The organism is Spirillospora sp. CA-108201, assembly GCF_050936235.1.
Taxonomy (GTDB): Bacteria; Actinomycetota; Actinomycetes; order Streptosporangiales; family Streptosporangiaceae; genus Spirillospora.
The window spans coordinates 2,797,742-2,911,806 of record NZ_JBNJNE010000001.1; the positions used below are offsets into that span (position 1 = coordinate 2,797,742).

A 114,065-nucleotide genomic window follows, 5' to 3' on the forward strand; every position below is an offset into this window, starting at 1 on the left:
TCGAGGACGCGCTCGCCGGCGTCCAGGCGGGGCGGGCCGGGAAGTTCGCCTACGTCGTCGGCGTCAACCGTGTCGGCGACGAGCACGCGAAGGCGCTCGCCGAGCACGGCGCCGACGTGGTGGTCGACGACCTGTCCGAGCTGCTGGAGGCGCCGTGAGCGAGCACGCGAGCCAGACCGGCGCCGACCGGCCGGTGTTCTCCGTGGAGCCGTGGTGCGTGCGGGAACCGGAGCTGCGGCTGGACCGGCTGGCCCAGACCGAGTCGGTGTTCTCCCTCTCCAACGGGCACGTCGGCATGCGCGGCAACCTCGACGAGGGCGAACCGCACGGGCTTCCCGGCACCTACCTGAACTCCTTCTACGAGCAGCGTCCCCTGCCGCACGCCGAGACCGCCTACGGCTACCCCGAGATGGGCCAGACGGTCATCAACGTCACCAACGGCAAGGTGATCCGGCTCCTCGTCGACGACGAGCCGCTCGACGTGCGCTACGGCCGCCTGCACCGCCACGAGCGGATCCTCGACATGCGCGCGGGAACGCTCACCCGGCAGCTGGAGTGGACCTCCCCGGCCGATCGCAGGATCAAGGTGACCTCGGTCCGGATGGTGTCGCTGGCGCAGCGGGCCGTCGCGGCGATCTGCTACGAGGTCGAGCCGGTGGACGAGGCCGTCCGGGTGGTCGCCCAGTCGGAACTGGTGGCCAACGAGGCCCTGCCCGGCGGCGGCAAGGACCCGCGCGCCTCGGCGATCCTGAGCAGCCCGCTCGTCGGCGAGGAGCACGTCGCCAACGGCACGAAGGTGCTGCTGCTGCACCGGACGCGGCAGAGCGGCCTGCGGATGGCCGCCGGGATGTCGCACGACATCGAGGGCCCGGAGTCGATGGCGATCGACACCGAGAGCTCCAAGGACGTGGGGCGGCTGACGGTCGCGACGCGGCTGGAGCCGGGGCAGCGGCTGCGCATCGTCAAGTACATCTCCTACGGCTGGTCGAGCCGCCGGTCGCGTCCCGCGCTGCACGACCAGGTCGTCGGGGCGCTGGCGGGCGCGCGGCAGACCGGCTGGCAGGGCCTGCTGGACGAGCAGCGCGAGTACCTCGACGACTTCTGGGAGGGCGCCGACGTCGAGGTCGACGGCGACGCCGAGATCCAGCAGGCGGTCAGGTTCGGGCTGTTCCACGTCCTGCAGGCCGGCGCCCGCGCGGAGCGCCGCATGATCCCGGCCAAGGGCCTGACGGGACCGGGCTACGACGGGCACACGTTCTGGGACACCGAGACGTTCGTGCTGCCGGTCCTGACCTACACCTCCCCCGGCGCCGCGGCGGACGCCCTCGGCTGGCGGCACATGACGCTGCCGCTGGCGCGGGACCGTGCCAACCAGCTCGGCCTGGAGGGCGCGACGTTCCCGTGGCGGACGATCCGCGGACACGAGTGCTCGGGCTACTGGCCCGCCGGCACCGCCGCGTTCCACATCAACGCCGACATCTCCGATGCCGTCGTCCGGTACGTGGACGCCACGCGGGACGAGCAGTTCGAGCGGGAGATCGGCCTGGACATCCTGGTCCAGACGGCCCGGCTGTGGCGGAGCCTCGGCCACCACGACGTGGGCGGGGTGTTCCGCATCGACGGCGTCACCGGCCCCGACGAGTACAGCGCCGTGGTCGACAACAACGTCTACACCAACCTGATGGCGCGCCGGAACCTCCAGGAGGCCGCCGAGACGGCGATGCGCCACCCGGACGTGGCCGACAGGCTCGGCGTGAACGCCGAGGAGGCGGCGTCGTGGCGGGACGCGGCGGCGGCGATGCTCATCCCCTACGACGACCGGCTCGGCGTCCACCCGCAGAGCGAGAGCTTCACCAACCACGCCCGCTGGGACTTCTCGGCGACCAAGCCGGACCACTATCCGCTGCTGCTGAACTACCCCTACTTCGACCTCTACCGCAAGCAGGTGGTCAAGCAGGCGGACCTGGTGCTCGCCCTGCACCTGTGCGGCGACGCGTTCACCGACGAGCAGAAGGAGCGCGACTTCGCCTACTACGAGGGCCTGACCGTCCGCGACTCCTCGCTGTCGGCGCAGACGCAGGCGGTCGTCGCCGCCGAGGTCGGCCAGCTGGAGCTGGCGCACGACTACCTCGGCGAGACCGCGCTGATGGACCTGCACGACCTGAACCACAACACCCGCGACGGGCTGCACATCGCCTCGATGGCGGGGGCGTGGAGCGGGCTCGTCGCCGGGTTCGGCGGGATGCGGGCGGGCAAGGGCACGCTGCGGTTCGCGCCGCGGCTGCCCGGCGGGATCAGCCGGCTGGCGTTCCGGATGCGCTACCGGGGCAACCGGATCAAGGTCAGCGTGACCGGTGAGGCCGCCCGCTACGAGCTGCTGGACGGCCGGGGCCTCACGCTGTGGCACCACGGCGAGCGGTTCACCCTCGCCGACGAGCCCGTCGAGCTGCCGATCGAGCAGGTCCCGGTGCGCCCGGCGGTGGCGCAGCCGGCGGGCCGGGAGCCGGCCCCGCGGCGCATCGACCCGCACGGGCGCGACCTCCGCCGCCGCTAGGCGGGGCCGACCTCCGGAGCGCAGACGGGCGCGCAGACGTCCGCCGCGGAGCCCCGCGTCCCGTCCGCCGGGCGGGACGCGGGCTCCTCGGCGCCGGCCGGCACGAGCAGCCGGCGCGGCCCCGGCCCCTCGTCCCCAAGCCGGTCGTAGGGGTTGGCGAGCGCGCACTTGTTGATCGACAGGCAGCCGCAGCCGATGCAGTCGGTGAGGTCGTCGCGCAGCCGTTCGAGCTGGCGGATGCGCGCGTCGAGGTCGCCGCGCCACGTCTCCGAGAGGCGGGCCCAGTCCGCCACCGTGGGGGTGCGCTCCTCGGGGAGGGTGGCGAGCGCGTCGCGGATGTCGCCGAGCGGGATCCCGACGCGCTGCGAGACCTTGATGAACGAGACCCGGCGGAGCGTGTCCCGGCTGAACCGCCGCTGGTTGCCCGCCGTGCGGCGGCTGCTGATCAGTCCCTTGGACTCGTAGAAGTGCAGCGCCGAGACGGCCACGCCGCTCCGCTCGGCGAGCTGCCCGACGGTCAGTTCGTGCACCCGGTGCTCCAGCCGCGTCATGCACCGGATCCTACGCGTTCCTCAACCCCACTTGAGGTTGCCTCGCGCGGCCGGGCCCGCCGGCGGCGGGAGACGAGTCAGAAGTGGGGAGCGGGGCGCGTCCCGCCCGGGCGTTCGGCGACCTGGCCGAGCCTGCGCAGCCGGAACGCCGCACCGATCATGGCCGCGCCGGTCAGGACGGCCAGCAGCCCGATCAGCCAGACGATGGCGATCGCGCCGGAGACCGGCCAGGCGAACAGCATGATCCCGAAGATCAGCGAGACGGCGCCGGTGAGCACGTAGGCCCACTCGCCCTTCAACTCCTTGCGCATCGCGAGCGCGACCCCGATCTCCAGCACGCCGGTGGCGACCGCCCAGGCGGCGATCAGCATCAGCAGGACGAACGCGGTGATGCCGGGCCACACCAGCGCCGCGATGCCGAGCGCGATCCCGGCGGCCCCCGACAGGGCCAGCACGCCGCGCGGGCCGCCGGACGTGCCGCGCACCGCCTGGGCCACCGCGAACAAGCCGTCCGCCAGGGCGTACGCGCCGAACAGCACCACCAGCGCCCAGACGGTGATGCCCGGCCACACCCAGGCGACGATGCCGAAGATGACCGCGAACGTGCCGCGAAGGGCGAGTACCCACCAGTGGCGGGTCATCAGGTCGAACATGCCTGCCTCCCGGGGACGGCGACTCCTCCAGTGTTGTCCTCCACTCCCTGAGGGGAACGCAAAGGCCGGTCGCGAACTTCGCAAAGTTCGCGACCGGCCCGCGGTCCGGCCGGTGGCCGGCGCCGCCCGCGCGTCAGTGCTCCAGGCGGCGCACCAGGTCGTGGTACTCGTCCCACAGCGCCTTCGGCGTGTGGTCGCCGAACTTCTCGAAGAACTCCGGCACGAGGGCGGCCTCCTGCTTCCACACCTCGGTGTCGACCGACAGCAGCGTCTCCAGGTCGGCGTCGTCCAGGCCGAGGCCGCCGGTGTCGAGCGCCTCCCTGGTCGGCAGGTGCCCGATCGGGGACTTGACCGCGTCGGCCTTGCCGTTGAGGCGCTCGACGATCCACTTCAGGACGCGGCTGTTCTCGCCGAAGCCGGGCCAGATGAACGCGCCGTCGGCGTTCTTGCGGAACCAGTTGACGTAGTAGATCCGCGGGAGCTTCTCGGGGTCGGTCGCCTTGCCGATGTCCAGCCAGTGGCCGAAGTAGTCGCCCATGTTGTAGCCGCAGAAGGGCAGCATCGCGAACGGGTCGCGGCGCAGCTCGCCGACGGCGCCCTCGGCGGCGGCGGTCTTCTCGGACGCGACGTTGGCGCCGAGGAACACGCCCTGCTGCCAGTCGAACGACTCGGTGACCAGCGGGACGGCGGAGGCGCGGCGGCCGCCGAACAGGATCGCCGAGATCGGGACGCCCTTCGGGTCCTCCCACTCGTCGGCGATGATCGGGCACTGCCCGGCCGGGGTGGTGAAGCGGGCGTTCGGGTGGGCGGCCGGGTTCGCGGAGTCCGGCGTCCAGTCGTTGCCCTTCCAGTCGGTCAGGTGCGCGGGCGGCTCGTCGGTGAGGCCCTCCCACCACACGTCGCCGTCACCGGTGAGGGCCACGTTCGTGAAGATGCTGTTGCCCCACAGCGTCCTGACGGCGTTGGCGTTGGTGCTCTCGCCGGTGCCGGGCGCGACGCCGAAGAAGCCGGCCTCGGGGTTGATGGCGTACAGGCGGCCGTCGTCGCCGAAGCGCATCCAGGCGATGTCGTCGCCGATCGTCTCGACCTTCCACCCGGGGATGGTCGGCTCCAGCATGGCGAGGTTGGTCTTCCCGCACGCCGAGGGGAACGCGGCGGCGACGTAGCGGGTCTCACCGGCGGGCGGCGTGAGCTTCAGCACGAGCATGTGCTCGGCCATCCAGCCCTCGTCGCGGGCCATCGTCGAGGCGATGCGCAGCGCGTAGCACTTCTTGCCGAGCAGCGCGTTGCCGCCGTACCCGGACCCGTAGGACCAGATCTCCCGGGTCTCGGGGAAGTGCGTGATGTACTTGGTGGAGTTGCACGGCCACGTGACGTCCTGCCGGCCCGGCTCCAGGGGGGCGCCGACGGAGTGGACGGCCCTGACGAACGACCCCCGCTCCTCGATGAGGCGCAGCGCGCCCTCGCCCATCCGCGTCATGATCCGCATGGACACGGCGACGTAGGCGGAGTCGGTGATCTCCACGCCCAGCTGCGAGATGGTGCCCCCGAGGGGACCCATGCAGAACGGCACCACGTACATGGTGCGGCCCTTCATGCAGCCCTCGAAGAGGCCGCCCAGGGTCTCGCGCATCTCGGCGGGCGCGACCCAGTTGTTGGTGGGGCCGGCGTCCTCCTGCTTCTCGGAGCAGATGAACGTCCGGTCCTCGACGCGGGCGACGTCGGTGGGGTCGGAGGCCGCGTGGAAGCTGTTGGGCCGTTTGGCGGGGTCGAGGCGCGTCAGGGTGCCCTGCTCGACGAGGAGGCCGGTGAGCCGCTCCCACTCCTCCTCCGAGCCGTCACACCACTCGACCCGGTCGGGCCCGGTCAGCTCGGCGATCCCGCGTACCCACTCAATCAGTTCGGTGTGGCCGGTTGGGGCCTGGTCGAGGCCGGGGACCTGGTTGGACACGGGCGTCTCCTTCAGCTGTTCGCAGGATGTTTGCATGATGAACAAGACCCGTCGTTTTTGCCATTTGGTCTGGACCAATCCCGTCCGCTTTTGGGGCATGATGCCCGGTTCTGTGAGGGATATCACTGGGATGTGCCACCGGACGGCCGCGCGCCTCCGCCGGACGGCGCGGGGCGGTCAAGCTGGGTAAACGTGGGTCTCGGTGGCCTTCACGGCCGCCCACATGGGGCTGCCCTCCGACAATTGGAGCTCCGCGACCGCCGCCGGAGTGATGTCCGCTACGGCGTCGAAAGGCGGGCCCGACAGCCGCACCCGGACGCGGTCCCCCTGCCGTTCGATCGCGCCGACGCGGGTGCGCCACAGGTTGCGCGGGCTGCCGTCGGGACGCGTCCGGTACAGCGCCACCGAGGATGGCGCGAAGGCGAGAAACACCTCACCTTCGAGGGAGTCGACAGTGTCGAGCGTAGCGGCACCGTCGCCCAGGGCGACCATGCCCGCCGCGGCCCTGCCCCGGTACAGGTTCAGCCCGACCAGGCGCGCGACGTAGTCGGTGCGCGGACGGCGCGCGACGTCGGCGGGCGTCCCCTGCTGGACGAGCCGGCCGTCCTCGACGACGACCAGGCGGTCGGCGAGCACCATGGCGTCCAGCGGGTCGTGCGTGACGAGCACCGCGGCGCCCTCGAACCCGGCGAGATGGCGGCGCAGCGCGGCCCTGATCTCCAGCCGGGTGTGGGCGTCGAGCGCCGCGAGCGGCTCGTCCAGCAGCAGCAGGCGCGGGTCGACGGCCAGCGCGCGGGCGAGGGCCACCCGCTGCGCCTGCCCGCCCGACAGGGCCCGCGGGCGCGCGGACGCGTGCTCGGCGAGCCCCACCCGCTCCAGCCAGCCCGCGGCGACCCGCTGGGCGGCGCGGCGCCCGGCGCCCTGGCAGCGCGGCCCGAACGCGATGTTGTCCAGCGCCGTGAGGTGGGGGAACAGCAGGTAGTCCTGGAAGACCATGCCGATGCCGCGGCGGTCGGACGGCAGCGGGCGCAGGTCCGCGCCGTCCACCCGCACGTGCCCGCCCGCCATCGGCACGAGCCCGGCCAGGGCGCGCAGCGCGGTGCTCTTGCCCGCGCCGTTCGGGCCGAGCAGCGCCACGACCTCGCCGGGCCCGGCGGTGAGCGCGAGATCGAGGTCGAACGCGGCGCGGCGGACGACGAGCCGCGCGTCCAGCCCACCGCCGCCGGTCCCCGCCCGCGTCCTCCGCGCTCCGCTCATCTCGCGCCGCCGACCCACCGGTCCCGGAGCGCGGCGAGGACGGCCACCGAGACGGCGAGCAGGACGAGGCTCAGCACGATCGCCGCCTGCGGGTCGGTCTCCAGCGCCAGGTACACCGCGAGCGGCATCGTCTGCGTCCGGCCGGGGAAGTTGCCGGCGAAGGTGATCGTCGCCCCGAACTCGCCGAGCGCCCGCGCCCAGCACAGGATCGCCCCGGCCGCGACGCCCGGCGCGACCAGCGGCAGCGTGACCCGCCGGAAGATCGTCCAGCGGCCGGCGCCGAGGGTGGCGGCGGCCTCCTCGTAGCGCAGGTCGGCGGCGCGCAGCGCGCCCTCCACGCTGATCACCAGGAACGGCATCGCCACGAACGCCTCGGCCAGCACGACGCCCGCGGTGGTGAACGGGAACGTGAGGCCGAAGGCGCGGTCCAGCCACCCGCCGACCAGCCCGCGCCGTCCGAGCACCAGCAGCAGCGCGACGCCGCCGACCACCGGCGGCAGCACCAGCGGCACGGTCACCAGGGCCCGGACGAGCCGGACGCCCGGGAAGCGGACCCGGGCGAGCGTCCAGGCGAGCGGGACGCCGAGCAGCAGGCACAGGCCGGTGGCGAGGGTGGCGGTGAGCAGCGAGAGCCGGAGCGCCTCCAGGACCTGCGCCTCCAGGAGGCGCGAGCCGAGCGTCGACCACGGCGCCCTGGCGAGCAGGCCGAGGAGCGGCAGCACCAGGAAGGCGAGCCCGAGCAGCGCGGGCACGAGCAGCGCCCACGGCGGCCCGCCCGGCAGCCGGTCCGCCTCCCGCGCCGCCCTCCGCGCTCGCCTCACGGACTCTCGAAGCCCGCCCGGCTCAGCACCGACCTGCCCTGCTCACCGACCACCAGCTGGATGAACTCCTTGGCCAGCGCGCCGTGCGGCGCCTTGGCGACCTCGACGATCGGGTAGTCGTTGATCGCCTTCGCGGCCTCCGGGAACTCGATGCCCGTGACCTTGCCGGCCGCGGCCTTCACGTCGGTGCGGTAGACGAGCCCCGCGTCGGCCTCCCCCAGGCCGACCTTCGTCAGGACGGCCTTGACGTCCTTCTCGCGCGACGCCGGCTTGACCTGGACCTTCGCCACGGCCAGTGCGGTCTCGGCCGCGGCGCCGCACGGCACCTGCACCGCGCAGAGCACGACCTTCAATCCCGGCCTGTCCAGGTCGCCCACCTTCGCGACCTTGCCGGGGTCCCCCTGGGGGACGGCGATGACCAGGCGGTTGCGGGTGAAGACCCGCGGCTGCCCCGACGCGTCCCCGGCGGCGGTCACCGTCTTCATGGTGGCGGGGCTCGCGGCCGCGAACACGTCCGCCGGCGCGCCCTGCGTGATCTGCTGCGCCAGCGTCGAGCTGGCGCCGAACTGGAACCGGACCTTCACGCCGGGATGCGCGCCCTCGAACGTCTTCCCGAGCGCGGTGAAGGTCTCGGTGAGCGAGGCCGCCGCGAACACCGTCAGGGTCCCGCCGCCGGACCCTCCCGTCCCGGAGGAGCCCTCGTCGCCGGCGTCGCCGCAGCCCGCCAGAACGGTGAGCGACAGAACCGCCACCGCCGCAGTGCGCTTGAACACGTTGCCTCCTCAGCCCTGGTCCGGCACCTCGACGACGACGTTCGTGGACTTGACGACGGCGTCGGCGACCACGCCCGCCTCCAGGCCGAGGTCGTCGGCCGCCTCGCGGCTCATCAGCGACACGACGCGGAACGGCCCGGCCTGGATCTCGACCTGCGCCATCACCCCGTCCCGGAGGACGTCGGTGACGATCCCGCGCATCCGGTTGCGCGCCGAGGAGAAGCGTTCGGCCTGGTCGGAGGGACCGTTGCCGCGCGCCTGGCCCCGCACGAAGGCGGCCAGCTCCGCACCCGGCACCCGCCGGTGGCCGTGCTCGTCCCTGGACGCCGGGAGCCTGCCGCCGTCCACCCACCGGCGGACGGTGTCCGCGCTGACTCCGAGAAGCGCGGCGGCCTCGCTGATCCTGAACGTCGTCACCCGGCAAAGCCTAGACAGCCGCATATGCAAGGGGAAGAGCGGCAACAGGCCCGATATCGCGATATCTATCTCACAACGACCCTCGCAGGTGCGACAGACGACTCCCGCCGTCACCGCCGTTCCCGCCGAATGTCACCATCTACTTACTTCCCCCGACCGTCGAGGAGGACCCGTGACGGGACAAGGCCCCGCGACCCTGGTGATCGAACGGCACGGAACGGCGAGCCTGCGCTCCCGGGCGGTCTCGGCGGGCGTCCGGCGGCTGGTCCGGCCCGGCCTCGCCCGGCTCGCGGGCCGGCCCCTCGACGACCGGGCGCTGCGCCGCGCCGCGCTCCTCGACCGGCTCGCGGCGCGCGCCGGGACGCCGCGGCGCGTCCGCGTGGAGAAGGTCCGCTTCGACGGCTTCGGCGCCGAGTGGGTGTCCGCGCCCGGCGCCGCCCCGCCGCGCGACAAGGCGATCCTCTACCTGCACGGCGGCGGCTGGATCTCCTGCGGGCTCAACACGCACCGCCGGATGGTCGCCTCGTTCGCCGCCGCGTCCGGCGCCACGGCGCTCTCGGTGGACTACCGGATGATCCCGGCGGTGCCCTTCGAGCGGGAGGTCGAGGACTGCGTCACCGCCTACCGGTGGCTGCTGGAGGAGCGGGGGATCGCCCCCGGGCGCATCGTGATCATGGGGGACTCGGCGGGCGGGCACCTCACGTTCGCCGCGGCGCTGCGCGCCCGGGAGGAGGGGCTGCCCATGCCGGCGGCGCTCGCGGCCCTGTCCCCCATGCTCGACATGGACCTGACGAGCAAGCTCGCGCACGCCAACATGGGCCTCGACCCCTCCGACCCCGGAGCGCTGCTGGAACGGCTCGTCGACGGGTTCCTCGGCCATCTCGACCTCGCCGACCCCGCGGTCTCCCCCGTCCGCGCGGACCTCGCAGGCCTGCCGCCGGTCCTGCTCACCGCCGGGTCCACCGAGCTGCTGTACTGCGACTCCGAGCTGATGGCGCGGCGGCTCGCCGAGGCCGGGGTGCCGGTCACGTTCCAGGTGTGGGACCGGCAGCTGCACGTGTTCCAGATGTTCGGGCCCTACCTGCCCGAGTCGCGCGCGGCGATCGCCGCGCTCGGCGGGTTCGTCCGCGGCGCCCTGGACGGCTGAGTCAGCGCGCCTCCAGCAGCGCCTCGGCGATCATTCCGAGGTTGGCGGCGTCCACGAGCCCCTCCCGCCTGATCCGCCCGAACTCGGCCACCACGACGTAGGTGCGCTCGCCGTCCGCCTCCACGCCGTGCGGGCCCGTCCCCCGGATCCGCTCCAGCTCCCCGGCGGTGACCTCGGCGGAGAACAGGTGCGCGCGGTGCGCCGACAGCGTGGCGTTCACCTGGCGGGAGCGGTGCTCGCGCAGCCGGGAGGGCCGCAGCGCCAGCCCGGTCTCCTCCGCGACCTCCGCGAGCGCCACCTCGGCCGGGCCGCCCGGCCCCGAGCCGCCGGGCAGCTCGTGGACGGGCCCGTCCACGCCCGCGCTCCGGAACTCCCGGACGAGCACGACCTGCGTCGCGTCGAGCGCCTTGCCGGGCCGGTAAAGCACGACGACCGAGATGTCCGGCCGCCCGATGACGATCTCGTTGTCCTTGACGCGGTCCTCCGCGGTCACGCGGACCCGCACGTGCAAGCCCCAGCACACCCCGAAACGGAACACCACCCGCGCCCCGAGCAGCACGTTGCCCGCGTTCCGCTGCCCCGCGTACCAGCGTTGGAACGCCGCGTCCCGCCACAGCAGCAGCGGGACCTCCCGCTCCCCGCCGGCCCGGGGCGCGCCGGCGCCGATCCGGCGCAGCGCCGCGTCGACCGTCTCGGGCAGGCCGAGCGCCGTCGGCACCGCGAACTTCCGCGCGTAGTGCAGCAGGTAGCCGTTCCTCGGCGCCTCCCGCGGCGCGCCGAACACCGCCCGGCCGCTGTCGTGCCACATCCCCCACTCCACGTTCGTGGTGAAGGCCGGCATGGTCGCGAGGTCGCGCGGGACCCAGAAGACGACCTCGTCGGCCAGGTGGAGGCAGCGCTCCTCCCATTCGATCTGGCCGTCGTAGTCGTCGTAGCGGTCCTCCCGGTGCTCGGGGTCGAACACCACGAGCCGCCCGCCGCCGCGCCAGCGGGCCCGGAGCTCGGCGTGGGCGTCCGGCCGCCACGAGGCGACCCCGGGCTCCCGGGGCGTGGGGCCGGCGAGGAACACGGCCGCGTCCCAGCGGTCCGGCGGCTCCTCCCGCGCGTGGACGAGGGTGACGCCGTCGTCCATGCGGCGCCTCCTTTCCGGTCGTGTGGACCGCCCGCGGCCGTGTGGACCGCCTGCTAACGGGTAAACGCTGCTGATAACAGAATCACACTCCCGGTCAGGAGGAATCGATCATGGCTGGGACCATGCGAGTCCCGCGCACCCGAGGCGTCCTCAGCGGAATCCTGCTCATCCTGCTGGGGCTGTGGGGCGCGCTCCTGCCCCTCGTCGGCCCCTACTTCCACTTCGGATTCGCGCCGGACGACACCTGGGTCTACACCGCCGACCGCCTCCAGTTGAGCATCGCCCCCGGAGCCGCCACCGCCCTGGGCGGCCTGATCCTGCTGTTCAGCGCCAACCGCGTCGTCGGGATGCTCGGCGGCTGGCTGGCCGCGCTCGCCGGCGCCTGGTTCGCCGTCGGGCCGATCCTCGCCACGCTGTGGAACGTCCCGGGCGTCGGGGCGCCGCTCGGCGCGGGCGAGGGACACCGCGTCGCCGAGACGCTCGCCGGCTTCACCGGCCTCGGCGTGGTGATCGTGTTCTTCGCCGCGCTGGCGCTCGGCAGGTTCGCGGTGGTCGGCGTCCGCGAACGGCGGCTGGACGAGCCCGAACCCCCCGGGTCGAACACCACGCAGCCGCTCGTCTACGGGCGCTACGCGCGGGAGAACCAGCCCGGCGAGGGCGGCCCGCCGCCGACCGGCGACCAGCACGTCGCGGGCGACACGCGCTGGGAACGCTAGCGGCCCCGGCGCCGCATGTTGCGGACCGACTCGGTGGTCTCGTAGCTGCCGCGCTCCTCGTCGAGGCGCACGTCGTCGCGGTCGGTGAACATGGCGACGAAGGCGACCAGCAGCCCGACGCCGCCGATCCAGGGCTCCCGCCACGCGAAGCTGAGCACCACGCAGGCGACGGCGACGGCGATGAGCAGCAAGAGCTTCACGTCACACCCCTCGACCGCGTCCCGGCGCCCGGGGGACCCGGTCGCCCGGACGTGCGAACGCGTCCGTCGCGGGATCAGCGAGTAATGGAAGACTTACTCATCCCGCACAGGCATCCTGCCACGGAGGCGGCCCGCCAGGGAAGATCTTTGGCGGGCCGCGGCCGATATTTCGGCTACTTCTTGCCCTTGCCGCGCTTCTCGCGGATCTTCATCGTGATGTCGAGGGGCGTCCCGGCGAACCCGAACTCCTCCCGGAGCCGCCGCTCGATGAAGCGCCGGTAGCCCTCCTCAAGGAAGCCCGACGTGAACAGCACGAAGCGCGGCGGGCGCACGCCCGCCTGGGTCGCGAACAGCACGCGCGGCTGCTTGCCTCCCCGCACCGGGTGCGGATGCGAGTTCACCAGGTCGGCGAAGAACTGGTTGAGCTTGGACGTCGGGACGCGGGTGCCCCAGCCCTCCAGCGCCGTCTCGATCGCCGGCACCAGCTTCTCCATGTGCCGGCCGGTCCGGGCGGAGATGTTCGCCCGCGGCGCCCACCGCGCGGTGTGCAGCTGCCGGTCGATCTCGCGTTCGAGGTAGTGGCGGCGCTCCTCGTCCAGCAGGTCCCACTTGTTGTAGGCGATGACCAGCGACCGGCCCGAATCGATCACCATGGAGATGATCCGCATGTCCTGCTCGGCGAGCGGCTGGTCGGCGTCCACCAGCACGACCGCGACCTCGGCGCGCTCCAGCGCCGACCGCGTGCGCAGCGTCGCGTAGAAGTCGGCGCCCTGGTTCTCGCGGTGCCGGCGCCGGATCCCGGCGGTGTCGATGAACCGCCACGTCTTGCCGCCCAGCTCGATCAGCTCGTCGACGGGGTCGCGGGTCGTGCCCGCCACCGAGTCCACGACGGCGCGGTTCTCCCCCGCCAGCTTGTTCAGCAGGCTCGACTTGCCGACGTTCGGGCGGCCGAGCAGCGCGACCCGGCGCGGACCGCCGGCCTCGTCGAAGGTCTCCGCCGGGGCCTCCTCGGGCAGCGCGTCCAGCACCGCGTCGAGCAGGTCGCCGCTGCCGCGCCCGTGCAGGGCACTGACCGGGTGCGGCTCGCCGATGCCGAGCGACCACAGCAGCGCCGCGTCGGACTCGGCGGCCACGCCGTCGACCTTGTTGGCGACCAGCACCACCGGCTTGCCGGACCGGCGCAGGATCTCCACCACGGCCTCGTCGACGTCGGTGGCGCCCACGGTCGCGTCCACGACGAACATCACCACGTCGGCCAGCTCGACCGCCAGCCGGGCCTGCTCGGCGATCGCCGCCGCCAGGCCGGAGGAGTCCGGCAGCCAGCCGCCGGTGTCGACGACGGTGAACCGCCGCCCGCTCCAGGTCGCGTCGTAGGCGACCCGGTCGCGGGTCACGCCGGGGACGTCCTCCACGACGGCCTCGCGGCGGCCGAGGATCCGGTTGACCAGGGTGGACTTGCCGACGTTCGGCCGCCCCACCACGGCCACGACCGGCGCCGGGCCCGCGTCCTGGTCGACGTCCTCGACGACGTCCACCGTTTCCATCTCGAAATCGCTCACTGTCACATTCCCCGGCGGGGGCCGTCAGGCCGCCCGCTCACTCATGCTCTTTGGCGAGACGGACGACCGCCTCGATGACCTCGTCCAGGCTCAGTCCGGTCGAGTCGATCTCGTGCGCGCCCGCCGCCCTGGCCAGCGGCGACGCCTTGCGCGTCGAGTCCAGCCGGTCGCGCCGCTCCTGCTCGGCCCGCGTGACCGTCACCGACGCGCCCGGGTCGGCGGCCAGGTCCTTCGCACGGCGCGCCGCGCGGACCTCGGCGCTCGCCGTCAGGAACACCTTGACCGGCGCCTCCGGCGCGACGGCCGTCCCGATGTCGCGCCCCTCCACCACGATCCCGCCGGCTCCGATGATCTCGCGCTGGAGCGCCACGAGCCGGTCGCGCACCGCCGGGACGGAGCTGACGGCGCTGACCGCGTTCGTCACCGCGCGGGTGCGGATCGGGCCGGACACGTCCGTCCCGTCCACCGTGATCGTCGGCCCCGCCGGGTCGGTGCCGGACTCGATCACCGGTTCCTGCACGCGGGCCGCGACGGCGGCGCCGTCCTCGACCGGCACGCCGTTCTCCAGCATCCACCACGTCATGGCGCGGTACATGGCGCCCGTGTCCAGGTAGCGCAGCCCGAGCGTCCGGGCGACGCCCTTGGACGCGCTGGACTTCCCCGACCCGGACGGACCGTCCATGGCGATGACGAGCGGCACGATCGCTCCCTCTCTGTTCGTCGTGAAGCGGGCGGCGCTCGTCGCCGCGCCGGCGCGCAGGAGTCCCCCGGAACAAGTCTTCGGCGCCCCAGGTTACCGGCCTCCCGGTACCACTGCGGCCTAGCCGGGCACCGACCAGCCGCGGGCGCGCAGCTCCTGCGCGAGCCGCTCGGCCGCCTCCGGGACGACCGCCAGCTCCAGCACGCCGAGCGGACGCCCCGGGGAGTGCTCGATGGCCACGTCCTCGATGTTGACCCGCGCGATCCCCGCCGCCTGGAAGATCATCGCCAGCTCGCCCGGGCGGTCGGGGATGACCACCTGGACGGTCGCGTAGGCGGGCTGGTCGCCGCCGTGCTTGCCGGGGATGCGGGACCGGCCCGCGTTCCCGCGCAGCAGCAGGTCGGCGACGTGCGTGGCGGCCCCCTCGCTGCCGTCGCGCAGCAGCGACGCCGCCACCGCGAGATCGGTGGCGACGGCCTCCAGCACGTCGGCGACCGGCGCGGAGTTCGCCGACAGGATCCCGATCCACAGCCGGGGGTCGCTCGCCGCGATCCGGGTGACGTCCCGCACGCCCTGCCCGGACAGGCCGAGCGCCACGTCGTCGGCGCCCGTCAGGCGCGCGGCGACCGCGGCCGACACCACGTGCGGGGCGTGGGAGACGAGCGCGACGGCCCGGTCGTGCTCGGCGGCGTCCACCCGCACCGGCATCGCGCCGCACGCCTTCGCCAGCGCGGTGACGACCTCGACCGTCTCCGCCGTCGCCTCCGGAGTCGCGCACAGTGCCCACGGGCGGCCGAGGAACAGGTCGGGCCGCGCCGCGCTCGGCCCGGACCGCTCGCTCCCGGCGAGGGGATGGCCCGCCACGAACGTCGTCAGGTCGCAGCCCAGCTCGGCCGCCTGCGCCAGCGGCAGCGCCTTCACGCTCGCCACGTCGGTGTAGGCGGTCGCCAGGCCGCGCTTCTGCGCGTCCAGCAGCGTCACCGCCACCGCCGCCGGGGGAACCGCGAGGACCGCCAGGTCGGCGGGCTCCGTCCGCGCACCGTCCGGCAGCGCCTCGCCCGCGCCCAGCTCCACGGCCAATGCCAGGGCGGCCGCGTCCCGGTCGGTCAGCAGCACCTCGGCGCCGCGCTCCCGCATCGCCAGGGCGATCGACGTCCCGATCAGGCCCGTCCCGACCACGACGATCCGCCGCGCCACCACGTCCTCGCTCACGTCCGAAACCCTACTGTGCGATGTCCAGCCGAAGCGCCGTCGCGCCGCGCAGGTACACGTGCTGGACGTCGGAGCGGGGACGCTCCGTCGCGATGTGCGCCATCAGCCGGATGACCCGCGGCAGCGCGCCGGGGACGCCGATCTCGGTGGCGCACAGCAGCGGCACCTCGTGGAACCCGAGCTTGCGGGCGGCGAGCGCCGGGAACTCCGACGTCAGGTCCGGCGTCACCGTGAAGATGACGCTGATGACGTCGTCGGTGCTCAGCTCGTTGCGGGCCATCACCTCGGAGACGAGCTCGGTCGTCGCCTCCAGGATCTGGTCCCGGTCGTCGGCGTCGATCTGCGTCGCGCCACGGACCGCGCGTACCGGCACAGTCGTATCCCCTCGTCGTGTCGTGTCCGCGGGCCCCTAGAGCCCGACGGACTTGTACAGCTCGCCGACCTCCTGGACGCTGAGCGCCCGCATGCCGCCCGGCTTCAGCTGGCCCAGCTTGATCGGCCCGAACTCGACGCGGGCGAGCTGCTGGACGGGGAAGCCGACCTCCTTCAGCAGCCGCCGGACGATGTGCTTGCGCCCCTCGTGCAGGGTGATCTCGACCAGCACGCGCCGGCCGACCTGGTCGAAGATACGGAACTTGTCGGCCTTCGCGGGACCGTCGTCCAGGGTGACCCCGGCCTTGAGCCGCCTGCCGAGGTCGCGCGGAATCGGGCCGTGGATCTCCGCGAGGTAGGTCTTGAACACCCCGTAGGACGGGTGGGTCAGCCGGTGCGACAGCTCGCCGTCGTTGGTGAGCAGGATCAGGCCCTCGGTGTCGGTGTCCAGCCGCCCGACGTGGAACAGCCGCTCGGGCACCTCCACGTAGTCGGCCAGGGACTTGCGGCCCCGCTCGTCCGCCATCGTCGACACCACGCCGCGCGGCTTGTTGATGGCGTAGTAGCGCATCTCGGACCGGGTCTCGACCCGCTTGCCGTCCACGTGGATGACGGCGCTCCGCGGGTCGACGCGCTCGCCGAAACGGAACACCTTGTGCCCGTTGACGGTGACGCGGCCCTCGCCGATCAGCTCCTCGCAGTGGCGGCGGCTGCCGATCCCGGCCTCGGCCAGGACCTTCTGCAGGCGTACGCCCTCGTTCTCGCTCACGCGTCCTCAACTATGTCGTCTGGAAGGTCATCGGGAAGGTAGGGGGCGAGCTCGGGGAGCTCGTCGAGGTCGCGCAGCCCCAGGCGCTCCAGGAAGTACCCGGTGGTCCGGTAGAGGTGGGCCTGCGACTCGGGGTCCTGCCCGGCGTCCTCGATCAGGCCGCGCAGGGTCAGCGTCCGCATGACGCCGTCGCTGTTGACGCCGCGGATCGCCGAGACGCGGGCCCGGCTCACCGGCTGCCGGTAGGCGACGACGGCGAGCGTCTCCAGCGCGGCCTGGGTGAGCCGCGCCTGCTGGCCGTCGGTGACGAACCGCTCCACCACCGGGGCGCAGACGTCCCGGGTGTAGAACCGCCAGCCGCCGGCGACCTCCCTGAGATCGAACCCCCGGCCCTGCCCGGTGTATTCCGCGGCCAGCTCCCGCAGCGTGTCGGCGACCTCGCCGCGGGGACGCTCCAGCAGCTGCGCCAGCGTCATCTCGGTGACCGGCTCGTCCACCACGAGCAGGATCGCCTCGATCGAGGCGCGCAGGCCCGGAGGCTCCGGCGCGTCCGCGCCGGGTTCCTCACTCATCGTCTCCCTCGTCCTTCCGGCTCTTCTCGTCGGGCCCGGCGGCGTCCCCGGCGGCGCCCTCCGCGGGGTCCTTCTTCGGGGCGCCCTCGTAGTCGTCGCCGACCGCCACGTCGCCGTCGTCGGTGCCGGTCCAGGTGATGTGGAGCTCGCCGAGGGGCTCGTGCTGCTCGAACGTGACGGCCTGCTCCCGGTACAGCTCCAGCAGCGCCAGGAACCGGGCGACCACCTCGTAGGTGCCCTCCGCGTCGGCCGCGAGGACGCTGAAGGTGGTCCGCCGCAGCCGGCGGAGCAGCTCCACGACGATCGCGGCCTGCTCCTTGACGCTGGCCCTCGGCTGGTACATGTGCTCGACCGACACCGACGGCGGCGCCTTCGGCGCGAGCGCCCTGGCGGCGAGCCGGGCGAACTCCTGCGGGCCGAGGCCGAGCAGCACCTCCGGCAGCAGGCCCGCGAACTTCGGCTCCATCGGGACCAGCCGCGGGAACCGGCGGCTCGCGTCGGCGACGCGGGCGGCGATCACCCGCGCGACCTCCTTGTACGCCCGGTACTGCAGCAGCCGCGCGAACAGCAGGTCGCGGGCCTCCAGCAGCGCCAGGTCCTCCTCGTCGTCGACCTCGCCGGACGGCAGCAGCCGGGCGGCCTTGAGGTCCAGCAGGGTCGCGGCGACCAGCAGGAAGTGGCTGGCCTGGTCGAGGTCCCACTCCGCGCCGTGCGAGCGGATGTGGGCGATGAAGTCGTCGGTGACCTTGTACAGCGACACCTCGGTGATGTCGAGCTTGTGCTTGGAGATCAGCCCGAGCAGCAGGTCGAAGGGGCCCTCGAAGTTGTCCAGGCGGACGCGGAACCCCTGCTCCTCCTCGGCCTCCCGCCCCGGCTCGGGCGACGTCGCGTCCACGTCGCTCACGGTAGCGGAGAGCTCCTCGTGCGCTGTGCTCACCGGCCCCATCGTCCCATGCCCCGGCGCGCGCTCGCACCAGCCGCGATCACCGGCGGTGACGCGGTCGCGGGGGGTGCTAGCGTCCCGTCAGCCGCCGGACGATGCCCTCCGCGTAGGCGCGGGTGAAGGTGGCGGCGGGCCCGTTGATCTCCACCTGGCCGCCGGTGATGACCTGCATCACCTGCGCGGGCTCCGACACGAGGGTCCCGCCGACGAGCATCGCCATCCGCCCGCCGGGCGACCGCGCGGCGAAGGCGTCGGCCCCCTTGCGGGTCAGCGCGGCGAAACCGGGCGCGTCCGCCGGGGTCAGCGTCAGCGCGACGGACCAGCCGGGGCTGCCGCGCGCCGGGTCGGGCGCGACCGCCCTGACCTCCTCCAGCCGCCGCACCGCCAGGGCGTCCGGGCCCAGCGTGTAGCACTCGGAGCCGCCGGGGACGGTGACGGCGCCGCCCGCGCACGGCGGGGCGGACGCGCTCGCCACGAGCCGGAACGTCAGCGGCACGCGCAGGTCGACCGGGCCGGACGAGGCGGCGGCGGAGGAGCCGCCGCCGTCGTCGCGCAGGACCAGATAGGTCCCGAGGCCGACGACCGCGAGCACCACCGCGGCGGTCGCGGCGATCGCCGCGACGGCCCAGGGACCCGGCCCGCGGGCGGACGGCAGGGCGCCGGGCGGCGTGCCGTGCGGGACGGGCGGGAGGTGGCCCATGGTGCGCTCCGTCGGGTCAGAGGCCGCTGGGCGGCCTCACTCGAACTCCGCCCACCTGATGAGAACCTCGCGGGCCAGGCTGCGGTAGGCGTTCGCGCCCATCGAACTCGGGTCGAAGAAGGTGATCGGCTCTCCCGCGACGGTCGCGTCGGGGAACCGCACCGTGCGGTTGATCACCGTGTGGAACACCTTGTCGCCGAACGCCTCGACGATGCGCCCGAGGACCTCGCGGGTGTGGAGCGTCCGCGAGTCGTACATGGTGCCGAGGACCCCGTCGATGACCAGACCCGGGTTGATCCGGCCCTGCACCTTCTCGATCGTCTCCATCAGCAGCGCGACGCCGCGCATCGCGAAGTACTCGCACTCCAGCGGGATCAGCACGCCCTCGCTGGCGGCCAGCGCGTTCACGGTGAGCAGGCCGAGCGAGGGCTGGCAGTCGATGAGGATGTAGTCGTAGTGGTCGACGGCCGACTTCAGCGCGCCCTGCAGGATGTACTCGCGGCCGACCTCGTGGACGAGCTGGACCTCGGCGCCGGACAGGTCGATGTTGCTCGGCAGCAGGTCCATCCCGTCGACGCCGGTCTCGATGACGACGTCCTCCCACTCGGTGTCGCGTTCGAGCAGCAGGTTGTGGATCGTCACTTCGAGCTGGCGCGGGTCGCCCTTGCCGAGGCCGACCGACAGGGCGCCCTGCGGGTCGAAGTCGACGAGCAGGACGCGGCGGCCGTACTCGGCGAGCGCGGCGCCCAGGTTGATCGTCGTGGTGGTCTTGCCGACGCCGCCCTTCTGGTTGCAGACGGCCACGATCCGCGCGGGCCCGTGCTCGGCCAGCGGCTCCGGCTCCGGGAACACCGGCACGGGTCGCTGCGTGGGCCCGAGGGCACGGCTCGGATCGGTCTCGATGGTGGCGGAGGAAAGGACTCCGTCCGCACCGTTAGTGCTGGTCACCTGACCCCTCCCCGGCGGCCCGGAAATGCCATCCAGAACGGGGACTCTAGGGCCGTCCACCCCGTCGCTCAAGCCGACGCGCAACGAACGTCGCGATTTGTCGATGTCCCGGATGACCCGATTAGTCCTTTCGTGCGTGTCCGTTGCGTCCCGCGGGGGTCAGTTCCGCGCCCGCGGATGCGACGTCGCGTAGACCTCCCGCAGCAGCTGCACGGTGACGAGCGTGTAGACCTGCGTGGTGGTGACCGAGGCGTGCCCCAGCAGCTCCTGCACGACGCGGACGTCGGCGCCCCCGTCCAGCAGGTGGGTGGCGAACGAGTGCCGCAGCGTGTGCGGGGACACCTCCGACAGCTGCGCGCGGTCGGCGGCGGCGCGCAGCACCATCCAGGCGCCCTGCCGCGACAACCGCCCGCCGCGCGCGTTCAGGAACAGCGCCGGGCCGCCCCGCCCGGCCCCGGCCAGCTCGGGACGGGCCCTGACCAGGTACGCGTCCACGGCCTCGCGGGCGTAGTCGCCGATGGGCACCACACGGGCCTTGCCCCCCTTGCCGGCGACCCGGGCGAACCCGTCCCGCAGGTCGACGTCGTCGACGTCCAGGCCGACGGCCTCGGAGATGCGCGCGCCCGACCCGTAGAGCAGCTCCAGCAGCGCGCGGTCGCGCAGGCCCCGCGCGGTGCCGGGGTCGCCGGACGGCCCGGCCGCCGCGGCCAGCAGCCGCTCGACGTCCTCCAGCGAGATCGCCTTCGGCAGCCGGCGCGGCGGCGTCGGCGGCTTGACGTCATGGGCGGGATCACCGGCGGCGAGGCCCTCGCGCAGTGCGAACCGGTGCAGCCCCCGGACCGCCACCAGCGCCCGCGCCGCCGAGCCCGCCGACAGCGGCGGATGGTCCTCGTCGCCCTCCCGCAGCCCCACCAGGAACGCGCGGACGTCCTCCTCGGCGATCTCCCCCACCGCGGCCCGCCCCCGCCCCGCCTGCACCCGCGCGTAGCGGCGCAGGTCGCGGCGGTAGGAGCTCAGCGTGTTCGCGGCGAGGCCGCGCTCGACGGCCAGATGCCCCAGGTAGGCGCGCACGGCCGAGTCGAGGGCGGACCCCGCGCCGGCGTCGCCTGCGGGGCGCCGCGCGGTGCTCCGGGAGGACGGGCTCGGGGACAGGGCGGCACCTCTTCCGGCCGTGGGCTCCGGGGACCCGCCCATCATGCCCCCTCCGGCGACCGGAGGGGGACCTCATCCGGCTCAGTCCTCCGGCGCGTCGACAGGGCGCAGGTCCGCGTAACCCGAGTCGCGGGCGGCCCGCACCGCGAGGACTCCCATGCACGCGATCATGTTGTGCAGCTCACCGGCGAACACCTTGCGGACCGCCTCCTCCAGCGGCACCCACACGACCGGCATGTCGGCCTCCTCGTGGACGCGCTCGAAGTCGATCTCGTCGGCCGGGACCTCGGTGAGGCCGCGCGCCAGGAAGATCCGGATGCGTTCGTCGGCCATGCCGGGCGAAGGGAACACGTCGAGCAGGGTGTCCCAGCGCTCGGCGCGGTACCCCGACTCCTCCAGCAGCTCCCGCTCGGCGAGCTTGTGCAGGGGCTCGCCCGCCACGTCCCGCAGCCCGGCGGGCGCCTCCCACAGCTGCCGCGAAACCGGATGCCGGTACTGCCGCAGCAGCAGCACCCGGTCGCGGTCGTCGACGGCGATGACGCCGACCGAGCCGGCGTGCTCGATCACGTCGCGGGGCACGGCCTCGGTGGCCTCGCCGCGCGGCATCTCGACCCGGTCGCTGCGGACGTTGAAGACGCGCCCCCGGTAGACCGTGGAGGACTCCACGACCTTCCAGCGGTCCGGCCGGTCGCGGACGTCGTCCGGGCCCAGCTCCGCGCCGCCGCTCACGACGCGGTCACCGCCCCCGCCCCGTCCTCGCCCGCGCGCGCCTCGGCGTAGTCGAGGGCGGCGGACACGAGGCCCTCGAACAGCGGGTGCGGGCGGGTCGGGCGCGACCGGAACTCCGGGTGCGCCTGCGTCCCGACGAAGAACGGGTGCCGCTCGCGGGGCAGCTCGACGTACTCGACCAGGCGGCCGTCGGGCGACAGGCCCGAGAACCGCAGCCCGGCCTGCTCCAGCCGGTCGCGGTAGGAGTTGTTGACCTCGTAGCGGTGCCGGTGCCGCTCGGACACCTTCGACTCCCCGTACAGCTCCCGGACGACCGACCCGTCGGCCAGGTCCGCCGGGTAGAGGCCGAGCCGCATCGTCCCGCCCATGTCGCGCTCCCCCGCGACCACGTCGAGCTGGTCGGCCATGGTGGCGATGACGGGGTGGGACGTGGTCGCGTCGAACTCGGAGCTGCCGGCGTCGTCGAGCCCGCCGAGGGCCCGCGCCGCCTCGATGACCATGCACTGCAGCCCGAGGCAGATGCCGAGCAGCGGGACGCGGTTCTCGCGTGCGTGCCGGATGGCGCCGAGCTTGCCCTCGATGCCGCGGACGCCGAACCCGCCCGGGACGAGGACGCCGTCGACGCCGTCCAGCTCCCGCTCGGCGCCCTCGGGCGTCTCGCAGTCGTCGCTCTTCACCCAGCGGATGTGCACCTTGGCGTCGTTTCCGAACCCGCCGTGCCGCAGCGCCTCGGTGATCGACAGGTACGCGTCGGGCAGGTCGATGTACTTGCCGACCAGCGCGATCGTGACCTCGCGGGCGGGCTTGTGGACGCGGCGCAGCAGCTCGTCCCAGGCGCCCCAGTCGACGTCGCGGAACGGCAGGTCCAGGCGGCGCACCACGTAGGCGTCCAGGCCCTCGGAGTGCAGCACCTTCGGGATGTCGTAGATGCTGGCGGCGTCCACCGCGGACACCACGGCCTCGCGGTCGACGTCGCACATCAGGCTGATCTTGTGCTTGAGCCCGTCGGTGATCGGCCGGTCCGACCGGCACACGATCGCGTCCGGCTGGATGCCGATGGAGCGCAGCGCCGCGACCGAGTGCTGCGTGGGCTTGGTCTTCAGCTCGCCGGACGGGCCGATGTAGGGCAGCAGCGACACGTGCAGGAAGAAGCAGTTCTCCCGGCCGATCTCGTGCCGGATCTGCCGGACCGACTCCAGGAACGGCAGCGACTCGATGTCGCCGACCGTCCCGCCCACCTCGGTGATGACGATGTCGACGTCGCCGTCGTCGGCCATCCCGCGGATCCGGTCCTTGATCTCGTTGGTGATGTGCGGGATCACCTGCACGGTGTCGCCGAGGTACTCCCCGCGCCGCTCCTTGGCGATCACGTTGGAGTAGACCTGGCCGGTCGTGACGTTCGCCGACCCGTGCAGCTCGGTGTCGAGGAACCGCTCGTAGTGCCCGATGTCCAGGTCCGTCTCGGCGCCGTCGTCGGTGACGAACACCTCGCCGTGCTGGAACGGGTTCATCGTGCCGGGGTCGACGTTGAGGTAGGGGTCGAGCTTCTGCATGGTGACCCGGAGGCCGCGGAGGGCGAGCAGCCGCCCGAGGCTGGACGCCGTCAGACCCTTGCCGAGGCTTGAGGCGACACCGCCGGTGACGAAGAGATGCTTGGTAGGACGTGATCTACCAGTGGTTGCCGAAGGCAAGAAGGCGCTCCCGTGGTCGTAACGAGGCGGACGGTACCGCACTGTCCACGGGGTTCTAGCTTATTGCATTTATCTCCTCCTTCGGCCCGGGGGGCCTCCATCGTCGAGAAACGCGGGCGGTGTTCACTGCCGCGCTCTCCTCCTTCGGGCCTTGACGGCCCTCCATCGTCGAGCACCGCGGGCGATCGCTGGCATCGCTCCGGCTCGCCCAGGGGCTCGCTGCGCGATCAGGGACTCGCTTCGCTCGTCCCTGCCTTCGGACGCGATCGCGGTCCTGGGGGTTGTCGCGTGGTTGCGCTGCCGGCTGGTGTCAGCGTGGCCCTTGACGCCGCCGGCACAGCCAGCGACGCGAGCCCCGCACCCCTCGCCGTCACTGGCGCGGGGCAGCGCCGCCTATGGCGCGATGCCACGTCCCGTGACGCGACCGCCCCGTCCGGTGGTGCGGTCATCACGGTCAGCGGCACGAGACCCTCGCCCGACGGCATCTCGCCGCGCTCGCCTCAGCCGGTGACGCGGCCAGCGCGGCCAGCGGCGCGACCTCGCCCGAAGCATCCTCACGTCCGCCTGCCGCGGCCGACGCCCAGGAGCCCCGTTCACCGGTACCTCGTCACATCAGGTGGCGCGAGGGGCGCGGGCGCCGGCGCTTTCTCGCAGCCGCCGGTGCGGGCGATGGTGCGGTGGCGCCGGTGTTACAGGCGGGGGGTGGCGGCCGTGGGCATGATGGTGCGGAGTTGCCTGGTCAGCTCGTCGATCAGGGAGCGGGCCTGGTCGGCGGCCTGGCGGGCGGCGTCGCGTTCCTGGGAGAGCTCGGCGATCTGCGCGCGCTGCTCGGTGACGGCTTGGGCCAGCTGGTCGACCCACTGGTCGCGCTCGGCGAGCTTCTCGGCGACGGCGTCGCGCTCGGCGGCCAGCTGCCGCATCGCCGAGACGGTCTGGTCGCGCTCGCGGCCGGCCTGGTCGGCGCGGCCGCGGGCCAGGGTGAGCTCGGACTCGGCGCGCGCCTGCGCCTGGACGGCGCCCTCCCGGCCCCGCTCGGCGGCCTCGCGCGCCTTGGCGCTGCCGTCGCGCTCCCGCTCGGCCTTCTTGGCGGCCTCCAGGGACTGGGCGGCCGTGTCGAGCGCCTGCTGACGCTCGCCCTCGGCGGCGTCGGCGCGGCCGGCCGCCTCCTGGGCGCGGCGCTCGGCGTCCTGCACCCGCCGCTCGGCCTCCTGCGCGCGGCGCTCGTTCTCCTGCGCGCGGCGCTCGGCGACCTCGGCGCGGCGCCGGGACTCGTCGGCCTCCTTGCCCGCGGTGACGACGGCGTGCTGGAGGTTCTGCGCGGTCATCTCGGCGTCGGTGACCTTGGCGCGCAGCCCCGACAGCTCGGCGTGCGCGGTCTCCAGCGCGCGGGACAGCTCGCCGGCCTGCTCGGCGACGCGGTCGCGCTCGGCCTCGGCGGAGCGGCGGCCGCCGACGGCGTCCTCGACGGCGCGCAGGGAGTCGTCGCGGGCCTCGCTCATGGCGTCGCGCTGCTGGATCGCCTGCCGGACGGTCGCCTCGGCCTCGGCGACGCGCCGCTCGGCCTGCTCGACCTGGGCCTGGAACTGCTCCATCTGCGCGCGGGCCTGCTCGGCCTGCGCGCGCGCCTGGTCGGCCTGGACGCGGGCCTGCTCGGCCTGGCCCCGGGCCTGGTCGGCCTGGACGCGGCCCTGCTGGGCCTGGTTCCAGGCGGCGGCCGCGTCGCGCTGGGCGTTCTCCTTCTCCGCCTGGAGCGCCGCGATCTGCGTGACGGCCTCGTTCTGCACCTCGGCGGCGCGGCGCTCGGCGTCGGCGATCTGGCGCTCGGCCTCCACGGCACGACGTTCCGCCTGCTCGGCCTGGCCGCGGGCGCGCTGCACCTCACCCCAGGCGGCGGCCGCGTCGCGCTGCGCCGACTCCTTCTCCGCCTGGACCGCCGCGACCTGCGCCGCGCCCTCGTTCTGGGCCTCGGTGATTCGGCGCTCGGCCTCCACCGCGCGGCGGTCGGCCTGCTCGGCCTGGCCGCGGGCGCGCTGCACCTCACCCCAGGCGGCGGCCGCGTCGCGCTGCGCCGACTCCTTCTCCGCCTGGATGGCGGCGACCTGGGAGGCCGTCTCGGTCTGCGCCTCGTTGACCTTGCGCTCCCCGGCGGCGAGCGCGTCGCCGATGAGGTCGGCCATCTGGCGCAGCCGCTCGACGATGTCCCAGGGCTGGGCCTCGGCCTGCTCGACGTCGGGGCGCACCAGCTCCCCCGTCTGGTTGTGCAGGCCCGGCTGCGCGGGCTGACCCGGCTGCCCGGGCTTGGACATCTGGATGGGCTGCTGGGCGGACGGCAGCGCCTGCTGCGCGCCGCCCGGGTCGCGTCCCATGGCGGGCCAGGGAGTCGCCGCGTCGGGGACTCCTCGGGAACCGCCGGATCCGTTCAGCTCGCTCACCGGTCTCCTCGCCTCCCGGACGGGAGCGGGCCGACCGGCGGCACGCCGCTCGCCCTGCTCGCAGCGTTCCCGGCCCGACGGCTCGTCACTTCGCTCACGTGTCTCCTCGCCCGGCGGCGCGCGGCCGCGTTCGCGGGGGTCGTTGTGCACATCTCGCTCGCTCCGCTGCCGGCCCTGCGGCTCCTCGCTTCGCTCACTAGGAGCACTCTAGTCCCGACCAGCGGAACGTTTGCCCAGTTTGGGGTTTGCCCCCTCGGCACCCGCCCCGCGTTCGCGCACGCAGGACGCCTGATCACCGTCCTGGCGACCCATCCGCGGGGTGCCGTGGGTCACACCCGGCCGCGGCGGGGGCCGGGTGGAACAATCGCGCTCCATGGAGCTTCGCACGCTGTATCCGCCGACCGAGCCCTACGACTCGGGGCTGCTCGACGTCGGCGACGGAAACCGTATCTACTGGGAGGTCTGCGGGAACCCGGACGGCAAGCCCGCGGTGATGCTGCACGGCGGGCCGGGCGGCGGGTGCAGCCCGGCGCACCGCCGGCAGTTCGATCCGGAGGCGTACCGGATCGTCCTGTTCGACCAGCGCAACTGCGGCCGCAGCCTGCCGCACGCGAAGGACCCGGAGGTGTCGCTGGAGAGCAACACCACCTGGAACCTGGTCGCCGACATGGAGCGGATCCGCGAGCACCTCGGCATCGAGCGCTGGCTGGTGTTCGGCGGGAGCTGGGGCAGCGCGCTGTCGCTGGCGTACGCGCAGACGCACCCCGACCGGGTGACCGAGCTGGTGCTGCGCGGCATCTTCACGCTGCGGCCGTTCGAGATGTACTGGTTCTACCAGGAGGGCGCGTCGCTGCTGTTCCCCGACCTGTGGGAGAAGTACGTCGAGCCGATCCCCGAGGACGAGCGCGAGGACCTCATCTCGGCGTTCCGCGAGCGGCTCGACTCGCCGGACCCGCAGGTGCGCGTCACGGCGGCGAAGGCGTGGGCGACCTGGGAGGGCTCCACGCTCACGCTGCGGCCCGACCCGGAGATGGCCGACGCCTTCGGGGAGCCGGAGTACGCGGTGGCGTTCGCCCGCATCGAGAACCACTACTTCAGCAACGAGGGGTTCCTCGAGGAGAACCAGCTGATCCGGGACGTGGACAAGATCCGCCACATTCCGGCCGTCATCGTGCAGGGCCGCTACGACGTGTGCACGCCGGCGGCGACGGCGTGGGACCTGCACCGCGCGTGGCCCGAGGCGGACTTCCACATCGTCGACGACGCGGGCCACGCCTACAGCGAGCCCGGGATCCTGCACCGGCTGATCGAGGCGACCGACAACTTCGCCGGGAAGACGTGACCTAGAGTCACCTTCTGGTAACATTGCGCTACCGGACGGAGAGAGGCCGCGCTGAATCGGTCTCACCAGAACAGAGGTTCAACGTGTCCGCATCATGGTCGGGGTCCGGTTCTCTCACCAGACCCCGGCCGTGCCGGAAGCGGACCGAATCCCCCGTTTCCTATCTCGTTAGCCAGCCGAGCCTTACCTTGTGGATAGCGCACCTGCCCCGAGGGGTCAGTGCGGCGGGCCTCCCGGAGCGCTTCGGCCCACATCCGCACCATCCCGCCCGTGCGCGGCCCCACCTCGCGCGATGCGAAGTGACGCCCGCCGCACCCGCCCCGTTGACACCGGTCACATGTGACTTACCTCACATAACCGATACCAAAAGGCACTGCTCGCTCGGCGGCGAAACGTTAAGGTTGCATTCAGGAAGCATGCCGGCAACATCTCCGGCGCACCCGGCAGTACCTCCTGCGTATCCCGGGAAAATGCGGATCGCGGCCCGCGACAAGACCGCACAAATTGCACCCGAATCGGGAAAGCCCTTAACCATACCCACTGGGGACAGGGCTAAACATCTCGCCGATAACATACATCTGCGATCACCGCACGAGATTCGCTAAATTGCCTGGACATGGCAGCGCAACCCCTGGAATCACCGACCCGACGCCCCGGGAAGAACGAGACGAACGCGGAAGTGCTACTCCAGGAGCCGAGCCTCGCCGATGGACCCGCGCTTTGGCGGCTCGCCCGGGACTCACGAGTCCTGGACGTCAACTCGCCGTACAGCTACGCGCTCTGGTGCCGCGACTTCGCGGACACCTCCGTCGTCGCACGCGACGGCGGCGGCCCGTGCGGCTTCATCACCGGCTACGTCCGCCCGTCCCGTCCGGACACCTTCTTCGTGTGGCAGGTCGCGGTCGACCAGGACCACCGCGGCCAGGGCCTCGCCCGCCGCATGCTCGACAGCCTGGCCGACCGCCTCGCCCCCCGCGGGCTCGAGTACATGGAGGCCACGGTCACTCCGGACAACGCCGCCTCCACCGCGATGTTCGAATCCTTCGCCAGGGCCCGCGGGTGCGAACTGGCCCGCAGCCCGCTGTTCGCCGCGGAGCACTTTCCCGAGGGGGGACACGAGCCCGAGGTGCTCTTCAGGATCGGCCCGATCGCCGCCGCGAACTGACCCACCCGCCACGCCCCTCATCCCGCTCCTCTCCGACCCTGCCTGGAGGCAGACATGGACGTTTTCGACCGCATGGAATCGGAAGTCCGCGGCTACTGCAGAAGCTGGCCCACGGTGTTCGCCACGGCCCGGGGCAGCCACATGACCGACGAGAACGGCAAGACCTACCTCGATTTCTTCGCCGGCGCCGGAACGCTCAACTACGGGCACAACAACCCGCAGCTGAAACGCCGGCTGGTGGACTATCTCGAGGGCGACGCCGTCGTGCACGGCCTCGACATGTACACCACGGCCAAGCGGGAGTTCCTGGAACGCTTCAACGAGTACGTGCTGGAGCCCCGCGACCTCGACTACAAGGTCCAGTTCCCGGGGCCCGCGGGGAACCACTCGGTCGAGGCGGCGCTGAAACTGGCGCGCAAGTTCACCGGCCGCGAGACCATCGTCAGCTTCACCAACGCCTTCCACGGGATGACGCTCGGCGCGCTCGCCGTCACCGGCAACTCGATGAAGCGCACCGGCGCGGGCGTGCCGCTCGGGCACGGCGTGGCGATGCCCTACGACAACTACCTCGACGGCCGGACGCCCGACTTCCTGCTCTTCGAGACGATGCTGGACGACAGCGGCAGCGGCCTGGACAAGCCCGCCGCCGTCATCGTGGAGACCGTGCAGGGCGAGGGCGGCATCAACGTGGCCACCGCCGAGTGGCTGCGCGGCCTCCAGGACCTGTGCCGCCGGCAGGACATCCTCCTCATCATCGACGACGTGCAGATGGGCTGCGGCCGCACCGGGCCGTTCTTCAGCTTCGAGGAGGCCGGGATCGCCCCGGACATCGTCTGCCTGTCCAAGTCCCTCAGCGGCTACGGGCTGCCCTTCGCGGTCACGCTGATGAAGCGCGAGCTGGACGTGTGGGAGCCGGGCGAGCACAACGGCACCTTCCGCGGCTTCAACCCCGCGTTCATCACCGCCGTCGGCGCGCTGGAGGACTACTGGACCGGCGACGACTTCGAGAAGCAGACCCTCGCCAAGGGCCAGCAGGTGCAGGCGGCGCTGAACGAGATCGCCATCGCGCACGCCGGCGCCGTGGACTCCGTCCGCGGCCGGGGCCTGGCGTGGGGCCTGGTGATGAAGGACCCGGAGGCGGCGACGCAGGTGTGCGGGGAGGCGTTCGCCCGCGGGCTGCTGATGGAGACCTCCGGCCCCGAGAGCGAGGTCGTCAAACTGCTGCCGCCGCTCACCACGACCGAGTCGGAGCTGGCCACCGGCCTGGAGATCATCGCGGACTCGGTGGAGGCCGTCCGCCAGAAGGTCACCGCCTGAGCCCGCCCGGCACCGCGAGAACAGAGGAGTTTCAATGATCGTTCGTTCCCTCGGAGAGATCATCGGCACGGAGCGCGACGTGCAGGCGCCGACCTGGTGCAGCCGCCGCTTCGTGCTGGCCAAAGAGGGCGTCGGGTTCTCGCTGCACGAGACGATCCTGTACGCGGGCACCGAGACGAAGATGTGGTACGCCAACCACATCGAGGCCGTGTACTGCGTCGAGGGCCAGGGCGAGCTGACCAACGACGAGACGGGCGAGAAGCACAAGATCGAGCCGGGCGTCATGTACCTGCTCGACGGCCACGAGCACCACACCCTGCGCGCCCACACCGACGTGCGGACCGTCTGCGTGTTCAACCCGCCCTGCACCGGCCGGGAGGTCCATGACGAGAACGGTGTCTACCCCCTGCTGACCGAGGAGGACGCATGAGCATCATCGAGTCCCATCCGACGATCGACGACGCCTACCCCACCCGGAAGTCCTCCGAGGCCGCGCTGCTGTACCGCCAGGACCCGGTCGTCTACGGCGAGGCGAAGGACGGGCCCATCGACGGCGCCACCCTCGACTCCTTCGAGGCCAACGGCTTCCTGTCGGTGGACCAGCTGATCACGCCGGACGAGGTCGAGGACTACCGCGCCGAGCTTCGCCGGCTGTCGTCGGACCCGCAGGTCCTGGCGGACGAGCGCACGGTGACCGAGCGCGGTTCGGACGAGGTCCGCTCCATCTTCGAGGTCCACGAGATCAGCGAGGTGTTCGCCCGGCTCGTCCGCGATCCCCGCGTCGTGGGCCGCGCCAGGCAGATCCTCGGCTCGGAGGTTTACGTCCACCAGAGCCGGGTCAACTACAAGCCAGGTTTCACGGGCAAGGACTTCTACTGGCACTCGGACTTCGAGACCTGGCACGCGGAGGACGGCATGCCCCGGATGCGCGCGGTGAGCATATCTATCGCGCTCACCGAGAATTTCGTGCACAATGGCGGGCTAATGATCATGCCTGGCTCGCACAAGACCTTCGTGGCCTGTGTCGGGGAGACCCCGGACGACCACTACAAGGAGTCCCTGCGCGGACAGGAGATCGGTACGCCCGACTCCGCCAGCCTTTCGATTCTGGCCGACAAGCACGGGATCGAGCTGCTCACGGGCGCCGCGGGCTCGGCGAGCATGTTCGACTGCAACTGCATGCACGGCTCGAACGGGAACATCACGCCGTTCCCGCGCTCCAACGTGTTCGTCGTGTTCAACAGCGTGGAGAACACCTGCATCGAGCCGTTCTCCGCACCCGCGCCCCGTCCCTCTTTCATCGGCGCCCGTGACTTCACTCCCGTCGGAGCCGGGTCCTCACCGGAGGGCGGGGGCGGCCGTTCCGGCGCGGAGGGGACCGCCGGCGCCTGAGCCTAACAATTCGATAACCCGACCCACCCGCTCCGCGTCCGTAAGGGGGCCGTCCGGCCTCCCTGCGGGCGCGGAGCGCACCCATCATCAGGAGCTTCGACGATGACTTCCTCGAGACGCGACTTCCTCCGCACCGCCGTGCTGCTGTCCGCCGCGGCGCCGCTGGCCGCGGCGGGCTGCTCCACGACGGATCCGGAGCAGGAGAAGGCCGGCGGCGGCACGCTGCAGAAGGCCAAGGACTCCGGGACCATCACGGTCGGGTTCGCCAACGAGGCGCCCTACGGCTACACCGACAAGTCCGGGAAGCTGACCGGCGAGGCCCCCGAGCTCGCGCGCGCCATCTTCAAGAACCTCGGCATCGACGAGATCAAGGGCGTCCAGGTCGACTTCGGCGGGCTCATCGGCGGGCTCAACGCCAAGCGCTTCGACGCGATCGCCGCCGGCATGTTCATCACGCCCGAGCGGTGCGCCTCCGCGGGGTTCGCCAACCCCGAGTACGTCGCCAAGAGCGCCTACATGGTGCCCGAGGGCAACCCGAAGGGCCTCAAGGCCGCCGAGGACCCGGGCAAGCAGGGCGTCAAGGTCGGCGTGCTCACCGGTGCGGTCGAGGCCGACTACGCCGAGAAGACCGGCGTCAAGAAGGGCGACATCAAGACGTTCGCCGACCAGGCGAGCGCCTTCGAGGGCCTGAAGGCCGGCCGCATCGACTGCATCTGGCTGACCCGCATCTCGCTGGCCGACCTGCTCACCAAGCACCAGGGCCAGGGCTTCGAGGTCACCGACGCCTTCACCCCCGTCATCGACGGCAAGGAGCAGCTCGGCGCCGGCGCGTTCGCGTTCCGCAAGGCCGACTCGGACCTGCTGGACGCCTGGAACGGCGAGCTCGCCAAGCTCCAGCAGGGCGGCAAGCTGCTGCCGGTCCTGCAGCCGTTCGGCTTCACCCAGGCGGAGATGCCCGGCCCGGACGACACCGCCGCCAAGTTCTGCCAGGGCTGACCCGTGTCCGAGGTCCTCGACGGCTATCCCCAGTGGCTGGACGGGGCGTGGGTCACCATCCGGCTCACCCTCCTCGGAGGCGTGCTGGCACTGGTGCTCGCGCTGCTCTTCGGGATGGCGGGCACGTCGCGCCACGCCGGGGTGCGCGGGCTGAACCGCGTGTACGTGGAGTTCTTCCGCGGCAACGCCACGCTGGTGCTGCTGTACTGGTTCTTCTACGCCCTTCCCCTGATCGGTCTCCGGTTCTCCACGATGCTCGCGGCCGTGCTGGCCCTCGGCCTGAACGTCGGCGCCTACGGCGCCGAGGTGGTCCGCGGATCGATCAACGCCGTCCCGAAGGCGCAGTACGAGGCGACGATCGCGCTGAACTTCACCCCGTTCCAGCGCATGCGGCGGATCCTGCTGCCGCAGGCGTTCGCGCTGATGCTGCCCCCGTTCGGCAACCTGATCATCGAGCTGATGAAGGGCACCGCCATCGTGTCCCTGGTGGGCCTGGTCGACCTGACCCGCGTCTCCAAGAACATCCAGGGCAGCACCGGCCAGACCGTCGCCGCGTTCACGGTCGTGCTCGTCCTGTACTTCGTGATCGCGCAGGTGCTGCAGCTGTTCGTCCGCTACGCCGAACGGCGCGTGGACCGGATGCTGGGCCGCAGGCTGCCCGCTGAGAAGTCCCTCGGGACGATCGCGGCCGGCGCGCCCGGGGCGGGGGTGAGCGGCTGATGAGCTGGGACTGGCACTACTCCGGCGAGATCCTCCCCGACCTGCTGGACGGGCTGCGCTACACGCTGACCGCGACGCTGCTGGGCTATGTGATCGCCCTGGTCCTCGGGCTGGTGTGGACGCTGCTGCGCCGCTCCCCGAGCCGGGTCTTCAACCAGGTGATCCGGTGGGTCACCGAGTTCATCAGGTCCACGCCGCTGATCCCGCAGCTGTACTTCGTGTTCTTCGTGCTGCCGGCCTGGGGCGTCACCATCGGTTCCCTCACCGCGGGCACCATCACGCTCGGGATCCACTACTCGACCTACACGGCCGAGGTGTACCGGGCCGGGATCGCCGACGTGCCCAAGGGCCAGTGGGAGGCGTGCACCGCGCTGAACCTGCCGCGCTCGCGGGTGTGGCTGGACGTGGTCCTGCCGCAGGCGATCCGGCGGGTGATCCCGACGCTCGGAAACTACCTCATCGCGATGTTCAAGGATTCGCCGATGCTTCTGGCGATCAACGTGGCGGAGCTGCTGTTCTCCGCCTACCAGGTCGGGTCCAAGACCCTGCAGTTCCTGGAGCCGATCACCATGGTCGGCCTGTTGTTCGTCGTGGTCAGCGTCATATCCTCGATACTCGTCCGCCGCTTGGAGAGGCGTTATGCCACCAATTGACACCGACGCAGTCGACCCCGGGGGCGTGGCGGACCGCCCGCCCTCGGACGGCGCCGCCGCGGCGCGGGAACCGGCCACCGGCGAGGCGGCCGCCGACGCGGGCGTCCCCACGGACAAGGCAGCCGCCACGAAGACCGAACCGGCCGCCGCCCTGCCGCGCGGCGAGGCGCCGGGCATCCGCTTCGAGAAGGTGGTGAAGCGGTTCGGCTCCAACATCGTGCTCCGCGAACTGGACTTCACCGTGTCGCCCGGCGAGCGGGTGACCCTCATCGGGCCGAGCGGGTCGGGCAAGACCACGATCCTGCGGCTGCTGATGACGCTGGAGAAGCTCGACGAGGGCCTGATCTGGATCGGCGACGAGACGCTGTGGCACATGGACCGCGGCGGCAAGCGCGTCCCGGCGAACCAGAAGCACCTGCACGAGATGCGCAAGCAGGTCGGCATGGTGTTCCAGCAGTTCAACCTGTTCCCGAACATGAACGTGCTGCGCAACCTCACCGAGGGGCCGGTGCGCGTGCTCGGGGTGTCCAAGGACGAGGCGGTCGAGCGGGCCCGCGGCCTGCTCGACATGGTCGGCCTGGCGGACAAGGAGAGCGCGCACCCCACGCAGCTGTCGGGCGGCCAGCAGCAGCGGGTGGCGATCGCGCGGGCGCTGGCCATGCAGCCGCGGGTGCTGCTGCTGGACGAGGTCACCTCGGCGCTCGACCCCGAGCTCGTGGTCGGCGTCCAGGACCTGCTGCGCGACATCGCCCGGGCGAGCGACCTGACCATGCTCTGCGTCACCCATGAGATGGCCTTCGCCAAGGACATCTCCGACCGGGTCCTGATGTTCGACCAGGGCCAGATCGTCGAGGAGGGTCCCCCGGAGCAGATCTTCGGCGAGCCGTCCGAGCAGCGCACCCGCGACTTCCTGCAGGCCGTCCTCGCCTCCTGACCGGTCCGGGCCCGCCGGCCGGAACCGTGTCCCGCGCGTCGCCCGCGTCCCCGTCGCCCCGGGGACGCGGGCGACTCACGTTCCGGGCCGCCCGCGCGGCGGGCTCCCGATCACCCCGCCCGCTCCCACACCGAACGCCATTCTGTACCGTGGCGCTCACGGACGAGGAGAGCGAGGCGATGGGCACTTCGATCGTGGGGCTCGGCATGACCGAGCTCGGCAGGGTGTACGGGCGCAGCCCCCGGCGGCTCGCCGCCGACGCGGTGCGGCTGGCCGCCGCCGACGCGGGCCTGGCCCTCGGCGACCTGGACGGCCTGCTGGTCAGCCACGGCCTGGGCGGTTCGCCCGGGATCGAGCTGGCCGACACGCTCGGCCTGCGCGACCTGCGGCTGCTGGCGCTGGTCAACTCCTTCGGGGCGACGGCCGGGGCGATGGTGTCGTACGCGGCGATGTCGGTGCTGAACGGTTCGGCGACGACGGTCGCGTGCGTGTTCGCGGACGCGCCGCTGAAGCCGAGGCAGTCGGCGGGATCGGCCTACGACCGCGGCGCCGCCGGGAAGGCGGAGTGGTACGGCTTCGGCGGGATGACGGCGGCGCTCGGCCTGCGCAGCGTGAACTCCCACTACGCCCTCGCCGCCCAGCGGCACATGGCCCGCTACGGCACGACGAGCGAGCAGCTCGGCGCGATCGCCGTGGCGACCCGGCGGTGGGCGGCCGGCAACCCGCTCGCCCAGATGCGCGAGCCGATCACGATCGAGGACCACCAGCGCTCGCGCTGGGTGTCCGAGCCGCTGCACCTGCTGGACTGCTGCCTGGTGTCCAACGGCGCCGTCGCCGTCATCGTGACGAGCGCCGACCGGGCGCGCGACCTGGCGCGCCCGCCCGTGCACCTGTGGGGCTGGGGGCAGGGGCACCCGGGGCACCGCAGGGAGCGCGGAAGCGACTTCGGCCTGGCGACGGGCGCCGCGGCGTCCGGCGCGGCGGCGATGAAGATGGCCGGCGTCACCGCCGCCGACGTCGACGTGTGCGAGCTGTACGACTGCTACACCTACACGGTCCTGGTGACGCTGGAGGACTACGGGTTCTGCGCGAAGGGCGAGGGCGGCGCGTTCGCCGCGTCCGGCGCGCTCGGCCCCGGCGGGTCGCTGCCGACCAACACCGGCGGCGGGCAGCTGTCGGCGTACTACATGTGGGGCATGACGCCGCTGTCGGAGGCGGTGATCCAGGCGCGGGGGGACGGCGGGGAGCGGCAGGCGCCCTCCACCGACGTGATCCTCGTCAGCGGGAACGGCGGGATCCTCGACCACCACTCCACGCTGGTCGTCAGCCCGCACGAGAAGGGGGCCTGACCATGGACGTCGGTGTGCTGCGGCGGGACGGCCGGACCGACCCGTTCTTCGACGGCGCGGCCGCCGGGCGGCTCGTCGTCCGGCGCTGCGAGGGGTGCGACCGGTGGTTCACGCCGGACGCGAGCGGCTGCCCCGGCTGCGGCGAGGAGAACCTCGGCTGGGCCGAGGCGAGCGGCGCGGCGACCCTGGTGACCTGGACGATCCTGCCCAGGGAACCGCCCGTGCCGCTGGCGCTCGTCGAGCTCGCCGAGGGGCCCTGGCTGCACGCCCGGCTGGACGGCGTGGAGCGCGCGGACCTGCGCGAGGGGCTCGCGCTGCGCGCCGCGTTCGAGCATCCGGACGAGGGCGAGTCGTACGTGCTGTTCCGCCCCTGGACCGAACGCGGTTCGGTCCGTTAGCGTCGGGCCCATGAACACCGAGGTCTGCGCGCGGTTCGGCATCGAGTTCCCGCTGTTCGCCTTCAGCCACTGCCGCGACGTCGTCGCCGCCGTCACCAACGCGGGCGGGTTCGGCGTCCTCGGCGCCGTCGCGTACACGCCGGACCGGCTCGAACAGGAGCTCCGCTGGATCGACGACCATGTGGGCGGCCGCCCCTACGGCGTCGACGTGCTCGTCCCCGGCAGGATCGACAACGCGGCGGAGGGCGGCGGCGGCATGGACGCCCTGCTCGCCGCCGTCCCCGACGAGCACTGGACGTTCCTCACCGGTCTGTTCGCCAAGTACGACGTCCCGCTGCCCGACTTCGAGAAGGCCAGGCGGTCCGACGCGCGCGGCGGAGCGCGGGTCACCAAGGAGGCCGCGACCGAGCTGATCGACGTGTCGCTCGCCCATCCCATCGGCCTCATCGCCAGCGCCCTCGGCACCCCGCCGCCGCTGATGGTGGAGAAGGCCAAGGCCGCCGGGATCCCCGTCGCCGCCCTGGTCGGGACCCCCGAGCACGCCCGCCGCCAGGTCGCCGCCGGCGTGGACCTCGTCGTCGCGCAGGGCGGGGAGGCGGGCGGGCACACCGGCGAGATCTCCACGATGGTGCTCGTCCCCGAGGTGGTCGACACGGTCGCGCCGGTGCCCGTCCTCGCCGCGGGCGGGATCGCCACCGGGCGCCAGATGGCCGCCGCCCTGGCGCTCGGCGCGTCCGGCGTGTGGTGCGGCTCGGTGTGGCTCACCACCGAGGAGGCCGAGACGTCCCGGCCGGTGAAGGAGAAGCTGCTCGCCGCCACCTCCCGCGACACGATCCGGTCGCGGTCGCGGACCGGCAAGCCCGCCCGGCAGCTGAGCTCGGCGTGGACGCGGGAGTGGGAGGGCCCGGACAGCCCCGGCCCGCTCGGCATGCCGCTCCAGATGATCGTGGCGGAGGGCGCCATGCGGCAGATCACCAAGGTGGCCGAGTCCGGCAACCCGGGCGCCCGCGCCCTGGCGAACTACTTCGTCGGCCAGTGCGTCGGCCTGATGAACACCGTCAAGCCCGCCCGCCAGGTCGTCTACGACATGGTCGAGGAATTCGCCGACGCGGTGGAGCGCCTCAACGCCGTCACCGGTACGGACTGAACGACCGAAACCGGACATCGTTCCGGCAGGTGACGCGGTGCTCACGGCGTGACGCCGCCGCGGGCACCGGCTTACGCTTCCCTGCGACAGGCATGATCCGCCCCCGCCGTCAGGGAAGGCCGCCGTGGGCAACCCCCGACCCGCCGACTCCGGGCGCGGGCTCTTCGCGCTCTTCGACTGGATGACCGGGCGCCTGCCCTGGCGGCTGGACTCGCGCCCGTACCCGGTCACCGTCCTGGAACCGGCCGGCGACCGGGACGACCCGGACGAGCACCTGGAGGAGCTGAAGCGCCTCGCGGGCGAGATGGGGCTGTCCGCGATCTGCCCGGAGCTCGCGGGCGCCGGCGACGAGGCCGCCGCGATCGCGCTCGTCGACACCATGTCCCAGCCGCTGACGTGGCGGCACACCCGGTCCCAGTTCGGCCTGCTGCGCTTCCCCCGCTCCGACCTGATCCGGACCGTCCAGGCCGCCGCCGCCGAGCCGGGGCCGGACGGCTCCCTCGCCCCGCCCCCGTACCGCCGCTCCCCCGTCGCGACCGTCGACCGCTGGAACGAGCGCGCCGGGCTGTTCCGCTGGCAGGGCGCCCCGCTGCGCGCCCCCGCCTGGTGGCCCGGCATCGGCGCGTCCATCGTCGCCCTCATCGCGGTGCTCGCCGGCGGCATCGCCGAGCAGACGCCGAGCCGCATCCTGGCCACCGCCGCCGCCGTCCTCGCCGTCGTGCTGGTGGCCGCCGCCGCGCTGTCCACGCGGCGGATCTGGCTGCCCGTGCTGTCGCGCGCCGGGTTCGGCGGCCGCTACCGCTGGTTCGCCCGCACGTCGTTCTTCGCCGTCCTGGACGAGAGCGGCGACGACCTCGGCTTCGAGGGCCGCCTGCACCGGGTGTCCGAGCGGCTCGCCAAGCCGGACGCCGCCCGGTTCCTGCTCCAGATCAAGACGTTCGCGCTGCTGGAGGACATCCGCGACCAGTACCGGCGACTCGCGCCGAGCCTGCGCGGCTTCAAGCGGCCCGCGCCGCCCGTGGTGTTCCTGTCGCGTCCCGGACGCCGCAACGGCGGCCTCGCCGTGCTGTCGGCGATCAGCGACATCCGGGCGCGCCGCAGCGAGTTCCATCCGCTGCTGGTCGTCGCGTCCGTCGACGCCGCCGCCCGGAACGAGCTCGGCGGCCCGGCGCCCGCGGGCGGCGACGCCATGGACCGCTACGAGCACTGGCGGTCCTCGCTCGGCACCGCCCAGGGGCCGAGCGAGTCCGTCCGGCTGCCCTACCTGCTGCGCATCCCCGTCTCCGGCGACCCCGCCGCGCAGCGCCCCGCCGGCGACTTCGCCGTCCGGCGCCGCCCCCGCTGGACGTGGCTGTGGTCGTGGCGCGCCCTCGTCGCCGCCGTCCTGGTGTGCGTGTTCGCGGTGACCTACGCGCAGCTGAACCTGCGCTCCGCCTACTGCAGCGTCGGGTTGCCCATGAGCTGGAACGGCGACACCAGGCTGCACACCAACACCGACGGCAGCCGCGAGTGCGTCGGCGTCTCCACGCACGGCGTCCGGTTCGAGCGCGGCGCCGACAGCATCGGCATGGACGGCGACCGGCATCCCCCGTCCGCCGGCAACACCGGGCCGCGGCTCACCCTCGCCGACCTCCAGCGCCGCATCGACCGGGAGAACACCCGCGTCGCGGCCTCGGGCGACCCCTACGTGACGCTCGTCTACGTGGGGATCTTCACCGCGAGCCCCGGCCAGAGCGAGGTGACCGTCAGCAGCGTCCACGAGCTCGCGGGCGCCTACCTCGCGCAGCGGCGCAACAACGGGGCCGGCGGCCCCGGCGAGGTCGGCAACCCCCTCAAGATCCGCCTGTTACCGGCGAACACGGGTCAGAACATGGCGTTCTCCGACGAGACCGCCGACCGGATCCTGGATCTCGCGCGCCGCGACCCGACCCTCGCCGGCGTCACCGGCTTCGGCCGCAACACCGAGCCGTCCAGGTCCGCGATCGAACGGCTCACCGGCGCCGGCCTGGCCGTCGTCGACACCGTCAACTCCTCCGACGAGCTGCCCCGGCTCAAGCACTACTACGGCCTCGCCGCCACCGACTACGACGAGGCCGCCGCGACCCGCGCCGCCGTCCGCGCCGAGTTCCGGGACCGCCCGATCACCCGCGCGATGATCGTCCACCGGACCCCGGGACCGTCCAGGGACGCCTACAGCCGCGAGATCGCCGCCGACGTCATCCGGGTCCTGCGCCCCCGCGCGGCGGACCGCGTGGAGTACACCGGCGCCGAGGACGTCGCCCGCGCCGTGAAGGCCGCCTGCAAGGCCGCCTCCTACCGCCTCGTCTACTTCGCCGGGCGCTCCGAGGACCTGCGCGGCCTGCGCGACGGCCTCATCCAGGGCGGCTGCACCCGCCGCCGCCTCGTCCTGCTCGCGGGCGACGACGTGACCAAGTCCCGCTTCGGCACCGGCCCCCACGACGTCCCGCTGCCGGAGAACACCGTCGTCTACCACACCGCGTTCGTCCACCTGCCGTTCCTGATCGCCGGCGACCGCGACCAGACCAACGGCTTCTTCCTGCTGGCCCGCAACGTCCTGCACATCGGGGCCCCGCGCGTCCGCCCCGACGAGCCGCTCCTCGTGAACGGCCAGATGGCCCTCGCCTACGACGCCGCCCTCGCCCTGGGAGAAGCCGCCCAGAACGCCTACGACGCCCTCTCCCCCGCCCGGGACCCGGCGGGCGCGGTGACCGGCAGCCGGACCGTCACCTCCGGCTCCGTCCTCCAGGAACTGCCGCACCTGTCCGGACTGGAGGGCGCCACGGGGACCATCGCCTTCGAGGGCGAGGGCCACGAGCGGGGCGGCCCCGGCACCCGCGGCATCACCATGATCAAGGTGACGATGAGGGACGGCGAGCCGGTCTCCACGCCGATCTGCGGGCGCCTCAACGGCATGCGGCGCGTGCCCGGCCTGGAGCCCTGCCCGCGCTGACGCCGGCCGCTAAGGCACGCGGGGACTGCGGCGTTCGAGGAGGACGACGTCGCGCCAGCGGCCGTGCAGGCGGCCGAGGCGTTCGCGGACGCCCACGGCGCGGAACCCGGCCTTGGCGTGCAGCCGCAGGCTGGAGGCGTTCTCGGGGAAGACGCCCGATTGGATCGTCCAGATGCCGTCGGCCTCGGTGGAGGCGATGAAGGCGGCCAGCAGGGCGGAACCGACGCCCCGGCCCCGGGCCCGGGGGCAGACGTACACGCTGTGCTCGACCACGCCGCTGTAGCAGCAGCGGTCGGACACGGAACTGGCGGCGATCCAGCCGAGCACGTCCCCCGGCGGGCCCCCGGCTGCGTCGACGGCCACGTACCTGTGGCGGTCCAGCCTCGCGGCGTCGAACCTCTCCCAACTGGGGGCGCTCGTCTCGAAGCCGGCCTCGCCGGTGTCCAGTCCGTCCTGGTAGATCGCCAGCACTCGCCCGGCGTCCTCCGGGCGCATGGCCCGGACGGCGACTCCGGCGGCCTCGGAGGCGGTCACGGCCGTCCCTCCCGCGTACCGGCGGGCAGGGCGGGGGCGGGCCTGCCCATGACGACGTCGGCGGCGGACGGGAAGCAGCCGACGCAGGCGTCGTTGACGCGGTAGAAGGCGGCGGTCCCCCGCCGCTCGGCCAGCACGAACCGGACCCCGGCCAGCACCCTCAGATGGGCCGAGACGGTCGACTGGCCGACCTCCACCGCCTTCACGATCTCGCCGACGGTCATCGGGCGGTCCCGGCGTGCCAGCAGCGAGACGATCTGTATCCGGGTGGGATCGGCCAGCGCCCTGAACCAGGAGGCGTACTCGGCGGCGGTGAGCCGGTCCAGCGGCCCCTTCTCGGCATCCATCGTTCATCGACGATAGACGATGGAAGGACGGAGATCCAGGCCGGCGGTCCGGAGGGGGTCCGCCGCCGCCCGGATGTCAGCCCCATGGGCCACACTTCTCCACCATGAGCCTGCCAGCGAATCTGGACGCCTTGGCGCGGACCGTCATCGACGAGAACCGCTACATGACCCTGGGCACGGCCGAAGCCGATCGACGGCCCCGCCTGTCGCCGGTGTACTTCACGCACGCCGGCTACCGCACGCTGTACTGGGTGTCCTCCCCGGACGCGCGGCACTCGGGCAACATCGCCGCGCGCCCGGAGATCGCCGTCGTCGTCTACGACTCGACCGCGGAGGTCGGGCACGGCCGCGCCGTCTACATCGACGCCGTGGCCTCCGCCGTGCCCGACGAGGAGCTGCCGCGGTGCTGCGCCGAGGCGTTCCCCCAGGTCGACCCGGGCGCCGTCGCCTTCCGGCCGGACGAGCTCAGCGGCGACGCCCCGCTGCGCCTGTACCGCGCGGAGGCGACCCGGTACGAGGTCCACCTGCCGGGCAGAGACCCCCGCAACGCCGCCGGGATCGACACCCGGCGCGCCGTCAACCCGGCGCCGCCGACCTGACCGGCCCCCGGGTCCGGTCGGCAGCGCGGCGCGTCACCGCCGGCCGTTCTCACGCGCCGCGGTGACGACCATGGTGGCGTAGGGCATGGTGAAGGCGCCTCCCATGGCGTCGACGGCCTCGCCGACGCCGTCCAGCACGTGCGCCCGCTCGGGGTCCGCGAGCCCGGTGAGCGTGCCGTGTGTGGGCATCTGGTCGAGCCACTCGTCGCGGGTGTAGGTGTGCTCCCAGTCGAACCGCCACTGCTCCGGCTCGCCGAAGCCCGCCGCGCCCCGGATCCCGTCCGCGGCCTTGGCGAACATCATCTGGTAGACGTCCATGGCCGGCCGCTCCGCCTGGAGGTTGAACGGCGAGTCGGGCACCACGCGCCGGTACACGGCGGCGAGGGCCTCCGCCACGGTGGGCGGCAGCTGGAACACGTGCCAGAACGCCGCCAGCCGGCCGCCCGGCCGCAGCACCCGCGCCGCCTTGGCCGCTCCGGCGACCGGGTCCACCCAGTGCCAGGCCGTCCCGGCGATCACGGCGTCGAAGTCCCGGCCGGCGGGATCCCAGGCCTCGAACGTCGCCTCCTCGACCTCCAGCCCGCCGCGCCGCGCGAAGGCCGCCATCCGCGCGTCGGGCTCGACGCCGAGCACGGCGCAGCCGGCGGCCTGGAACTGGCGGGCCTCGATGCCGGTGCCGCAGCCGACGTCGAGGACGTCCGGCCCGGGGGTGGCGGCGACGACGCGCTCCACGAGGGCGTCGGGATAGCGGGGCCGGACGCGGTCGTAGCGCTCGGCGTCCGCGCCGAAGGACTCCGCCACCGCGCGGGCGCGATGCGGCTCGGGGGAAGGACCGTTCGATACAGTGGGCATGCGCCCACTATGAATGGGCGCTTGCCCACTCGTCAAGGAGGACCCGACGTGCCGACAGGGGTCGCCATGCGCGACGTGCGCGGGCAGCTGTTCGACGCCGCCGAGCGCGTCCTGCTGCGGGACGGGCCGAGCGCGCTGACCAGCCGGGCGGTCACCGAGGAGGCGGGCTGCGCCAAGGGCGTCCTGCACCGTCACTTCGCCGACTTCGACGCCTTCCTCGCCGACTTCGTGCTGGACCGCGTGCACCGGATGGACGCCGAGGCCGCCGCCCTGCGCGACGCCGCCGGCACCGGGACCGTCGTCGGCAACCTCAGCGGCGCGCTGGGGGCCGTGTTCGCGTCGGTCGCCGTCGCGATCGTCCCCCTCATCACGTTCCGGGACGAGCTGCGCGCCCGGCTGCGGCGGACCTGGCCGGCCGGCGTGCCGGTGCTGACGGAGGCCGTGGAGATGATCGCCTCCTACCTCGCCGCCGAGCGCGGCCTCGGCCGGATCGCGGCGGACGCCGAGGTCGACCTGCTCGCCCCCACCCTGGTCGGCGCCGGCCACCTGCTGTTCGCGGACCGGACCGCCGCCCCTCCAGGCGACGAGGCCGTCCGCAGGACGGTGACCGGCGTCGTCGCGGCCGTGCTGCGCTGACCCCGCCTAGAGCCGTTCGATGACGAGCCGGCCGTCCCGGACCGTCACCGGCGTGTCGAAGGCGGCGCAGGCCTTGGCGAACCGGTCGATGATCCAGGCGCGGTCGGCGCCGTCGGCCAGGCGCGTGCGGCAGAAGCCGAGCCGGATCGGCACCGCCTCGACGCGGGACGGCCCGGCCGCGTCCAGCGTCACCAGGAACAGCAGGCCGAGATCGTTGCGCAGCAGCGCGTCGACCGCGTAGTCGTCGACGAAGTCGCCCATGTCGAAGACGACCGGCCACGCCACGGCGTGGAAGACGTGCGCGGAACTCCCGGCCACGAGCGTCGCGCCCGCGTCCACCATGCTCCCCGCCGCGCGTCGCACGTAGGGCAGCGGCGCCGGGATCATGTTCGGCCCCCAGTGCGGCATGACCAGCACGGCGTCGTGCCCGCCGCGGAGCCGCCGGATCTCCCCCAGCAGCGGGCCGGGGACACCGCCCTCCAGGTCGGCGTAGGCGACGCCGGGGCGGCCCGCCCCGGCGGCGAAGTCGGCCGGATGGTCGGTGACGCCGAGGACCGCGACCCGTACTCCCCCGGCCTCCAGGACGGCGGGCTCCCGAGCGCGCTCCAGGTCCTCGCCCGCGCCGACGGTCCGGATGCCCGCCCGCCCGAGGATGTCGAGCGTGTCCGCCAGCGCGTCCGGTCCGTAGTCCAGGGCGTGGTTGTTGGCGAGCGTCACGCAGTCCACGCCGAGGTCGGCGAGGGCCTCGGCCGCGGCCGGCGGCGCGCGGAAGTGGAAGGGCTTGCCGGGCGCGTCCCATCGCCGCCCGCGCCCGGACACGCAGCACTCCAGGTTCACCAGGGCGAGGTCGGCCTGGTGGAAGACCTCGCGCACCCCGTCGGAGAACAGGCCGTGCGGACCGGACGCGTCGATCTCCTGCCCCACCCCGCGTCCGAGCATCGTGTCTCCGGCGAGCGCGATCGTGATGGCCATCGCGGTACCCCTGGGACAGTCGTGCCCTGTTCCGGGACCGCTCTCACCGGTCGCGGCGAGATCGGACGGCGCGGTCAGGAGAGCGCGCGGCCCGGGCCCTTGTTGATCTGGTCGACGAAGAGCCGGGCGAGCGCCTGCTGCCCGGCGACCGTCGGGTGGTAGCTGCGCGGCTCCGCCTCCAGCGCCGCGAGGTTCAGGGTCAGGCCGTTCATGTAGGCGTCGCTGCTGCCCACCTCGTGCCCGGCGAACGCGCTGAAGGCGTCCGCGAACTCGACGCTGCCGCGCCGGCGCCCGGCTGCCTTGCGCGCGTCGGCCTCCATCACCGACTGGCGGATCACCCCGCCCAGCTCGTAGGCCCGCGCGTTCAGCCAGCGCTGGTCCGCCAAGGTGATGTTGTCCCCGCCCACGTCGCTGACCTCGGAGAACGCCTTGGGGTAGGACATCACGATCACCCGCGCCTCGGGCGCCCTCGCGGTGATCTCGGCCAGCAGGGCGGGCAGGCTCCGCCGGAGCTCGGCCATGCGCCGGGCGATCTCCTCGCCCTGCGCGGAGCAGCCCCGCCCCCACGGCAGCTTGACCACGCAGCCGGCGAGGACCCGCGAGAAGCCGACGTCGTTGCCGCCGATGCTGAGGGTGATCAGGCTGGTGTCCCGTCCGACGCGGCCGATCTGCGGGGGTTCGCCGCCCCGCCCGTCCATCACGTCGTCGGTGGTCGCGCCGGAGCACGCCCAGAACGCGGTGCCCTTCGCGAAGCGGAACGCCCGCGAGACCTCGTGGTAGTACGCCTTGGACGTCCGGTGGCACCGGTCGAGCGGGTTCTGGTCGCCCACGGTCGCCTCCGCCCCGACGCCGGCCGAGTAGGAGTCCCCCAGCGCGACATAGGCGCCCCGCGTCGCCACCTCGACCGGGGTGACCGTCCGGGCGGCCGTGGCGGCCGGGTCGGCGCGCTGCCCGGGATCCCGAGGGCGGCATCCGCTCCCGAACGCCTCGCACCGCGCCGCCGGCATCGCCACGAGCGGCACGACCGCCAGCGCCAGCAGCAGCGCCAGCAGCGCGAGCGCAGCCCCCCGCTCGCCGAGACGGCCCCGCACCCACGCGACCGGGCTGATCATCGTTCTCCTTCGTCCACGCGCCAGACGTCCATGGGCCAGACGTCCGCCGGGCGCCCCGGGTTCCCGCCTTTACATTGTAGATCTTTAACTGGGGCGTCCGAGCGGCGCCCACATGGTGAGCCGCGGCCCCAGTCCGTGCAGGCCCGCCTCGATCTCGGCGTCCCAGGAGGACCTGAGCCCCGGCCCCCACCGCTCCGGCGGCAGCTCCGCGAACCCGTGCCGGGCGTACCAGGGGCCGTTCCACGGGACGTCCCGGAACGTCAGCAGGCTGACCCCGGGCCGCCCGGCCGCGGCGGCCCGCGCCTTGACCTCCTCCAGGAGCAGGACGCCGATCCCCCGCCCCACCAGGTCGCCCCGCACCGAGATCTGCTCCAGGTGCGCGGCCCCGTCCACCTCCTCGACGGCGGCGAACCCGACCGGAGGGTCGCCGGCCACCACGATCTCGGCGTCCTTGCCGATCATCTGCTCGACCACGGTCGGACCGGGCGGGAACACGATCCCGATCTCGCGGAACATCGCGTCGCCCGAGTTCTCGATCTCCGCCAGCCCCGGCAGGTCCCCGCCCCGCGCCGTCCGGACCTCATGCTCCATGCCGCGATCGTAGGCGCTCCCCGGGACACCGTCCCCTCATTAACCGGTCCCCGGTCAGGCGTAGAAACGCAGGTGCCAGTCCATCGGCGGCTCGCCGTAGGAGTCGGCGGGCGGGTTCGGACCGAACTCGATCGCGCTCCCCTCGGCGAGGACGGCGACGACGCCGGCGGCCTCGACGCCCGCGCGCCAGTGCTCGGGAACCGCCCGGGAGCCGTACCGGGCGCCGAGGAGGCTCCCGCAGACGGCACCGGTGGAGTCGCTGTCGCCGGAGTGGTTGACCGCCATCAGCATCCCGCGCGGGACGATCTCCAGCGGCCAGCCGCCCGCCGCCTCCGCGGCCAGCGCGGCGTGGACGCCGACGGCGAGGGCCTCCGGGCCGGTGAACCCTCCGCCGAGGCGCTCCAGCCGCTCGGGCGCCGGCCCGCCGCGCGGCAGCGCCAGCGCCAGCGCCTCCTCCAACGCCGCCGCCGTCTCCTCATGCCCCGCGTGCCTGCGCAGCTCCGCCATGGCGTGCCCCAGCGCGTCCACGAGGGCGGCGCCGTGGACGAGCGCCGACACCGCCACGGCGAGCGTGCCCGCGGGCAGGCGCCCTGACGGGTGGCCGTGCGTGAGCGCCGCCGCGCCCTGCCCGCGGGTGAAGACGGCCCCGGGATCGGGATACCCGAAGCCGCACGGCGCGGCCCGGACCGTCCCGGCGCAGCCCTTGGAGTCGTTGACGGGCTCGTCCACCGTGCCGAGCGGCCACCCCGGCTTGCCGCGCGCCGCCGCCACGCGCAGCGCGGCGAGCGTGGTGCGGCCGGCGCCGCGCCTCGCCGTCACCGCCGGATCGCGCAGCGCCGGACCGCTCACCTGCAGATCCTGCTCGGGCACGGGCTCGCCCTGAGCGGCCAGCCACGCGAGGTAGTTCGCCTGCACCAGCCCGAGGTACGCGCCGCCGATCCCCCTCGCCCGGGCCCGGATGGACGCCTGGACGCCCGCCTGCGCGGTGAGCAGGGCCAGCTGCGTCGCCTCCCCGATCTCCGCGCGCCTCGGCAGGCCCGTCACGCCCGCGGGCCCGTACGCGGCGCGGATCTCGGCGAGCGACAGCCCTTCCACGGGACGTCCGAGCGCCTCCCCCACCGCCCCGCCGAACAGGCACCCCAGCATCCGATCGCCCACCGAGTCCTCCATGCCCGACACGCTACCGACCCGTCCCGCCAGAGATCGGACACCCGCGCCCGGTGCGAGCGGCCTCCGCCGGCAGGTCGTCCGCTCCCTCCCGGAGGGGCGCCGGATCACGCGCGACAGGGAGGTTCCCCCGGGGCGCGGGCCCTTCACCGGCCCGCAGGCAGCCGCACGAAGGGACGAACATGCTGAGCAACGCAACCGCGATGGTCCGCCGGATGCGCGGACAGACCGTCGAGAACGCCTACTGCCTTAGGCGAAGACACCGCCCAGCCCAAGCCCACTAGACACGCCGCAAACCCTGCCTCCAACGCGTCCCCGCCCCGGCGCCTGCGGCGAAGACGACCCCCAGACCCCAACCGGAGCCCACAGCAGACAGACCGCAGCCGAAACGTGGCCCGTCACCAGTCCCCCTCGGCGGAGACGACACCCATCCTCAGCCGCGGCTGAGCGCACCGTAAATGGGCTGCGACCGGGATGCGGCCGTGGGCATTCTGGGGCATGGCCTGGAAGCTGACCGACGATGTCGAAGAGTTCCTGGCGCGCGCGGAGGCGTTCCTGCGCGCCGATCCCGTCGCCAACACCGTGCCGCTGACCGTGACCAGGGCCATCCGAACGCAGGGCCCGGGCCCCTACCCGAGGGCGTTGTTCGGCTGGTGGACGGCGGACGGCGGCGTGGCGGGAACCTGCGTGTGGACGGGGGCGTACCCGGTCCTGCTGAGCGCGATGCCGGGGCCTGCGGCGCCGGAGCTGGCAGGAGCCTTGGCCGAGCGGGAGGCGAGCGTCCCGGGGGTCAACGGGACGCCGGAGGTAGCCGAGGGGTTCGCGGAGGCATGGACCCGCCGGACCGGGATGGCGGCCCACGTGGCGCGACGGGAGCGGCTCCACCGGCTGGCGGGGCTCGACATGCCGGACCCGCCGCCGGACGGCGCCGCGCGGATCGCGGACGCGGGAGACCGGGAGCTCGTGCACGACTGGTACGCGGCGTTCCACCGGGACGCCTCCGGCGGGGACCCGAATCCGGCGGTGGTCGACGGCCGGCTCGCCGAGCGCGGCATCATGCTGTGGGAGGCGGGCGGCCGCCCGGTGGCGATGGCGGGACGGACCCCGGCGGTCGCGGGAACGGTGCGGGTGGCGCCCGTGTACACCCCGGCCGAGCACCGCCGCCGCGGCTACGGGGCCGGGGTGACCGCCGCCGTCACCCGCGCCGCCCAGGACGCGGGCGCCGAGGAGGTCGTCCTGTTCACCGACCTCGCCAACCCGACCAGCAACAGCCTCTACCACCGCCTCGGCTACCGCCCGGTCGAAGACCGGACCATCCTCGCCTTCCCCTGACCCCGGCACCACCGCGCGGCTCGGCGCCGTCGTGTGGTCGGTGCCGCTGCGCCCCGGTGTCGCCTTGTGGCGGGGCGCAGCGGCACGGCAGGGTCGCGTTCGGTGGTGTCGGGTGCTGATGGCCGGGACGGGCTACCTGACGCCGGCCTCCTTCATGTCGCGGAGTTCGCGCTTGAGTTCCTTGATCTCGTCGCGGAGGCGGGCGGCGAGTTCGAACTGCAGGTCGGTGGCGGCCTGGTGCATCTGGTCGGTCATCTGCTCGATGAGGCCCTCCAGCTCCTCGCGGGGGCGCTCGCCGACCAGGTCGGCGGCGTGGCGGCCGGCCTCCCTGGTGCGGGAGGCGAGGCCGGGGACGGGCGCCTTGCCGCGGCTCTGCTGGCGGCCGGCGCCGCCGATCAGGGTCTCGGTGTCGGCGTCCTCGCGGGCGAGGGAGTCGAGGATGTCGGCGATGCGCTTGCGCAGCGCCTGCGGCTCGATGCCGTGCTCCTCGTTGTAGGCGCGCTGCTTGGCGCGGCGCCGGGTGGTCTCGTCGATCGCCCGCTCCATGGACGGGGTGACCGTGTCGGCGTACATGTGGACCTGGCCCGACACGTTCCGGGCCGCGCGGCCGATCGTCTGGATGAGGGACGTCTCGGAGCGCAGGAAGCCCTCCTTGTCGGCGTCCAGGATCGCCACGAGGGAGACCTCGGGCAGGTCGAGGCCCTCGCGGAGCAGGTTGATGCCGACGAGGACGTCGAAGTCGCCGGCGCGCAGCTCGCGCAGCAGCTCGATGCGGCGCAGGGTGTCGACCTCGCTGTGCAGGTAGCGGACCTGGATGCCGAGTTCGAGCAGGTAGTCGGTGAGGTCCTCGGCCATCTTCTTGGTGAGGGTGGTGACCAGGACGCGCTCGTCGCGCTCGGTGCGCTCGCGGATCTCGTGGATGAGGTCGTCGATCTGGCCCTTGGTCGGCTTGACGACGATCTCCGGGTCGATGAGGCCGGTGGGGCGGATGACCTGCTCGACGACGTCGCCCTTCACGCGGTTCATCTCGTAGGGGCCGGGCGTCGCCGACAGGTAGACGGTCTGGCCGATCCGTTCGAGGAACTCCTCCCACTTCAGCGGGCGGTTGTCCATGGCGGACGGCAGCCGGAACCCGTGCTCGACGAGCATCCGCTTGCGGGACGCGTCGCCCTCGTACATGGCGCCGATCTGCGGGACCGTCTGGTGGGACTCGTCGACGACGAGGAGGAAGTCTTCGGGGAAGTAGTCGAGGAGGGTGTTGGGGGCGGTGCCGGGGCCGCGGCCGTCGATGTGCCGGGAGTAGTTCTCGATGCCGGAGCAGGTGCCGACCTGCCGCATCATCTCGATGTCGTAGGTGGTGCGCATGCGCAGGCGCTGCGCCTCCAGCATCTTGCCCTGCCGCTCCATCACGGCGAGGGTCTCCTCCAGCTCGGCCTCGATCTGGCCGATGGCCCGCTCCATGCGCTCGGGGCCGGCGACGTAGTGGGAGGCGGGGAAGACGTACAGCTCCTCGTCCTCGGTGATCAGCTCGCCGGTGAGGGGGTGCAGGGTGGCGAGCTTCTCGATCTCGTCGCCGAACATCTCGATCCGGACCGCGAGCTCCTCGTACTGCGGGATGATCTCGACGGTGTCGCCGCGGACGCGGAACGTGCCGCGGGTGAAGGCGAGGTCGTTGCGGGTGTACTGCATGCCGACGAGCTGCCGGAGCAGGTCGTCGCGGTCGATCTCCTGGCCGACGTGGAGCCGGACCATCCGGTCGACGTACTCCTGCGGGGTGCCGAGGCCGTAGATGCAGGACACGGACGCGACGACGACGGTGTCGCGGCGGGTGAGCAGCGAGTTGGTCGCCGAGTGCCGCAGCCGGTCGACCTCGTCGTTGATCGAGGAGTCCTTCTCGATGTAGGTGTCGGTCTGCGGGATGTACGCCTCGGGCTGGTAGTAGTCGTAGTACGACACGAAGTACTCGACGGCGTTGTTCGGCAGCATCTCGCGCAGCTCGTTCGCGAACTGGGCGGCGAGGGTCTTGTTCGGCTGCATGACCAGGACCGGCCTCTGCAGCTTCTCCACCAGCCAGGCGATCGTGGCGGTCTTGCCGGTGCCCGTCGCGCCGAGCAGGACGGCGTCCTTCTCGCCGCCCGAGACGCGGGCGGCGAGCTCGGCGATCGCCTGCGGCTGGTCGCCCGACGGCGTCATCTCGGTGACGACCTCGAACGGCGCCACGCGGCGCCGCAGGTCCGTGACTGGGCGCATCGACACTCCCCTGGATCCGGCGTTCTCCCCTGCTCTCCCAACTGTAGGCAGGGGCTCCGACATTCCGCGGCCGCCCGCCGCCGCGCTCAGGAGACGGGCAGCGGGAGCCGGGCCCGGACGGCGTAGCCGCCGCCGCGGGGGCCGGCGTCGAAGCTGCCGCCGAGGGCGGTGACGCGCTCGCGCAGCCCGACCAGGCCGTTCCCGCCGGAGGGCAGCCGGTGCTCGGGCCCGGCGGTGGGCGACTCGTTGGCGATCTCCACCTCGATGGCCTCCGGGAGAAGGCCGAGGTCAACGCGGGTGTCGGCCGCCCCGGCGTGCTTGTGGACGTTGGTGAGGGCCTCCTGCACGAGCCGGTAGACCGTCCGCCCGACGGCGGCGGGCATGGGGCGCTCCTCGCCGCGGATCGTGAGGTCCACGCGCAGGCCCGCGGCGCCGGACTGGCCGACCAGCTCGCGGAGGTGGGCGAGCGTCACGATCTGCTGCGGGAGGGCCTCCTCCCCCTGCCTGAGCACCCCGACGACGTGGCGGAGCTCCTCCAGCGCCTGCCGCCCCATGTCGCCGATGACCGAGGCGGTCTCGGCGGCCCGTGCCGGGTCGCGGACGGCGATCGCCTTCAGCGCGCCCGCGTGGACGACCATCACGCTGATGCGGTTGGCGACCACGTCGTGCATCTCCCGCGCGATGCGGGTGCGTTCCTCCCCCCGCGCGCGCTCTGCGAGCAGGTGCTGCTCTCGTTCGAGTCTGGCGGCGCGTTCCTGGAGCGAGGCCAGGAGCTGCTTGCGCGCCCCCATGTAGAGGCCCAGCAGGACGGGCACGCCGACGAACGCGATCCCGAAGATCGACTGTGCGAGGAAGGACTCCGTGGCCGCGGTCGGGGCGGGGAAGACCAGGTTGGCGACGTAGCCGGCGACCGCGACGACCACCACGGTGCGGCGGGACGCGGTGTAGGCGGCGAGCGAGTACAGGACGATGAGGGTGCTGAACGCTCCGGCGCCCATGACGGTGCCGAACACCACCGCGAACACGGCCAGCCCCACCGGGTGGGAGCGCCGCACGATCAGGGCCAGGCCGAGCACGACGCTGCAGGCGGAGACGACGGGGGGCGGCAGCCAGAACTTCTGGTCGGCGAACCACAGGAAGGCGCCGTCGCCGACCGCCAGCGACACGGCGATCACGATGTCGAAGGCACGGGAACGCCGGGTGGGCCATGCCCCCGACCACCATCCCCGTACGCGCATGGCGATGAGCCTATAGCGCCCGGGCGGGAGCCTGTCGCACCCGTGAGCGAAGCCCCCACCTGCAGGGCTTTTCCAGCGAATGGACGCTGTGGTTACGATGACCGCGCCGGCCGTGCCGTTCGTGGGGGCGCCCCTCAGCGTCCCCGAGCGCCCCGGCGCCGACAAGGACGGGGAAACCGCGCAATGGCCCGATTCGGCAACTGGTTCGGGAAGAACGCCGACGCAGTGATCGCGCTGGTGCTGGCGATCGTCGTGGCGGTGCTCGGACTCGGGGTGAACCTGCCGAACGAGACCGAAATCACCAACAGCGGGATCCTCGCGGTGATCGGTCTGCTGGCGACGTCGGTGCTGCGCGACCGCGGGCGGCGCATCCCGGTCGAGGCGGAGGTGCGCGACACGCTGCGCGCCTCGTCGGCCACGCTCGGTGAGCTCGACGCGAAGCTGACCCACATCGAGAGCTTCGAGGGCGTCCTGGCCGACACCAAGCGCGCGCTGGACGAGACCACGGTCGTGCGGGTCATCAGCGGCGCGCAGGTGGCGCAGGTCCTGGCGGAGGCCCGCCGCGACACCGACCGGTGGTTCTTCAAGGGCGGGACGGGCACCTACATCCGCGCGCGCACGCTGCCCGAGTGCGTGGCGGCCGCGCGCCGGGAGCGGCGGACGCTGCTGTTCCGCCTGGAGATCCTCGACCCGACGAACGTGGAGGTGTGCGAGGCGTACGCGCGCCACCGCCGCTCGGTGTCGGACGGCCCGGACGCCACGGGCGAGCCGTGGACGCTGGAGCGCACCCGCAAGGAGGCGTACGCCACGCTCCTGGCGGCGTGCTGGCACAAGCAGCGGTTCGCGATGCTCGACATCGACATCGGCCTCGCGCAGACGATGACGACGCTGCGCTACGACCTCGCCTCCTCGCGCGTCGTGGTCACCCGTGACGACCCGCGCGGCGAGGCCCTGGTCATCGACAGCGCCAAGTTCTACTACAGCTGGGTGAGCGCGGAGCTGCAGACCAGCCTCGACCAGGCGCGGCGCGTCCCGGTCGAGCAGGCCAGGCTCGCTCCCCTGGACGACGAGCCGACCGTGGAGGAAGCGCGCAAGCTCTTCGAGGTCATCGGAATCGACCTCGCGCAGGGCTATACCGACCGCGACGTCATCGAGATCATAAGAAAGGCCCTGCGGGCCAAGGACCCCTACGAGTGACCGAAGGGTGAGGCGGCCGGAGTGAGGTACGAGGAGATCCGTGAGGAGATCCACGCCGGTACCGCGGCGCGGACGCTGCCGGCATGGGCGGGGCGGATCCTCGGTGGAGTCCTGGACGACGCCGCGGCGGGCCTGTCCTCTCCTCCCGCGGTGCGGCACCCTCTGGGCTTCCTGTGCCTTCCCCTGGAGCGCAGCGGTGACTTCGGGGTGTGCCTGCACATCTGGACACCGGAGGTGCGTCCGGCGCCGTCCACCACATCGCTGGTCCACTGCCACAGCTGGGACCTGCTCAGCTTCGTCCTGTACGGGACGGTCCGGAACGTGCGGATGGACGTCGGCGAGGCCTCCGGCACTGGGACGCAGCAGGTCTTCGAGGTCGTGAGCCAAGGCGATCTGGACGAGTTGAGAGCGACCGGTCGCGCCGTCCGCTGCGCCCCGGCCAAGTCCAGCACGCACCAGACCGGGGAGTCGTACACCCTGCCCGCCGGTGTCTTCCACAGCACGCTGATAGAGGACGGCCGGGACGCCGCCACGGTCGCCCTGGGCCGGCAGACGCCGGGCGGGGGCGACCTGTCGCTCGGCCCTCTGGACGTTCCCAGCCACAAGGTGCGCCGTTCGCGTTCCGACCACGCCGACACCGTGCGGGCCCTGCGGCGCTCGGCCCGCAGGATCGCCGCCGCCCACTGCTCGCCGCGCCGGTAGCCGGACGCAGGATCCCACTGGAGAGGCCCGATGAGACCCACGACCCCGTCAGCGGCCCTTCCGGTCGATCTTTCCGAGGCCCGCCGCGTGGCGGTGGAGGCGGCGGAGGCGGCGGGCGCGCTGCTCAGCGCCCGCGTGGACGGCCCCCTCGGGGTGCGGCCGAAGGGCGCGGGCGGGGACGTGGTGACCGAACTGGACACCGCCGCCGAGGACCTGATCGTCGGGCGGCTGCGGGCCGCGTATCCGGGGCACCGGATCATCGCCGAGGAGGCGGGGATCCTCGACGGCGCGCCCGGCGATGACATGGTGTGGCTCGTCGACCCGCTGGACGGCACCAACAACGTGGCGATCGGCATGCCGGTGTACGCGGTCGGGCTGGCGTTGTGCGCGCGCGCCGAGCCGGTCTTGGGCGTGGTGCACGACCCCGTGAGCGGCCGGACCTGGTCGGCGGTGCGCGGGCGGGGCACTCTCGGCCCGGACGGGAGGGCCCTGACCCTGGCCGACCGCCCCCGGCCGGGACGGGAGAAGAACCCGCTCCTGGCCTGGACCCAGGGCCACCAGGTCGGCGCCGGCGATCCGGTGGCGTTCGCGATGCGCTCGGCCTTGGAGCTGCGTTGCGCGCGCATGCTGCAGCTGTGGGCGCCGCTGGTGGCGTGGACGATGCTGGCGCGCGGCGACATCGACGGCATCGTCGGCTACCTGCCCGAGATCGTGGACCTGCCCGCGGGGATGCTGGTGGCCGCCGAGGCGGGCGCGGAACTGCGCCGCCTGGACGGGGCCCCGTACGAACTGGGCATCGACCGCCCGGCGTCCGAGCTGGGTTTCGTGGCGGCGCGTCCCGAGCTGCTCGACCGGCTCCTGGAGACCACGGCGAAGATCGACCCGCCGGACGGGCGCGCCCCGCTCTCCCGGTGAGGCCGTTCCGGAAGGGCCGGGCTCAGCCGGTCAGCAGGAGGGCCCCGACGGCGGCGGCCGAGCCCGTCACGGCCAGGACCGTTCCCGCCAGGACGAACGTGCGCATCGGCACGCGCACGTCCCAGCGCCGGCACCACTCGAACCACAGCAGCGTGGCCAGCGACCCCCAGGGCGTGATGACGGGCCCCACGTTGGTCCCGACGAGCAGTGAGAGCAGCTGGTCCTTGTTCGAGGCGGGCACGGCCGATTCCCCGGCGACGTAGGCGGGGAGGTTGTTGAGGACGTTCGACAGCCCCGCCCCCGAGAACGCCGCCCGCACCGCTCCGACCGTGCCGCCGTCGTCGCCCACCAGGGCGCGCATGGCGTCGTCCAGCCCGAACCGCTCCAGTGTGGGGACGACGAGGAAAAGCCCGGTGACGAACACCATGAGCTGCCAGGGGATGAGCGCGGGGCGCAGTACCGACCGGTCGCGCACCACGAAGGCGACCAGGGCCACGACGGCGGCGGCGGTCGCGGCGAGGCCCAGCTGGATCCCGGTGTGCACGCCCGCCAGGATCGCCCCGATGAACAGCAGGCACGCGGCGCCCGTGGCGGAGAACAGCACCCGGTCCTTGACGGGAACAGGGGCCGGCGGGTCGTAGGTCTCCTCGCCGCGCATCCGCCGCCGCCAGTAGAACACCCACAGCAGAACCATGGTCACGGCGAGGACCGCCAGTTGCGGCACCCACATGCGGGCCGCGAACGCGCGTGTCTCCAGCGCCACGCGGTCGGCGGCGAGCAGGTTGGTCAGGTTGGACACCGGGAGCAGCAGGCTCGCGGTGTTGGCCAGCCATACCGTCGTCATGGCCAGCGGGAGGGTCGCGATCCGCGCGCGCGCCGCCAGCGCCAGCATGACCGGAGTGAGCAGCACCGCGGTCGTGTCCAGGTTGAGAAAGACTGTGGTGAGCGACGCGAACGCCACGCACAGCAGGAACAGCGCCGCGTAGTTGCCGCGCCCGGCCTGGGCCATCCGCTGCGCTATCGCGTCGAAGACCCCCGCCTCCTTGGTCAGCTCCGCCAGGATGATGACGCTGAACAGGAAGAGCAGCAGGGGGGCGATCCGTCCGACGCTGGAGCGGGCCGTGTCGGCGGGCAGCAGGCCGGTGGCGACGAACACCAGGCCGAGCACCAGCACGGCGATGCGGATCCAGTCGAGAACGCCCAAGGAGCCGGCGGCACGGCGCAGGGCCTCGGTCGGAGGGGGCGGCACGCGCGTCATGATTCCATAGGCGCCCCGCCGCGCTTTCACGGGCCGCCGGTGGCGGCCGGGTCACTGCGTTTTGGCCGTGCGCCGCGCGATACTGGCGCCATGACGACCCCCGGCCACCCCCAGGAGCGCCCGACCGACTTCTTCATCAGCTACTCGCCGGCCGACGAACGGTGGGCGTCCTGGATCGCCTGGCAGCTGGAGGCCGCCGGGCACCGCACGATGATGCAGGCCTGGGACTTCGTGCCCGGAACCAACTTCATCGACTACATGGACCGGGGCCTGTCGGAGGCCAAGGTCGTCGTGGCGGTGCTGTCGCGCAACTACCTGCGCTCGCGGTACGGGCGGATGGAGTGGATGGCGGCGCTGCGGGCCGACCCCGACGACCCCGCCCGCAAGCTGGTCACGGTCCGCATCGAGGACTGCCCGATCGACGGGCTGCTCTCCACGATCACCTACGTGGACCTGGTGGGGGTGGACGAGCCGGACGAGGCGCGGCGGCTGCTGATGCGGCGCATCCAGGAGGCCCTCGCCGGCCACGCGCGCCCCCTCGACGGCCCTGGCTTCCCCGGAGGGGCGCCGAACCGCCCCGGCCCCCTTCCCGGTGGCCGGGAACCGCTGATGGGCCGCCTGGAGGAGGCTGAGGGGCCGGGAGGCGGGAGCGGGCGGCCCGAACCGGCCGGGGAGCGGCCCGCGCGGCGCGCGCCCGTCGCCGCGCCAGCGTTCCCGGCGGCGGGCGGCGGGCAGGAGCCGCGCGAGCACCTGACCGTCCTGCACGTCTCCGGCCCCCGGTTCGGCCGGACGCTGGCCGAGCCCGGCGAGCCGACGACCGCGACCGAGCTGCAGGACCGGATCTGGAGCGATGTGACGCGGCTGGCCGACTCCGGCGTGCCGCGGCCCGACCTGCTCGTCGTCACGGGCAACATCACCCACTCGGGCAGCCGCAAGGAGTTCGCCGAGGCGCTGTCGTTCCTGACGAGCCTGCGCGCGCTGCTCGGCCTGGAGGCGCAGCGCGTCGTGGTGGTGCCGGGCACCCACGACGTCACCCGCGCGGCCTGCCAGGCGTACTTCTCCAGCTGCGAGGCCGACGACATCGAGCCCCAGCCGCCGTACTGGCCGAAGTGGCGGCACTACGCGAGCCTGTTCAAGGAGTTCTACCAGGGCATCGACGCGCTCATCTTCGACAGCGCCCAGCCGTGGACGCTGTTCCCCGTCCCCGACCTGAAGATCGTGGTGGCCGGGCTCAACTCGACGCTGCCGCAGTCCCACCGCGAGGAGGACCGCTACGGGCGCGTCGGCCAGGCCCAGGCCGCCTGGTTCAACCAGCGGCTGCGGCACTTCGAGGACGAGGGCTGGCTGCGTCTCGGCGCGGTCGAGCACACGCCCATCGCGGGAGAGCCCGGCGCGCTGCGCGACCCCGAGACGGTGGAGACGCTCCTCGCCGCCCACGTCAACCTGCTCTTCCAGGGGACCGAGTCGGAGTTCGGCGCCGTCCCGCTGCTGGAGGGCGGCGTCCCCTCCGTCCCGGCGCTGGGCCCCGGCCGGCACCAGGTGGTCGTCGTGCGCGGGGACGGGCTGGAGCGCTGGATCCCCGAGGACGCCGCGAGACGCGGCCCGGAACGCCTCGAACGGACCTGGACGGCCGCGGGCGGAACGTTCCCGCAGCCCCTCGCGCAGACCCCTCCGGCCCCTCCCGCCCCGGAGCTCGGCCCCGGCGGGGACGGCACCGCGGACCCCGTCCCCGACCCCGCGGAGCGCCTCCTGGACCGCCTGACGGAGGCGTGCGAGACGCGGTTCGAGCGCGCCACCATCCGGCGCGTCGTCCCCCCCGCGCGCGAGGAAGGCCGCTCCGACCCGCCGCACCTGCTGCTCACCCACCTGGAGGACGGCTTCGTCCGCCAGTACCGCATCGGCGCCCACGTGGGGCAGGTGACCGAGGCCGACGTGGACGCGTTCGTCAGGCACGTGCACGCCGACGGCAGCGACCACGGCTCGGAACTGGTGTACCTGGGGCCGGCGCCGGCGCGGTCCGTGCGCGACGACGCGCTGCGCCGCGGCATCCGGGTGCGCAGCCTCACCGAGTTCCAGGGGCTGGTCGACCTGTCGGAGTACGTGGCGGCCCAGACGGGACGGCTGTCGGCGGGCGGGGTCTACCCGCCGTCCCTGTACGTGCCGCAGCGCTACCGGGAGCTCGACCGGTTCCTCCCGGAGGGCGGCCGGGGCGAAGAGCGGCGTCCGGGCGCGGACGTCCACGACGACGTGGTCGGCGAGATGCTGCGGCTGCTGGCCGCCGACCACGGGCGGTTCCTGCTGCTGCTCGGCGACTTCGGCCGCGGCAAGACCTTCGCCCTGCGGGAGCTGGCCCGCCGCATCCCGGAGGAGCTGCCGCACGTCGTCCCGATCCTCATCGAGCTGCGGGCGCTCGACAAGGCGCACTCGGTGGACGGCCTGGTCGCCGCGCACCTGGCCAACCACGGCGAGGAGCTGATCGACCTCAAGGCGTTCCACTACATGCTCCGCCAGGGCCGCATCGTCCTGCTCTTCGACGGGTTCGACGAGCTGGTGACGCGGATGACCTACGACCGGGCCGCCGACCACCTCGACACGCTCCTGCAGGCCGCCCAGGACAAGGCGAAGATCGTGGTGGCGAGCCGGACGCAGCACTTCAAGTCGCAGGCGCAGGTGCTGACCGCCCTCGGCGAGAAGGTCGGCGTGCTGCCGCACCGCCGCGTCCTGTCCCTGGAGGAGTTCACGCCCCCGCAGGTCCGCTCGTACCTGGTGAACCGGTACGGCGACGAGGGCGTGGCCGAGGAGCGGCTGAGCCTGCTCGCGGGCGTCGAGGAGCTGCTGGCGCTCACGTCCAACCCGCGGATGCTGTCGTTCATCGCCGACCTGCCCGAGGACCGGCTGCGCGCGGTCGCGCAGGCGCGCCGGGCCGTCAGCCCCGCCGACCTCTACCAGGAGATCCTGTCGTCCTGGCTCGCGTACGAGGCCGAGCGCGTCGGCGGCGCGGGCGGCCCGTCCGGCCTGGGGACCGACGACATGTGGCAGGCCGTGGGCACGCTCGCACTGCGGCTGTGGGAGGGCAACGAGCAGTTCCTGCGGCTCGCCGAGCTGGCCGACGTCGCCGACGCCCTCACCGGGCTCGCCGACGGGCGGATGTCGCCGCACCAGGTCACCCACGCCGTCGGCGCCGGGAGCCTGCTCGTGCGCACGCCCGAAGGGCTGTTCGGCTTCATCCACACGTCCGTCATGGAGTGGCTCGTCGCACGGCACATCGCGGACGAGTTCGCCAAAGGCGAGGCACCGGCCGCCCTGAGCCGCCGTGCCCTGACCCAGCTCGCCGTCGACTTCCTGTGCGACCTCGCCGACACGCGCGCCTGCCAGGAGTGGACGGCCCGGGTGCTCGCCGACCCCGAGGCCGACGACATCGCCCGCGCCAACGCCATCCGCATCACCACGCGGCTGCGCACCCCCGCCCACACCGACCTGCGCGGCGCCCGCCTCCAGGGCGAGGACCTGTCCTACCGCGACCTCCAGGAGGTCGACCTCACCGGCGCCGACCTCACCGACGCCCAGCTCGTCGGCGCGAACCTCTCGCGCGCCGTCCTGCGGGACGCCTCCCTGGCCGGGGCGCGCCTCGACGAGGCCACGCTGACCGGCGCCGACCTGCGCGGCGCCGACCTGTCCCGGGCCCGCCTCGCCCGCGCCGACCTGCGGGACGTCGCCGTGGAGGGCAGCCGCTGGACCCGCGCCGCCCTCGTGGACGCCGCCCTCCCCGACCGCGTCGCGGCCGCCCCCGAACTGCGCGAGGCGGCCATCGCGCCGGGCCGTCCGATCGACATCCAGGTCGCGCCGGCCGCGGTGGGCGTCCCCTACGGCTTCCACTTCCAGACCAGCCGCCTCCCCCAGCCGCTCGCCTACAGCCCCGGAGGCTCCGTCCTGGCCGTCGGCAGCGAGGACGGCGGCGTCCTCATCTGCGACGCCGTCACGGGCACGCCGCTGCGCAACCTGCAGGGCCACACCGACCGCGCCTACGCGGTCGCCTTCGACGGCGCGGGAAGCCTCCTGGCGAGCGGGTCCGCCGACGGCTCCGTCCGGTTGTGGGACCTCGCCACCGGCCACACCACGCACACCATCGCCGTCCACCCCGACGGCGTGTGGCCCCTGGTGGTCGGGGGCCGCTCCCCCGCCGGCAACGACCTCGCCGCCGCCGGCGCCGCCGACGGCGCCATCCGCGTGTGGGACACCGTGTCCGGCCTGCTCCTGCACGAGCTGCCCGGGCACACCGCCCCCGTCTACACCGCCGTGTTCGACCCCGCCGGCTCCCTCATGGTCACCGGCGACGCGGGCGGCACCCTGCGCGTCTGGGACCTCGCCACCGGCGCGCTGCGCCGCGAGCTGGCCGGCCACCACGGCGCGGTGTTCCGCGCCGTGTTCCACCCCGACGGCTCCCTGCTCGCCGCCGGGGACGAGGCGGGCGTCGTCCGGCTCTGGGACATCCGCACCGGCGAGATCCGCCAGGAGCTCCTCGGCCACACCGGCCGCGTCTACGCCATCGCGTTCCACCCGGACGGGGACCTCCTCGTCACCGGCGACACCGACGGGACCGTCCGCGTCTGGGAGGACGGCCGGCAGCGCAGCGTCCTCACCGGCCACGGCGGCGGCATCTACCAGGCCGGCTTCAGCCCGGACGGCGGCCGGCTCGCCACCGCCGACAGCGCCGGGTCCGTCCGCCTGTGGGACCCGCGCACCGGCCGGCAGCGCCTCGAACTGGCCGGGCACCGCGGCGCCGTGTGGCCGTTCGCGTTCCGCCCGGACGGCGCCCAGCTCGCCACCAGCAGCAACGACGGCACGGCGCGGATGTGGGACGCCGAGACCGGGCAGTGCCGCACCGTGCTGCGCGGCCACGGCCGCCGCGTCACCGGCGTGACGTTCAGCCCCGACGGCGGCATGCTCGCCGCCAGCGGCAACGACGGCCTCGTACGCCTCTGGGACCCGCGCTCCGGCCGGATGATCCGCGAGCTGCGCGGTGTCGCCGACAACCTCACCTCCGCCGCGTTCAACGTCCGCGACTCCCAGCTCGCCACCGCCACCAACGACGGCGGAGTGCACCTGTGGCAGGCCGGGACGGGCATGTTCGAACGCGAACTGAACGTCGAGACCGACCACGTCTGGGCGCAGGCGTTCGCCCCGTCCGGGGACGTCCTCGCGACCGCCAACGACGACGACTCCGTCCGGCTCTGGTACTGGACGACCGGCCGCGAGACCGTCAACCTGGCCGCCCACCGGGGCCGCGTCCGCTCCATCGACTTCCAGCCCGGCGGCGCCCTGGTCGCCACCGGCTGCGACGACGGCCTCGTCCGCCTCTGGAGCCCCCTCACGGGCGAACTCGTCGCCGCGCTGCGCGGCCACGGCGACCGCGTGTACCAGGTGTCGTTCTCACCGTCCGGGGAGACCCTCGCCAGCGCCAGCAACGACGGGACCGTCCGCCTCTGGGACCCCGCCACGGGCGACCCCAGGCACACCCTCACCGAACACACCGGACGCCTGTGGACGACCGCGTTCCACCCGTCAGGGACGATGCTCGCCAGCGCCGGCGACGACATGGTCGTGCGGCTCTGGAACCCGTCCAGCGGGCGCCTGCTCCACACCCTCGCCGGCCACACCCGCCGCGTCTGGTCCACGGCGTTCAGCCCGGACGGCTCCCTCCTCGCCACCGCGGGCGACGACGGCGCCGTCATCCTGTGGGACGTCACCGACCGCGCCGCCCCCGCGCGCCGCGCCACCCTCCTCGGCCTGGCGGAGGGCTGGGCCGCCCTGGCCCCCGACGGCCGCTACAAGTGGGAGGGCAACGCCACCGCCGAGTTCTGGTACGCCGTGGGCATGTGCCGCTTCGAACCAGGCGAACTGGACGCCTACCTCCCCGAAGTGCACCGCCTCCCCCTCGACGCCCCGTTCTAGGCTGTGTTTCAGAGTCCCGGCCCACTTCGCTCGCCTGACGGCTCGCTACTCGACCGGGCCCAGGCGAACGCGGCATCGCTTCGCGATCTGCCCGGTTCCGCTCGCCTCCGGCCTCGCTCCACCGGGCAGCTCACGCGTTCGCGCGCGTGGCCGAGACCACTGCGAGACAGGCCGTGAGTCTTCTGCTGGCTGGTCCCTAGGCGATGCGCTGGGCAAGGGTGGCCCAGAGGGTGTCGATCTGGGTCTTCAGGTCGGCGAGGGTGCCGGAGTTGTCGATGACGTGGGTGGCGACGGCGCGGCGGTCGGCGCGGGACGCCTGGGCGGCCATGCGGGCGCGGGCGTCCTCCTCGGTCATGCCGCGGCGGGCGACGAGGCGGTCCAGCTGCGTCTCCTCGGGGGCGTCCACGACGACGACCTCGTCGTACATGCCGGCCAGGCCGTTCTCCGCCAGCAGGGGGACGTCGTAGACGACGACCGCGTCCGCGGGGGCGGCGTCCATCAACTCCTGCATCCGCTCCCCCACCAGCGGGTGGACGATCGCGTTCAGGGCGGCGAGCCGGTCGGGGTCGGCGAACACGACGCGGCCGACCTTCTCCCGGTCGAGGGCGCCGGACGGCAGCAGGACGTCCTCGCCGAACTCCGCCACGACGGCGGCCAGGCCCGGCGTGCCCGGCTCGACCACCTCGCGGGCGATCCCGTCGGCGTCGATGACGACCGCGCCGTGCTCGCGCAGCCGCTTCGACACCTCGCTCTTGCCCGAGCCGATCCCGCCGGTGAGTCCCACTTTCAGCACGGGACACACCCTAGCGGCGCTGCGGCCGAGGGGTTCCGGCGGCTAGGCGGTCCCGGCGGGGACGAGGGCCTTGCGCATGTGCACGAGGGTGAGGTGCGCCGCGACGCGCTCGCGGTGCGTCTCGGAGTAGCCGAGCCGCCGGTACAGGCGCAGGTTCGCCTCGCTGAGGTGGCCGGTGAACAGCACGCACGCGGCGGCACGCCCGGCGATCTCGCCCTCCAGCTCCGTCAGCAGGCGCCGCCCGATGCCGCGGCGCTGCAGGTCGGGGACGACGACGAGCCGCCCGACCAGGCACGTGCGGTCGCTGAACTGGGCCCGCACGGCGCCGACGAGGCGGCCGCCCAAGACCGCCTTCATCGCCACGGCGTCGCCCGCCAGCACCTTGCGCAGCTGCTCGACCGACTCCACCAGCGGGGAGATGAACGGGTCGCCGTACAGCTGCGCCTCCGCGACGTAGGCGGCCCGCTGGACGGTCATCATCTCCCCCGCGTCCGCCGGGGCCGCCCGCTCGATCACGACCGCCTCGTCGCTCATGCGCGGTCTCCCGGCGGGGGGCCGACCCCCCGCACCCCCCGGTTCGCTTCGCTCATGCGCAGTCCCGGCGGGGGGCCGACCCCCCGCACCCCCCGGTTCGCTTCGCTCATGGCATGGACCCTAGCGGCGGGCGGCGCCGCCGTCCGCTCACCGGCCGATCCGGACGGTCACCGCGACGGGGTAGTGGTCGGAGGCGTCGGACTCGGGCACGTCGTAGTCGGTGACGAGCACCCCGTCCGACCCGAAGACCCAGTCGGTGCTGGTGCCGTCGGACCTGGTCGGGTACTGCTCGCCGCCGATCGCGGTGTTGCGCAGGTCGGTGCCGTCGGTCATCGCGGTCAGCTCCGGGCTGCCCGGGCCCGCGTTGAAGTCCCCGCCGATGATCGTGCGGGGCGCGCCGCCCCAGGCGCGCAGCAGCGCCGCGATCTCCCGGGCGCGCTCGTTGCCCCGGTCGTCGCCGCCCTCCAGGTGCGTCGACCACACGTCCACCGTGGTCTGGCCCACGGCGAGCCGCGCCCACACGTAGCCGCGGATCTGCGACCAGTCGCCCTTCGGCATCCGGCCCGTCCCGGAGCTGCGCACCGGCAGCGACGTCAGGATCGCGTTGCCGAACTGGCCGTCGGCGGCGGGTCCCCAGATCAGCTTCATGCCGAGGCGCCGCGACAGCCACACGGCGACGTCGGTCGTGCCGGACAGCAGCGACCCGCGCCCGGCCTCCTGCAGCAGGACGACCTGGGCGCGCTGCCCCTCGATGACGCGGGCGACGCCCTCGGGGTCGAGGCGCCCGGACTGGTTGACCGCGTCGTGGATGTTGTAGCTGAGCACCCGCACCTGGCCCCCGGCGGGCGCCGCCGGGGCCTCGCCGTCCGGGGCGGCGACGGTGAACACGAGCGTGCCGGCCAGCAGGACCAGCGCGGCGCCGCCGGCGGTCAGGGCCCGCAGCGGGACGCGCGCGGGCAGCGGGCCGCCGCGCGCCGCGGCGATCGCCGCGAGCGCGCCGAGCAGGATTCCGGCGAGCCCGGGCAGCAGGTTGTTGGGGACCGGCAGCGGCGACACCGCGCTGACCTGGTACGGGATGAGGATCGCGGCGACGAGCAGGCCGCCGACCGCGGCGCCGGCGTCCACCCGCCAGACGGGCCCGCCGGTCCCGGCGCGGCGCAGCGGCGCGCGGCACGCCACGGCCAGCAGCCACGCCGACAGCACCTGCCCGACGATCACGACGGGGACGACCTCGATGCCGGAGACCGCGTACGTCCCGGCGACGGCGCCCGCGCCGACGCCGAGGACCGTCCCGCCGAGCACGCACACGCCGCCCGGCACGGCCCGCACGGCGAGCCCGGACGCGAGGAACGCCAGCGCGAGGCCCTGGCCGATGACGATCGCGACGTGCGCGCCGGTCAGCGACTGCCACCCCGACGAGGCCACGAACGCGGGGCTGGCGAGGACGAGGATCTGCAGCGCGAGGAACGGCCCGAACGCCGCGGCGCCGAGCGCGTCCCGCCAGGACACGCCGGGCGCGGTGACGGGTCCGGACGCCAGCTCGCGGTAGAGCGCGGCGGCGCCGACGCCGACGAACGCCAGGCAGGCCAGCCAGGGGCCGACGCCGTCGCGCCACACCGGGTCCCAGGTGGCGAAGCACATCCGCACGGCGCCGTCGATGGACAGGCCCGCGACGGTGGCGGTGGCGAAGCCGACCCCCGACAGGCCGCGTGCGCCCTCGTACAGCGCCGCGACGGCGATCATGCCGATGGCGGTGCCGGCGAACGCGAGCCAGGTGCGCGGGTCGAGCGCCTGCGCGAGGAGCCGGACGGCGAACAGCCCGCCGATGCCGGCGAGCAGCAGCCCGCGCGGGCCGGCGAGGCGGCGGATCAGGGGGGACGCGAACCCGGCGAGGTAGACCACGATCACCGCGCCGGCGGCGGCCGCGGTCCCGGCCTCGTCGGCGAAGTGGTCGAGTTGCGGCAGCGAGAACCGCAGCGTCTGCGCCAGCACCGCGACGGTGACGGCGATCAGCGCGAGTCTGGCGGGGCCCTGCGGGACGATCGGGGGGCCGGCGGCGGCCGGGCCGCCGGTCCTGGTGCCTACGTCTGTGCTGGCCAATTGAACGACTGCTCCCGGGGGACGAGCGGACCTTCGGGACGTGCGGATGCTGCGGGGCGCACCGAGCCGGCGCATGCCTTCAAGGTCATGGTGGCGCAACCGCAGCACGGCCGGAGGCCGATCTCGAAAGATCGTTCTCCGGCCGTGTTCAGGGTCTCACCGGCGCCGCCGCGCGGGCCGCCGGAGCGGCCGCGCGCGGACGGCGCGTCGGCTGGGCGTCACTGCCCGCCGGAGAGCTTCTCCCGCAGTGCGGCGAGCGCCTCGTCGGTGGCCAGGGCGCCACCGCCGGACTCGCTCTCGCCGCCGCCGGAGTAGGAGGTCTCGCCGCCGCCGCTGCTCGCGGGCTCGGCACCCGCCTCCGCCTCGGCCTTGCGGGCCTCCTCGATCTGCTTGCGGTGGGCGTCGAAGCGGGAGCGGGCCTCGGCGTACTGCCGCTCCCAGGTCTCGCGCTGCTCGTCGAAGCCCTCAAGCCACTCGCCGGTGTCCGCGTCGAAGCCCTCGGGGTACTTGTAGTTCCCCTGGTCGTCGTACTCGGCCGGCATGCCGTACAGGGTCGGGTCGAAGTCCTCTTCCTCGATCCCCGCGGCGCCCTCGTTGGCCTGCTTGAGCGACAGGCTGATCCGGCGCCGGTCGAGGTCGATGTCGATGATCTTCACGAAGATCTCGTCGCCGACCTGGACGACCTGCTCGGGGATCTCCACGTGGCGCTCGGCCAGCTCGGAGATGTGCACCAGGCCCTCGATGCCCTCCTCGACGCGGACGAACGCGCCGAACGGCACCAGCTTGGTGACCCGGCCCGGGACGACCTGCCCGATCTGGTGGGTGCGGGCGAACTGCTGCCACGGGTCTTCCTGGGTCGCCTTGAGCGACAGGGAGACGCGCTCGCGCTCCATGTCGACGTCCAGGACCTCGACCGTGACCTCCTGGCCGACCTCGACGACCTCGGAGGGGTGGTCGATGTGCTTCCAGGACAGCTCGGAGACGTGCACCAGACCGTCGACGCCGCCGAGGTCGACGAACGCGCCGAAGTTGACGATCGAGGACACGACGCCCTTGCGGACCTGGCCCTTCTGCAGGGTGTTGAGGAAGGTCTGGCGGACCTCGCTCTGCGTCTGCTCCAGCCAGGCGCGGCGGGACAGGACCACGTTGTTGCGGTTCTTGTCCAGCTCGATGATCTTGGCCTCGAGCTCGCGGCCCACGTAGGGCTGCAGGTCGCGGACCCGGCGCATCTCGACCAGCGAGGCCGGCAGGAAGCCGCGCAGCCCGATGTCGAGGATGAGACCGCCCTTGACGACCTCGATGACCGTGCCGGTGACGATGCCGTCCTCGTCCTTGATCTTCTCGATCGTGCCCCAGGCGCGCTCGTACTGAGCGCGCTTCTTGGACAGGATCAGCCGGCCCTCCTTGTCCTCCTTCTGGAGGACGAGGGCCTCGACGTGGTCTCCGGTGGAGACGACCTCGTTCGGGTCCACGTCGTGCTTGATGGACAGCTCGCGCGAGGGGATGACGCCCTCGGTCTTGTAGCCGATGTCGAGGAGGACCTCGTCACGATCGACCTTGACGACAGTGCCTTCGACAATGTCGCCGTCGTTGAAGTACTTGATGGTCTCGTCGATCGCGGCGAGGAAGGCTTCCTCGGACCCGATGTCGTTGACCGCTACCTGCGGGGTGGTCGAGGTGGCCTCGGTGCTGCTCGTCATGTGTCGGCTGGCTCCGGTACGGACATGGAAGTCGTGATGGGCAATGCGCGGAGGGCCGTTATCCGCCCTGCCGAGGACCGGAAGGGAACGCGGGCAACCGCCGCGTCAGTGAACCGAACCGATGTCGACCTGACCGAGCGCGAGCCTGCTCCGTCCGAAGCGCGCGCAGGCCCACAGCGCAGCGATCAGGATATGGGACTGAACTCCCGTGGTCAATCCGCCACGGGGGTCCTCGATCAGTACATCCGCGCGAAGCCCCGGTACCGCTTGGCGAGCCGGTCCTCGGCCGCCTTGGGAAACGTCACGGTGTTCGGGTCTCCGTCAGATGTGTACCGCTCGTCGGGGTTCTTGTCCAGGTACTCCAGCCACGCCGTGGAGCAGTACTTGGTGCAGTCGTTCTCCTTGATCTTGCCCTCGGAGCGCACCCGGTCGATGTTCCACCGGTCGAAGTCGGCGGCGAACGGCGAGACCGACGGCCGCCACCCGGCGAGGAAGATCCCCTGGAAGCCGTACCGGCCGTCCTGCTTCTCGGCCCACGCCTTCTTCTTCGGGACGGCCCCGAACGGGTACGCGAACGTCGTCGCGTGCGCCCCGGTGAGCCGGACGATCCTGTCCTCCATGTCGCCGATCTCCTTGTGCACCCCCTTCTCGGACATGCCGGACAGGCTCGGATGGGACACCGTGTGGTTGCCGAGCTCGAACCCGTGCTGCTGGAGCCACCTCAGCCCGGCGGCGGCCCGCGTCTCGTCCATCCCGAACAGCTCCTTGTTCAGGTAGAACGTCGCGACCGGCCGGAATCCCGGGTTCTCCCGCGCGACCTGCTCGATGACCGCCACGGCCGTGTCGGGCGCCGGGTTGCCCTGCGGGTCCAGCCCGAAGTGCCCCGGCGTGCTGTCGTCGAACGTCAGCACCACGGGATGCCGGCCCGCCGGCACGTCGATCCGCCCGCTGACGAACTCGGCCGCAGTGATCGGGTAGTAGCCGTCCTTGGCGAGCCCGGTCAGCTCGTCGTACAGCTCCTTGCTCGACCGGTCCAGCGACAGCTCCGGCTTCTTCATGATCCGGTGGTACATCAGCACCGGGACCTGCCCCAGCTCGTTCGCCTTGGCCGCGACCGCCGCTGCCGCGGCCGCAGGAATGGGCGTGGACACCGTCACAGAAGGCGTAGCGCTCCCAGAGGCCCCCGGCAGAGGCGCGACTCCCGCCTTGGCGGCTCGCGCGGTGGCCGGCGCCTCAGAAGCGGCCCCGGCCTGCTGGGCCACGTTCTCCCTGCGATGCTCCTTCCGCCCCCCGGGAAGCGTCAGCCCCAGGACCACGGCGCAGACGACCACAACTCCAGCGATCTTGTGAAGGAGAGGCACATTACCCCCGCCGGTCGACCCGAACAGGACCAGGAGGACAGCGTACGACCCCCCGGACATCTAAGGACACCAACCGACGTACCCATATGACCCTCACCCACCACCCCCGCCCCACCGCACATCAACCAAAGTCCGAAAACCCCCGGCAAAACTCCCGGCTCTCGGCCTTACAAAAGGCACACACAAGGATTGATAGTCACTATTAGAACAAAACAGAATTAAAGGTACAAACAGTCATGAATTCGGCCCCGCGGGCGCGGCGCGAGACGCACCAGCCGCGGCCGCGCAGTGGCGCCGCTCCCGCGGACGGCCCAGAGGTGGGACGACCAGGGCCGAGCCGACCCGCCCGCAGGCGCGGGCCGCTCGTCCGTCCCACCTGTCCAGCGCCGCGACGAAGGGCGGGGCGGTCGGTCGCATCGCGCAATGAGCGCGGTTCACGGAGAACCCGCCCGCGTCCCGTCCCGAGGCCGGGACCGCGGCGGCGCGGAGGCGGCGCCTGGCGGGGCCGGGCCTGCTCGTCGCGGTGCTCGCGGCGTCGCCGGCCGTCGGAGCGCGGGCGCTGAGCCCCGGCGAGGTCTGGGACGGGCTGTACGCGCCGCCGGACTCCGATCAGCCGCTCACCGAGATCAGGCTCATCGTGCAGACGGTGCGGGCGCCTCGGACGGTGCTCGCGATCGTGGCGGGCGCCGCCCTGGGTGTCGCCGGGGCACTGATCCAGGGGTGCACGCGCAGCAGGCAGGTTCAAGCGAAGCAAGAACCTGATCGCGCAGCGAGCCCCAAGGCGAGCCGAAGCGATCCCAGCGATCGCCGCAGTGCCCGACGATGAAGGGCCGTCAGGCCCGAAGGAGGAGAGCACCGCCCAAGACACAACACCGACCCGCACCCACCACCGCGACCACCCCGGCCCCGCAGCAACCACGCCACAACCCCAACGACCGCGATCGCGTCCGAAGGCAGGTTCAAGCGAAGCAAGAACCTGATCGCGCAGCGAGCCCCTGGGCGAGCCGGAGCGATGCCAGCGATCGCCCGCTTTATCGACGATGGAGGGCCGCCAGGCCCGAAGGAGGAGAAAAAGCAATCCTAATGAGCAGCGTCCTGCCAGGTGCGGCCGGTGCCCATGGAGACGCTGAGGGGGGCGCGGAGTTCGTAGGCGTCGGCCATTTGGGTGCTGACGAGGGTTTTCAGGTCGTCGAGTTCGCCCGGGGCGACTTCGAAGACGAGTTCGTCGTGGACCTGGAGGAGCATCCGGGAGGTGAGGCCGGCGTCGCGGAGGGCGCGGTCGACGTTGAGGCTGGCGACCTTGATGATGTCGGCGGCGGAGCCCTGGATGGGGGCGTTGAGGGCCATCCGTTCGGCCATCTCGCGGCGCTGGCGGTTGTCGGAGTTGAGGTCGGGCAGGTAGCGGCGGCGGCCGAGGATGGTCTCGGTGTAGCCCTCCTGGCGGGCCTTGGCGACGATGTCGCGCAGGTAGTCGCGGACGCCGCCGAACTGCTCGAAGTACTCCTCCATGAGGCCGCGGGCCTCGTCGGGGGAGATCCGCAGCTGCTGGGAGAGGCCGTAGGCGGACAGGCCGTAGGCGAGGCCGTAGTTCATGGCCTTGATGCGGGCGCGCAGTTCGGAGTCGATCTGCTCGGGCGGCAGGCCGAAGACGCGGGAGGCGGTGATGGTGTGGAAGTCGGCGCCGGAGCCGAAGGCCTCCAGCAGCGCCTCGTCCTCCGACAGGTGCGCCATGATGCGCAGTTCGATCTGGGAGTAGTCGGCGGTGAGGAGGGACTCGTAGCCGTCGCCGACGACGAAGGCCTCGCGGATCTGGCGGCCTTCGGCGGTGCGGATCGGGATGTTCTGCAGGTTGGGGTCGGTGGAGGAGAGCCGGCCGGTGGCGGCGATCATCTGGTTGAACGTGGTGTGGATGCGGCCGGCGTCGTCGGCCATCGGGATGAGGGAGTCGACGATGCTCTTGAGCTTGGCGACCTCCCGCCACCGCAGGATGTGCTCCAGGACGGGGTGGCCGTCCTTCTCCAGGAGGGTCGTGAGGGCCTCGGAGTCGGTGGTGTAGCCGGTCTTGGTGCGTTTGGTCTTGGGCAGGTTCAGTTCGTCGAACAGGACCTGCTGGACCTGCTTGGGCGAGCCGAGGTTGAATTCGCGGCCGACGGCGGCGTGGGCCTGCTGCTCCTGCTCCTTGACCTGGCCGCCCAGGGACGCCGACAGGCCGGCCAGGTGGTCGGCGTCGACGGCGATGCCCGCGCGTTCCATGGCGGCCAGGACGCCGACCAGGGGCAGTTCGACCTCGTGCAGGAGGCGGGTGGCGCCGCGCTTGTCGAGGTCCTTGTCGAGGACGTCGGCGAGTTCGGTGACGGCGCGCGCGCGGACGGCGAGGGCTTCGGCGGCCTCCTCCTCCCCGGAGCCGTCGAGGGTCAGCTGGCCGGAGTCGTCGGTCTCGCTGCGGAGCTCGCGGTGCAGGTAGCGCAGGACGAGGTCGGCGAGGTCGAAGGTGCGCTGGCCGGGGAGCGCGAGGTAGGCGGCGAGGGCGGTGTCGCTGGTGACGCCCTCCAGCCGCATGCCGCGCGCGGCGAACGCCAGCATCGGGCCCTTGGCCTCGTGGACGGCCTTGGGCCGGGCGGGGTCGGCGAGGTAGGCGGCGAGGGCGCGCTCGTCGTCCTCGATCAGCTCGACCGGGTCGAGGTGGACGGCGGGGCCCTTCGTGGACGCCAGCGCCAGCGCGGTGATCTCGCCGGTGCCGCGGCCCCAGGCGCCGGTGACGGCGACGCCGATCCGCCCGGCGGTGTTGGCGTCGAGCCAGGCGCCGAGCGCGCCGGGTTCGAGCGCCTCCACCTCGACGTCGAAGCCCTCCTCGGCCTCGGGCTCGGCCGCCGAGATCGAGGCGTAGAGCCGTTCGCGCAGGACGCGGAACTGCAGCGAGTCGAAGAGGGTGTGGATCTCCTCGCGGTCCCACTGGCCCATCGTCAGCTGCGGCGGCGCCAGCTCCAGGCCGACCTCGCAGTCGAGCTTGTTGATCTGCTGGTTGCGCAGCACGCCGGACAGGTGCTCGCGCAGGTTGTCGCCGGCCTTGCCCTTGATCTCGTCGACCCGGTTCACGAGGGTGTCGAGGTCGCCGTACTTGGTGAGCCACTTGGCGGCGGTCTTCGGGCCGACGCCGGGCACGCCGGGCAGGTTGTCGCTGCTCTCCCCCACGAGGGCGGCGAGCTCGCGGTACCGCTCGGGCGGGACGCCGTACTTGGCCTCGACGGCGGCCGGGTCCATCCGGGCGAGCTCCGACACGCCGCGGACGGGGTACAGGATCGTCACCGAGTCGTCGACCAGCTGGAACGCGTCGCGGTCGCCGGTGACGACGAGCGTCTGCATCCCGGCGCGGGTCGCCTGGACGGAGAGCGTGGCGATGATGTCGTCCGCCTCGAACCCGGCGACCGACAGCCGCGGGACGCGCAGCGCGTCCAGCACCTCGAAGATCAGGCTGACCTGGCTGCGGAACTCGTCGGGCGTCTTCTGCCTGCCCGCCTTGTACTCCACGTACTGCTCGTGCCGGAACGTCGGCTCGGAACGGTCGAACGCCACCGCGATGTGGGACGGCTGCTCGTCGCGCAGGACGTTGATGAGCATCGAGGTGAAGCCGTACACGGCGTTGGTCGGCTGCCCGTCGGTCGTGGAGAAGTTCTCCACGGGCAATGCGAAGAACGCCCGGTAGGCCAAGGAGTGGCCGTCGAGCAGCAGAAGCCGGTCGCGCTTGTCAGGGGTCGTTGGTGAGGTCGCCACACGAGGACTCTAGTCTGCGCGTACGACAGTTTTGTGGAGGCGTAAGTGACTGACACCGACGGCGCGCGCCCGGAGGACCTGGGCGCGAAGATCCTCGCGGGGGAGGACTTCGACGCGCATGGCGACCTGGCGAAGACCATGGGCGTCGAGTACCTGGAGGCCTCGGCCGAGCGCGTCGTGGGCCGCATGCCGGTCAAGGGCAACACCCAGCCGTACGGGCTGCTGCACGGCGGCGCCTCCTGCGTCCTGGCCGAGTCCCTCGGCTCGGTCGGCTCCGCCCTGCACGCGGGCCCGGACCGCATCGCCGTCGGGATCGAGATCAACGCCACCCACCACCGGTCGGCGGCCGAGGGGTACGTCACCGGCGTGGCGACCCGCGCGCACGGGGGCCGCACCCTCGCCACCTACGACATCGTCATCACCGACGACCAGGACCGGCGGGTCTGCACGGCGCGCCTCACCTGCATGCTCCGCGACGCCCCGGCCGGCCGCTGACACGGCGTGATCCGCGCTTTCTTTGCGATGCGCGGCCCCGTGTCTGTAGCGTGGATCAGAACGACCCGGGGTCACCGAGTAGACAACGTACGCGCCCGGGGAAGGTTCGTACGGCCCCAAAGGTGACCCCGGGTCAACGCATGTCCGGGCAGGCCCCCACTCCCCGACACCGGTGTAGGTCCATCACCGGTTGCGGTTGCGTTGCGAAACGATCCCGCCCGTTCACCCGCCCCGGGCGCCGGACGTACCTTCCGAGGCATGCGCCACCCTGACACGCGCACCCTCGGCCCCATCCGCCTGAGCACCGTCCTCGCGGGCGCCGCGCTCGCCGCGGCCCTCCCGCTCGCCGGGTGCTCCGGCTCCGGGAGCGCCCGCTCACTCCCCGACTACAAGATCCCCGCCGAGAAGGCGCGGGAGGGCGAGGCCGTCCCCGAGGGCAAGACCGGCAAGAGCGCCGACATGCGGTTCACCGTCGTCGGCTTCCGCGAGGCCATGACCGACGTCATGGGCACCCACGCCGCCATGAACGCCAAAGGGTCCTTCACCCGCGTGCGCGTCCTGGCCGTCAACACCGGGCGCGACATCCAGGTCTTCGACACCTGGCGGCAGCGGCTCGTCACGGCCGACGGCGCGACCCACTCCCCCGACGTCAACGCCACCATGATCAAACGGCAGCCGGAGCGGCTCTCGGTCGGCGCGTCCATGCGCGTCGAGTTCGACCTGTGGTTCGACGTCCCCCGCGGCGCGAGGACCAGGGCCGTCCGGCTGTACGGCTCCCCGCCGGTCGGCGCCACGACCGACCCCGCCCCGGCCGAGATCAAACTCCCCTGACCCCCGGAACGCGCGAGACCCGCCCCGCCCGGACGAACCGGGCCGAGCGGGCCTGACACGCCCGGACGAGCCCTACTTCGCGGTCTCCTCGCCGGAGCCGCCGGAAGGACCCTCCTCCGCCGGGCCGTCGTCCACGGCCACCGGAGCGGCGCCCTCGCCCAGCTCACCGCCCAGATAGGCGGCCCGGACCTCCGGATCGTCCAGCAGCTCCGCCGCCGGCGCCGACTTGACCACCCGGCCCGTCTCCAGCACGTACGCCCGGTGCGCGATCTGCAGCGCCTGCTGCGCGTTCTGCTCCACCAGCAGCACCGTCGTGCCCCGCCGGTTGATCTCCTGGATGATCGAGAAGATCTGCTGGACGAGCATGGGCGCCAGACCCATCGACGGCTCGTCCAGCAGCAGCACCTTCGGCTTGGCCATCAGCGCCCGGCCGATCGCGAGCATCTGCTGCTCGCCGCCCGACATCGTGCCGCCCATCTGCTTGCGGCGCTCGGCCAGCCGCGGGAACAGGTCGAACGCCTCGGCGAGCTCCTTGGCGGGATCGTCCTTCCGGGCGTACGCGCCCATCAGCAGGTTCTCCTCCACCGTCATGCCGGGGAAGATCCCCCGGCCCTCCGGCGCCTGCCCGATCCCGACCAGCACCCGCTTGTGCCCGGGCATCCTGCTGATGTCCTGGCCGTCGAAGCGGATCGCGCCCGACGACAGCCCGCGCAGCCCCGAGACGGTCTTCAGGGTCGTCGTCTTCCCGGCGCCGTTCGCGCCGATCAGCGTGACGATCTCCCCCTGCCCGACCTCCGCGGTGATGCCCTTCAGCGCCGCGATCTTCCCGTAGTGGACGTGGATGTCACTGATCTCAAGAAGCATCGGCAGGAGCCCCCAGATACGCCTCGATGACCCGCGGGTCGTTCTGCACCTCGGCCGGCAGGCCGTCCGCGATCTTCTGGCCGAAGTCCAGCACCGCGACCCGGTCGCTGATGCCCATGACCAGGCTCATGTCGTGCTCGATCAGCAGCACCGTCACACCCGTGTCCCGGATGTCGCGGATCAGCTGCTGCAGCGCCACCTTCTCGGCCGGGTTCATGCCCGCCGCGGGCTCGTCCAGCAGCAGCAGCTTCGGCTCCGTGGCCAGCGCCCGGGCGATCTCCAGCCGCCGCTGGTCGCCGTACGGCAGGTTCTTCGCCGCCTCCTCGCCGCGGTGCGGGATCCCCACCAGCTCCAGCAGCTCCCGCGCCCGCTCGCGCCCGCGGCGCTCCTCGCGGCGATGCCACGGCAGCCCGAGCGCCGCCCCGACGAACCCCGTCCGGTGGTGCGCGTCCGCGCCCACCATGACGTTCTCCATCGCCGTCATGTTGTGGAACAGCCGCACGTTCTGGAACGTGCGCGCCACACCCAGCTTCGTCACGACGTAGCGCTTCTTGCCGTCGATGCGCTTCCCGCGGAACACCACCTGCCCCTCGGTCGGACGGTAGACGCCGGTGGTCACGTTGAACACCGTCGTCTTCCCCGCCCCGTTCGGGCCGATCAGCGCGAAGATCTCGCCCTCGCGGATCGTGATGTCCACCTTGTTGAGCGCGACCACGCCGCCGAACCGCATGACGACGTCCCGCAGCTCCAGGACGGGCGACGCGCCCTTCGCCTCGCTCACTTGCCCTCCTCCACGGCGGCCGCGCCGGACGGGCCCGGACCGGCCACCTCCGCGCCCATGCCGCCCATGCCGCCGGTGCCCTCGGCCAGCTCCGCCTTCCGCTGCCGCGACGGCCACAGACCCTCCGGGCGGAAGATCATCATCATGACCAGCGCGGCACCGAAGATCAGCATCCGGTAGTCGTGCAGGAACCGGAACCGCTCGGGCAGCCACGCCAGCACCGCCGCGCCCAGCATCACGCCCGGAAGGTTGCCCGAACCGCCCAGCACCACCCCGGCCAGGATCAGCGCCGACACCAGGAACTCGAAGTTCTGCGGGTTGATCGAGGTGATCTGGCCGGCGAACACCACGCCGCCGCTCCCGCCGATCGCCGCGCCGATCGCGAACGCCGCCAGCTTGAACTTGAACGTCGGCACGCCCATCAACTCCGCCGCGTCCTCGTCCTCCCGGATCGACGCCCACGCGCGGCCCACCCGCGACCGCTCCAGCCGCTTCACGAAGACGATCGCGACGATGATGAACAGCACCAGCAGGTAGTAGTACGGCCGCGCGTCCAGCAGCCCGTACTTCAGCGGCTGCACGCCCAGGATCTCGAACTCCGACAGCGACGGCGGATGCGGGATCCCCTGCACGCCGCGCGGCCCGTTCACGTACGAACTGTTGTTCGCCGTCCGCTTGACGATCTCACCGAAGCCCAGCGTGACGATCGCCAGGTAGTCGCCGCGCAGCCGCAGCGTCGGCGCGCCGAGGATCACCCCCGCCAGCGCCGAGAACCCGATCGCCAGCCCCAGCGACTCCCAGAAGTTCCACTCGTAGCGCGTCGCGAAGATGGCCATCGTGTAGCCGCCCACCGCGTAGAACGCCACATACCCGAGGTCGAGGAGGCCGGCCATGCCGACCACCACGTTCAACCCGATCGCCAGCAGCACGTAGATCGCGATCTGGCTGCTCAGCATCGACGGCCAGTCGCTGCCGCTCGGCGCCATGAACGAGCCGATCGCCTCGCTCGGCAGCAGCAGAGCGCCGACGATCAGCAGCAGGTAGACGACCCACCGCACCGCACCGGGGGCCGACGCCCACCAGTCGCGCAGCGGGTCCAGGGAGAACCGGTCGCGCGCCGAGCGGAGGCCGCCCGCGCCGCCATTGCCGTTTGCCTTCTTCGTGAGGTTCATGCGCGCGCCCGCTGGAGGGACTCACCGAGGATGCCGGTGGGACGGAACATCAGGACCAGGATCAGCACCGAGAACGCGACCACGTCGCGCCACTGGGAACCGAAGAAGCTCGAACCGTACATCTCCAGCAACCCGAGGGTGAACCCGCCGACCAGGGCGCCCCGGAGGTTGCCGATGCCGCCGAGCACCGCCGCCGTGAACGCCTTGATGCCGAGCAGGAAGCCGACGAAGTAGTTCGTGCTCTCGAAACGCAGGAAGTACAGCGCCGCGGCCACACCCGCCATCACCCCGCCGACCAGGAACGTCACCTGCACGACCCGGTCGATGTTCACGCCCATCAGCACGGCCGTCTCCGGGTCCTGCGCCGTCGAGCGGATACCCCGGCCGAGCTTCGTGCGGTTCACGAACTGGTCCAGCGCGACCATCATGAGCACCGCGCCCAGGAACACGATCAACTGGTCGTTGCGGATGAGGATCGGACCGACGTCCACCACGTCCGACAGCTTCTTGAAGTGCTCGTTGACGTCGAGCTTGCCGCCCTCCTTCGACGTGCCGAACACCCGGTGGATGAGCACCGTGCCCATCAGCTGCTGGATGAAGATCGACGCGCCGATCGCCGAGATCAGCGCCGCGAGTCTCGACGCCCCCCGTTTGCGCAGCGGCCGGTAGGCCGCCACCTCCAGCAGCATCGCGCCGCCGCCCGCCACCGCGCCGCCGACGACGGCCATGAGCGCCACCACGCCGATCAGCGCGATGCCGCCCACCGCGGACACGTTCAGGGACCGCACCGTCCACAGCGCCGCGAACGTGCCGACCATGAAGATGTCGGCATGCGCGAAGTTGATCAGCCGGAGCACGCCGTAGACCATCGTGTAGCCGAGCGCCAGCAGCGCGTAGATCGCGCCCAGCGCCAGCCCGTCGACGGTCGACGGCCAGAATTGATTGATGAAGTCGTCGAGCACCTTCGTCGCCTTCGTCGAAAGGAGCGGGAGCGCTGTAGCGCTCCCGCTCCCGCGCCATCAGGGGCCCCCGGGGCCGGGGGCGGTCGGTCCGGGCGGGTGACGCCCTAGGAGACCTTCGCTTCGTTGCTGTTGCCGAGCAGCGGCAGCTTGTTGTCCTTCACCTCGTAGATGAAGATGTCCTTGGCCGCCAGCTCGCCGTTCTCGGCGAACTTGATCTGCTTCCCGACACCCTGGACGTCCTCGGTCTTGAGGAAGCTGTTGATGTCCTCGGGCTCGGTCTTGCCGGCCTTGACCGCCTCGATGAACGCCGTCGCGGCGTCGAAGCCCTCGGTCGAGTAGATCGCGACCTCGGAGTTGAACTTCGCCTTGTAGTCGTCGGCGAACTTCTTGGCCTTCGGGTTCGTCTTGCCCTCGGCGTCGATCAGGCAGCCGCAGCTCAGCAGCGCGCCCTGCGCGTTCGCCTGGCCGGCGCCCTCGATCAGGCCGGTCGCCAGCGAGCCGTCGCCGGACATCATCTTGCCCTTGTAGCCGGCCTCGCGCAGCTGCTTGAACAGCCGCCCCGCCACCGCGTAGTAGCCGCCGAAGTAGACCGCGTCCGGCTTGAACTGGTTGATCTTGTTGACGGTCGAGGAGTAGTCCGTCGCCTTGTCGTCCACCGCGTCGGTCTGGGTCTGGACGCCCTTGGCGCCGGCGGCCTTGCCGATGGCGTCGGCCAGGCCCTTGCCGTAGTCCTGGTTGTCCGACACCGTGAAGATCTTCTTCGCCTTCACCGAGTTCACCAGGAAGTTCGCGGCGCCGTCGCTCTGCACGGCGTCGTCGGCCACCACCCGGTGCCAGAACTTCCAGCCCTTCTCGCCGAGCGTGATGTTGGTCGCCGACGGCGACACGCTCGGGATCTTGGCCTCCTCGAGGATCGGGGCGACGCTCTGCGACTCACCGGAGAACGCCGGGCCGATCAGGGCGGAGATCTTGTCGTTCTTGATCGCGCCCTGCGCCAGCGTCGTCGCCTGCTCCGGCTTGCCCTGGCTGTCGTAGGTCTTGAACTTGATCTTGACCTTCGGGTTCGTGGCGTTGTACTGCTCGATGGCCAGCTGCGCGCCCTGCTTGGGCGGGATCACCAGGCCCGAGTTCTCACCGGTCAGGTCACCCATGAACCCGATCGTGACCTCGTTGCCGTTGCCGGAGTCGCTATCGCCGTCACCACACGCCACGGCGCTGAGCGCGAGCGCCGCGCTCACCGCAACCGCGCCGGTGATCCTCATCTTGTTGCGCCGCAAGGTGCCCAACCTTTCCATCCGGATCCGGGAGGGGATCGGGTACGAGTGAAGCCCCGACGCCGCTCCCCTCCCAAGGGAGGAAACCGGTCACTCGGGGACCAGGTATGTCGTACACCGTCGACCCACCCCAGAACAGGACCCCCCGATCGAAGGGTTACTCGTTCGTTACTCCCCTGTGCCCATCCGATACCGGGCGTTGCCTGGGACGATTACGAAACGTGACGTGGGCGGCCCGGTCCGGTACCTGGGCTTTGGCCCTTGACAACCGGGGGTTCGACCGCGCTGAGGAGTCAGCCCGCGGCGGACTCGTCCCGGCCCCCGGAGGCGCCCGCCACGACGGCCTCGGCGACGGCCCGCATCGTGAGCCGCCGGTCCATCGACGTCTTCTGGATCCAGCGGAAGGCCTCGGGCTCGGACCAGCCGTGCGCCTGCTGCAGCAGACCCTTGGCGCGGTCGACGAGCTTGCGCGTCTCCAGCCGCTCCTGGAGCCCAGCGACCTCGGCCTCCAGCGCGCGCAGCTCGGTGTACCGGCTGACCGCCATCTCGATCGCCGGCGTGAGGTCGGTCTTGGAGAACGGCTTGACGAGGTAGGCCATCGCGCCCGCGTCGGTCGCCCGCTGGACGAGCTCGCGCTGCGAGAACGCGGTGAGGATCACCACCGGCGCGATCCGCTCCGCGGAGATCCGCTCGGCCGCCGAGATGCCGTCCAGCACGGGCATCTTCACGTCGAGGATCACGAGGTCGGGCTTCAGTTCCCCGGCGAGCCGGACGGCCGTCTCACCGTCCCCCGCCTCCCCGACCACCTCGTAGCCGTCCTCCTGAAGCATCTCCTTCAGGTCCAGCCTGATCAGGGCCTCGTCTTCCGCGATCACAACTCGCCGAGCGCTCTCCACGCCCACGACCCTACCGAAACCCGCTACCCTGGTCCCCGTCGCCCCACACGAGGCGGCAAACCGGGCAAAAACGGGACATGTCCGGATAAATGCCGGGATGGTGGAACGGAAGACACGAATCCCTCAAAAGGATTTGTCCGAAAGGGCGTGCGGGTTCGAATCCCGCTCCCGGCACTTCCAGCCAGACGCTGACATTCCTCTTCCGCGTCCGCGGCGGCGCTTTCCCATGGCGAGGCAGTGTTCCCCTCGCGGGTGGCTGAACATCGTGCGCACGAATGAGCTCACTGAGCACCAGAGAAGATCCCGTCTCCATTCCGACCCAGCTTCGAGATCAGCAATAGCACCACTCCGGCGGGTCACGAAAAGTGATCACACTCAGACTGTCAGTGGCGGTCGCGAGACTACGGGCATGTACGATCCGCGACAGCGCCCACCGGCGTTACGCCTGCTGGCGGCAGGCTTCACCATCGCTGAAGTCCACCGCCAGACCGGCATCCCCACGTCCACACTGAGCAACTGGAAGAAGCACCCCGAAAAGGCCGCAAGCCTCACTCCCCCGTCATGCCCCCGCTGCCACGATCGGGCGGTCGATCCCGCGGCTTACTCCTACCTTCTCGGTCTCTACCTCGGTGACGGGCATCTCGCCCGGCAGCCCAACGGCGTCCACCGCCTGGAAATCGCCTGTTCCGACACCTGGCCCGGCCTGATCGACGCCGCCGCCGAGGCGGTGGGCGCGGTCCTGCCGTCCCGGGTCGGACGCCGTCGGAAGCCCGGCTGCACGATGGTGGGGTCGTACTCCACCCACTGGCCCTGCCTGTTCCCCCAGCACGGTCCGGGAATGAAGCACACACGAAAGATCGAGCTTGCGGGGTGGCAGCGGGAGATCGTCGACGAGCGCACGGAGGAGTTCGTCCGCGGGCTGATCCATTCGGACGGATGCCGGGTCACGAACCGCGTGCGCAAGCGGCTCCGCGACGGGGACCGCTGGTACGAATACCCCCGTTACAACTTCGCGAATGTGTCGCTGGACATTCAGGGGTTGTTCACCGGGGCGCTGGATCGGCTCGGGATCGCGTGGACGCAGATGAACGAGAAGAACGTCTCGGTCGCGAGGAGGGAGGCGGTGGCGCGGCTGGACGCGTTCGTCGGGCCGAAGTACTGAGGGCGCGGCGGGTTTCCGGAGCGTCGTGGAATTGAGACCGGCCGGTGATGGGTGCGCGGCGCCCAGGGTGCGCGCGGCCGGGCGTGGAGATGGGGGAGCCGGGCACCGCGCGGGGTGCGGGTCGCGCGGTGCCCGGCAGGGGCGGTTGGTCAGTGGGGGATGGCGATGGCGTCGCCGAGGCTGTGGACGCGGAGGGCGTTGGTCGAGCCGGCGGTGCCGGGGGGCGAGCCGGCGACGACGACGACCTTGTCGCCCTTCTGGAACCGGCCGAGTTCGAGGAGGGCCTGCTCGACCTGGCGGACCATGGTGTCGGTGTGGTCGACCTGGGGGACGATGAAGGTCTCGACGCCCCAGACGTGGGCGAGCCTGCCGCGGACGGCGGGCACGGAGGTGAAGGCGAGCAGCGGGATCGGCGAGCGGTAGCGGGACAGGCGCCGCGCGGTCTCGCCGGACATGGTGAAGGCGGCGAGGGCCTCGGCGCCGACGATCGCGCCGACCTCGGCGGCGGCGCGGGCGATGGCGCCGCCGATGGTCTCGGGCATGCGCTCCAGGGTGTGGGTGGCCTGGAGGGCGGCCTGCTCGGCGGTCTGCACGATGCGGCTCATCGTGAGGACGGACTCGATGGGGTACTGGCCGACGCTGGTCTCGCCGGAGAGCATGACGGCGTCGGCGCCCTCGAAGACGGCGTTGGCGACGTCGGAGGTCTCGGCGCGGGTGGGGCGCGGCGCGGAGATCATGGATTCGAGCATCTGGGTGGCGACGATGACCGGGCGGGCCTTCTCGCGGCACAGTTCGATGGCGCGCTTCTGGACGATCGGCACCTGTTCGAGGGGCAGTTCGACGCCGAGGTCGCCGCGGGCGACCATGATGCCGTCGAAGGCGGCGACGATCTCGGGGAGCCGCTCGACGGCCTGCGGCTTCTCGATCTTGCCGATGAGGGGGACGCGGATGCCCTCCTCTTCCATGATCTGGTAGCAGATGTCGGCGTCGGCGGGGGTACGGACGAAGGAGAGGGCGACGAGGTCGACGCCGAGGCGCAGGGCCCAGCGCAGGTCGTGCTCGTCCTTCTCGGTGAGGGCGGGGACGCTGACCGGGACGCCGGGCAGGTTGAGGCCCTTGTTGTCGGAGACCATGCCGCCGACGGTGACGGTGGTGCGGACGCGGGGGCCCTCGACGGCGGTGACCTTGAGGGCGACGCGGCCGTCGTCGATGAGGACGGTGTCGCCGGCGCTGACGTCGCCGGGCAGCCCCTGGTAGGTGGTGGAGACCTCGCGGCGGGTGCCGGGCACGTCGTCGGTGGTGATGGTGAACTCGTCGCCGAGGGTGAGCCGTACGGGGCCGTCGGGGAAGCGCCCGATGCGGATCTTGGGGCCCTGCAGGTCCGCGAGGATGCCGACGCCGCGGCCGGTGGCGTCGGCGGCGGCGCGGAGCCGGTGGTAGACCTCCTCGTGGACGGCATGCTCGCCGTGGCTCATGTTGAGGCGGGCGACGTCGATGCCGGCTTCGACGAGGGCGTGGATCTGCTCGCTGCTGGAGCAGGCCGGACCGATGGTGCTGACGATCTTCGCTCGACGGGTCACGCCCACAACCGTACTTAGTTACTTGTCGGTACGGATATTCGTGCAGGATATGGTCCCCCGGGGTTCACCCAGTGGTCTAGGTCAGAGGTCTAGACCACATGTGGCCGCGTCACCGTTCGGACGCCTCCACGGCGGCCTGGCAGAACGCCTTGAGGTCGTCGGGCCTGCGGCTGCTGACCAGGGTGTCGGGGCCGTCCTCGCAGACCTTGACCTCCTCGTCCACCCAGGTCGCCCCCGCGTTGCGCAGGTCGGTCCGCAGGCTCGGCCAGGACGTCACGGTCCGCCCCCGGACGACGTCGGCCTCGATGAGGGTCCACGGGCCGTGGCAGATGACGGCGACGGGCTTGCCCGCGTCGAAGAACGACCGGGCGAAGGCGAGGGTGCCGGGGTCGGTCCGCAGGAAGTCGGGGTCGGCGACGCCGCCGGGGAGGACGAGGCCGTCGATCCCGGTGTGGTCGGTGGCGTCGACGGTTCTGGGGCCCCTGCCCGTGAAGGCGGGTGGTATGCAGGAAGGGTGAACCCCACGGGCTACCGCGAGTACCGGACGCCGGGGCTGGCCTGCTCCTGGACGGCGGCGCTGGCGCCGGACGCCGAGCCGTTCCTCCAGCGCGTGCTGCCGGACGGCTGCGTCGACCTGATCTGGTCGGACGGCGGGATCCTGGTGGCGGGGCCGGACACGGGCCCGATTCCGGCGGTCGTGCGGCCGGGCGAGGAGGTCGCGGCGGTGCGGTTCGCGCCGGGGACGGCGCCGCCGGTGCTGGGCGTCCCGGCGGACGCGCTGCGGGACGGGCGGGTGCCGTTGCGGGAGTTGTGGGGCGGGGAGGCCGACCGGCTGGCGGAGGCGGTGGCGGCCGCCGACGACCGCCGCGCGGCGCTGGTGGCGGCCGTGCGTGCCCGGGCGGCGCCGGCGGATCCGCTGGTCCCGGCGGTGGTCGGGGGTCTGGCGGAGGGGTCGGTCCGCGAGGTGGCGGGCGCGCTCGGGATCGGGGAGCGGCAGTTGCGGCGCCGGTCGCTGGCGGCGTTCGGGTACGGGCCGAAGACGCTGCAGCGGGTGCTGCGGTTCCAGCGGGCGCTGGGGCTGGCGCGGGCGGGCGGCCCGCCGGCGGAGGTCGCGTACGCGGCGGGCTACGCCGACCAGGCCCATTTCGCGCACGAGGTGCGGGACCTGGCGGGCGAGCCGCTCCGGAACCTTCTGTGACCCCGTTCGGGCTGGTCAGGGCTTGAGGCGCCCGTAGGCGCGCAGGGTCATGAGCCGTTCGACGGTGATGTGGCCGCGCCATTCGGGGCCGGTGACGGGTGTCCAGATCTGGAAGGAGACGTCCCAGCCGCCGTCGTCGCCCTGCTCGTCGATGAGGGCGTCGAGGCGGGCGTCGATGTCGGCGGCGTCGAAGAGCCGGTGCCCGTATCCGCCGGGGGCGGGCGCGAAGTCGAGGGGCCCTTGGTGGTCGCTGGCGGCGTGGGCGGCGAGGATGTCGCGGACGCGGGTGAAGGCGTTCTCCGCCCGGTCGCGGTCGGGGACGTGGTCGAGGAAGGTGAGGACGGCGAGGACGTCGTAGCCGCCGGGTTCCGCGTCCGGGGCCTCCAGGTAGCGCCAGCAGAAGTCGGTGGCGGGTCCGAGCCAGGGGTGGTCGGCGCCGGCCCGGTGGAGCATGCCGGCGAGGGTCGCGGTGGGGTTGACGGCGCCGGGCGGGTCGTCGGGCGTCCGCCACCAGGGGCCGTGCGGGGCGTCGCGGACGGTCGGCAGGACGAACGGCACTCCCCCGCCGTCGGCGGTGATGGAGGCGAGGTGGCCGGCGATGCGGGTGACGGCGGGGTCGCCGTCGGCGCCGGCCTCGTGCAGGAACTGGAGGGCGTGCTGGGCGGGGACGGGCTGGCTGTCCTCGCCGCGCAGGTCCGGTTCGAGGGCGTGGCCGTATCCGCCGTCGGGGTTCTCGTAGGCCCTGAGGGCGGTGAGGACCGGCGCGGCGGGGCCGCCGCGGAAGTGGAGGGCGAAGCGGTGCCGGTCGATGAGGCGGGCGTTGAGGCGCATGAACTCAGCGGCGCGCGCGAGGCCGTTCTCGTGCAGGACTTTCATGGCTCTGACGCTAGCCGGGCAGGGAGCGGGCGTCTTGTAGGAAACGGCCGTGGGGCTGCGCGGCGGCGGGCCCGGCCACCCCAGCGGTGGGTGGCCGGGCCCATGAGATCCCGCGTCGCGGGGTGCGGGCGGCCCCCCGCCGGTGTTCCGGCGACCGCAGGGCGAACCCAGGCGGGACCGTAGCCGACCACCAGCGAAGACCACAAGTTGCCCTCTTTCTCGCGTTTCTCGACATTCCCGATGGCACCGGGGTTGTGATCTCCTTGCGCCATGAGCGATCCGCTTGACGAACGCGACATCGCCGGTGCCCCGCTCGCGGTGGTGGCGCGGGCGGCGGAGCCGTACCTGGCGAGCCTGCCGGACAGGCCCGTCCACGACCGGGCGCAGGACCCGCTCCTGGACGAGCTGGACGGGCCCCTTCCGGACACGGGGGACGGCGCGGTGGCCGCGGTCGAGCGGCTGGTGCGGATCGGCACCCGGGCGGCGACGCACTCGTCCGGGCCGCGGTTCTTCCACTTCGTGGTGGGCGGGTCGACGCCGGCGGCGATGGCGGGCGACTGGACGGCGTCGCTGCTCGACCAGGCGGCGGGGCTGTGGCTGACGTCGCCGCTGGCGGCGCGGGCGGAGACGGTGGTGCTGCGCTGGCTGAAGGAGCTGTTCGGGCTGCCCGCGGGGTTCGGCGGCGTGCTGACGCCGAGCGCCACGCTCGCGCACGTGGCGGGCCTGGCGGCCGCGCGGCAATGGTGGGCGGCCGGGCACGGCGTGGACGTGGCGGCGCGGGGACTGGCGGGGCTGCCGGAGATGCCGGTGCTCACCAGCGGGCTGGTGCACGTCAGCACCCGGAAGGCGCTGCAGATCCTCGGCTGCGGCCGGGACACCCTGCGGACGTTCGCGCGCGACGACGCCGGGCGGGTCGATCTGGAGGCGATGGACGCCGCGCTCGCCGGGGCGGGCGCGCCCGCGGTGATCGTGGCGAACCTCGGCGAGGTGAACACGGGCGACAGCGACCCGGTCGCCGATCTGGCGGACCTGGCGGAGCGGCACGGGGCCTGGCTGCACGTGGACGGCGCGTTCGGGCTGTTCGCGGCCCTGAGCCCCCGGACGGCCCACCTCGCGCGGGGCGTCGAGCGGGCGGACTCGGTCACGGCGGACGGCCACAAGTGGCTGAACGTGCCGTACGAGAGCGGGTTCTCCTTCGTGCGCGATCCGGCGGCGCTGAGCCGCGCGTTCGGGGCGTGGGGCGCGGCGTACCTGCCGGACGCCGACGATGAGCGGGTCAACTACAACATGCTCGGCCCGGAGTCGTCCCGCCGCGCGCGGGCGCTGCCGATCTGGGCGACGCTGCGGGCGTACGGGCGGGACGGGTACCGGGAGATGGTGGAGCGTCACCTCGACGTGGCCGCCCATCTGGGCGGGCTCGTCGAGGCGGCGCCCGACCTGGAGCTGCTCGCTCCGGTGCGGCTGTGCATCGCGTGCTTCCGGTACCGCCCGGACGGCGTCCCGGAGGAGGAGCTGAACGGGCTGAACGCGCGCCTGGGCGAGGCGCTGCTCGCGGACGGCCGCGTCTACGCGGGTACCAGCACCTACCGGGGCATGACGGTGTTCCGTCCGGCGCCGCTCAACTGGCGGACGACGAAGTCCGACGTGGAGCGGCTGGTGGACGTGCTCCGCGAGCTCGGCCGCCTCACCGGCTGATCCGACCCCGGGCCGGCCGCTCCGGGGTCAGCCGCTCCAGGGCGCGGTCTCGTCGAGCTCGTCGAAGGGCTGGGTGAGGCTGTACCAGCAGCCGGAGTCGTCCCGGAAGATCGCCTCGATCCCGTACGGGCGCTTCTCGGGCGGGTGGACGAACTCGACGCCGCGGGCCGTCAGGCGCTCGTACTCGGCCTGGCAGTCGTCGGTGTTGAAGGCGCCGGCGCCGAGGACGCCCTTGGCGATGAGCGCCCTCATCTGGGCGGCGGAGTCGGGGTCCATGGTGGGCGGGCCGGGGACCATGAGGGCGAGGCTCAGCTCGGGCTGGCCCTTGGCGCCGACGGTGACCCAGCGCATCCCGCCGTCGCCGAGCGTCATGTCGTCGCGGACCTCCAGGCCCAGCCTGCCGGTGAAGAACTCCTTGGCCGAGTCCTGGTCGAGCACCCAGACCGTGGCCAGTCCGAGGTTGGTGATCATGCCGGTGCCTCCTTGTGAACAGGGATGATGCGTCCACGCTAGGGCGCGGGGGCCGGCCCGGCCTTCTCGGTTATTGCTGCTTGCGGAAGCCGCCCGCCCAGAACAGCACGAAGCATCCGGGGATGGCGGAGGCGGCGCCGGCGCGGGCGCGCCTGCGGAACTCGGTGGGCGTCGTCCCGGTCTGCTGCTTGAAGCGGGTGCAGAACGTGCCGAGGCTGGTGAAGCCGACCTGCATGCAGATCTCGGTGACGGTCAGGTTGGCGTTGCGCAGGAGATCCTGCGCGCGTTCGATGCGGCGGCGGGTGAGGTAGGCGCCGGGCGTCTCGCCGTAGACCTCGTGGAACAGCCGGACGAAGTGGTAGCGCGAGTACCCGGCGCGGGCGGCGACGGCGGAGACGTCGAGCGGCTCGGCCCACTCGCGGTCCATCGCGTCGCGGGCGAGCCTCATCCGGCGCAGGACGGCGGTGTCCAGGGTGGGCCGCGCGCCTGCCCGAACGTTTCCCATGCTCCGATGCTGGCACAGGGCACCGACAGGAGAGCCGCTCACCGGCCGATGGCGTGCCCCGCACGGCGGCAGGGCCCTGGAGGAGGTCCTCCAGGGCCCTGTCTCTCGCTGTGCGGGTCAGGTGAGGGGGCGCGCCGTGGGCGGGATCGGGTAGGGCAGGTCGGTCCGTCCGCCGAGGTAGGCGTCGACGCCGTGCGCGGCGGCGCGGCCCTCGGCGATGGCCCAGACGATCAGGGACTGGCCGCGGCCCATGTCGCCCGCGGCGTAGACGCCGTCCACGGACGTCCGGTAGTCGCCGTCGCGGACCACGTTGCCGCGCTGGTCAAGCTCGACGCCGAGCTGCTCCAGCAGGCCCTCGCGCTGCGGGCCGAGGAAGCCCATGGCGAGCGTGACCAGCTCGGCGGGGATCTCCCGCTCGGTGCCCTCGACGGGCGCGAACCCGGTCTGCGGGCCGCCGACCTCCACCAGCCGCAGGGCGCGGACGTTGCCGTCCTCGTCGCCGAGGAACTCGGTGGTGGACACGGCGTACACGCGGTCGCCGCCCATGCCGGCGAGCTCCTCGTGGGCGCTCTCGACCTTGAACAGCATCGGGTACGTCGGCCAGGGCTGGCCGTCGGGGCGCGCCTCCGGCGGCCGCGGCATGATCTCCAGCTGGGTGACCGACGCGGCGCCCTGCCGGATCGCGGTGCCGATGCAGTCGGCGCCGGTGTCGCCGCCGCCGATGACGACGACGTGCCTGCCCTTCGCCGAGATGGGCGACTCCTCGTAGTCGCCCTCCTGCGCCTTGTTGGAGGGCGGCAGGTACTCCATCGCCTGGTAGACGCCCTTGAGCTCGCGGCCCGGGACGGGCAGGTCGCGCCACGCGGTGGCGCCGCCTGCCAGGACGACGGCGTCGTGGGACGCGCGCAGGTCGTCCGCGGTGACGTCGACGCCCACGTTCACCGAGGTCTGGAAGGCGGTGCCCTCGGCGCGCATCTGGGCGAGGCGCCGGTCGAGGTGCCGCTTCTCCATCTTGAACTCGGGGATGCCGTAGCGCAGCAGGCCGCCGATCCGGTCGGCGCGCTCGTACACCGTGACGTCGTGGCCGGCGCGGGTGAGCTGCTGGGCGGCGGCGAGGCCCGCGGGCCCCGAGCCGACCACCGCGACCTTCCTGCCGGTCTGGACGGACGGCGGCTGCGGGCGCACCCAGCCCTCCGCGAACGCCCGGTCGATGATCTCGACCTCGACCCGCTTGATGGCCACCGGGTCCTGGTTGATGCCGAGGACGCAGGCGCTCTCGCACGGGGCCGGGCACAGCCTCCCGGTGAACTCCGGGAAGTTGTTGGTGGCGTGCAGCCGCTCCACGGCCTCCTGCCAGTCCTTGCGGTACACGAGGTCGTTCCACTCGGGGATGAGGTTGCCGAGCGGGCAGCCCTGGTGGCAGAACGGGATGCCGCAGTCCATGCAGCGGCTCGCCTGCTTCTCCAGCCGGTCCTTGCCGAAGTCCTCGTAGACCTCCGACCAGCTCCTGATCCGCACGTCGACCGGGCGGCGCTTCGGGAGCTCCCGCCGGACGGTGAGGAAACCCTTCGGGTCAGCCATGTTGGAAGTCCCCCTCTCTCAGCTCTGCGCCGCGGCCATGACGGCCTCGTCGACGTCGCGCCCCTCGGCCTCGGCCCTGGCCATCGCGTCCAGGACCCGCCGGTAGTCACGCGGCATGATCTTGGTGAAGCGGGCGGCGGCGGCGTCCCAGTCCTCCAGCAGCCGCCGGGCCACCGCCGAGCCGGTCTCGGCCAGGTGCCGCTCGGTCAGCGCCCGGACGGAGTCCACGTCCGCGGCGTCCAGCGGCTCCAGGTCGACCATCTCGCCGTTGACCCGCTCGGGCACCAGGTCCAGGACGTAGGCGATGCCGCCGGACATGCCGGCCGCGAGGTTGCGCCCCGTCCGGCCGAGGATCACCGCGCGGCCGCCGGTCATGTACTCGCAGGCGTGGTCGCCGACGCCCTCGACGACCGCGGTGGCGCCGGAGTTGCGGACGCAGAACCGCTCGCCGACGACCCCGCGGGCGAACAGCTCGCCGGACGTGGCGCCGTACAGGATCACGTTGCCGCCGATGATCTGCTCCTCGGCGGCGAACGCGGCGTCGCCCGGGGGACGCAGCGTGACCCGCCCGCCGGACAGGCCCTTGCCGACGTAGTCGTTGGCGTCCCCGACCAGCCGCAGCGTGACGCCGCGCGGCACGAACGCCCCGAAGGAGTTGCCCGCCGAACCGGTGAACGTGACGTCGATCGTGTCGTCGGGCAGCCCTCCGCCGCCCCACTTCTTGGTCACCTCGTGGCCGAGCATGGTCCCGACCGTCCGGTTGACGTTGCGGATGGGCAGTTCCAGCCGCACCTGGTCGCCGAACGAGACCGCGCCCTCGGCGAGCTGGATCAGCGTGTTGTCCAGGGCCTTCTCCAGCCCGTGGTCCTGCTCGGTGACCCGGTGCAGGGCCGCGCCCTCCACCTTCGCCGGGACGTGCAGGATCGGCGCCAGGTCCAGGCCGGCGGCCTTCCAGTGCTCGACCGCCTCCCGGGTGTCGATCATCTCGACGTGGCCGATCGCCTCGTCCAGGGACCGGAACCCGAGGGCCGCCAGGTACTCGCGGACCTCCTCGGCGACGAACTCGAAGAAGTTCACCACGAACTCGGGCTTGCCGGAGAACCGCTGCCGCAGCACCGGGTTCTGGGTGGCGACGCCGACCGGGCAGGTGTCGAGGTGGCAGACCCGCATCATGATGCAGCCCGACACCACCAGCGGCGCGGTCGCGAAGCCGTACTCCTCGGCGCCGAGCAGCGCCGCGACGACGACGTCACGGCCGGTCTTCATCTGCCCGTCGGTCTGCACGACGATGCGGTCGCGCAGCCCGTTCAGCAGCAGCGTCTGCTGGGTCTCGGCGAGGCCGAGCTCCCACGGCGCGCCGGCGTGCTTCAGCGACGTCAGCGGGGACGCGCCCGTGCCGCCGTCGTGCCCGGAGATGAGCACCACGTCGGCGTGCGCCTTGGACACCCCGGCCGCGACCGTGCCGACCCCGACCTCGGAGACGAGCTTGACGTGCACGCGCGCCGCCGGGTTGGCGTTCTTCAGGTCGTGGATGAGCTGCGCCAGGTCCTCGATCGAGTAGATGTCGTGGTGCGGCGGCGGCGAGATGAGGCCGACGCCGGGGGTGGAGTGCCGCGTCTTGGCGATCCACGGGTAGACCTTGTGGCCGGGCAGCTGGCCGCCCTCGCCGGGCTTGGCGCCCTGCGCCATCTTGATCTGGATGTCGTCGGCGTTGGTGAGGTACTCCGAGGTCACGCCGAACCGGCCGGACGCCACCTGCTTGATCGCGCTGCGCCGCAGGTCGCCGTTCTCGTCCGGGGTGAAGCGCGCCGGGTCCTCGCCGCCCTCGCCGGTGTTGGACTTGCCGCCGAGGCGGTTCATCGCGATCGCGAGGGTCTCGTGCGCCTCCGCCGAGATGGAGCCGTAGGACATCGCGCCGGTGGAGAACCGCTTGACGATCTCCGATACCGGCTCGACCTCCTCGACCGGCACCGGTTCCCGGTCGCCCTCGCGGAGCCGGAACAGCCCGCGGAGCGTCATCAGCTTCTCGGCCTGCGAGTCGACCTTGGAGGTGTACTCCTTGAAGATCTCGTAGCGGCGGGTGCGGGCGGCGTGCTGCAGCTTGAACACCGTGTCCGGGTTGAACAGGTGCGGCTCGCCCTCGCGGCGCCACTGGTACTCGCCGCCGACCTCCAGGGTGCGGTGCGCCAGGTCGTTGCCGCCCGGCGGGTAGGCGCGGGCGTGCCGCTCGGCGACCTCGCGGGCCAGCACGTCGAAGCCGACGCCGCCGAGCCGGGAGGTGGTGCCGGTGAAGCAGCGCGCCACCACGTCCGCGCCGAGCCCGATCGCCTCGAAGATCTGCGCGCCGGTGTAGGACGCGACCGTGGACACGCCCATCTTCGACATGACCTTCAGGACGCCCTTGCCGTAGGCCTTCACGAGGTTCCGGACGGCCTTGGCCGGGTCCGGCCCCTCGATCACCCCGCCGCGCACGAGGTCCTCGACGGTCTCGATCGCCAGGTACGGGTTGATCGCGGATGCGCCGTACCCGATGAGCAGCGCCATGTGGTGGCACTCGCGGGCCTCGCCCGTCTCGATCACCAGGCCCACCTGGGTGCGGGTCTTCTCCCGGATCAGGTGGTGGTGCACGGCGCCGGTCAGCAGCAGCGACGGGATCGCGGCGCGGGCGGAGTCGGCGCCGCGGTCCGACAGCACGATGATCCGCGCGCCGGCCTCGATGGCCCGGCTGACCTCGGAGGCGATCTCCTCCAGGCGGGCCCGCAGGGCCTCTCCCCCGCCGGCGACGTCGTACAGGCCCTGGACGACGTGCGCGGCCAGGTGCGGCAGCGACCCCTCGTCGTCGATGTGGATGATCTTGGACAGCTCGTCGTTGTCCAGGATGGGGGTGGGCAGCACCAGCCGCCGGCACGAGTCCGGGCCGGGGTCCAGCAGGTTGCCCTCCGGGCCGAGCGTGGACTGCAGCGAGGTGACGAGCTCCTCGCGGATCGCGTCCAGCGGCGGGTTCGTGACCTGCGCGAACAGCTGCTTGAAGTAGTCGAACAGCAGCCGCGGGCGCTCGGAGAGCACCGCGATCGGGCTGTCGGTGCCCATCGACCCGATCGGCTCCGCGCCCGTCCGCGCCATCGGCGTCAGGATGATCCGCTGCTCTTCGAGCGTGTAGCCGAACGTCTGCTGCCGCCGGACGAGCGTCTCGTGGGTCGGGACCTCCCGTTCGCGCTGCGGCAGCTCCTCGAACCGGACCAGGCCCTCGTGCAGCCACTCCCCGTACGGGTGCTCGGCGGCCAGCTCGGCCTTGACCTCGTCGTCCTCGACGATCCGCCCGGCGGCGGTGTCGACCAGGAAGATCTTGCCGGGCTGCAGGCGGCCCTTGCGGACGACCTTGGAGGCGGGGATGTCGAGCACGCCGGCCTCGCTGGCCAGCACGACCAGGCCCTCGTCGGTCACCCAGTACCGGCCCGGGCGCAGCCCGTTGCGGTCCAGGACCGCGCCGACGACGGTGCCGTCGGTGAAGCTGACGCTGGCGGGGCCGTCCCACGCCTCCATCAGCGTGGAGTGGAACTCGTAGAACGCCCGGCGCTCGGCGTCCATCTCGGTGTGGTTCTCCCACGCCTCCGGGATCATCATCAGCACCGCGTGCGGCAGCGACCGGCCGCCGAGGTGCAGCAGCTCCAGGCACTCGTCGAAGGACGCGGTGTCGGACGCCTCGATGTCGATCACCGGGAAGATCCGGGAGATGTCGCCGGGCAGGAGGTCGGACTTCAGCAGCGCCTCGCGGGCCCGCATCCAGTTCCGGTTGCCCTTCACGGTGTTGATCTCGCCGTTGTGGGCGATGAACCGGTACGGGTGCGCCAGCTCCCAGGCCGGGAACGTGTTGGTCGAGAACCGCGAGTGGACCAGCGCGATCGCGCTGGTGAAGCGGCGGTCCGACAGGTCGGGGAAGAACGGCTCCAGCTGCGGGGTCGTCAGCATCCCCTTGTAGACGATCGTGCGGCTGGACAGGCTCGGGAAGTAGACCCGGACGTCCTGCTCGGCGCGCTCGCGCATGCAGAAGACGGCGCGGTCCAACTCCAGGCCGGTCGTGCCCTCGTGCGGGCCGCCGTCCGCGGGCGCGACGAACAGCTGCGCGAAGTGCGGCATGACCCGGCGGGCGGCCGGGCCGGTGAAGTCGGGGTCGTGCGGGAGCTCGCGCCAGCCGAGGACCGTCAGGCCCTCCTCCACGCACAGCGTCTCGACGTGGGCGACCGCCGCGGCGCGCTCGTCGCCGTCCGCGGGGAGGAACGCCACGCCGGCCGCGTAGCCGCCGGCCTCGGGGAGCGGGAAGTCGCAGACCTCGCGGAAGAACGCGTCCGGGATCTGGACGAGGATCCCGACGCCGTCGCCGTCGTCCGGCTCCGCGCCGACGGCTCCCCGGTGGTCGAGGTTCTTCAGGACGTCCAGGGCGTTCTGGACGATGTCGTGGCTCTTGCGTCCGTGCAGGTCGGCGACCATGCCGACGCCGCAGGCGTCGTGCTCGTTCGCAGGGTCGTACAGGCCCTGCGGCTGGGGGCGGCCCGGTGCACGGCCATCAGGTGTGAGGGCAGCAGCAGCCATCAACCCTCCCGTCGTCGTGTCACTGCTTCGATGTCAGTGCGGCACGGGACGACGTTGGCCCTGCTGCGGTGAGATGACATTACATCACTGCCGGGATCATGCCCGACTGCACCAGATCGCGAAACTTCTTCGGCGCGATCGGGCGTGGGTCATCTTCGAGTGGTTGAGACCAGGCTACCGGCTGGGTCCGGCCGCGGAACGCTCTGACCTCGGTGAGGATCGTCACCGGTACGCGATGTTTACGGCGTCACGCCGAAGACCTACCGAAATGGGCCCTTCCCCTGACCCGGGGCGGACCTCGCCCGGCCCGGACCCTCCCGGACGAGCTCAGCCGGACGGGTTCAGCCGGTCCCGCGGGCCGCGCGGCCGAGCACCGCCGGGGCCTTGCCGCCCTCGATCAGCAGCGACAGCAGGTTCTCGTCCTTCTCGTCGCCCTTGCCGTCCAGGCGCTGCGCCCACGACACCACCGCGAAATGCCCCATCGCGAGGCCCCGCGCCATGCCGAAGCCCCGCCCGAAGCGGTCCAGCGGGGCGGGCGCCTCCAGGGGCCGGACGAAGCCCGCGCCGATCGTGCTCTCCAGCCGCGCCACGAACCGGTCGGCGTCCGCCGACCCGGCGAGGTTGAACACGGCGACGGCCAGCGCGTACCCGCGCTCGGTGTCGGAGTAGATCACGCGCGCCGCCTGCGTGCAGCCGCCCTTGCCGAGCTCCTCGCCGACGGATCCGCCCCAGACGGCGGCGGCGCAGTCGCCGTCCAGCCGCTTGGCGCGCAGCTTCACCGAGACCGTCCCCTCCGGAAGGGGCAGCTTCGCCGCCGAGGACGGGAACGCCTCGCCCTCCGTGAGGGGCTTCGGGTCCGCGCTGCGGTTCGCGATCCCGGCGTAGGCGGCGCCGGACGGCGAACTGGAGTAGGACGTCGGCGACGGCCCCGTCCCGGCGGGCCGCCCGACCGGCGGGACGGGGGCGCCCGCGGACTTCGGGGCGGAGTCGCCGCCGCTCAGGACGGCGGCGCCGACACCGAGCAGCACCAGCACCCCCAGGACCGCCGCCGCACCGAAGTACAGCCTCGGCCCCGGCCCGCCCGCACGCCGTGCCGCTCCCGGCCGGCGCTCCGGCCCGCCGGAACGTTCCGGGGGACCGCCCGCGTTCTCGGCCTCACCGCGCCGGGCCTTGCCGCGCTGCGCCTTCCCGCTCTGGGGCCTACCCCGCTGCGCCTTGCCCCGCCGGGCCTTGCCCCGCTTCTCCGGCCGCCTGGGACGGGCCTGGCCACCGGCAGGCCCCTCGGGCGGGAGAGCGGTGCGGGCGTCCTCGTCGCGCGCGAACGCGTCCTCCTGGACGGCGTCCTCGTAGGGGGCGTCCCCGTAGGAGGCGTCCCCGTACGGGGCGTCCCCGTAGGAGGCGTCCCCGTACGGGGCGTCCCCGTAGGAGGCGTCCCCGTACGGGGCGTCCTCGTACGGGGCCTCGTCGTAGGGCGTCCGCGGAGGCGGCGGGGCGGGGCGTTCCCGGCGGGCCGCCGTGCGGCGGGGCGGCGGGGTCCGGCGGCCGCCCGACCGGGGCTGCGCCGTGCGGCGCGCGGCGGGCTGCCGGCGGCCCGGACGGCTCGCCGGAGGCCGCCCCGAGCCGCGGCGGTGGTGCTCGTCGGGGTCCACGACCGCGCAGACTACTCGCCGCGGGCGGGCGGCGCGCCCGCACCCGGCCGGCTCACTGCCCGGCCTTCCCGCCGGAGACCAGGTCGAGGCGCCCGTACAGGAAGTCGGCGGCGTTCTCGACGGCCAGGCTCACATCGATCATCTCGTTCAGCGAGGCGGGCTGCGCGCCGCCGGCCCGCTCCACCCAGGTGACCACGGCGTAGTGGCCGTAGGTCTTGGTGTAGGCGGCGGTGAAGCCGGGCCCGAACGCGGGGACGCCCTTCGGCTGCAGCGGGGACACCCAGCCGGCGCCGGTTGCCGGCTCCAGGTCGCGGAGGATCTGCTTGACGCCCTCCTCGCTCACGAGGTTGATCACGGCGAACTGGCCGACGTGCTTCTTGTCGGCGCTGACGTAGGCCGCGCGGGCGATCTGGCTGCACTGGTACTTGGCGAGGTCGCCCTGCAGCCGGCCGCCCCAGGTTGCGGCCTTGCAGTCGGAGCTCAGCTTGGACTCGGCCATCGTGAACGTGTACTTGCCCGACTTCAGCGTCTTGGCGGAGAACGCCTCGCCCTCGGTGATCGGACGGGGGTCCTTCGAGCGCGAGGCGAGTTTGGCGAAGCCCTCGCCCAGGTAGTCCGGCGCGTACGCGGTCGGCGTCGCCCGCTGCTGCGGCTTCGCCTCGTCGCCCCCGCCGGTCAGCAGGACCACCGCGACCACCGCGACGACCACCGCGACCAGCGCGGCGGCCGCGCCGAGCAGCAGCTTCGGACTGGGGAGCTTGCGGCCGGACTTGTCCTCCGGCCAGAAGTCCCGCCGGCGGCCCTGCGCGGCCTCGGCGGAACCGGTGTCAGAAGCCTCGATCACAGCCCCGGAGCTTAGCGGTCCCGGTCCCCCTCGCGCGCCCAAAAGGGTGTTTCGCCCAGATTCCTTGGAGCTACAGCCCGTTACTGCCGATCAGCGCGCCGAATCCGTAGGTGATCAACGCCGCGGCGGCGCCGAACAGCAGCTGCCGCGACCCGCCGAACCACCACGCGCGGGCCGTGATCCGCGACACCAGCGCCCCGGCGCTGAACAGGCCGAGCGCCGCGATGCCCGCCGCGGGCCACAGGCTGGTCGCGCCCAGCAGGTACGGCAGCACCGGCAGCAGCGCGCCGACCGCGAAGGACAGGAACGACGAGCCCGCCGCCAGGACCGGCGAGGGCAGGTCGCCGAGCGTCACCCCGAGCTCCTCCCGGGTGTGCACCTCCAGCGCCTCGTCGGGGTCGCGGGACAGCTGCCGCGCGACCTCGGCGGCCGTCTCCGGGTCGACGCCGCGCGCCTCGAAGACCTCGGCCAGCTCCCGCTGCTCGGCCACCGGGTGGCGGGCCAGCTCCAGCCGCTCCACCTCGATCTCCGCCAGCGCCAGCTCCGACTGGGAGGCGACCGAGATGTACTCCCCCGCCGCCATCGAGAACGCGCCCGCCGCCAGGCCCGCGAGGCCCGCCAGCAGCACGACCTTCTGGGTCGCCTGGCCGCCCGCGACCCCGGCGATCAGGGCGAAGTTGGAGACCAGCCCGTCCATCGCGCCGAACACCGCGGGCCGCAGCCAGCCGCCGGTGACGTCCCGGTGCTGGTGGTGCTGCTCCGGTCGCACGCCGTGCTTCTCGCCTGTATCGGACACCGTCCCCGTTTCCTACTTCCCGTCCTTGACGGGCTCCCCCTTCTCCACACCGTCATGGCCGGCGGCACCGTCAGCCTCATTCTTCCCGGCCTCGTCCGACGCCTCGGCGGCGGGGGCCTCGGGCTCGGCCTGCGCGCCGGGATCGGCGCCGGGTTCGGCCTCCGCGTCGGGCTCCGCGTCGGGCTCCGGCTCGGGCTCGCTCTCCCGCTCGGCCGCCTCGCTGGCCTCCGCCTCCGGCGCCGGCTCTTCCTTCGCGGCCTCGGGAGCGGGCTCGGGCTCCGCGGCGGCCTCCGGCTCCTCGGGCGCCGCCTCCGGCTCCTCGGCCTCCGCGACGGGCTCCTCGGCCCCGGCCGTCTCGTCATGCGCCGCGGGCTCCACGGCCGCTTGCTCGTCCGCGTGCTCCGCGGCGGGTTCGTCCGCGGCGGCCTCGGTGGCGGCGGGTTCGGCCGTGATGCCGTCCTGCGGCTCGGCCTTCGCCTCGGGCTCGTCCGCGGACGGGACGGCGGCGGACGTCGCGGCCGCGGTGGCCGGGGCGCCGACGTTCTCCGGGCCGGTGCGGCCGCGGGCCAGGTACAGGTAGGCGACCGCGCAGGCGAAGACGACGATGGACGTCCAGTCGTTGAGCCGCAGCCCGAGGACGTGGTGGGCGTCGTCGATGCGCAGCGCCTCGATCCAGCCGCGCCCGACGGTGTAGGCGGCGACGTAGAGGGCGAACGCGCGGCCGTGCGTGAGCTTGTAGCGGCGGTCGGCCCAGATCACCAGGATCGCCACGCCGACGCACCACAGCGACTCGTACAGGAACGTCGGGTGGTAGGTGGCGACGTCGGCGTACTTGGGGTCGAGGCCGGGCCCGCCGTCCAGCAACGGCCGGTGGTTCTCATCGATCTTCAGTGCCCAGAAGGCGTCCAGCGGGCGGCCGTACAGCTCCTGGTTCCAGTAGTTGCCCCAGCGGCCGATCGCCTGCGCGAGCGCGATGCCGGGGGCCACCGCGTCGCCGAGCGCGAGCACCGAGATCCCGCGCCGCCGGCAGCCGATGATCGCGCCGACCGCGCCGAGCGCGACGGCCCCCCAGATGCCGAGGCCGCCCTTCCAGATCTCCAGCGCCCGGACCGGGTCGCCGTCCTCCCCGAAGTAGCGCTGGTAGTCGGTGACCACGTGGTAGAGCCGCCCGCCGACCAGGCCGAACGGCACCGCCCACACGGCCACGTCGATGATCACGCCGGGCGTGCCGCCCTTGGCGGCCCAGCGGCGCTCGCCGAGCCAGACCGCGGCGACGATGCCGAGGATGATCATGATGGCGTAGGCGCGCAGCGGCACGGGACCGAGGTGCCAGACGCCCTGCGAGGGACTCGGTATGTAGGCGACCGGGTGCATGACCGTTGACGTTACCGCCTCCGGGGCGCAGCGCGCGCCTCCTCTAGGACCGCGACGAGATCGTCATCTTCGCCGCCTCCGCGCCGGAGCCGCCCGCCGTGCCGCCGGACTGCGTGCTCCCCGGGACGGGCGCGCCGCCGCCGGCCTCCGCGACGGCCTTCTTGAGGTCGCTCGGCGAGGCCAGGGCGTCGTTGCCGACCTTCCTGCCGTTCAGCGCGAGGTACGGGGTCGCGTCGACGCCCGCCCGGCCGGCCTGGGCGCTCGCCTGGTCCACGGTCTTGATCTTCTGGTCGCCGCGGACGCAGGCGGCGAACGAGGGGTCGGCGACCCCCAGCTGCTCGCCCCACCTGACGAGGTCGCGGGTGGAGAAGCCCGTGTCGCCCTCGGGCGGCTGCTCGGCGTAGAGCTTGTCGTGGTAGGCGACCCAGTGGTCGGCGGGCATGCAGGCGGCGGCGTTCGCGGCCCGTCGCGAGTTGGACATCAGCGGGTCCTGCTGGAAGAGCTGGAACGGCCGGTACACGACCTTGACCTTGCCCTGCGCGGCGAGCTCCTTCATCGTCGCGCCGACCCGCTCCTCCATCGCCTTGCAGGCGGGGCACTGGAAGTCCTCCCACACGTCCAGGACCGGCGAGGAGACGCCCGGCTGCGCCATGGCGACCGACCCGTCCTGCTGGCGGACGGCGGGCGCCAGCGCGCCCTTGTAGGAGTTCTTCAACGGCCCGCCGCCGCTCCGGGACAGCGCGACGACGACCACCACGACCGCGACCGCCGCCACGGTGAAGGCGCCGAGGACGACGAGCAGCGCCCGCCTGCGCCGCCGCTGGGCCGCGGCCCGCGTCCGTTCGCCCGCGAGCCGCTCGCGCGCGGACGGTTCCCTGCCCTGCTCGCTCATCGATCCCCCGATCGCCACGCTCCGTGTTGGTGAGCGTCTACGAGAGTAGCGGGCGCGGATCGGCCGGGCGCGGGAAAGCGCCACGCCGCGCCGTCCCGGGAGGGGGCGGCGCGGCGTGGCGCTTCGGCGTTCAGGCGTCCCTGAGGGGGCCGGTCACTTGCTGGCGGCCGAGGCCTCGATCGCGGCGCGCAGGCCGGCGGGGTTCATGAACTGCGTCTGGTCGAGCTGCTTGCCGTTCAGGAAGACGCTCGGCGTGCCCTCGACGCCGCGGTCCTGGAGGGCGTACTTGGTCATCGCGTCGACCATGGGCTTCTTCTGCTCGTCCCGCACGCACTTCTCGAAGTTCGCGTCGGTGACGCCGACGTCCTTGCCCCACTTGACGAGGTCGTCGGGCGAGAAGCCCTTCTCGCCCTCGGGCGGCTGGAACTTGAAGAGCGCGTCGTGGTAGGAGACCCACTGGCCGGCCGGCACGCACAGCGCCGCCTCGGCCGAGCGCAGGGAGTTGATGCGGACGGGGTCCTTCTGCTGCCCGAACAGGTGGAACGGCCGGTAGACGACCTTGACCTTGCCCTGCTGGGCGAGCTGCTGGACGGTCTTGGCGGTCGCGCCCTCGAACTGCTTGCAGATCGGGCACTGGAAGTCCTCGAAGATCTCCAGCTCCGGCTTGCTCACCCCGGACTGCGCCATGAGGACGGAGCCGTCGGCCTGGCGGCTGACGGGGGCGAGCGCGCCCTGGTGCACCTCGGCCCGGCCGTTCTTGTTCTTCTGGTCGATGATGAGGACGGTCGCGACCACGATCACCGCCACGGCCACCACCGACCCGAGGACGATGGTGAGCAGCCGCCGCTGCTTCTCCCGCGCCGCCTGCCGCTTGCGCTCTGCGGCCAGGCGCTCCCTCGCGGACCGCTCTCGTGCGGCCTTGCTCATTGGTTCTCCTAAGCGTGCGGACGCGCGCCGGCACCGTGCGGCGCGCTACGACGGCGAGACTAGTCGACCTGGCCGACCCGCCGGAATTCGTCGGCCAGGACGAGGAGGAACAGCAGGACGGTGATGGCGTGGACGCCGGTGCACCACAGGCAGATCTTGTGCAGGAGCGCCAGCTCCACGGTGACCAGGTAGACCACGAACAGCACGCCCACCGCGACGGACGCGACGCGTCCCCAGCGCAGCGGAGGCCAGGTCGACCGCAGCGCCCACGGCGTCATCAGGGCGCCGAACCCCACGAAGAACGCGAGGCCGAACAGCGGCATCGGAACGCCCGCCAGGGTGGAGTACTCGCTGGTGGTGACGGCGTGGCAGTCCACCGTCCTGGACGCCGAGCACACCAGGGCGCCCTCGTCGTAGTGCGAGATCGTGAGGTAGACCGAGATGCCGAGCCCGGCGAGGGTCAGCACCCACGCCGCGATCTGGAGCCACGCGGGGGGCAGCGGCTGCCTCGGGGCCCCGGACCGGCTCTTCACCGTCATCTCTTGCGTCATCGTGTTCCTCCCGGGACCGCCTCTGCCGGCGACCACACCCTATTGGCTGCCGGCGGCCCCACAAGCCTTCAACTCGGGCGAGGGCACGGCGAGTTCCCGCGACCTGCCGGGACGTCCGCGCGGGGCCGGGTTTCGCCGGTCCCGCGCGGACGCCCGGGGCTGTCCGGAATGATCAGCGGCCGTGCCGGACGCCGGCGGCGAGCTCCTCGGTGAGCGCCCGGACCCCGGCGAGGCCGGAGGCGAGGTCGGGGGCGTCCAGCAGGCGGCGGATGAACGCCGACCCGACGATCACCCCGTCGGCGAACCCGGCGACCTCGGCCGCCTGGGCGCCGGTGCCGACGCCGAGGCCGAGACCGACCGGCAGCCCCGTGCCGGCCTTGTCCACGACGGCGCGGGTCCGCTCGACCAGGCGCGGGGCGCCGGTGTCGAGGGCGGAGCGGGCGCCGGTGACGCCCATCAGCGAGGCCGCGTAGACGAAGCCGCGGGACGCCCGGGTGATCGTCTCGATGCGCTCGTCGGTGGAGCTGAGCGCGACGAGGAACACCCGGTCGAGGCCGTGGGCGTCGGACGCCTCCAGCCACGGCCCGCCCTCCTCGGGCGTGAGGTCGGGCGTGATCAGGCCGGATCCGCCCGCGGAGGCGAGGTCGCGGGCGAACCGGTCGACGCCGTAGTGGTCGACGGGGTTCCAGTACGTCATGACGAGGACGGGGACGCCGGTGGCGGCGACGGCCTCGACCGTGCGGAACACGTCGGCGACGCGGATCCCGCCGACGAGCGCCCGGTGGACGGCGTCCTGGATGGTGGGGCCGTCCATCATCGGGTCGGTGTAGGGCAGGCCGATCTCGATGACGTCGCAGCCCGCGTCCACCATCGTCCGCGCCGCTTCCACGGCCCCCTCGTAGCTGGGGAACCCGGCGGGCAGGTACCCGACGAGAGCGGCGCGCCCGTCGGCCTTGGCCTTGTCGTAGGCGGTCTGGACGCTCACGCGTTCTCTCCCTCGGGCATCAGGCCGAAGAAGGTGGCGGCCGTGTGCATGTCCTTGTCGCCCCGTCCGGACAGGCAGACGAGGATCACGGCGTCCGGGCCGAGTTCCTTGCCGACCTTGAGCGCGCCGGCGAGCGCGTGCGCGGACTCGATCGCCGGGATGATGCCCTCGGTGCGGCAGAGCAGCGCGAACGCCTCCATCGCCTCGGCGTCGGTGATCTCGCGGTACTCGGCGCGGCCGGTGTCGTGCAGCCACGAGTGCTCGGGGCCGACGCCGGGGTAGTCGAGCCCGGCGGAGATCGAGTGGGTTTCGAGGGTCTGGCCGTCGTCGTCCTGCAGCAGGTAGGTCCGCATGCCGTGGATGACGCCGAGGGAGCCGCCGACGAGGGTCGCGGCGTGCCTGCCGGTGGCGACGCCGTCGCCGCCCGCCTCGAACCCGATCAGCCGGACGGACGCGTCGCCGACGAAGGCGTGGAAGACGCCGATCGCGTTGGAGCCGCCGCCGACGCAGGCGACCACGGCGTCCGGGAGGGCGCCGGTCATCTCCACGCACTGCCGCCTGGCCTCGACGCCGATGACGCGCTGGAAGTCGCGGACCATCACCGGGAACGGGTGCGGGCCCATGACCGAGCCGATGCAGTAGTGGGTGTCGTCGACGCTGGCGACCCAGTCGCGGAACGCCTCGTTGCAGGCGTCCTTGAGGGTGCGGCTGCCGGTCCGCACAGGGACCACCTCGGCGCCGAGCATCCGCATCCGCGCGACGTTGAGCGCCTGCCGCTCGGTGTCGACCTCGCCCATGTAGACGGTGCAGGTCAGGCCGAGCAGGGCCGCGGCGGTGGCGGTGGCGACGCCGTGCTGGCCGGCGCCGGTCTCGGCGATCACGCGGGTCTTGCCCATCCGCCGGGCGAGCAGCGCCTGGCCGAGCACATTGTTGATCTTGTGCGAGCCGGTGTGGTTGAGGTCCTCCCGCTTGAGCAGCACCCGGGCGCCGGCGTGCTCGGAGAACCGCCTGGCCTCCGTCAGCAGGCTGGGCCGCCCCGCGTAGCCGGCGAGCAGGTCCTCCAGCTCGGCGGTGAACGCGGGGTCGTTCTTGGCGGTCTCGAACTCGCGGGCGAGCTCGTCCAGGGCCGCCATCAGGGCCTCGGGGGCGAACCGGCCGCCGAAGGGGCCGAAATGGCCCGTGGCGTCGGGCAGGGCTCCAGCACCGCGCGCGGCGGTGTCCATGGTCATGAGAAAACGCGTCCTGTCGTGGGAGAAGCGGCTGATCCGGTCACTGGGGTCCTGGACTAGCCCCGCCATCGCTCCCGGAGCGGTTCGACCTGCATGCCCGTAAGCCTATCCACTCGTCGCCGGGGTGCCTCAGCCGCTCTGCCGCAGCGCCGGGTGGGCGCCGGCGGCGACGAGGTCGGCGACCGCGGCGCGCGGGTCCTTGCCGATCACGAGGCTCTCCCCGACCAGCACCGCGTCGGCGCCGCTGGAGGCGTAGGCGAGCAGGTCGTGCGGGCCCCGCACCCCGGACTCGGCGACCTTCACGACGTCCTTGGGGATGAGGGGCGCGACCCGGGCGAACACGCCGCGGTCGACCTGCAGCGTGCGCAGGTCGCGGGCGTTCACGCCGATGACCTTGGCGCCCGCGTCGACCGCGCGGGCCGCCTCCTCCTCGGTGTGCACCTCGACGAGCGGGAGGAGCCCGATCGACTCGGCGCGCTCGACCAGCGAGACCAGGGCGTCCTGGTCCAGCGCGGCGACGATGAGCAGCGCCATGTCGGCGCCCGCGGCCCGGGCCTCCCACAGCTGGTAGGAGGTGACGATGAAGTCCTTGCGGAGCAGCGCGACGTCGACGTTGGCGCGGACCTCGGCGAGGTCGGCCAGGCTGCCGCCGAACCGGCGCCGCTCGGTCAGCACGCTGATCACCTTGGCACCGCCGGCCTCGTAGTCGCGGGCGAGCGCGGCGGGGTCGGCGATCGCGGCGAGCGCGCCCTTGGACGGGCTGCTGCGCTTGACCTCGGCGATGACCGAGACGCCCTGCCCGCGCAGCGCGCCGAGCGCGTCCCTGGGAGCCGGGGCCTTCGCCGCCTGCTCCTTGAGGGCGTCGAGCGGGACCTCGCGCTGCCTGTCGGCGAGATCGGCCCGGACGCCCTCGATGATCTCGTCCAAAACGCTCAAGGTCGCAGGCCCCCTATTTCAGGTCGTTCCGTGCACCGATCGTAGCCGCCCCCTCCGACGCGTCCCGCACCCGGGAGGGCCGTCCGGGCTCGCCGCCGGCCGGGCCGCGCGTGTCAGGGCGCGAGCACGTGCGCGAACGGCAGGTTGCGCACGATCCAGTAGACGATGAGAAGGCCGACGAACGAATACGCGACGGCCGGCGTGAACAGGGCGGACCGCATGGGCAGGCCCTGCGCGGTCCTGACCGTCCACCGCACGTACAGGTATCCGAAGACCGGCAGCAGGACGAAGAGCAGCGGGTTGAGGCCGAAAGCGGCGCCGACGTGCCCGTGCGCCAGGGCGTAGACAAGCCGCGTCATCCCGCACCCGGGGCAGTAGTAGCCGGTCAGGGCCAGGAAGGGGCAGCCCGGATAGTGCCCCGGCTCGTTGGGGTCCGCCCGGAACGCGATCACCAGGACCGCGCCGGCGGCCCCGGCCAGCACCGCCGCCTGGGGCGCCAGCGCCCGCGAGCGCGCGGATACGCGAGTCACACCGTCCACCCTAGGCGTCCAGGACGTAGCCGACGCCGCGCACCGTCCGGATGGGGCTGCCTTCGCCGAGCTTGGCCCGCAACTGGGCGACGTGCACGTCGACGGTGCGGCTCCCGGCCCCGGCCCCCGGCCCCCACGCGGCGTCGAGCAGCTGCTCGCGGGTGAAGACGCGGCCGGGGTGGGCCATCAGGAACTCCAGGAGGTCGAACTCGGTGACGGTGAGGGCGGCGCGGCGGTCCCCCACGACGGCCGCCCGCTCGTGGGGGTCGAGGGCGACGCGGCCGGCCCGCAGGGGGCCGGGCGCCTCCGCGCGGCCGCCGTCGCGCAGGGCCTCGGCGACGGCGGCGACGAGGACGCGGGGCCCGAAGGGCCGGTCGACGCGGTGGTCGCCGAGAGCGCGCGCGATCGCCGGGTCGAGGGGCCCGGTGACGGCGACGACGGGGGCGGGCCGGACGACGTCGGCGACGCGGCGGTACAGGTCGACGGGCAGCGCGCAGGTGGACAGGTCCAGGACGACGACGTCGGGTCGCCGGCGCCGGGCCGCGGCGGGCGCCCGCAGGGGGTCGGCCTCGATCTCGACGTCGAAGCCCTCCCGCGCGAGGTAGCGGCGCTCCAGCTCGGCGACGGCGGGGTCGTGCTCGATCACGAGCACGACCCCGCCACCGTCGGCGCTCACGACCGCTCGTGCGCGGTCGGGTCCTCGCCTCGATCGAGCGACTTCCACAAGGCGGACGAATCGTCCTCCGCCGGCTTGCGCGGCGCGCTGCGCTCGTAACGGGCCGACATGCCGGGCCAACGCGCCCCCCGCACGACGGTGAGGATCCCGCCCACGGCCAGGACGACCCCACCGGTGACCGAAACCAGCCACCACAGGTTCACGTCCAACACCGGATTCGCGCCAAGCCTCAACAACGCGCTCTTGTCACCGGCGGCCGCCAGCACACTGGACCGCTGCACGCTCACCGTGGACGCATAGGCGATCCCCACACCGAACAAGGCGATAAGGACACCGACACCCGCACGAACACGCCCGCGAGTGGCCATCAGCGCAGCAAGCCCGGCCAGTCCGGCCCACCCCAGCGCACCGGCCGCACCACCAAGGTCTCCACCGGTCAACTGAAGCGCGAACGGCGTGATGGCGTCCTGTGCCCGAACAGTGGCCCAGCTACGCCCAGCGGCAAGGAGCGCAAGCCCGGCCCCCGCAGCACAAACCACCGCCGCCACCCCACGCTCACGCCCAGGCGTCACAAGACCCCCCACACAGAGGAGCCCAATCCAGACGTTCCCACGGACATAACCGCAAGTTTATTGCAGCCCCCCAGCCCCCCGCCCCGACCCCCAAGCCGGCCGCACCCCAAGAAACCCAACCCGACAAACCCGCAAGACAACGCCCCCACGCAAAGGCAGGTTCGAGCCTGCGAGAACCGGGGCGAGCGCGCACCACTCGGCCAGGTGAGCCCAAGGGCCGCCAGGCCCGAAGGACGACCGGCCACGCAAGCCGCACACTCAGCGACCACGCAACAACCCACAGGAGTACGACCACGTGCAGAGGCGAGGTTCGAGCCTGCGAGAACCGGGGCGAGCGCGCACCACTCGGCCAGGTGAGCCCAAGGGCCGCCAGGCCCGAAGGACGACCGGGCGCGGGGTCCTCGGCCGGCGGAGATACCACGCGCCTACCTGAGAAGTGGCGATCGCGTCCAAAGGCAGGTTCAAGCGAAGCGAGAACCTGATCGCGCAGCGAGCCTCAAGGCGAGTCGAAGCGATGCCAGCGATCGCCCGCGTTTATCGACGATGGAGGGCCGCCAGGCCCGAAGAAGGAGAAAAACGCAATAAAACAGAGCCCGCCTCCCCCTGGCGGTGGGGGGCGGGCTCTGCCACGTACGGCTGGCGGGCGTTACAGGGGGACGACCTGGTCGGCCTGCGGGCCCCGGTTACCCTGCGTCACTTCGAACTGGACGCGCTGGTTCTCGTCCAGGGTGCGGTACCCGGAACTCTGGATGGCCGAGTAGTGCACGAAGACGTCCGGCCCGCCGCCGTCCACGGCGATGAAGCCGAAGCCCTTCTCGGCGTTGAACCACTTCACGGTGCCCTGCTGGGGCATGTCTTTCTCCTTGCGGCAAAACCTGGGCCCACACCTCGCGGGCCCGTGCGGTCACTGCGGAACGCTCTCGCCTCCCGGTACGGTCCCGGAAAAGCCAAAACGCCCGCTGCCATCAGTTCGCGGGCGTCTTGAACGATCGAGAACCACGACTGCAACCGACCGTCCCACCGTATCACCGCTTCCGCGTAAAGCGGAGGAGCCGCAAGACTTGCGTTTCTCCTCTCGGCGAACCGTGCCGTTACCTGCCCGTTAAAGACTCCAACCCGTCTCGGTCAGGGTCTTGACAGTGTCCGTGGCGCCGGTGAGGCGCACCTTCGCGACGTCGCGGCGGCCCAGTGCCCACAGGACGAGTTCGCCTACCGGGCCGTGCACGCGCACGGCTCCGCGGGGGCCGCCGGAGACCCGGGCGGCCCGGCCGTCGGGGCGGACGAAGGTTACCTCGACCTGAACTTTTCTTAGGACAAAGCGGGCAATTTTTATCCTTCGCCAGAGTAGTTCCTCTAGTTCCGGCGAGATGTCGCGCGGATCCCAGTCGGGACGTGCGCGCCGGATGTCCTCGTGGTGAACAAAGAACTCGACGGCGTTCGCGTTTTTGTCGACTCCGGGAAGGGCGTAAGGGGAGAACTTCGGCGGGCCCTGCGCGAACCGTTCCACCAGCCGCTCGAACGGCACGGCGCGTGCCGTCCGCCGCCGTACCCGCTCTGTATAGAAGGCGAGCGGAGGCAGCAGGATTCCGGGGGCGGCATCGGGACGCCCTTCCCGGACGACCAGATGGGCGGCCAGGTCGCGGGCGTCCCAGCCCGCGCACTCGGTGGCCGCCTCCGGTCCCGCCTCCTCCAGCGCGGCGGCCAGCAGCAGCCGTTCGCGGCGGACCGGGCCGGGGTCCGCCGGGCCGGAGCCGTCCTGCTTCGAGGCGGACGGCGCGGGGCCGTCCTCGGGCGTGCTCATCGCCCGATCGTAGGCCGCGGACGGGCGACCGGGAATAAGCGTCCCCGCCGGATGGTAGGCAATATCCGGCCCCACAAACCCCCCGCCGCGGTCGCAAGGGGGCATTTTCGGGGCGCCGCCATGATCGAGGAGTCGCCGTGCCACCTGCGTCCAGACGCGTCAGCCCGCATGTCCTGAGAGAGGGCTCGGGCGTCCTGTGGGTGGCGGTGAAGGCGGAGCCGCGGGTGTTCACGCTGTCGGTGCTGGCGAGCGCCGTCTACGCGGCGATGACCGTGGGGACCGCGCAGGTGCTGGGCTGGGCGACCGGCCACGTCGTGCTGCCGGCGTTCGAGTCCGGGCGCACGACCGCCGGGGCGCTGGCGGGGGCCGCCGCCCTCATCATGGCGGTGGCGCTGCTGAAGGCCCTCGGCGTCGCGGGACGCCGGTTCTACGCGGGCCTCATGCAGTACCGGCTCCAGGCGTCCTACCGCCGCGCGGTGACCAGGCAGTACCTGCGGCTCCCGCTGGCGTGGCACCACCGGCACCCGACCGGGCAGCTGCTGTCGAACGCCAACGCCGACGTCGAGGCGGTGTGGGCGCCGATCGCGCCGCTGCCGATGGCGGTCGGCGTCGTGTTCATGCTCCTGATCGCCGCGGTGTCGATCCTGGTCACCGACGTGGTCGTGGCGGCGGTCGGGTTCCTGGTGTTCCCCGCCGTCGCCCTCATCAACGTGGTGTACCAACGGCGGCTGTCCCCGGTGGCGACCCGCGCGCAGCAGCTGCGCGCGGAGGTCAGCGAGGTCGCGCACGAGAGCTTCGAGGGCGGCCTGGTGGTCAAGACCCTCGGCCGGGAGGCGGCGGAGACCGAGCGGTTCGCCGAGCGGGCGCGGGAGCTGCGGGACGCCAACATCGCGGTCGGCCGCATCCGCGGTCTGTTCGATCCGGTGCTGGAGGCGCTGCCGAACCTCGGGGTGCTGGCCGTCCTGCTGATCGGGTCGGTGCGGCTGGACTCGGGCGCGATGTCGCCGGGCGACCTGGTGAACGTCGCCTACCTGTTCACGCTGCTGTCGTGGCCGATCCGGGCGCTGGGCTGGGTGCTGGGCGAGGTGCCGCGCAGCGTCGTCGGATGGAAGCGGGTCCGCGGCGTCCTGGACGCGACGGGGTCGCTGCCGTTCGGGGACGGCGCGCTGGACGGTTCCGCGGGCGCGGCGACCGAGCTCCAGGTCCGGGAGGTCAGGTTCGCCTACGAGGCGGCCGGCGGCGAGGGGACGCGGCGCCGCGTCCTGCACGACGTGTCGTTCGCGGCCGCGCCCGGCCGGACGATCGCGATCGTCGGCCCGACGGGGTCGGGCAAGTCCACGCTCACGTCGCTGCTCGTCCGGCTGGTCGACCCGGCGGACGGGTCGGTCCTGCTGGACGGCGTCGACCTGCGCGACGTGGAGCGCGGCGGGGTCGCGGCCACGGCGGCCCTGGTCCCGCAGCAGACGTTCCTGTTCGACGACACCGTGCGCGGCAACGTGGCGCTCGGCCTCGACGTCCCGGACGAGCGGGTCTGGGAGGCGCTGCGGCTCGCCCAGGCCGAGGGGTTCGTCGCGGCCCTGCCCGGCGGGCTCGACACCAGGGTCGGCGAGCGCGGGGCGACGCTGTCGGGCGGGCAGCGCCAGCGGCTCGCGCTGGCGCGGGCGCTGGTGCGGCGGCCCCGGCTGCTCGTCCTGGACGACGCGACCTCCAGCGTCGACCCCCAGGTGGAGGCGCGCATCCTGCAGAGCCTGCGGGAGTCGCAGGCGGAGGAGGCCGGCGGCGCGACCGTCGTGGTCGTCGCCTACCGCAAGGCCACGATCGCGCTCGCGGACGAGGTCGTCTACATGGAGCACGGCCGCGTCGTCGCGCGCGGCACCCACACGGAGCTGCTGGACGGCTCGGAGGGCTACCGCGACCTCGTCAACGCCTACGAGCGGGCCGAGGCGGAACAGGAAGCGGTCGAGGGCGGCGAGGAGGCCCTGGCATGACGACGGTGACCGACACGGCGGCATCGAAGCCGAGAAGCGCGCCGGGACTGAGCGACACCGCGGCGGAGGGCGCGATCAGCACGCTGCGGCGCGGGCTGCGGCTGACGCCGGAGTTCCGGGCCGGCCTGTCCGGGACGCTGGCGCTCGCGCTGGTGTCGACGGCCGGGCGTGTGGTGGTGCCCGTCGCCGTCCAGCAGACGATCGACAAGGGCCTCGGCCGCCCGGAGGGCCCCGACCTGGCCTTCATCCGGACGGCGGTGCTGCTGTGCGCGGCGGCCGTCCTGGTGACGGCCGTGTGCGCCTACCTGATGAACGTCCGCCTGTACCGGACGTCCGAGGGCGGCCTGGCGACGCTGCGGGTGCGGGCGTTCCGGCACGTCCACGACCTGTCGATGCTCACCCAGAGCGGGGAGCGGCGGGGCTCGCTGGTGTCGCGGGTGACCGGCGACGTCGACCAGATCAGCCAGTTCATGCAGTCGGGCGGGCTGATGTTCATCGTGTCGATCGGGCAGCTGATCGTGGCGAGCGTGCTGATGGTCGTCTACTCGTGGCCGCTGGCGCTGCTGGTGTGGGTGGCGTTCGTGCCGCTGGCGTTCGCGCTGCGCCGGTTCCAGCGGATCCTGTCGAGCGCGTACATGCGGGTGCGGGAGCGGATGGGCGACCTGCTGGCGGCGGTCAGCGAGTCGGTCGTGGGCGCCCCGGTGATCCGCGCCTACGCCTCGGAGGAGCGCACCGGCCGCCGGGTGGACGAGACGGTGGAGTCCTACCGGTCGGCGCAGACGCGGGCGCAGGCGATGGTCGCGCTCACGTTCCCGGTCAGCGAGCTGGTGGCGGCGCTCGCCACCGCGGCCGTCGTCATCGCCGGGACGCTGCTCGGCGTCGCCGGGGAGTTGTCGGCCGGGCGGCTCGTGGCGTTCCTGTTCCTGGTCACGCTGTTCGTCAGCCCGATGCAGACGGCCACCGAGGTGCTGAACGAGGCGCAGAACGCGATCGCGGGGTGGCGCCGGGTGCTCGGGGTGCTGGACACGGCCCCGGACGTCGCCGACCCGGGCGAGGCGGGCGAGACGCTGCCGCGCGGCCCCATCGATCTGCGGTTCGAGTCGGTGGGGTTCGCCTACCCGGGCGGCCCGCCCGTCCTGCACGACGTCAGCGTCGGCATAGCGCCGCGCAGCCGCGTCGCGATCGTCGGGCAGACGGGGTCGGGCAAGACGACGTTCGCCAAGCTCCTCACCCGGCTCATGGACCCGGTGTCGGGCCGCGTGCTCGTGGACGGCGTGCCGCTGGACCGCGTCCGGTTCTCGTCGCTGCGCGAGCGGATCGTCATGGTCCCGCAGGACGGGTTCCTGTTCGACGCGTCGCTCGCCGACAACGTCCGGTACGGGCGCCCGGACGCCTCCGACGAGGACCTCGTCCTCGCGCTGACCGAGCTGGGTCTCGCCGACTGGCTGGACGGCCTCCCGGAGGGCCTCGCCACGCCCGTGGGGCAGCGGGGCGAGTCGCTGTCGGCGGGCGAGCGCCAGCTCGTCGCGCTGGCCCGCGCCTACATCGCCGACCCGGACCTGCTCGTCCTGGACGAGGCGACCTCCGCCGTGGACCCGGCCACCGAGGTGCGGATCCAGCGGGCGCTGGACGGCGTGACGCGGGGCCGCACGGCGATCTCGATCGCGCACCGGCTGTCCACGGCCGAGGCGGCGGACGAGGTGATCGTGTTCGAGGCGGGGCGGATCGTGCAGCGCGGCCCGCACGCCGAGCTCGTCGCCGAGCCGGGCGTGTACGCCGATCTGCACGCGTCCTGGGTCGCCCAGCGGAGCCTGTGACAGGTTCCACAGGGCCGCTCCCTGGGTAAACGCAAGCTAAAGCACTTGCCCGATATCTGGTCCAGTGCGCATTCTGCTGGGGTGAGCAACGAGGTCGTGTTGGAATCGGCGGGCACGCTGCACGGTCAACTGCAGCGTGGACTCGGGAGGGCCGCGCGCCGCGCGGCGGACAAGCCCGGCGCGGGCGAGTACGTGTACGCCTGCGTCCGGCGGGATCCGCGCTGGGATCGGCAGTGCGAGTCGCGGCGGCTGTACTACGCCCGGTTGATGGTCGATCTGGAGTTGTCGGTGGGGCCGGTGGCGGAGCATCTGTTCGATCCGTCCGACCACACCGACCCCGACGAGTGGCGGGTGGACCTGGCGCTGGGCGTGCTGGCCGACCTGGTGCGGCTGAGCCGGCGGGAGGCCGCCGCGCCGCTGCGCCGGTACGCCGAGGAGGGCGCGCAGTGGTTCGACGCGGTCGCCGAGCTCATCGATCTTGAAGACCCCTCGCTCGCGGTCGGGCTGGACGCCCTGGTCGCCGCGCGGTGCGACGACGCGGACCTGGCGCTGCTGGTCCCGGGCCGGTACAACCCGGTGATCGAGGCGTGGGCGGCGCGGCAGCCGCGGGTGGCCGACGCCCTCGCGCGGCAGCGGGAGGCGGGACGGGCGGCGCGGCGCGCGATGGTGCCCGCCGCCGGGAAGGACGGGCAGAGCGAGGCCGAGTTGCTGGATCTCGCGCGCAGGCGCGGCGAGGGCTCCATAGCGGCGATATTCGAGCTGGGCCGCCGCAGGACGCTCGCCCTGCTGGACCTCGCGGAGGAGCTGCTGCCCCAGCGGCCGAGCAGGTTCGGGGGCGCGGTGTGCCGGGCGTTGCGCGAGTACGGGCCGGAGACGCTGCCGCGGGCGCGGACGTGGGCGGCGCAGCGCGGCGGCTGCGCGGACATGGGGCTGCGCATCCTCGCCCGCTACGGCACCCGCCAGGACATCCCCCTGCTGATGGAAGAGCTGAACGCCGCCGTCTCCCGGCGCGACTGGGCCGACGCCGCGAGCCCGATCGAGGGGCTGGGACGGCTGCGCGCGGGCGAGGCCGTCCCGCTGTTGAAGACCGCTTGGACCGAATCCACCTATGCCTATCTGAGACCCCGCATCCTGACCGCCTTGACGAGAACCGCCCCGCACACCGCCGAGTCCTACACCGTCGAAGGGCTGTGGGACTGCGAGGAGGGCGTCCGGGCCGAGGCCGCCCGGACCGCGCCGATCACCGGCGAGACGTCGCTGCGGTTGCAGCGCCTCCACAACGACGGCGCCGAGGAGCCCGGCGTCCGCGCCGCCGCCGGCGCCCGCCTGATGCCCTGAAGGCCGCGGTGTCCCTGAAGCCCGCGGTGTCCCTGAAGCCGCGGTGCACCGGATCGCGGTCGTCCGAGCCGGGATGAACCCCTCCGGGGCGGGGCGCGTATTCCTCCCTCGAATCGCGCGTCTCACCCCGGAGAGGAAGAGCGATGGTTTCCCGACACCATCTCGGCTTGTTGAAGACGGTGCCGCTGTGCGCCGCCGTGCTGGCGATGCCGCTGGCGGCCGGCTGCTCCGCCGGGTCGGACGCGTCCGGCGGCAAGGACGCCGAGCCGGCGAGCCTGGCCGAGCTGGCGCAGCAGACGGACTGCTCCCTGACCGGGAAGCGCAAGGTCGAGGATCTGGAGCAGGGGAACTGCAAGACCGCGCGGGGACGCTACGTCCTGCTCAGCTTCACCTCCGACAACGGCATGAACGCCTGGCTGGAGGAGGCCAAGCCCTGGGGCGGGACGTACCTGGTCGGGGCGCGCTGGGTGGCGGTCAGCCAGCAGCAGACCCTGGAGTCGCTGCGCGGAGACCTCGGCGGCAAGATCGTCCAAGGGGACGACGGCCACGGCGCGGGGCACGGCTCGGGGCACGGCTGACGGGCGGTCAGGCCCGGCCCGCGGCGCTCCCCTCGCTCGTGCCCTCCTCGCCCCGCACGAGCAGGGCGCTCCAGCGCTCCAGGGCGGGGCCCAGGCGTTCCAGGACCCGCCGCCCGGCCAGGCCCCGGCGGACGATGCCCGGGTGCCGCAGCGGGTGCCGCGGGCCGTCGACGACGACGCGGACGGCCGCCACCGGCAGCGTCCCGGCGCGCTCGGCGACGAGAGCCGACTCCATGTCCGCGAGCCGCGCCCCCTGCGCCGCGAGCAGGGCGCGCTCCGCGCCCCGGACGAGACGGTCGGTGGTGACCAGCGGGCCGACCTGAGCGCTCAGGCCGTCCCGGATCATCTCCTCGGCGAGCAGGTGCGGCGCGGCGCACGGCACCGCCTTCCCGCACGAGCCGTCCTCGCGGATCTCGTCGGCGACGAGGACGTCGCCGGGCCGCAGCCGCTCGTCGAGCGCGCCGCCGAACCCGGCGACGACGAGGGCGGCGCAGGCGGCCGGCAGCCGGTCGGCGCGCCGCGCCCGGTAGCCGACGACCACGACCGGCGTCCGGGTGAGGCCGCGCCGGATCGCGCGCGCCTCCATCCCGAGCGCGGCGCACACCACCGGGCCGAGCATCGGCGCGTCCGCGTCGTCGTCCCCGCCCGGCCCTCCGGCGGCGTCCAGCCCTCCAGTGACGTTCACGCGTCCAGCGAAACACGAGGTCATCCCGAGATCCAGCGCCATCACCGCGCAGTGCCATATCCGCTCACCGCGCAGTGCCGGATGCGCCTCCCGCGGATCCGCCTCGCGGAGGGCGCGGACGGCGCCTCCGCCCGCTTAGACTCCCCGGCATGACCTCGACCTCCTTTCCCCTTCGGCGGAAGCTGGCCGTACTCCCGTTCGTCCTGCTGCCCCTCGGCGCGGCGGCCGCGTGCGGCGGCGAGAACAGCAAGACCTCCTGCGGCGTCAACTCCTGCACGGTGACCTTCGACCGCGGCGTCGACGCCAGCGCGTCCATCCTCGGCGTGAAGGCCGAGCTGGTGAGCGTGCAGGGCGAGATGGTCACCCTCAGGATCGGCGGGCAGACGGTGACCGTGCCGGCCGGGGACGGGCAGCAGGCCGAGGGCTTCGACGTCTCGGTGCAGTCCGTCACCAGGGACCAGGTGGTGGTGAAGATCTCCAACAACGGCTGACCGGGTCTAGAATTCGCTCATGCGTTCGATGACCGCGGCGGAGCGCCGGGCCCGGCTCGCGCTCCGCCACCGGCTCTGCGTCCCGGCCAGGACCGACGACGTCCTCGACATCGTCCGGTCCCTGGTGGTGCTGCACGCCACGGACCCGGCCACCGTCCACCTGTCGGTCGCGGCCCGCAGCGTCCACGCCGTCCCGGCGGCGGTCGAGAAGGCCCTGTACGACGA

The 114,065-nt window shown here is 72.9% G+C and carries 104 protein-coding genes and 1 tRNA gene (2 of these 105 running past the window's edge); 38 read left to right on the plus strand and 67 right to left on the minus strand.

The genetic code is table 11. The annotated features are described in order from the left end of the window. Positions 1–158 carry the final stretch of an HAD family hydrolase gene (locus ACQEU6_RS13675; protein WP_499331976.1) on the plus strand. It extends 592 nt beyond the left edge of the window, so the window shows 158 of its 750 coding nt (coding positions 593–750); its start codon lies off the left edge, out of view; it ends in the stop codon at positions 156–158. After that, positions 155–2,554 carry a glycoside hydrolase family 65 protein gene (locus tag ACQEU6_RS13680; RefSeq protein ID WP_499331978.1) on the plus strand — a complete coding sequence of 800 codons (2,400 nt, stop codon included), beginning with the start codon at positions 155–157 and terminating at the stop codon, positions 2,552–2,554. The genes ACQEU6_RS13675 and ACQEU6_RS13680 overlap by 4 nt, the downstream gene beginning before the upstream one ends. Here the strand turns inward: ACQEU6_RS13680 and soxR are convergent. From soxR to ACQEU6_RS13715, 7 genes are all read right to left on the minus strand, one after another. Continuing rightward, complete coding sequence (gene soxR, locus ACQEU6_RS13685; protein WP_499331979.1) at positions 2,551–3,105, minus strand: redox-sensitive transcriptional activator SoxR; 555 nt, start codon at positions 3,103–3,105, stop codon at positions 2,551–2,553. The two genes, ACQEU6_RS13680 and soxR, sit on opposite strands and share 4 nt — an antisense overlap. A gap of 77 nt (positions 3,106–3,182) precedes the next feature. Next, positions 3,183–3,758, minus strand: a complete 576-nt coding sequence (locus ACQEU6_RS13690; RefSeq protein WP_499331981.1) for an HdeD family acid-resistance protein — start codon at positions 3,756–3,758, stop codon at positions 3,183–3,185. A gap of 133 nt (positions 3,759–3,891) precedes the next feature. After that, positions 3,892–5,709 (minus strand): phosphoenolpyruvate carboxykinase (GTP), encoded by a 1,818-nt coding sequence (locus tag ACQEU6_RS13695; protein WP_499331982.1) that lies wholly within the window; start codon positions 5,707–5,709, stop codon positions 3,892–3,894. Between the two features lie 177 nt (positions 5,710–5,886). Further along, entirely contained in the window at positions 5,887–6,966 is a 1,080-nt protein-coding gene (locus tag ACQEU6_RS13700) for an ABC transporter ATP-binding protein (RefSeq protein ID WP_499331984.1), read from the minus strand. Further along, a complete protein-coding gene (modB, locus tag ACQEU6_RS13705) occupies positions 6,963–7,787 on the minus strand; it encodes a molybdate ABC transporter permease subunit (RefSeq protein WP_499331985.1) in 825 nt (274 codons plus the stop codon). Before modB ends, ACQEU6_RS13700 begins: the two co-directional genes overlap by 4 nt. Then, positions 7,784–8,560 (minus strand): molybdate ABC transporter substrate-binding protein, encoded by a 777-nt coding sequence (modA, locus tag ACQEU6_RS13710; RefSeq protein ID WP_499331986.1) that lies wholly within the window; start codon positions 8,558–8,560, stop codon positions 7,784–7,786. Before modA ends, modB begins: the two co-directional genes overlap by 4 nt. A 9-nt stretch (positions 8,561–8,569) precedes the next feature. Further along, on the minus strand, positions 8,570–8,977 hold the full coding sequence (locus ACQEU6_RS13715; protein WP_499331988.1) for a TOBE domain-containing protein: 408 nt from the start codon (positions 8,975–8,977) through the stop codon (positions 8,570–8,572). 172 nt (positions 8,978–9,149) lie between these two features. Here ACQEU6_RS13715 and ACQEU6_RS13720 point away from each other — a divergent pair, with 172 nt between their 5' ends. Then, positions 9,150–10,124 (plus strand): alpha/beta hydrolase fold domain-containing protein, encoded by a 975-nt coding sequence (locus tag ACQEU6_RS13720; protein WP_499331989.1) that lies wholly within the window; start codon positions 9,150–9,152, stop codon positions 10,122–10,124. Between the two features lies 1 nt (position 10,125). Here the strand turns inward: ACQEU6_RS13720 and ACQEU6_RS13725 are convergent, their stop codons facing one another. Next, a complete protein-coding gene (locus tag ACQEU6_RS13725; RefSeq protein WP_499331991.1) occupies positions 10,126–11,256 on the minus strand; it encodes a nucleoside 2-deoxyribosyltransferase domain-containing protein in 1,131 nt (376 codons plus the stop codon). A gap of 110 nt (positions 11,257–11,366) precedes the next feature. On the opposite strand from ACQEU6_RS13725, the gene ACQEU6_RS13730 reads away from it, so the two are divergent. Then, a complete protein-coding gene (locus ACQEU6_RS13730) occupies positions 11,367–11,972 on the plus strand; it encodes a hypothetical protein (RefSeq protein WP_499331992.1) in 606 nt (201 codons plus the stop codon). On the opposite strand, the gene ACQEU6_RS13735 is transcribed toward ACQEU6_RS13730, so the two are convergent. The 14 genes from ACQEU6_RS13735 to ACQEU6_RS13800 form a co-directional block, all read right to left on the minus strand. Continuing rightward, positions 11,969–12,172, minus strand: a complete 204-nt coding sequence (locus ACQEU6_RS13735; protein WP_499331993.1) for a hypothetical protein — start codon at positions 12,170–12,172, stop codon at positions 11,969–11,971. The two genes, ACQEU6_RS13730 and ACQEU6_RS13735, sit on opposite strands and share 4 nt — an antisense overlap. Before the next feature lie 173 nt (positions 12,173–12,345). Beyond that, positions 12,346–13,731, minus strand: a complete 1,386-nt coding sequence (der, locus tag ACQEU6_RS13740) for a ribosome biogenesis GTPase Der (RefSeq protein ID WP_499331994.1) — start codon at positions 13,729–13,731, stop codon at positions 12,346–12,348. Positions 13,732–13,768: 37 nt separating this feature from the next. Beyond that, positions 13,769–14,431: a (d)CMP kinase gene (cmk, locus tag ACQEU6_RS13745; RefSeq protein ID WP_499331996.1), complete on the minus strand. Its 663-nt coding sequence runs from the start codon at positions 14,429–14,431 to the stop codon at positions 13,769–13,771. Between the two features lie 120 nt (positions 14,432–14,551). Then, positions 14,552–15,643 carry a prephenate dehydrogenase gene (locus ACQEU6_RS13750; protein ID WP_499331997.1) on the minus strand — a complete coding sequence of 364 codons (1,092 nt, stop codon included), beginning with the start codon at positions 15,641–15,643 and terminating at the stop codon, positions 14,552–14,554. A gap of 10 nt (positions 15,644–15,653) precedes the next feature. After that, positions 15,654–16,016 carry a chorismate mutase gene (gene aroH / locus ACQEU6_RS13755; RefSeq protein WP_499331998.1) on the minus strand — a complete coding sequence of 121 codons (363 nt, stop codon included), beginning with the start codon at positions 16,014–16,016 and terminating at the stop codon, positions 15,654–15,656. Between the two features lie 36 nt (positions 16,017–16,052). After that, positions 16,053–16,784 (minus strand): pseudouridine synthase, encoded by a 732-nt coding sequence (locus ACQEU6_RS13760; protein WP_499332000.1) that lies wholly within the window; start codon positions 16,782–16,784, stop codon positions 16,053–16,055. Beyond that, positions 16,781–17,356 carry an SMC-Scp complex subunit ScpB gene (gene scpB, locus ACQEU6_RS13765; RefSeq protein ID WP_499332001.1) on the minus strand — a complete coding sequence of 192 codons (576 nt, stop codon included), beginning with the start codon at positions 17,354–17,356 and terminating at the stop codon, positions 16,781–16,783. The genes ACQEU6_RS13760 and scpB overlap by 4 nt, the downstream gene beginning before the upstream one ends. Continuing rightward, on the minus strand, positions 17,349–18,251 hold the full coding sequence (locus ACQEU6_RS13770; RefSeq protein WP_499340179.1) for a segregation and condensation protein A: 903 nt from the start codon (positions 18,249–18,251) through the stop codon (positions 17,349–17,351). The genes scpB and ACQEU6_RS13770 overlap by 8 nt, the downstream gene beginning before the upstream one ends. A 118-nt stretch (positions 18,252–18,369) precedes the next feature. After that, positions 18,370–18,999, minus strand: coding sequence for a hypothetical protein (locus ACQEU6_RS13775; RefSeq protein ID WP_499332002.1), 630 nt, complete (start codon positions 18,997–18,999; stop codon positions 18,370–18,372). Between the two features lie 36 nt (positions 19,000–19,035). Further along, a complete protein-coding gene (locus tag ACQEU6_RS13780; protein WP_345175615.1) occupies positions 19,036–19,902 on the minus strand; it encodes a ParA family protein in 867 nt (288 codons plus the stop codon). 204 nt (positions 19,903–20,106) lie between these two features. Further along, complete coding sequence (locus ACQEU6_RS13785) at positions 20,107–21,144, minus strand: site-specific tyrosine recombinase XerD (protein WP_499332003.1); 1,038 nt, start codon at positions 21,142–21,144, stop codon at positions 20,107–20,109. A gap of 36 nt (positions 21,145–21,180) precedes the next feature. Continuing rightward, a complete protein-coding gene (locus ACQEU6_RS13790) occupies positions 21,181–21,828 on the minus strand; it encodes an NUDIX domain-containing protein (RefSeq protein WP_499332004.1) in 648 nt (215 codons plus the stop codon). After that, the gene (gene pyrG / locus ACQEU6_RS13795; protein WP_499332006.1) at positions 21,825–23,519 is read right to left on the minus strand and encodes a CTP synthase; all 1,695 of its coding nucleotides are present in this window, start codon (positions 23,517–23,519) and stop codon (positions 21,825–21,827) included. The genes ACQEU6_RS13790 and pyrG overlap by 4 nt, the downstream gene beginning before the upstream one ends. 689 nt (positions 23,520–24,208) lie before the next feature. After that, the gene (locus ACQEU6_RS13800) at positions 24,209–25,951 is read right to left on the minus strand and encodes a coiled-coil domain-containing protein (RefSeq protein ID WP_499332007.1); all 1,743 of its coding nucleotides are present in this window, start codon (positions 25,949–25,951) and stop codon (positions 24,209–24,211) included. A gap of 373 nt (positions 25,952–26,324) precedes the next feature. On the opposite strand from ACQEU6_RS13800, the gene pip reads away from it, so the two are divergent. From pip to ACQEU6_RS13865, 13 genes are all read left to right on the plus strand, one after another. Continuing rightward, the gene (gene pip / locus ACQEU6_RS13805) at positions 26,325–27,293 is read left to right on the plus strand and encodes a prolyl aminopeptidase (RefSeq protein WP_499332009.1); all 969 of its coding nucleotides are present in this window, start codon (positions 26,325–26,327) and stop codon (positions 27,291–27,293) included. A gap of 616 nt (positions 27,294–27,909) precedes the next feature. Beyond that, the gene (gene ectA / locus ACQEU6_RS13810; RefSeq protein ID WP_499332011.1) at positions 27,910–28,458 is read left to right on the plus strand and encodes a diaminobutyrate acetyltransferase; all 549 of its coding nucleotides are present in this window, start codon (positions 27,910–27,912) and stop codon (positions 28,456–28,458) included. A 54-nt stretch (positions 28,459–28,512) separates the two neighbouring features. Beyond that, positions 28,513–29,775, plus strand: a complete 1,263-nt coding sequence (gene ectB, locus ACQEU6_RS13815) for a diaminobutyrate--2-oxoglutarate transaminase (RefSeq protein WP_499332013.1) — start codon at positions 28,513–28,515, stop codon at positions 29,773–29,775. Positions 29,776–29,809: 34 nt separating this feature from the next. Next, a complete protein-coding gene (locus ACQEU6_RS13820) occupies positions 29,810–30,205 on the plus strand; it encodes an ectoine synthase (RefSeq protein WP_089312209.1) in 396 nt (131 codons plus the stop codon). Then, positions 30,202–31,167 carry an ectoine hydroxylase gene (thpD, locus tag ACQEU6_RS13825; protein WP_499332015.1) on the plus strand — a complete coding sequence of 322 codons (966 nt, stop codon included), beginning with the start codon at positions 30,202–30,204 and terminating at the stop codon, positions 31,165–31,167. Before ACQEU6_RS13820 ends, thpD begins: the two co-directional genes overlap by 4 nt. Positions 31,168–31,269: 102 nt before the next feature. Next, positions 31,270–32,163: an ectoine/hydroxyectoine ABC transporter substrate-binding protein EhuB gene (gene ehuB, locus ACQEU6_RS13830; RefSeq protein ID WP_499332016.1), complete on the plus strand. Its 894-nt coding sequence runs from the start codon at positions 31,270–31,272 to the stop codon at positions 32,161–32,163. 3 nt (positions 32,164–32,166) lie between these two features. Next, positions 32,167–32,883, plus strand: coding sequence for an ectoine/hydroxyectoine ABC transporter permease subunit EhuC (gene ehuC, locus ACQEU6_RS13835; protein WP_499332017.1), 717 nt, complete (start codon positions 32,167–32,169; stop codon positions 32,881–32,883). Beyond that, positions 32,883–33,536 (plus strand): ectoine/hydroxyectoine ABC transporter permease subunit EhuD, encoded by a 654-nt coding sequence (gene ehuD, locus ACQEU6_RS13840; RefSeq protein WP_363978502.1) that lies wholly within the window; start codon positions 32,883–32,885, stop codon positions 33,534–33,536. The genes ehuC and ehuD overlap by 1 nt, the downstream gene beginning before the upstream one ends. Then, positions 33,523–34,470 (plus strand): ectoine/hydroxyectoine ABC transporter ATP-binding protein EhuA, encoded by a 948-nt coding sequence (gene ehuA, locus ACQEU6_RS13845; protein ID WP_499332020.1) that lies wholly within the window; start codon positions 33,523–33,525, stop codon positions 34,468–34,470. The genes ehuD and ehuA overlap by 14 nt, the downstream gene beginning before the upstream one ends. A gap of 149 nt (positions 34,471–34,619) precedes the next feature. Further along, on the plus strand, positions 34,620–35,819 hold the full coding sequence (locus tag ACQEU6_RS13850; protein WP_499332022.1) for a thiolase family protein: 1,200 nt from the start codon (positions 34,620–34,622) through the stop codon (positions 35,817–35,819). 2 nt (positions 35,820–35,821) lie between these two features. Continuing rightward, entirely contained in the window at positions 35,822–36,217 is a 396-nt protein-coding gene (locus tag ACQEU6_RS13855; RefSeq protein WP_499332023.1) for a Zn-ribbon domain-containing OB-fold protein, read from the plus strand. Positions 36,218–36,227: 10 nt separating this feature from the next. Beyond that, positions 36,228–37,364, plus strand: coding sequence for an NAD(P)H-dependent flavin oxidoreductase (locus tag ACQEU6_RS13860; protein ID WP_499332025.1), 1,137 nt, complete (start codon positions 36,228–36,230; stop codon positions 37,362–37,364). A gap of 124 nt (positions 37,365–37,488) precedes the next feature. Continuing rightward, positions 37,489–40,335, plus strand: a complete 2,847-nt coding sequence (locus ACQEU6_RS13865) for a hypothetical protein (protein ID WP_499332026.1) — start codon at positions 37,489–37,491, stop codon at positions 40,333–40,335. Between the two features lie 9 nt (positions 40,336–40,344). Here ACQEU6_RS13865 and ACQEU6_RS13870 read toward each other — a convergent pair whose 3' ends face one another. Together ACQEU6_RS13870 and ACQEU6_RS13875 are read right to left on the minus strand one after the other, a co-directional pair. After that, complete coding sequence (locus ACQEU6_RS13870; RefSeq protein ID WP_499332028.1) at positions 40,345–40,869, minus strand: GNAT family N-acetyltransferase; 525 nt, start codon at positions 40,867–40,869, stop codon at positions 40,345–40,347. Further along, a complete protein-coding gene (locus tag ACQEU6_RS13875; protein ID WP_499332029.1) occupies positions 40,866–41,216 on the minus strand; it encodes an ArsR/SmtB family transcription factor in 351 nt (116 codons plus the stop codon). Before ACQEU6_RS13875 ends, ACQEU6_RS13870 begins: the two co-directional genes overlap by 4 nt. A 104-nt stretch (positions 41,217–41,320) precedes the next feature. Here ACQEU6_RS13875 and ACQEU6_RS13880 point away from each other — a divergent pair, with 104 nt between their 5' ends. Further along, positions 41,321–41,815, plus strand: a complete 495-nt coding sequence (locus tag ACQEU6_RS13880) for a pyridoxamine 5'-phosphate oxidase family protein (protein ID WP_499332031.1) — start codon at positions 41,321–41,323, stop codon at positions 41,813–41,815. Positions 41,816–41,848: 33 nt separating this feature from the next. Here ACQEU6_RS13880 and ACQEU6_RS13885 read toward each other — a convergent pair whose 3' ends face one another. Further along, positions 41,849–42,667 (minus strand): class I SAM-dependent methyltransferase, encoded by an 819-nt coding sequence (locus ACQEU6_RS13885; protein WP_499332032.1) that lies wholly within the window; start codon positions 42,665–42,667, stop codon positions 41,849–41,851. Positions 42,668–42,715: 48 nt separating this feature from the next. Here ACQEU6_RS13885 and ACQEU6_RS13890 point away from each other — a divergent pair, with 48 nt between their 5' ends. Then, entirely contained in the window at positions 42,716–43,303 is a 588-nt protein-coding gene (locus tag ACQEU6_RS13890; RefSeq protein ID WP_499332034.1) for a TetR/AcrR family transcriptional regulator, read from the plus strand. Between the two features lie 6 nt (positions 43,304–43,309). Here ACQEU6_RS13890 and ACQEU6_RS13895 read toward each other — a convergent pair whose 3' ends face one another. From ACQEU6_RS13895 to ACQEU6_RS13910, 4 genes are all read right to left on the minus strand, one after another. Next, on the minus strand, positions 43,310–44,275 hold the full coding sequence (locus ACQEU6_RS13895) for a CapA family protein (RefSeq protein ID WP_499332036.1): 966 nt from the start codon (positions 44,273–44,275) through the stop codon (positions 43,310–43,312). 74 nt (positions 44,276–44,349) lie between these two features. Further along, entirely contained in the window at positions 44,350–45,387 is a 1,038-nt protein-coding gene (locus tag ACQEU6_RS13900; protein ID WP_499332037.1) for an SGNH/GDSL hydrolase family protein, read from the minus strand. 84 nt (positions 45,388–45,471) lie between these two features. Next, positions 45,472–45,978: a GNAT family N-acetyltransferase gene (locus ACQEU6_RS13905; RefSeq protein WP_499332039.1), complete on the minus strand. Its 507-nt coding sequence runs from the start codon at positions 45,976–45,978 to the stop codon at positions 45,472–45,474. A 54-nt stretch (positions 45,979–46,032) separates the two neighbouring features. Next, on the minus strand, positions 46,033–47,148 hold the full coding sequence (locus tag ACQEU6_RS13910; RefSeq protein ID WP_499332040.1) for an ADP-ribosylglycohydrolase family protein: 1,116 nt from the start codon (positions 47,146–47,148) through the stop codon (positions 46,033–46,035). 495 nt (positions 47,149–47,643) lie between these two features. Here ACQEU6_RS13910 and ACQEU6_RS13915 point away from each other — a divergent pair, with 495 nt between their 5' ends. Next, on the plus strand, positions 47,644–48,477 hold the full coding sequence (locus tag ACQEU6_RS13915) for a GNAT family N-acetyltransferase (RefSeq protein ID WP_499332041.1): 834 nt from the start codon (positions 47,644–47,646) through the stop codon (positions 48,475–48,477). Between the two features lie 132 nt (positions 48,478–48,609). Here ACQEU6_RS13915 and uvrB read toward each other — a convergent pair whose 3' ends face one another. Beyond that, complete coding sequence (gene uvrB / locus ACQEU6_RS13920; protein ID WP_499332043.1) at positions 48,610–50,727, minus strand: excinuclease ABC subunit UvrB; 2,118 nt, start codon at positions 50,725–50,727, stop codon at positions 48,610–48,612. Between the two features lie 86 nt (positions 50,728–50,813). Beyond that, a complete protein-coding gene (locus ACQEU6_RS13925) occupies positions 50,814–51,965 on the minus strand; it encodes a sensor histidine kinase (protein WP_499332045.1) in 1,152 nt (383 codons plus the stop codon). Positions 51,966–52,148: 183 nt separating this feature from the next. Here ACQEU6_RS13925 and ACQEU6_RS13930 point away from each other — a divergent pair, with 183 nt between their 5' ends. Genes ACQEU6_RS13930 through ACQEU6_RS13940 form a run of 3 tightly spaced genes read left to right on the plus strand, consistent with a single transcriptional unit; the run spans position 52,149 to position 54,779 of the window. Continuing rightward, entirely contained in the window at positions 52,149–53,162 is a 1,014-nt protein-coding gene (locus ACQEU6_RS13930; protein ID WP_499332047.1) for a hypothetical protein, read from the plus strand. Between the two features lie 21 nt (positions 53,163–53,183). Next, a complete protein-coding gene (locus tag ACQEU6_RS13935) occupies positions 53,184–53,864 on the plus strand; it encodes an RNA-binding protein (protein WP_499332049.1) in 681 nt (226 codons plus the stop codon). Positions 53,865–53,894: 30 nt separating this feature from the next. Further along, a complete protein-coding gene (locus ACQEU6_RS13940) occupies positions 53,895–54,779 on the plus strand; it encodes an inositol monophosphatase family protein (protein WP_499332051.1) in 885 nt (294 codons plus the stop codon). 22 nt (positions 54,780–54,801) lie between these two features. Here the strand turns inward: ACQEU6_RS13940 and ACQEU6_RS13945 are convergent, their stop codons facing one another. Beyond that, positions 54,802–56,028 carry an ArsB/NhaD family transporter gene (locus ACQEU6_RS13945; protein WP_499332053.1) on the minus strand — a complete coding sequence of 409 codons (1,227 nt, stop codon included), beginning with the start codon at positions 56,026–56,028 and terminating at the stop codon, positions 54,802–54,804. 99 nt (positions 56,029–56,127) lie between these two features. On the opposite strand from ACQEU6_RS13945, the gene ACQEU6_RS13950 reads away from it, so the two are divergent. After that, positions 56,128–61,989 carry a TIR domain-containing protein gene (locus ACQEU6_RS13950; protein WP_499332055.1) on the plus strand — a complete coding sequence of 1,954 codons (5,862 nt, stop codon included), beginning with the start codon at positions 56,128–56,130 and terminating at the stop codon, positions 61,987–61,989. Between the two features lie 196 nt (positions 61,990–62,185). Here the strand turns inward: ACQEU6_RS13950 and coaE are convergent, their stop codons facing one another. From coaE to ACQEU6_RS13975, 5 genes are all read right to left on the minus strand, one after another. Beyond that, positions 62,186–62,782 (minus strand): dephospho-CoA kinase, encoded by a 597-nt coding sequence (coaE, locus tag ACQEU6_RS13955; RefSeq protein ID WP_499332057.1) that lies wholly within the window; start codon positions 62,780–62,782, stop codon positions 62,186–62,188. Between the two features lie 42 nt (positions 62,783–62,824). After that, a complete protein-coding gene (locus tag ACQEU6_RS13960) occupies positions 62,825–63,316 on the minus strand; it encodes a GNAT family N-acetyltransferase (protein ID WP_499332059.1) in 492 nt (163 codons plus the stop codon). 147 nt (positions 63,317–63,463) lie between these two features. Continuing rightward, on the minus strand, positions 63,464–65,416 hold the full coding sequence (locus ACQEU6_RS13965) for an endonuclease/exonuclease/phosphatase family protein (protein ID WP_499332061.1): 1,953 nt from the start codon (positions 65,414–65,416) through the stop codon (positions 63,464–63,466). 218 nt (positions 65,417–65,634) lie between these two features. Further along, a complete protein-coding gene (gene rpsA, locus ACQEU6_RS13970) occupies positions 65,635–67,116 on the minus strand; it encodes a 30S ribosomal protein S1 (RefSeq protein ID WP_499332063.1) in 1,482 nt (493 codons plus the stop codon). Positions 67,117–67,352: 236 nt separating this feature from the next. Then, positions 67,353–68,267, minus strand: coding sequence for a polysaccharide deacetylase family protein (locus tag ACQEU6_RS13975; protein ID WP_499332065.1), 915 nt, complete (start codon positions 68,265–68,267; stop codon positions 67,353–67,355). Positions 68,268–69,000: 733 nt separating this feature from the next. Between ACQEU6_RS13975 and ACQEU6_RS13980 the strand changes: the two genes are divergently transcribed. Next, a complete protein-coding gene (locus ACQEU6_RS13980; protein ID WP_499332069.1) occupies positions 69,001–69,303 on the plus strand; it encodes an iron chelate uptake ABC transporter family permease subunit in 303 nt (100 codons plus the stop codon). Between the two features lie 254 nt (positions 69,304–69,557). On the opposite strand, the gene polA is transcribed toward ACQEU6_RS13980, so the two are convergent. Continuing rightward, a complete protein-coding gene (gene polA, locus ACQEU6_RS13985) occupies positions 69,558–72,248 on the minus strand; it encodes a DNA polymerase I (protein WP_499332072.1) in 2,691 nt (896 codons plus the stop codon). A 78-nt stretch (positions 72,249–72,326) separates the two neighbouring features. On the opposite strand from polA, the gene ACQEU6_RS13990 reads away from it, so the two are divergent. Continuing rightward, positions 72,327–72,743, plus strand: coding sequence for a PaaI family thioesterase (locus tag ACQEU6_RS13990; RefSeq protein WP_499340181.1), 417 nt, complete (start codon positions 72,327–72,329; stop codon positions 72,741–72,743). Positions 72,744–73,001: 258 nt separating this feature from the next. Beyond that, entirely contained in the window at positions 73,002–73,574 is a 573-nt protein-coding gene (locus ACQEU6_RS13995; RefSeq protein WP_499332074.1) for a DUF4352 domain-containing protein, read from the plus strand. Positions 73,575–73,646: 72 nt separating this feature from the next. Here the strand turns inward: ACQEU6_RS13995 and ACQEU6_RS14000 are convergent, their stop codons facing one another. The 5 genes from ACQEU6_RS14000 to ACQEU6_RS14020 all read right to left on the minus strand — a co-directional run bounded on the left by ACQEU6_RS14000 (position 73,647) and on the right by ACQEU6_RS14020 (position 78,504). After that, a complete protein-coding gene (locus ACQEU6_RS14000; protein WP_499332077.1) occupies positions 73,647–74,438 on the minus strand; it encodes an ABC transporter ATP-binding protein in 792 nt (263 codons plus the stop codon). Continuing rightward, positions 74,428–75,168 carry an ABC transporter ATP-binding protein gene (locus ACQEU6_RS14005; RefSeq protein WP_499340183.1) on the minus strand — a complete coding sequence of 247 codons (741 nt, stop codon included), beginning with the start codon at positions 75,166–75,168 and terminating at the stop codon, positions 74,428–74,430. The genes ACQEU6_RS14000 and ACQEU6_RS14005 overlap by 11 nt, the downstream gene beginning before the upstream one ends. 47 nt (positions 75,169–75,215) lie before the next feature. Next, on the minus strand, positions 75,216–76,391 hold the full coding sequence (locus tag ACQEU6_RS14010; RefSeq protein ID WP_499332079.1) for a branched-chain amino acid ABC transporter permease: 1,176 nt from the start codon (positions 76,389–76,391) through the stop codon (positions 75,216–75,218). Beyond that, the gene (locus ACQEU6_RS14015; protein ID WP_499332082.1) at positions 76,388–77,353 is read right to left on the minus strand and encodes a branched-chain amino acid ABC transporter permease; all 966 of its coding nucleotides are present in this window, start codon (positions 77,351–77,353) and stop codon (positions 76,388–76,390) included. The genes ACQEU6_RS14010 and ACQEU6_RS14015 overlap by 4 nt, the downstream gene beginning before the upstream one ends. A 104-nt stretch (positions 77,354–77,457) precedes the next feature. After that, positions 77,458–78,504 carry a branched-chain amino acid ABC transporter substrate-binding protein gene (locus ACQEU6_RS14020; protein ID WP_499332085.1) on the minus strand — a complete coding sequence of 349 codons (1,047 nt, stop codon included), beginning with the start codon at positions 78,502–78,504 and terminating at the stop codon, positions 77,458–77,460. Between ACQEU6_RS14020 and ACQEU6_RS14025 the strand changes: the two genes are divergently transcribed. Continuing rightward, positions 78,503–78,679 (plus strand): hypothetical protein, encoded by a 177-nt coding sequence (locus ACQEU6_RS14025; protein WP_499332087.1) that lies wholly within the window; start codon positions 78,503–78,505, stop codon positions 78,677–78,679. The genes ACQEU6_RS14020 and ACQEU6_RS14025 overlap by 2 nt on opposite strands. Before the next feature lie 241 nt (positions 78,680–78,920). Here the strand turns inward: ACQEU6_RS14025 and ACQEU6_RS14030 are convergent, their stop codons facing one another. Further along, entirely contained in the window at positions 78,921–79,523 is a 603-nt protein-coding gene (locus ACQEU6_RS14030) for an ANTAR domain-containing response regulator (protein WP_499332090.1), read from the minus strand. A 91-nt stretch (positions 79,524–79,614) separates the two neighbouring features. On the opposite strand from ACQEU6_RS14030, the gene ACQEU6_RS14035 reads away from it, so the two are divergent. Continuing rightward, positions 79,615–79,697 (plus strand) — tRNA-Leu (locus ACQEU6_RS14035). A 235-nt stretch (positions 79,698–79,932) separates the two neighbouring features. Beyond that, positions 79,933–80,685, plus strand: a complete 753-nt coding sequence (locus tag ACQEU6_RS14040) for a helix-turn-helix domain-containing protein (protein ID WP_499332093.1) — start codon at positions 79,933–79,935, stop codon at positions 80,683–80,685. A gap of 149 nt (positions 80,686–80,834) precedes the next feature. Here ACQEU6_RS14040 and pyk read toward each other — a convergent pair whose 3' ends face one another. Both pyk and ACQEU6_RS14050 read right to left on the minus strand, forming a co-directional pair. Beyond that, on the minus strand, positions 80,835–82,265 hold the full coding sequence (gene pyk / locus ACQEU6_RS14045; RefSeq protein ID WP_499332096.1) for a pyruvate kinase: 1,431 nt from the start codon (positions 82,263–82,265) through the stop codon (positions 80,835–80,837). A 109-nt stretch (positions 82,266–82,374) separates the two neighbouring features. Beyond that, positions 82,375–82,872 carry a DJ-1/PfpI family protein gene (locus ACQEU6_RS14050; protein ID WP_499340185.1) on the minus strand — a complete coding sequence of 166 codons (498 nt, stop codon included), beginning with the start codon at positions 82,870–82,872 and terminating at the stop codon, positions 82,375–82,377. Between ACQEU6_RS14050 and ACQEU6_RS14055 the strand changes: the two genes are divergently transcribed. Further along, positions 82,780–83,463: a DUF6597 domain-containing transcriptional factor gene (locus tag ACQEU6_RS14055; protein WP_499332098.1), complete on the plus strand. Its 684-nt coding sequence runs from the start codon at positions 82,780–82,782 to the stop codon at positions 83,461–83,463. The two genes, ACQEU6_RS14050 and ACQEU6_RS14055, sit on opposite strands and share 93 nt — an antisense overlap. Before the next feature lie 15 nt (positions 83,464–83,478). Here the strand turns inward: ACQEU6_RS14055 and ACQEU6_RS14060 are convergent, their stop codons facing one another. Continuing rightward, on the minus strand, positions 83,479–84,339 hold the full coding sequence (locus ACQEU6_RS14060; RefSeq protein WP_499332100.1) for a hypothetical protein: 861 nt from the start codon (positions 84,337–84,339) through the stop codon (positions 83,479–83,481). Between the two features lie 270 nt (positions 84,340–84,609). Between ACQEU6_RS14060 and ACQEU6_RS14065 the strand changes: the two genes are divergently transcribed. Beyond that, entirely contained in the window at positions 84,610–86,034 is a 1,425-nt protein-coding gene (locus ACQEU6_RS14065) for a pyridoxal phosphate-dependent decarboxylase family protein (RefSeq protein ID WP_499332103.1), read from the plus strand. Between the two features lie 27 nt (positions 86,035–86,061). Here the strand turns inward: ACQEU6_RS14065 and ACQEU6_RS14070 are convergent, their stop codons facing one another. From ACQEU6_RS14070 to ACQEU6_RS14160, 19 genes are all read right to left on the minus strand, one after another. After that, positions 86,062–86,505, minus strand: a complete 444-nt coding sequence (locus tag ACQEU6_RS14070) for a VOC family protein (protein WP_499332106.1) — start codon at positions 86,503–86,505, stop codon at positions 86,062–86,064. 70 nt (positions 86,506–86,575) lie between these two features. Then, the gene (locus ACQEU6_RS14075; protein ID WP_499332109.1) at positions 86,576–87,010 is read right to left on the minus strand and encodes a helix-turn-helix transcriptional regulator; all 435 of its coding nucleotides are present in this window, start codon (positions 87,008–87,010) and stop codon (positions 86,576–86,578) included. Between the two features lie 117 nt (positions 87,011–87,127). Continuing rightward, positions 87,128–88,591, minus strand: a complete 1,464-nt coding sequence (locus ACQEU6_RS14080; protein WP_499332111.1) for a glutamate synthase subunit beta — start codon at positions 88,589–88,591, stop codon at positions 87,128–87,130. Between the two features lie 18 nt (positions 88,592–88,609). Continuing rightward, the gene (gene gltB, locus ACQEU6_RS14085; protein ID WP_499332113.1) at positions 88,610–93,181 is read right to left on the minus strand and encodes a glutamate synthase large subunit; all 4,572 of its coding nucleotides are present in this window, start codon (positions 93,179–93,181) and stop codon (positions 88,610–88,612) included. A gap of 341 nt (positions 93,182–93,522) precedes the next feature. Beyond that, a complete protein-coding gene (locus ACQEU6_RS14090) occupies positions 93,523–94,830 on the minus strand; it encodes a hypothetical protein (protein ID WP_499332115.1) in 1,308 nt (435 codons plus the stop codon). A 52-nt stretch (positions 94,831–94,882) separates the two neighbouring features. Further along, a complete protein-coding gene (locus ACQEU6_RS14095) occupies positions 94,883–95,674 on the minus strand; it encodes a hypothetical protein (protein WP_499332117.1) in 792 nt (263 codons plus the stop codon). A gap of 70 nt (positions 95,675–95,744) precedes the next feature. Further along, positions 95,745–96,443, minus strand: coding sequence for a VIT1/CCC1 transporter family protein (locus ACQEU6_RS14100; RefSeq protein WP_499332119.1), 699 nt, complete (start codon positions 96,441–96,443; stop codon positions 95,745–95,747). Positions 96,444–96,482: 39 nt separating this feature from the next. Next, positions 96,483–97,844 (minus strand): prolipoprotein diacylglyceryl transferase, encoded by a 1,362-nt coding sequence (gene lgt, locus ACQEU6_RS14105; RefSeq protein WP_499332121.1) that lies wholly within the window; start codon positions 97,842–97,844, stop codon positions 96,483–96,485. A gap of 43 nt (positions 97,845–97,887) precedes the next feature. Then, positions 97,888–98,754 (minus strand): DsbA family protein, encoded by an 867-nt coding sequence (locus tag ACQEU6_RS14110; protein WP_499332123.1) that lies wholly within the window; start codon positions 98,752–98,754, stop codon positions 97,888–97,890. Between the two features lie 135 nt (positions 98,755–98,889). Then, positions 98,890–99,663 carry a DsbA family protein gene (locus ACQEU6_RS14115; protein WP_499332125.1) on the minus strand — a complete coding sequence of 258 codons (774 nt, stop codon included), beginning with the start codon at positions 99,661–99,663 and terminating at the stop codon, positions 98,890–98,892. A 59-nt stretch (positions 99,664–99,722) separates the two neighbouring features. After that, a complete protein-coding gene (locus tag ACQEU6_RS14120; RefSeq protein ID WP_499332127.1) occupies positions 99,723–100,214 on the minus strand; it encodes a vitamin K epoxide reductase family protein in 492 nt (163 codons plus the stop codon). Positions 100,215–100,386: 172 nt separating this feature from the next. After that, positions 100,387–101,199 carry a tryptophan synthase subunit alpha gene (gene trpA, locus ACQEU6_RS14125; RefSeq protein WP_499332130.1) on the minus strand — a complete coding sequence of 271 codons (813 nt, stop codon included), beginning with the start codon at positions 101,197–101,199 and terminating at the stop codon, positions 100,387–100,389. Beyond that, on the minus strand, positions 101,196–102,428 hold the full coding sequence (gene trpB / locus ACQEU6_RS14130; protein ID WP_499332133.1) for a tryptophan synthase subunit beta: 1,233 nt from the start codon (positions 102,426–102,428) through the stop codon (positions 101,196–101,198). Before trpB ends, trpA begins: the two co-directional genes overlap by 4 nt. Before the next feature lie 129 nt (positions 102,429–102,557). Further along, positions 102,558–103,364 (minus strand): indole-3-glycerol phosphate synthase TrpC, encoded by an 807-nt coding sequence (trpC, locus tag ACQEU6_RS14135; protein ID WP_499332135.1) that lies wholly within the window; start codon positions 103,362–103,364, stop codon positions 102,558–102,560. 113 nt (positions 103,365–103,477) lie between these two features. Further along, positions 103,478–103,894, minus strand: coding sequence for a DUF2752 domain-containing protein (locus ACQEU6_RS14140; RefSeq protein ID WP_499332137.1), 417 nt, complete (start codon positions 103,892–103,894; stop codon positions 103,478–103,480). Positions 103,895–103,904: 10 nt separating this feature from the next. Then, on the minus strand, positions 103,905–104,570 hold the full coding sequence (locus ACQEU6_RS14145; RefSeq protein WP_499332140.1) for a winged helix-turn-helix transcriptional regulator: 666 nt from the start codon (positions 104,568–104,570) through the stop codon (positions 103,905–103,907). Further along, positions 104,567–105,118, minus strand: a complete 552-nt coding sequence (locus ACQEU6_RS14150; RefSeq protein ID WP_499332142.1) for a Trp biosynthesis-associated membrane protein — start codon at positions 105,116–105,118, stop codon at positions 104,567–104,569. Before ACQEU6_RS14150 ends, ACQEU6_RS14145 begins: the two co-directional genes overlap by 4 nt. A gap of 670 nt (positions 105,119–105,788) precedes the next feature. Then, positions 105,789–105,995, minus strand: a complete 207-nt coding sequence (locus tag ACQEU6_RS14155; RefSeq protein WP_018657218.1) for a cold-shock protein — start codon at positions 105,993–105,995, stop codon at positions 105,789–105,791. Positions 105,996–106,244: 249 nt separating this feature from the next. Next, positions 106,245–106,943, minus strand: coding sequence for a TIGR03085 family metal-binding protein (locus ACQEU6_RS14160; protein WP_499332148.1), 699 nt, complete (start codon positions 106,941–106,943; stop codon positions 106,245–106,247). 137 nt (positions 106,944–107,080) lie between these two features. Between ACQEU6_RS14160 and ACQEU6_RS14165 the strand changes: the two genes are divergently transcribed. The 4 genes from ACQEU6_RS14165 to ACQEU6_RS14180 all read left to right on the plus strand — a co-directional run bounded on the left by ACQEU6_RS14165 (position 107,081) and on the right by ACQEU6_RS14180 (position 112,664). After that, the gene (locus tag ACQEU6_RS14165; protein WP_499332150.1) at positions 107,081–108,931 is read left to right on the plus strand and encodes an ABC transporter ATP-binding protein; all 1,851 of its coding nucleotides are present in this window, start codon (positions 107,081–107,083) and stop codon (positions 108,929–108,931) included. Continuing rightward, on the plus strand, positions 108,928–110,748 hold the full coding sequence (locus ACQEU6_RS14170; protein WP_499332152.1) for an ABC transporter ATP-binding protein: 1,821 nt from the start codon (positions 108,928–108,930) through the stop codon (positions 110,746–110,748). The genes ACQEU6_RS14165 and ACQEU6_RS14170 overlap by 4 nt, the downstream gene beginning before the upstream one ends. Before the next feature lie 81 nt (positions 110,749–110,829). After that, positions 110,830–112,086, plus strand: coding sequence for a hypothetical protein (locus ACQEU6_RS14175; protein WP_499332154.1), 1,257 nt, complete (start codon positions 110,830–110,832; stop codon positions 112,084–112,086). A 167-nt stretch (positions 112,087–112,253) separates the two neighbouring features. Next, positions 112,254–112,664 carry a hypothetical protein gene (locus ACQEU6_RS14180; protein WP_499332156.1) on the plus strand — a complete coding sequence of 137 codons (411 nt, stop codon included), beginning with the start codon at positions 112,254–112,256 and terminating at the stop codon, positions 112,662–112,664. A gap of 7 nt (positions 112,665–112,671) precedes the next feature. On the opposite strand, the gene ACQEU6_RS14185 is transcribed toward ACQEU6_RS14180, so the two are convergent. Continuing rightward, positions 112,672–113,349 (minus strand): phosphorylase family protein, encoded by a 678-nt coding sequence (locus ACQEU6_RS14185; protein WP_499332158.1) that lies wholly within the window; start codon positions 113,347–113,349, stop codon positions 112,672–112,674. 149 nt (positions 113,350–113,498) lie between these two features. Here ACQEU6_RS14185 and ACQEU6_RS14190 point away from each other — a divergent pair, with 149 nt between their 5' ends. Continuing rightward, entirely contained in the window at positions 113,499–113,840 is a 342-nt protein-coding gene (locus ACQEU6_RS14190) for a hypothetical protein (protein ID WP_499332160.1), read from the plus strand. 19 nt (positions 113,841–113,859) lie between these two features. Continuing rightward, positions 113,860–114,065: the 5' portion of a winged helix DNA-binding domain-containing protein gene (locus ACQEU6_RS14195; protein WP_499332162.1), read on the plus strand. It continues 970 nt past the right edge of the window; only the first 206 of its 1,176 coding nucleotides appear in the window; the start codon lies at positions 113,860–113,862; its stop codon lies off the right edge, out of view.

Bases quoted from the DNA above. Each gene is read 5' to 3' on its own strand.
- soxR (WP_499331979.1), bottom strand. From the start codon at position 3,105: ATGACGCGGCTGGAGCACCGGGTGCACGAACTGACCGTCGGGCAGCTC.
- ACQEU6_RS13690 (WP_499331981.1), bottom strand. From the start codon at position 3,758: ATGTTCGACCTGATGACCCGCCACTGGTGGGTACTCGCCCTTCGCGGC.
- ACQEU6_RS13700 (WP_499331984.1), bottom strand. From the start codon at position 6,966: ATGAGCGGAGCGCGGAGGACGCGGGCGGGGACCGGCGGCGGTGGGCTG.
- ACQEU6_RS13725 (WP_499331991.1), bottom strand. From the start codon at position 11,256: ATGGACGACGGCGTCACCCTCGTCCACGCGCGGGAGGAGCCGCCGGAC.
- ACQEU6_RS13730 (WP_499331992.1), top strand. From the start codon at position 11,367: ATGGCTGGGACCATGCGAGTCCCGCGCACCCGAGGCGTCCTCAGCGGA.
- scpB (WP_499332001.1), bottom strand. From the start codon at position 17,356: ATGAGTGAGGAACCCGGCGCGGACGCGCCGGAGCCTCCGGGCCTGCGC.
- ACQEU6_RS13775 (WP_499332002.1), bottom strand. From the start codon at position 18,999: ATGGGCCACCTCCCGCCCGTCCCGCACGGCACGCCGCCCGGCGCCCTG.
- ACQEU6_RS13785 (WP_499332003.1), bottom strand. From the start codon at position 21,144: ATGATGGGCGGGTCCCCGGAGCCCACGGCCGGAAGAGGTGCCGCCCTG.
- pip (WP_499332009.1), top strand. From the start codon at position 26,325: ATGGAGCTTCGCACGCTGTATCCGCCGACCGAGCCCTACGACTCGGGG.
- ectA (WP_499332011.1), top strand. From the start codon at position 27,910: ATGGCAGCGCAACCCCTGGAATCACCGACCCGACGCCCCGGGAAGAAC.
- ectB (WP_499332013.1), top strand. From the start codon at position 28,513: ATGGACGTTTTCGACCGCATGGAATCGGAAGTCCGCGGCTACTGCAGA.
- ACQEU6_RS13820 (WP_089312209.1), top strand. From the start codon at position 29,810: ATGATCGTTCGTTCCCTCGGAGAGATCATCGGCACGGAGCGCGACGTG.
- thpD (WP_499332015.1), top strand. From the start codon at position 30,202: ATGAGCATCATCGAGTCCCATCCGACGATCGACGACGCCTACCCCACC.
- ehuB (WP_499332016.1), top strand. From the start codon at position 31,270: ATGACTTCCTCGAGACGCGACTTCCTCCGCACCGCCGTGCTGCTGTCC.
- ehuD (WP_363978502.1), top strand. From the start codon at position 32,883: ATGAGCTGGGACTGGCACTACTCCGGCGAGATCCTCCCCGACCTGCTG.
- ehuA (WP_499332020.1), top strand. From the start codon at position 33,523: ATGCCACCAATTGACACCGACGCAGTCGACCCCGGGGGCGTGGCGGAC.
- ACQEU6_RS13855 (WP_499332023.1), top strand. From the start codon at position 35,822: ATGGACGTCGGTGTGCTGCGGCGGGACGGCCGGACCGACCCGTTCTTC.
- ACQEU6_RS13860 (WP_499332025.1), top strand. From the start codon at position 36,228: ATGAACACCGAGGTCTGCGCGCGGTTCGGCATCGAGTTCCCGCTGTTC.
- ACQEU6_RS13875 (WP_499332029.1), bottom strand. From the start codon at position 41,216: ATGGATGCCGAGAAGGGGCCGCTGGACCGGCTCACCGCCGCCGAGTAC.
- ACQEU6_RS13880 (WP_499332031.1), top strand. From the start codon at position 41,321: ATGAGCCTGCCAGCGAATCTGGACGCCTTGGCGCGGACCGTCATCGAC.
- ACQEU6_RS13885 (WP_499332032.1), bottom strand. From the start codon at position 42,667: ATGCCCACTGTATCGAACGGTCCTTCCCCCGAGCCGCATCGCGCCCGC.
- ACQEU6_RS13895 (WP_499332036.1), bottom strand. From the start codon at position 44,275: ATGGCCATCACGATCGCGCTCGCCGGAGACACGATGCTCGGACGCGGG.
- ACQEU6_RS13900 (WP_499332037.1), bottom strand. From the start codon at position 45,387: ATGATCAGCCCGGTCGCGTGGGTGCGGGGCCGTCTCGGCGAGCGGGGG.
- ACQEU6_RS13905 (WP_499332039.1), bottom strand. From the start codon at position 45,978: ATGGAGCATGAGGTCCGGACGGCGCGGGGCGGGGACCTGCCGGGGCTG.
- ACQEU6_RS13910 (WP_499332040.1), bottom strand. From the start codon at position 47,148: ATGGAGGACTCGGTGGGCGATCGGATGCTGGGGTGCCTGTTCGGCGGG.
- ACQEU6_RS13915 (WP_499332041.1), top strand. From the start codon at position 47,644: ATGGCCTGGAAGCTGACCGACGATGTCGAAGAGTTCCTGGCGCGCGCG.
- uvrB (WP_499332043.1), bottom strand. From the start codon at position 50,727: ATGCGCCCAGTCACGGACCTGCGGCGCCGCGTGGCGCCGTTCGAGGTC.
- ACQEU6_RS13925 (WP_499332045.1), bottom strand. From the start codon at position 51,965: ATGCGCGTACGGGGATGGTGGTCGGGGGCATGGCCCACCCGGCGTTCC.
- ACQEU6_RS13930 (WP_499332047.1), top strand. From the start codon at position 52,149: ATGGCCCGATTCGGCAACTGGTTCGGGAAGAACGCCGACGCAGTGATC.
- ACQEU6_RS13940 (WP_499332051.1), top strand. From the start codon at position 53,895: ATGAGACCCACGACCCCGTCAGCGGCCCTTCCGGTCGATCTTTCCGAG.
- ACQEU6_RS13950 (WP_499332055.1), top strand. From the start codon at position 56,128: ATGACGACCCCCGGCCACCCCCAGGAGCGCCCGACCGACTTCTTCATC.
- ACQEU6_RS13960 (WP_499332059.1), bottom strand. From the start codon at position 63,316: ATGAGCGACGAGGCGGTCGTGATCGAGCGGGCGGCCCCGGCGGACGCG.
- rpsA (WP_499332063.1), bottom strand. From the start codon at position 67,116: ATGACGAGCAGCACCGAGGCCACCTCGACCACCCCGCAGGTAGCGGTC.
- ACQEU6_RS13995 (WP_499332074.1), top strand. From the start codon at position 73,002: ATGCGCCACCCTGACACGCGCACCCTCGGCCCCATCCGCCTGAGCACC.
- ACQEU6_RS14000 (WP_499332077.1), bottom strand. From the start codon at position 74,438: ATGCTTCTTGAGATCAGTGACATCCACGTCCACTACGGGAAGATCGCG.
- ACQEU6_RS14005 (WP_499340183.1), bottom strand. From the start codon at position 75,168: ATGCGGTTCGGCGGCGTGGTCGCGCTCAACAAGGTGGACATCACGATC.
- ACQEU6_RS14010 (WP_499332079.1), bottom strand. From the start codon at position 76,391: ATGAACCTCACGAAGAAGGCAAACGGCAATGGCGGCGCGGGCGGCCTC.
- ACQEU6_RS14025 (WP_499332087.1), top strand. From the start codon at position 78,503: ATGAACCCGATCGTGACCTCGTTGCCGTTGCCGGAGTCGCTATCGCCG.
- ACQEU6_RS14020 (WP_499332085.1), bottom strand. From the start codon at position 78,504: ATGGGTGACCTGACCGGTGAGAACTCGGGCCTGGTGATCCCGCCCAAG.
- ACQEU6_RS14040 (WP_499332093.1), top strand. From the start codon at position 79,933: ATGTACGATCCGCGACAGCGCCCACCGGCGTTACGCCTGCTGGCGGCA.
- ACQEU6_RS14060 (WP_499332100.1), bottom strand. From the start codon at position 84,339: ATGAAAGTCCTGCACGAGAACGGCCTCGCGCGCGCCGCTGAGTTCATG.
- ACQEU6_RS14065 (WP_499332103.1), top strand. From the start codon at position 84,610: ATGAGCGATCCGCTTGACGAACGCGACATCGCCGGTGCCCCGCTCGCG.
- ACQEU6_RS14070 (WP_499332106.1), bottom strand. From the start codon at position 86,505: ATGATCACCAACCTCGGACTGGCCACGGTCTGGGTGCTCGACCAGGAC.
- ACQEU6_RS14075 (WP_499332109.1), bottom strand. From the start codon at position 87,010: ATGGGAAACGTTCGGGCAGGCGCGCGGCCCACCCTGGACACCGCCGTC.
- ACQEU6_RS14080 (WP_499332111.1), bottom strand. From the start codon at position 88,591: ATGGCTGACCCGAAGGGTTTCCTCACCGTCCGGCGGGAGCTCCCGAAG.
- gltB (WP_499332113.1), bottom strand. From the start codon at position 93,181: ATGGCTGCTGCTGCCCTCACACCTGATGGCCGTGCACCGGGCCGCCCC.
- lgt (WP_499332121.1), bottom strand. From the start codon at position 97,844: ATGCACCCGGTCGCCTACATACCGAGTCCCTCGCAGGGCGTCTGGCAC.
- ACQEU6_RS14115 (WP_499332125.1), bottom strand. From the start codon at position 99,663: ATGAGCAAGGCCGCACGAGAGCGGTCCGCGAGGGAGCGCCTGGCCGCA.
- ACQEU6_RS14120 (WP_499332127.1), bottom strand. From the start codon at position 100,214: ATGACGCAAGAGATGACGGTGAAGAGCCGGTCCGGGGCCCCGAGGCAG.
- trpB (WP_499332133.1), bottom strand. From the start codon at position 102,428: ATGACCATGGACACCGCCGCGCGCGGTGCTGGAGCCCTGCCCGACGCC.
- ACQEU6_RS14155 (WP_018657218.1), bottom strand. From the start codon at position 105,995: ATGCCCCAGCAGGGCACCGTGAAGTGGTTCAACGCCGAGAAGGGCTTC.
- ACQEU6_RS14160 (WP_499332148.1), bottom strand. From the start codon at position 106,943: ATGAGCACGCCCGAGGACGGCCCCGCGCCGTCCGCCTCGAAGCAGGAC.
- ACQEU6_RS14170 (WP_499332152.1), top strand. From the start codon at position 108,928: ATGACGACGGTGACCGACACGGCGGCATCGAAGCCGAGAAGCGCGCCG.
- ACQEU6_RS14190 (WP_499332160.1), top strand. From the start codon at position 113,499: ATGACCTCGACCTCCTTTCCCCTTCGGCGGAAGCTGGCCGTACTCCCG.